The following is a 115,343-nucleotide window of genomic DNA, read 5'->3' as shown; positions in this document are numbered from 1 at the left end:
ATGTGGGCCTTGCCCGCCTTGGGCGCGCCGCTCAGCTCGTAGCCGTTGGCGGTCAGCCGCTCGGCCAGGACCGTCTCACAGACCGAGATCTCCCAGGGCTCCAGCCTGGCCTTCCACGAACCCGCCCTGGCGGTCGTGACATCGCCGTGGGTGTTGCTGTGCCAGACCTTGTGCTGCGGGATCGCCACCCTGGCGACGTGGTACGGCTCGGACATCGCCGGGTCGTAGTTCTCGCCGAGGAACTCGCAGAGCTTGCTCAGCTCGGTCTCCGGGTAGGCGGTCAGGTCCTCGTAGCGCAGCTCGTAGTAGCTGTCGGCGGGGAGCTTCTTGGCGTGGTGGCGGCCGTAGTCGATCGCCTCACTCCAGTTGACCACCGCGTGGAAGACGTCCTTGGTGTACCAGGGCATCTCCTTCAGCGACGCCACACAGTCACGGCCGTCCCTGATCAGGTGCACGAACTGGGCGTCGGGGAAGAGCCGGGTCAACAGGTCCACATGGTGGTAGTAGCTGGGCCGCTTGTCACCCCAGCGGCTCTTGCCGTACTGCTCGGCGTACGAGCGGAAGGTGATGCCCATCGCCGAGCCCAGCGTCGGCGGCCCCGCGACGATGTCGTCGATCAGCCTGTCCCCGTCGAGCTTGAGCTCCTTGAACTTGGTGTCCTTGTCGCTCACGATCCACCGGCCGACCCTGCGCCGGTTCCGTTCCTCGCGCAGGTCCCCGAAGGAGAACCTGCGGTAGTAGCCGGGCACCACGAACCGTGTCTCCGGAGGCACCGCGATACGTGGATGCGAGTGCAGCATCAGCTGCAACATGGTGGTGCCTGAACGTGGACAACCGATCACGAAGATCGGGCGGTCGGACTGCATGACAACGAACCCCCGTAAAGCTTGGTCAAACAGATACGCGCGGCACCTTCTCCACCAGCGGCGCGGCGGGCACCACCCGGGAGAAGAGCCACATTCGATAGATCAGGAAGACCTCGTTCAGCAGAAGCATCGCCCCGGAGGCGACCGCGAGGGGCACCAGGGCGACCCTCCCGACCAGCGGGGCGACCACGAACACCGCGGCGTGGAACTCGATGCCGCTGATCAGATGGCTCCGCACCCGGTGGCGGGCCAGCAGGCGGCCGAACCTGCGGGGCAGCCTCTGCCGCTTGCCGCCCCGCGGCCTCGGCCTCCGTTCCTCGAAGGGGACGATCCGCATCGGCTCGCGGGGCGTGATGGCCTCGCGGGGCATGACGACCTCGACGGGCCTGACGTGCCCGGCGGCCACCACGGCCTCCGCGGGCCTGACGTGTCCCGGGGCCACCACGGACTCGACGGCCGCCAGGCGGCCGAGCCGGTTCTCCTTGACCACCTCGCGCACGCGCTTCATCTGCGGCGCGTTCACGTAACGGAACAGGTCGAGCACCGCCACCCCCGCGCCGAGCAGGATGTAGGCGATGTCCCCCGTCACCGCGTACTGCCCGGACGCCAGCCCCGCGGCGCAGCAGACCACCCTGATCCGGTCGCCCACGTAGTCGAGCCAGAGTCCGAACGCGGTGCCCGTCCCCTTGAGCCGGGCGATCTTCCCGTCCATGCAGTCGACCATGAAGCTCAGGTAGAACAGCAGTGCCCCCGGCACCAGCCGTCCGGCCGCGAAGCAGATCGCCGAGCACATCCCGAGGATCAGGGAGAAACGAGTGAGCCCGTTGGGGGTGATGGACGTGTGGTTGGCGACGAGCAGGGTGAGCCTGCACGCCACCGGGTCAACCAGGAAAACGGTCCACCAGGAGTCTTTTCGTTTCCGGGTCGCGTGGACGTCGTCCAACGAATAGGCCCTCATGCGTCCCAGCATGGCCACGCCACGTCTCCTGTCATCTACGCTCTGTAACTACTAGAAGATCTCCATGCCACTTCTTGACCGACCCGCGCCACAGTGATCGGCTGCTTTGGAGACATGAAAGGCCGGGGAGGGGTTCCCCGGCCTTTCTCCGGGACCGTCGGTCGCCTCCGCCCCGGAACCACCGGTCGCCTCCGCCCCGGAACCACCGGTCGCCTCCGCTCCGGGCCCGCCGAGCTCGCGAGGCGGGCGCGGCTACCGGAAGATCCGGTCCACCGCCCGCGCCGACGCGCCGCCGTCCTCCAGCGGGCAGAACCTGGCGGTGAAGGCGTCGTACAGCCTCAGGTACTTGGTGCGCACCTCGTCGACGTCCCGCACGGCTTCCACGACCTCCTCGGTCGTGCGCAGCAGCGGGCCCGGGGCCTCGGCCTCGAAGTCGAAGTTGAAGCCGCGCACCTCGTCGCGGTAGCGCTCCAGGTCATAGGTGTAGAACAGCATCGGCTTGCCGGTCACCGCGAAGTCGAACATCGCCGACGAGTAGTCCGTGATCAGCATGTCCGCGACCAGGTAAAGCTCCTGGATATCCGGATATATCGAGACATCGAGGACGAAGTCCCTGCCGACCCGGGGCACCCTGTCGGTGACGCTCGGGTGCTTGCGGATCATGAGCACATGGTCGTCACCGAGTTCCTCGGACATCCGCTGCAGGTCCAGACGCAGGTCGAGCCGGTAGCGCCCCCTGCTGTAGAACTTGTCGTCGCGCCACGTCGGGGCGTACAGAATCACCTTCCTGCCCTCGGGCAGGCCGAGCCGCTCCCGGATCTCGGCGGCTCCGTCGCGGCGGAGCAGGTCGGCCCGGGGAGAGCCGATCTCCAGGATCTCCCCCTCGAACCGCAGGGCGCTGTCCAGGACCGAGGTGCACCAGGGGCTCGGCGAGATCAGGTGGCTCCACCTGGCGACGGTCCTGGCCAGCCGCTCGTGGTGGTCGGGCCTGGCGAACAGCACCTTCTCGATGTCGAAACCGACGCGCTTCAGCGGGGTGCCGCGCCAGGTCTGCAGCACCGTCTGGTCCGGTCTGCGCTCGAACCAGGAGGGCAGGTGGCTGTTGGTGACGATGTACCGGCAGCGGGCCAGCGCCTCGTAGAACTCCCGCCCGTACCGCCGGATCGGCGCCACCCCCTCGGGCAGCTCCACCTGCCCGTCCCTGACCACCCACATGAACTCCAGGTCGGCGCCCCGCCGCACCAGCTCCTCGTAGATCGCCTTCGGGCTGTCGGAGAACTGCCTGCCGGCGTAGCTGTCGAAGAGGACGGCGGGCCGCAGCGCCTCCTGGCACTTGGCCGGATAGAAGTCCTCGCGCAGCAGTCGCTGCTGCTTCGGCCTGCCCGAGGCGCGCAGGTCGTCACTCACCGTGAAGACGGCCTCGGAGGTCAGGTCGGTGTCGAAGGTGAACGTACGGGTGGCGGAGACGTGCTCCAGCGGCGCGGACAGCCGGAACTCGACCCGCATGTCGCCCGCGTCGGTACGGATCGCGAAACCGTGCGTGCCCGCCGGCAGCGGTAGCCACCCGCCGAGCGTGGCGGTCCCCTCGGGCGTCACCGTGGCGCTGCCGCCGACGATCGGGAAGAGCCGCTCGTTGAACCGGTTGCGCGAGGTGAGGACCAGCCACGCCTGGCCGTCGATGGGGCGCATCGCGGCCCCGGTCAGCGCCAGGTGCCCCCGCTCGGTCCACTCCACCCGCTCCACGTAGAACGTCGGCCGCTGCTCGCGCAGCACCAGCCCGCCCGTCCGCGACCTGTCGAGCACCACGTCCCGGCCGCGGAGCCGGTGCAGGCCGCGCTCCACGTCACGCTCGACGATCAGCGGCCGGGCGTCACCCTGCTCCGGGACGACCTCGAAGTGCCATTCGGCCCCGGGGCTGAGCGCGCTCATCTCCAGGCTCGCCGGGTCCAGGCCTGGCCAGCGCTCGGACAGCACCTCGTCGAGGTCGATCACCGCTTCGAAGGTGCCGTCCGAGACGGCCATCGGGTAGCGCCGGTCGCGGCCGCCCTGCGGCCGGGTCAGCCGCAGCACCGGTGCGGCGCCGAGGTCGTCGCCGCACCGGCCGGTGACCCGCAGCCTGCCCTCGGCCACCCGGTGACCGGTGACCCGGCCGCCGGGCCGCTCCACCCTGAGCCTGAACTCCTCGGCCGGCGTCCACTCCGTCCACGCCACGCTCCCCGAGGAGTCCTCGGTGAGCTCCAGCCGCCGCGCGGCCGGACTCGGCTGGGCCAGCCTGCCTCTCCGCAGCAGGCCCCGGGACAGTACGCACAGGTCGACATGCCAGGACGAGCCGGCGGGAAGCCCGGCCGGGTCGACGGCCAGCCGGAACCCGCACCAGTCCTTGCGCCTGCGCGGGCCCGTGTCCACCAGCGACAGGCCACGTTTGACCGTGACCGGGAGCCGGATCCTGCGCCCGGCCCCCTCGGGGACCAGCCAGGCGAAGACGTGCTGCTGGATCCGCCGGCGGGGACGCAGGTAGCGCAGCGAGACCCTGCCCTCGACGATCAGCCGGTCGTCCTTCCAGCTCAGGCTGTCCACCCGCTGCCGCAGGTCAAGCTCCTCGCGCATCCGGATGGCGGACCGCTCGACGGGTACCGGGCTGTTGAGGTGGTACCCGCGTATGCCGCCACCGCCGACCCGGACCGTCGGCTTGACCGTCCTGTCCCACTCCAGCAGCTGGACCAGGTCGTCCATCCGGCGCTGTCGTACCAGCGCCCACTTCGCCCGGCGCTGCGCGGGGATGCACGAGAGGACCTTCGGTCCCGCCTGGTCGAGGTAGGCACAGGCCAGGTCGAGGAAGCGCTGCTGGGACTCCTCGCCCGCCTGGTCGAGCACCTGCAGGAAGTTCGGCAGGTCGCTGTCGAGCACCATCCGGTCCCACGCGGGCAGGTGCTCGGCCCTGCCGGTGTCGGTCAGGAAGCGGCGCACGGAGTTGACGGCGGCGAACCGGTCCTCGATCCCCTTGACGTGTCCCCGGTTCTGGGTGATCGAGACGCTCTCCCCCTCCCGCTCCCGCCACAGGTAGACCGGGGTGGAGAGCACGTCCACCGCCCCGGCCAGGAAGTGGGCGGGCAGGGAGACCGCGATGTCCTCCCAGAGAACCCCCTCGGGAAAGTTCAGCCCGTGCTCGTCCCAGAAGGAGCGGCGCCAGAGCTTGTTCGTGACCAGCCGGTCCTTGAGCAGGATCTCGTCACGGGTCACATGGGTTCGCCGGGCGGAGTTGGCGAAGATCGTCTTGTGCATCGCCGACTGGCGCACCCCCTGCCCGCTGAAACGCAGCACGTTGCCGGTGGCGAGATCGGAACCGCTCTCCTGAAGGCTGCACGCCATCGTCTCGATCGCCGTCAGCGGGAGCATGTCGTCGCTGTCGACAAAGGCGAGGAACTCGCCGGTGGCGTGTCTTATGCCGGTGTTGCGCGCGGTGCCCAGGCCCGCGTTCTCCTGCCGGATCAGCCGGAACCGCGCGTCGCGCGCGGCGAACGCCTCGGCGATCTCCGCGCTGGAGTCGGGAGAACCGTCGTCCACCATGACGACCTCGATGTCACTCCAGGTCTGCGCGACCAACGACTCCAGACACGCCTCAAGGTACGGTTCCACGTCGTAGATGGGCACGATGATGCTCACTGGGGCCACGATCGGTCCTCCGGTAGTCGAAAGCTCACAGTCCGGTCCGTCCGCGCGAACACCGGACACGCCACGCAGGTGAAGATCCACTCATCGTGGAGGACGTCCCGGGCGCGTGGCGGGGCTCGGCGGCCGTGCGCGCGAGGTGGACGTCACGTCAGCAGCATGGCTTCGCGGCCGATGGGGCGCGCCCAAAATATGACCGCGATGGACTGAGCAGACCGAGACTTGACCATCCCTCGCACCCGGCCGGCCCCCGCCCCCGGCCCGCGGTGCGGCAACGCCTTCACCATGTCCTGGTCAAGGCTGGGAATGCACACGTCCTAGTAAGTCGTAATGACCCTTCGGTCCCCCCTGACCGTCCGACACCATCGGGTGACCGAGGCGGGCGAGATCGCAGGAAACGGCATTCGCGGGGGGAAGCGCATGGACTCAACAGTCGTCGTGGGAGCGGGGCCCGCCGGGCTCACCGCGGCCTACGAGCTGGCCCGGCGAGGACACCCGTGCGAGGTCTTCGAAGCCGACCGGGTGGTCGGCGGGATCAGCCGGACCGAGGAACGCGACGGCTGGCGCTTCGACATCGGCGGACACCGCTTCTTCACGAAGGTGTCGCGGGTGACGGACTTCTGGAACGAGATCCTCGACGAGGAGGACTTCCTGCTCCGCCCGAGGATGAGCCGCATCCACTACGGGGGCCGTTTCTACGACTACCCGCTCAGGGCCTCCAACGCCCTGCGCAATCTCGGTGTCCTCGAATCCGCACGATGTGTCGGCTCCTACGCCTGGGCCCGGATCAGGCCGCCCGCGGACCAGTCCACCTTCGAGGGCTGGGTCACGGCCAGATTCGGCAGCCGGCTCTACGGGATCTTCTTCAAGACCTACACCGAGAAGGTGTGGGGCGTTCCCGCGGAGAGCATCCAGGCCGACTGGGCCGCGCAGCGGATCAGGAACCTCTCCCTGGGCAGGGCGATCGCCCGCGCGCTGCTGCCCGGCAGGAACAGCAAGGAGGTCACCAGCCTCATCGAGGAGTTCCGCTACCCCAAGCTGGGGCCGGGCATGATGTGGGAGGCCTGCGCCGACCGGGTCCGCGAGCTGGGTTCCACGGTGCGCCTCGGCACCCGGGTCGAGCGCGTCCGCCGCCACCGGGGCCGGCTGGCCCTCACCGTCCGCACGGGCGAGGGCGAGGGCACCACCCGTGAGGTGTACTGCGACGACCTCATCTCCTCGATGCCGCTCAGCACCCTGATCCACGCGTTCGGGCTCGACGTGCCGGACATCGTCGCCGAGGCGGCCGCGGGGCTGAGGTACCGCGACTTCCTCACCGTCGCGCTGGTCGTCCCCGAGCGGTTCTCCTTCCCCGACAACTGGATCTACATCCACTCCCCCGAGGTGCGGCTCGGCCGGGTGCAGAACTACGGTTCCTGGTCGCCGTACCTGGTCCGGGCCGGACGGACCTGCCTCGGCCTGGAGTACTTCGTCAACGAGGGCGACGACCTATGGCGGATGCCCGACGACGACCTCGTCGCGTTCGGCACCCGGGAGCTGGAGCACCTGGGCCTGGTCACCCCCGGTGAGGTCCAGCAGGGCTACGTGGTGCGGATGCCGAAGGCCTACCCGGTCTACGACGCCGGCTACGTCCACAACGTGGAGGTGCTCAGGAAGTATCTCGACGTGGAGTGGCCGCGGATCCACCCGGTCGGCCGCAACGGCATGCACCGGTACAACAACCAGGACCACTCCATGCTCACCGCGATGCTGACCGTGGAGAACCTCGTCGACGGCGCCAGGCACGACGTCTGGGAGGTCAACGTCGACGCGGAGTACCACGAGGAGCGCGCGGACCACCGGACCGCGAGGGGCACCGGCCGCGACGCCCCCGTCCTCCTCGGCCCGACGGCTCCCTGACCTGACGGCCGCTCATCCACCACCCGTCACCGACGGACGCCGACAGACACCGGCGGAACACCGAAACCGGCAATCCCATGACGCCTTACCCGGCCGTTGCGGGTCAAGGCTCTCCTCCCAGCCGCCCTGGAGTTGCGCATCATGACACAGCGTTACACGGTCCCGGACGTCAGCGTGATCGTCATCACCTACAATGACGCACCCCGGTTACCCCGGGCCGTGCGCTCCGTACTCGGCCAGACGCTCAAGAACCTCGAAGTGATCGTCGTGGACGACTGCTCGGGCGACGACACCCCCGCGGTGGCCAAGGCGCTCACCGAGGAGGACGGCCGGGTCCGCTACGTGCGGCTGCCCGCCAACAGCGGCGGCTGCGGCGCCCCCCGCAACGCGGGCATGGACGCCGCCCGCGCGCCCTTCCTGATGTTCCTCGACAGTGACGACGAACTGCCCAGGCACGCCTGCAAGAGCCTGCTGCTGGAGGTGGAGGCGACCGGTGCCGACTTCGTCATGGGCACCGTGGAACGCGTCGACGAGGCGAGTGGCGCCGTCACCCTCTGGTACCCCCGGCTGTTCGCGGAGCGCCGGATCGTGGACGACATCCGCGCCGAACCCGAACTCCTCTTCAACTGCCTGGCCACCAACAAGCTGTACCGGCGGACCTTCCTGGACGGCACCGGCATCCGGTTCCACGAGGACATCCACCACGAGGACATCGTCTGGTCGACGGAGCTGTTCTGCCGCAGCAAGCTGTTCGCCGTCGTACCGTGGCCCGTCTACCGCTGGCTGCTCGCCGCCACGCCCGCGACCAGGTCGATCTCGTCGCGGCGGCACGAGCTGGAGAACGTGCGCCAGCGCGTCACGGCCGCCGTGCTGAGCGACCGCGTGCTGGCCGCCGCCCACTCCCTCGATCTCAAGGAGGACAAGGACTTCCGCTTCCTCTCCCACGACCTCCGCCTCTACCTGGGAGACCTGCCCCAGCGTGACCCGGCGTGGATCGCCGAGTTCGCCGACCTCGTCATCCCGTACGTGGACACGCTCGAACCCGCGGCGATCGAGCGGCTGAGCAGGGCCGAGCGGGTCTGCCTCCAGCTCGTCCGCGAGCGGCGCGGCGCCGAGGCGGCGCTCGCCGCCGTCGAGCTGGGGGCCAGGCACTCGGTGCCGCCCCGGGCGGTCACCACGGAAGGCGGGCGGGTGTTCTGGGGGGCGACGCTCCCGCTGAGCGAGCGGGGCAGGAGCGAGCTGGACGTCACCGAGCTGCACCTGGCGGAGCAACCGCTGGCCGGCGCGCTGCTCCGGCACGAGCTCGTCGACCTGCAGGCGTCGAGGGACGAGGTTCGGTTGCGCCTGCGGACCTATGACCCCGGCCGGGTGCTCGACGGCCGCTCGCTGACCGCCTGGCTGCACATCGGCGGCAGGAAGAAGGCGATCACCTCGATCCCCTTCGAGCCGGCCCCCGTCGTGACCGAGCCGCCCCAGGGAGCGTGGGAGCGGCGAGGGCTGGAAGGGCAGTGGGACCCGGAGGAGGCGGAGGGCACCCAGATCCCCGAGGGGACGGGCATCCTGGAGGCGACGGTGTCGATCTCCCTGCCCGAGCTGGACTGGCCGGACAACGCCGTCAGACCGCAGGCGGTCACGATCTCGCTCCACGAGGGTGAGCGCCGCAACGCCAGGCCCCTGCTGGCGTCCCCCGGCCTGTCGTTCACCTCCGTGGGCACTGTGGGCACGGGCCGCCTGGTCCTGGAGGCGTCCGCCGACATCCCGTTCCGGCTCGTGGCGCGCAGGCTCGGCCACGTGCCCGCGCGACGCCTGCCGAGCATGGCGGAGCTCTGGCAGCACCTGCTGTCCGACCTGGCCACCCCCCGCAACCTGGGTCGCTTCTACCGGCTGGTCAGCGCGACGGTGCCGGTCAACCGCCGCCTGGCGCTCTTCGAGTCCGCCGAGGGGAGCGGCTACACCGGCAACCCGCGCTACGTCTACGAGGAGCTGCAGCGGCGCGCGGGCGGCCTGCGCGCGGTCTGGTCCCACGCGGGCGCCCCCGAGCGCTTTCCCGAGGACGTCGACCTCGTCCAGCGCGACACCTTCCGCTACGCCTGGACCCTGGCGCGCGCCGGCTACTGGGTGGACAGCCACAACCTCCCCTACTGCTACCGCAAGCGCAGGGGCACCCGCTACCTGCAGACCTGGCACGGCCAGGTGTTCAAGAAGATGGGGCTGGATGAGCCCCGCCACCGGACGCAGCCCTCCCTGGCCAGGAAGTACACCGAGGCGGTGGCGCGCTGGGACATGCTGCTCACCCCGGGCCGCGACTTCCGCCGGGACTTCGCCGAGGCCAGCGGCTTCAAGGGCGAGCTGTTGCACGCCGGCTATCCGCGTACCGACGTGCTGGTGCGGCACGCCGAACCGGCGCAGCGCGAGCGGGCGCGGCGGGTCAGGGAGTTCTTCGAGATCCCGGCCGGAAAACGGGTGGTCCTCTACGCGCCCACGTACCGCGACAACGGGCGTTTCAGCGGCGAATCACTTCGGATCGACCTGCCGGCCCTCGCCGCCACGCTCCGCCCGGACTGGGTGGTCCTCGTCCGCGCCCACCCCTACGACCGCTTCACGGTGCCCGACCCGCTCGGCTGGCTGGCCCGGGACGCCTCGGCGTATCCCGAGGTCAACGACCTGATGCTGGCCTCCGACGTGCTGGTGACGGACTACTCCTCGATCATGTTCGACTATGCCTGCCTCGGCCGGCCGATCCTCTACTACGTCGACGACCACGAGCGCTACGCCTCCGCCCAGCGGGGGGTCTGCTTCGACCTGGCCGAGGTCGCCCCCGGGCCGCTGCTGCGCGACCCGGGCGAGCTGGCCGCCGCGCTGGAGGAGCTCGGTGAGATCACCGAGCGGTACGGGCGGCGCTACGCGGAGTTCCGCGCCCGCTGGTGCGGCCTCGACGACGGGCAGGCGAGCGGCAAGGTCGTGGACGCGTTCTTCCCGGAGGTCGTGCGATGAGAGCGCGAAACGTCATCTTCCTCAGCACCGACGGCGACTCGATGGGCGGGTCCCAGCGGGTCATCCACACCCTGGCCCAGGGCCTCGCCACCCGCGGGCACCGGGTGAGGTTGGTCAGCATCAACCCCTCCAGGCAGCCGCAGACCTACTTCGCCGACCCCGTCTACCGGCACGCCACGCTGTACGACACACCCGCCCCCGAGGCCGCCCCCCGCTCGCTCCCGTGGCGCAGGGCGAAGGCTCGGCGGACCCCGGAGGAGATCGCCACCGCCAGGCAGCGGCTGCTCCGGCTGACGGACCGGATCGACGGCGGCTACCTGGTCATCGCCTCGCCTTGGGCCGCCCACTGGATCGCCGACCTGCCCATGCCGCACATCGCCAAGATCGGCCAGTACCACCAGTCGTACGCCGAGGCCGTGGACTCCCCGAACCTTCGGTTGATCAAGAAGCACTACGCGCACCTCGACAAGGCGCTCTTTCTCTGCGACGACTACGCCGCGTCCTTCACCAACCACCGGCTCGCCAACTGCGGGACCATGCTGAACCCGGTCAGTGTCTTTCCCGAGCAGGCCGCCGCGCTGCGCAACCCGCGGATCGTCTCGGCGGGACGGCTGGTCAGGGTGAAGCGGATCGACCTGCTGATCGACGCCTTCGCCGCCGCGGCCCCCGCCGTCGCCGAACCGTGGGAGCTGCACATCATCGGCGACGGGCCGCTCAGGGCTGCGCTGGAGGCGCAGGCCGCCGAGACCGGCCTCGGCGGCCGGATCGTCTTCCGCGGGCAGGTCGAGAACGTCGAGGCCGAGTACCTCGACGCCTCCATCGTCACCCTGAGCAGCGACTTCGAGGGATGGGGGCTGGTCCTCGCCGAGGGCGCGGCCTGCGGGCTGCCCGCCGTGGCCTGCGACGCCTCGGCCGGGGTCAGGACCCTGGTCACAGACGGCGACAACGGCGTGCTGGCCGAACCGGGGAACGCGGGGAGCTTCGCCGCCGCCCTGGAGCGCCTCATGTCCGACGCCGAGTTGCGCCGGCGGATGGGGGCCAGGGGCAGGGAACGGATGAGGGCCTACCGGCTGCCCCGCGTCCTGGACCGCTGGGAGGCGCTGTTCGACGAGATCGACCGCTGACGCGGGCGCTCCTCGCTCATCGCCGGGGCGGCAGGGTTCGTACCTCCCGCAGCAGGAGCGGCACGAACAGGACACCGACGAAGATCGGCGCCACCATGAACCGGAAGTCCGGCGCGGTGTTGGTGAGGATCACGCCGAGCTGCTGCCCCGCGACCACGGCCGCCCCCGCGAGCGCCGCCCCACTCCCGGTCCGCCGCCACACGAGCGCGGCCGCCGCGTAGCCGAGGTAGCACCAGAAGGGCGCCCGCCAGAGCAGCCACTCAAGCTGCCTGACCGTGCTCGCGTCCAGCGCGGACAGCCCGGCGGCCCGCAGACCGGCGGAGAACGGCCGCTGCCGCATCGCCGAGGCCGCCGGGGTGCCCGCCCAGCCGTCGGGGAGCCGGGGATCGCGCAGCGAGAAGCGATAGAGCTCGCCGCCGGGCTCGCCCGAGGTCGAACCGACCTGCCAGGCGAGCGCGGCGCGGCAGACCCGGGCGCTCAGCATCACACCGGGCGCGCGGACCAGCAGCCCGCGCCAGAGTTCCAGCACGTCGGAGATCCGCTGCTCGGCCCGCGAGTGGCTGAAGGCGGGGTCGAAGAAGACCCGCGCCATGGTCTGGCAGGTCGCCCCCCGCCGCCAGGCGTGCAGCGGGGCGATCGTGGCGAGGAGTGCCCGCTGCTCGTGGTCGAAGAGCCGGGGACGCTCCTCGTACGCCACGGCGAGATCGCCGAACACCGTCTGGTAGGCGAACGAGCGAGACGGCGGCGCGATGCCCATCGCCGGGTAGCCGGCGCCCAGCAACAGCAGCGGCGCAACCACCGCCGCCGCGGCCAGCGTCGCCAGCGAGCGGCGGGCCGCGGGCAGCAGCGGGAGCAGCAGGATCGCGGCGATCAGCGCGACGAGGAAGCCGTTGTTCCTGAACAGCCCCAGCCCGGCGAGTTCGGCACCGAGGGCGGCCAGCCGCGGATCCCAGGTCCACCCGCCCCTGAGCACCCTGTTCCTGAGCGTTCCCCGTGTCCCGCTCCCGGCCGCGCGCCGTACCGCGGCGGGCCCGGTCGCGAGCCGTACGGCGGTGCCCGCGGCCAGCACCGCGCACACCGTGAACGGCACGTCCTTCCACATCGTCACCGTGAAGGCGCCGAGCGGCGGTGACAGCACCGCGCATCCCAGCGCCACGAGCAGCCCGCGCCCGCGCACGCCCAGCGACCTGAGCGCGCCCGCGAGGTGGGCCAGCGCGGTGGCCATCGCCGCCGTCTGCGCGAGGGTGACCGGGGACAGGTCGCCGGTCACCCGCAGCGAGAGGCCGAGCAGGGCGTCGTAGGCGACCGACTGGCCGGCCACCCAGGGGCCCGTCGTGACGTGCGCGACGTAGGTGACGGAGTCCGGGCTCATCAGCCCGGGGTGGAAGGCGAGCCACCAGCCGAGCAGCACGAGCTGGCCGGTCGCGTAGCAGGCGAGCGTGAACCACCGGTCGCGGGTGTCGCGAACATCGCCCCGCTCCCTCTCGGCCGAGGGCGGCCCCACCGTAGCGATCGTCATGCTCTCCCCAGCGTTTTCCGGCAGGGGGTCGTTGCCCATCATCGGGCGGCAGCGGGGCGCGCCCACGCCGCTATACACAGCCATGACCTGGGGAAACGTCAAGTTTGCGGTAGGGCGCGCACCGTGGCGCGGTCACCGGAACATATCGGCTTTCACAGGACATTGTGACGCTTCAGCCCCGGAAGCCATCAGGCGCCTCGATAGGATGCCCACTCGACCGACGTCGATTTGACCCGGAGATCCCCTCATGAAGTCTCCTGTCCGAATGTTGCTGGCCACTTCCTGTGCGCTGGCCATGATCGCCACCCCGACCACCGCATGGAGTGCGGAACAACCCAAAACAACGGCCACGTCGGCGGACAAGGCCAAGCCCGCCCCCAAGCCCGTGCCGGTGGACTGCGCGAAGGTCAAGTGCATCGCGCTGACCTTCGACGACGGCCCCGGCAAGTACGCCGACAAGCTGCTCGACACCTTCAAGAAGTACAACTCCAAGGCGACGTTCTTCCTTGAGGGTCAGTACGTGAAGTCCCGCCCCGCGTTCGCCAAGCGGATGGTCGCCGAGGGCCACGACATCGGCAACCACAGCTACAGCCACCCGCACCTGCGGGAGCTGTCCGAGGACAAGATCCGCGAGGAGCTGACCAAGACCCAGGACATCGTCAAGAAGTCCACCGGGAAGTACCCGACGACGATCCGGCCGCCCTACGGCGAGTTCGACCAGCGGGTCGCGGCGATCGCCGCCGAGATGGACATGCCGATCGTGCTGTGGAACGGCGGCTCCCGCGACTGGGCGACCAGGAACGAGAAGGCCATCTACGACGAGGTGCTCAAGAACGCCAAGCGTGACGGGGTCATCCTCATGCACGACTGGGTCGAGCAGACGGTCAAGGTGATGCCGAAGCTGCTGACCGCGCTGCAGAAGCAGGGCTACCACGTGGTGGCGGTCTCCTCGCTGCGCGGCGCCAAGGCCACGAAGGCCGGAGAGGTCTACCCCGTCGGCTCCGAGAAGGACGAGGATCTGACCTCCGAGTCGCCCACCGGCGACCCGGGCGACTTCGCGGAGTCACCCGCGGACGGCACCTGAGCCGCCTCACCCGAGGACGCCCTCTTGGCCATCTCAGCTGAGGGCGTCCTCTCGGCGATCTCGTCCGCGGATCGCCGCCGAGCCAGCCGCCTGCCCAGCCGCTGCATGGGAAGCTCCACGTAGCGGTAGGTGAGCAGGCTCAGGCCGAGCACCATCAGCACGAACGCCGCGGACAGGGAGAGCTGCACCACCGGCCCCGCGGCCCGCACGTCCCCGACAACGGCGTGTGCGATCCGCAGCAGCGGGTGATGCAGCAGGTAGACCGAGTAGCTGACCAGCCCCAGCCAGACGAGGAACCTGGGCAGCCGGCGCTCGCGCAGGGCCATCGCACCCGCGAACGACACCCCGGCCAGCGCCATGGTGACGAACCACGGCCCCGGCTGCACCCACCACCAGCCGGCCTGCTCCGACCAGACCGGGGCCAGCGCCACGAGCACCGTCGCGGCCGCCACCGGCCAGAGGGCTCCCTCCCCGTGCTCCCAGCGGCGGATCGCGGTCCCGGCGAACATCACCGCGAGAATCGCCGCCCCCAGCCACGGGACGAAACCGGAGAAGATCAGCAGCACCACGGCCATCGCGCCGAGGACATATGCGGCGATCTTCGTGAACCGCCCGCCGATCAGGCAGGCCAGGCCCGCGAAGAACAGCACGCCGGACACGTACGCGGGCCCGGAGCCCTTCAGCGGCGGCCCCGTCAACACCAGCCCCGCCACGACCGCGACCGCCCCGAAGCCGATGGCGAAGGCGCCGCTCGCGCGGTGCACCCCGCCGACGAACAGCGCGGTGACGATCAGGTAGAAGACCATCTCGTACGAGAGCGTCCACATGGTGTCGGCCAGGCCGCCCAGGTGCACCACGTCCAGCAGCATCGTGGCGTGCGCGGACACCGAGGCCAGGTCCCTGGGCACCTGCTCGCGGACGGGCATCCAGATCGCCGTGACCAGGACTCCCACCGCGACCAGCAGGTAGATCGGGTAGAGCCGGAACACCCGGCTGATCCAGAAGGCCCGCACATCACCGCGCCGCTCCAGCGAAACCGGGATGATGTACCCGCTGACCAGGAAGAACACCAGGACGCCGTACATCCCGAGGTTGAACCAGTACGGTCGCAGGGCGGGCATGAACCAGGGCAGCATGTGCTCCAGCAACACGGCGACCGCGCCGATCCCACGCAGCGCGTCGAGCCACGCCAGGCGAGGGACGGGAGTCTTGGTGGAGCCTGCGCCGATCAGAGTGGAGGAGGACACCCGCCCCAACTTACCGTTCGGCACCCCGCGAAACGCCGCCATCGGCGGCAACCGTCCTCGCCGGTCGCTACTCCCACTCGATGGTGCCCGGGGGCTTGCTGGTCACGTCCAGCACCACCCTGTTGACCTCGCGGACCTCGTTGGTGATACGGGTGGAGATGCGGGCGAGCACGTCGTAGGGGACGCGGGACCAGTCGGCGGTCATGGCGTCCTCGCTGGAGACCGGGCGCAGCACGATCGGGTGACCGTAGGTGCGGCCGTCGCCCTGGACGCCCACCGAGCGGACGTCGGCGAGCAGCACGACCGGGCACTGCCAGATCTCCCGGTCGAGACCCGCGCGGGAGAGCTCCTCGCGGGCGATGGCGTCCGCCTCGCGAAGGATCTCCAGGCGCTCGCGGCTGACCGCGCCGACGATGCGGATGCCCAGCCCCGGGCCGGGGAACGGCTGGCGCCAGACCATGGCGGCGGGCAGGCCCAGCTCCTCGCCGGCCCGGCGGACCTCGTCCTTGAACAGCGCGCGGAGCGGCTCCACCAGCGAGAATTGAAGATCGTCGGGGAGACCTCCGACGTTGTGGTGGGACTTGATGTTGGCGGTGCCGGTGCCGCCGCCCGACTCGACCACGTCGGGGTAGAGAGTGCCCTGGACAAGGAAGTCGACGGGGCCGTCGGCCATGATGGCGCGCTGCTCGTCCTCGAAGACCCGGATGAACTCACGGCCGATGATCTTGCGCTTCTCCTCGGGGTCGGTGACCCCTTCGAGCGCCTTCAGGAAGCGCTCCTGGGCGTCGGCCACCCGGAGCTTGACCCCGGTGACGGCCACGAAGTCGCGCTCGACCTGCTCGGCCTCGCCCTTGCGCAGCAGCCCGTGGTCGACGAAGACGCAGGTCAGACGGTCACCGATGGCCCGCTGAACCATGGCGGCGGCCACCGCGGAGTCGACGCCGCCGGAAAGCGCGCAGATGGCGCGGCCCTCGGGGCCGATCTGGGCGCGGATCGCCTCGACCGCGTCCTCGACGATGTTGAGCATCGTCCAGGAGGGGCGGCAGCCCGCGGCGGCCAGGAAGTGCCTCAGCACCGCCTGGCCGTGCTCGGAGTGCAGGACCTCGGGGTGGAACTGGACGCCGTACAGGCCCAGCTCGGGGTTCTCGAAGGCGGCGACGGGCGTCTCGGCGGTCGCGGCGGTGACCGTGAAGCCCTCGGGGGCGGCGGAGACGCTGTCCCCGTGGGACATCCAGACCGACTGCTTCGCGGGCAGCCCCGCGAAGAGCACGCCGTGCTCGCTCACCTCCAGGTGGGTGCCGCCGTACTCGGCGGTGCCGGTCCTGGCCACCTCCCCGCCCAGCTCCTGGGCCATGACCTGGAAGCCGTAGCAGATGCCGAAGGTCGGCACACCGGTGTCGAACAGGCCCTTGGGGGCGGCCGGGGCGCCCTCGGCGTACACCGACGAGGGTCCGCCGGACAGGATGATGGCCTTGGGCTTCTTGGCCATCATCTCCTCCACCGGCATCGTCGACGGGACGATCTCGGAGTAGACGTGGCATTCACGTACCCTTCGCGCGATCAGCTGCGCGTACTGCGCGCCGAAATCGACGACCAGGACCGTGTCGAACTCAGACACCAAGACCCCCAAAAGGAACAGAGCGGTACTGCCAGTCTATCGGCGCCCGTCAGCGCACTACTCTTGAACTCCTCCCCGGCTTGGGGGCCGGAGATTCTCCCGTCACGTCGTGGCTAAGCGGCGCGCGGGGGTTGACGCTTCGCAGACCGGGTAACCCCGAGGTCTCCACGTCCTGACACCGGCGTTCCGACGGCGTTCTTGATATTGATCGCGGCGTTGGTGTCGGCATGCCCGACCCAGCCGCACGCGGGATTGGCGCAGGCGCAACTTATCCCGTCCCGGGCCGCCGCATCACGATGGCCGCACCGGTGACAGGTCTGCGAGGTCCCCCGCGCGGGGACCCTCACCACCTGGCCGCCCCGCTCCGAAACCGCACCCGCCCGACCTTGGGGAGATTGATCGCGCCCCACCGCCGGTTGACCCGCTTGATCTGCAGATCGCGGGCCTGCGGGACGTCCACGGCCAACCGGGTCCGCAGACGGCCCTTGAACGTGGGCCGCTTGGCCGGATGGTCGGGGTTGAAGAAGTTCGCCCACGCCTGCCGATACGTCCTCAGCACCGCCTGCGCCGCCTGGGCGGGCAGTTGGCCCATCCAGTCGATCTCGCGGCGAGCTGTACGGATCGCCGCATCACAGTCCTTCAACGTCGCGAACCGGCCCTGGCGGAAGGTGAAGTACTCATGCAGCAGGTTCCACAGCGCGCGGGCGGTGTGCGCCTGAGCGTCCAGCACAGCCACCTGGACCGCACTGAGATCAAGCCGCGCCTTGTGCGCCCGGTTGCGTTTCACCAACTCCACGCCGTGATCGTATCCGTCGCTTTACGTCACCGCGGTGGAATCCGAACCCCCGAGGTACGCACCGGACGCCATGTCGTCCGCACCCTCCACACACCTAGCGGGCACTTCCGCGCGGGTCTTCACCCCCGGCGTGAACGCCGGAGCACTGGCCCACTACTCGTAGATGGGAAACGGGGGCAGCGTCCCCGCGAGCAGGGCCTCGGTCTGGTCGCGCAGGCCCGCCGCGTAGCCGGGATGGGTGAAGACCAGGAAACGCTCCTCGCGGATGGCCGACACCGCGGCGAGCGCCACCTGTTCGGGGTCGATGCCCCGTTCCACCAGGCCGTCGATGATCCCGACGGAGGCCACCTCGTCCTCGGTGGGCCCGGCGACCGCGAGATTCTCCGGCCGGACCCGTTTTGAGCGGTTGATACCGGTCCGTACCCCGCCCGGGCAGAGCGCGGTCACCCGGAGCTTGGAACCGGCCATCGCGAGGTCCTGGGCGAGGGACTGCGAGGCGGCGAACGCGGCGTACTTCGAGACCGAGTAGGCGCCGGAGAACGGCGCGGCGAACAGCCCCGAGACCGAGACGGTGTTGAGGATGTGGCCTTCGGTGTCCTGGGCGATCATGCGGGGGACGAAGGCCCGGATGCCGTGGAGCACACCCCAGAGGTTCACCCCGAGCAGCCAGGCGAAGTCCTCGGGCTCCCTGGTCCACATCTGGCCGCCCTGGAAGACCCCCGCGTTGTTGCACAGTACGTGGACCGCGCCCAGCTCGCCGAAGGTCCGGTCGGCGAGGTGCTGCACGGCCGCCGGGTCGGAGACGTCGGTGATCTCGGTGAGCACCTTGACCCCCTCCACCAGCGAGGCGGTCTCCGCGAGAGGGCCCGGGTCGATGTCGGCGAGCATGAGGGCCATCCCCTCCGCCGCCAGGCTCAGTGCGAGCGCCCGGCCGATCCCGCTGCCCGCCCCGGTGACGACCGCGATCTTGCCTGACAGTTCACGCATGGCGTTTCCTCCAGCCTGACGGTTCCCGCATCGTGTTACCACTGGACTGACGGTTCACACATCGCGCCGTCTCCGGCCGCAACATACCTAGCGGCCGGTTGGTCACAAGGCTAACGTTTAGCTCACCACCAGTCGAGGAGGCAGGCCATGACAGGTACCGGAGTCGTCGTCACCGGCGGAGCGTCAGGGATCGGGCGGGCCTGTGCGCTCGCGCTCGCCGAGGCCGGGCGCCCGGTCGCGATCTGGGATCTCGACGAGACGGGCGCCAAGGAGACCGCCTCCTTCGTCGCCATGAACGGCGCCCCGGCGATCTCCGTCACCGTCGACGTCACCGACGCCTCGTCCTTTCCCGCCGCGGTCGCCACCAGCCGCGACGCCCTGGGAGCGATCGGCGGCCTGGTGCACGCGGCCGGGATCGCGGCCCCCCTGGGTGTCGGCGAGCTGACCGAGGCGGCCTGGGACGCGGTGCTCAACGTCAACCTGCGTGCCCACGCCCTGCTGGTCCAGGCCCTGCTTCCGGACCTGCGCAAGCAGGAGGGCTCCGCGGTCGTCGGCATCTCCTCGGTCGAGGGCCTGGTCGGGCAGGCGTTCATCCCGGCCTACTGCTCTTCCAAGGCGGGCATGCTCGGCCTGACCCGCTCGATGGCCCACGAACTGGCGCCGATCCGGATCAACGCCGTCTGCCCCGGCTACATCGACACCCCCATGCTCGTCAAAGCCACCGGCGGCGACCAGAGCTTCATGGAGTCCTTCGAGCGCAAGTCCCTCTTCCACCGCCTCGGCCGCCCCGGGGAGGTCGCCGCGGCCGTACGGTTCCTGCTGAGCGACGAGGCGTCCTTCATCACCGGCACCCACCTGGTCGTCGACGGCGGCGCCACGGCCGTCGACCGCTGATCCCGCGATCGCCGGATCATACGGAGCGATGCCGTTGATCTCCGGTCAGGGCTGCTTTTCGAGCTCTGCCATTCCCTGCCGGAACCGTGCCGCAACCGCGGCCTTGGGGTAGGCGCGTTCCAGCGTGGCACCGAGGTCGTGGCTTCGAGCGACGATCGCGGCGGCGTAACGCGGCGTGGAGATCGCGGACAGGCCGTGGGCGACGGCCTGTTCCGGGTCGCCCAGCCGGGCGCAGGCGACCCCGAGGTCCAAGGCGGTGATCGCTCGCCTGGTCGGAGGCACCTGCGGGGCCCGCTCGTACACCTCCATCGCCTGCCCGGCGAAGTCACGGGCCTGCCCGTCACGACCGAGCCACAGGCTGGAGGTCGCAGCGACCGACCAGACCCGTACAGCGTCGGCGCTGAACAGCCCGGTCGCATGCGGCGCATGCCACTCGGCTTGATCGCGGAGCGCCTCCAGCGCGTCGGAGGCCGGAGCCTCGTGGCCGAGCCGGGCATGGGTCCGAGCGAGTTGCCCGGTCAGGCGCGTCTGCGCGGCACTTCCCGCCGGGGCCCGGCCCGCTCCCGACTGGGCGGCGCGGAGCGCTGCATGCGGCTGATCGTCGTACAGCCAGGTCGTCGCCTCCACATCCCACGCCCACGCCGCCGTCTCATCGTGATCGGCTTCCCCCGCGTGATGACGGGCATCGGCCGCGTACGCGAGCGCGACCCGTACGTTTCCTCGGTCATGAGCGGTCCATGCGAGGACCAACGACAGCCAGGCCGCGGCGACGTACAGCTCACGGCGCTGTCTAAGCGTCATACGCAGCTGAAGCAGTTCTGCGACGTGACGGCGGTCCCCGAGCGCGGCCTGCCACAGCTCGGCCGCACTGTATCGGGAGTAATACCGTCCATAGTCTTCGATGACCTGTTGGAGATGTTCCAGGCTGCTCGGCCCGAGATCGGTCTGTTCGCTGCGGCGGGTCAGCTCGCGGGCTTCGCTCTCGGCGTTCGTGATCAGCATGTCGGGGACGACGAGAGCCGCAGCCCCCAGACGCAGGGCGTCACGGCGGTTCGTAAGATCACCTCCCGGCGGGTGTGGCGTGTAGTCGATGCCGAATCCAAGCTGGACCGGCCCGTCGGCACTACGAGGCGCCTGGCCGAACTCGCACGCTCCATGGCTCCGGCGCATGTACGGGTGACGGTCGCCTGCTCTCCGGACTTTCTCCGGGAATCCACCTCCTTGGCTGACGTGGCTCGCCCCTCACGTATTGTGCTCGGCATCGCCTCCGGCGACGAGCACGCCGAACAGTTGCTACGCCGAGTTTGGAAGGCACAACTCGATGCCGGCGCGCTGATGGTCGTGACCGACCTGACGACCGCAGAGATGTGCAAGACCGCGGCGAACGCCTTCCTCGCTACGAAGATCTCCTTCATCAACGCCGTCGCCTCGCTGTGCGAGGCGACGGGAACCGATGTGTCCTCCCTTGCTCACACACTGGCGCTGGACCCCCGTATCGGCGACGCATACCTGAACGCCGGTATCGGCTACGGCGGCAGTTGCCTGCCCAAGGACGTACGGAGTCTCATCGCCCAAGGGCGCACGCACGGTGCCGGCGCGGATCTGGAACTGCTGGTTCAGGTCGACAGGGTCAACCAGCGCCGCCGGCTTCATACCGTGGATCTGGCCCGGCACGCCTGCGGTGGTGACCTGACCAACCGCCGCGTCGGAGTATGGGGACTGTCTTTCAAACCTGATGTCGACGACCTACGTGACTCACCCGCGCTGGCCGTGGCCCTGGCGATCCACCATGAGGGGGGCATCGTCACCGCCTACGATCCCGCCGCGATGGATTTCGCCCGGGACCTGCACCCGGAACTGCGATACGCGCTTGCCGCTGACGGGGCCGTGGAAGGTGCGGAGGTGCTGCTACACCTGACGGCCTGGCCAGAGTTCATCGAGGCCGACCCCGCCAAGCTGGTGAGGTCGGCCGCCGTTCCGATCGTCGTCGATGGCCGAGCGACCCTCGACCCTGATCTGTGGAGTGATGCCGGGTGGAGCTACCGGGCGTTGGGGCGGGGGTGAAGGGCGTGGTCGAGGAGGCCCAGGGGTGGGGAGCCGAGGTCGAGCATGGCGGTGTGGAAGCGTTTGAGGCCGAAGGTGGGGCCCCAGGCGGTTCTGGCGCGGTCGCGGAGGGCGAGGATCTCCAGCTTGCCCCAGGTGTAGCGGCCGTAGGTGGGGTCGAAGGTGGCCCGCGCCGCCTCGGAGCCGGCCGCCGGACCGGCGAGGTGGGTGTCGGCGGCGAACCGGCGGGTGCCCTCCTCGACGGTCATCGCGCCGGAGTGCACGCCGATCGCGCAGGCCAGCCGGGTCACCCTGATCAGCGCCTCCAGCCAGACGCCGATCTCGAAGCGCGGGTCCTCGGGCGCGAAACCCTCCTCGACGCAGAGTTCCTCCGCGTAGTGCGCCCAGCCCTCGGCGAAGGCCGGCGACATCAGCGTCCGCCGCACGTCGGAGCGGGCATAGCGGAGCGCCCTGCCGTGCGAGAAGTGCCCGGGGGCGACCTCGTGCACGTTGATCGCGGGCAGCGTGGTCTCGCTGAAGACCTCCAGCCACTCCTCGATGTCGCCCCGCGGCCACGAGGGGTCGGGCGGGGTGACGTGGTACCACGAGGGGCCGTCGGGCTCGCCGGGCGCCGACCAGCTCATCATGGCCATGGCCCACCGGCGTGACTCGGGCGCGATGCCGACCAGGCACTCCCCGTCGTGGTAGGGCACCAGGTCCCTCTCGCGGGTGAAGGCGATCGCGCTCTCGGTGCCGATCCTGGCCGCCTCGATCACGCCCTCCGGGCCGGGGTGCTGCTTGACGAGCTCGCGAGCCACATCCAGTGGCGGCCGATCCCCGAATCCCAGCGCCGCGCAGGACTCCGCCAGCCTGGCCATCAGCCGGTCGCGCTCGGCGTCGGCCCGCTCGGCCAGCCGTCCCAGATCGACCGGGAGGCCGTCGCCGGCGCCCATCAGCCGGGTGAGACCGTCGGCGCCGAGCGAGGCGTCCGGGTCGCCGGAGTGCGCGGCCTTCTCCACGTGCTCCACCAGCCGGGCGTGGGCCCGGAACGCCGCCTCGCGCACACTCTCCTTCGCGTCGCGGGGCACTCCGGCGGCCAGGCCGCGGACCGCCCCGAGCAGCGCGGTCGCGACGGGGGCGCTGAGCAGGTCGAGCGAGGCGACCGCGTTGTCCACCGCCTCCGGCCAGCGGGCGAGGTGAGCGTACTTCGCGGCGGTCCGCTCGGCCTCGGGGGCGTACTCGCGGTCGTAGGTGGCCAGGTCCAGGTTGCCCAGGTGCTCCATGGGGCTGCGCCGGTGCAGCTCCAGCTCGGCGAACTGCACCCGCGCGGCCTCCTCGAAGATCCGCAGGTGCGCCGCGTCGTACGGATCTTCTGGCAGCGGTCCCTGACCGAGCGCGGCCAGCCCGGCGCGCACCCCCGTCGGCGACAGGTCCTGGATCAGGCCGTCGTACTCGTGCCGCCCGGCCATTTCCCGGACACCGGAGACGTTGAGATCGCACACCGCTCGAAGGCGGCCGTCGAATTCGGTCATGGTCGCGACGCTATATCAGGACGGGTTCCAGGGCACCGGGCACGGCATCCACGCCCGGCTCGGCGCCCCTTTCCGGAACTCACCGGGAACCGGGCCGGCCACGCGCTCCGGGACTCCCCGATGACCGGCCGGGCCGTACGCTCCCGGACTCACCGGGAACCGGCGGAACCCCCCAGCTCGGCGATCCGGTCGAGCAGCGCCTCCAGCGTCTTGTCGTCCGTGGCCGGGGCCATGACGGTCACCCGCAGGTGGCGGACCCCGCCGATCTCCGCCGAGGTCAGCTGGAAGGCGCCGTCCGCCATCAGGCGCTCGCGGACGTCCACCGGGTCGGCGGTGCCGTACCTGAAGCAGACGATGTTGCTCTCCGGCTCGTACGGGCACTCGAAGCCTGGCCGCTCGCGGGCCAGTTCCCAGAAGCGGTGCGCGGTGGCGTACCGCCGCGCGACGTGCTCGCCCAGGCCGCGCTCGCCCCGCCAGGCCAGGTTGAGGAAGATCTTCAGGCCCAGCTCGGCCTTGCTGCACTCCACGGTCCTGCCGATGAGGTCGAAGCCCTGCTCCCCGTAGAACAGGTAGCTGGCCCGCTGCTGGAAGGCCGCGTCCAGGTCGCCCTCGCGCCGGGTCAGCACCGCGGCGGCCAGGCTGGAGGTGCGCAGCATCTTGTGCGCGTCCCAGATCAGCGAGTCGGCGAGTTCGATCCCGTCGAGCAGGTGGCGGTGCTCGGCGGCCAGCAGCGCCGAGGCGCCGTGGGCGCCGTCCACGTGGAACCAGACACCGGCGGCGGCGCAGAACTCGCCGATCCCGCGCAGGTCGTCGTAGAGCCCGGTCCCGGTCGCGCAGGCGTTCGCCACCAGGGCCATCGGCCGCCGCCCGGCCTCGCGTACCCGTTCCAGGGCATCCGGCAGGCGGGCGACGTCGACCCTGCCGAGCCCGTCCACGTCCAGCGGCATGACCGCGCGCTCCCCCAGCCCGAGGATCGCGGCCGCGCGGCTGAGCGAGTAGTGCGCCGCGGCCGGGGCGAGCAGGGCGAGGTCGCCGGGGACACCGTCGGTCCACGCCTCGGGGGCGACCGCCGCCCGCGCGGCCAGCAGCGCGGTGAGGTTGGCCAGCGAGCCACCGTGGGTGAGGACCCCGCCGCCCGCCTCACCGAACCCGACCTTGCCCAGCATCCAGCGCAGTACCTCGAACTCGACGGTCGCCGCCGAGGCGCCCATCTCGTAGACCGCCATCGGGTTGTTGGTCGCGCCGTGCACGAAGTCGGCGAGCGCGGCGGGGAAGTCGGGCGCGGCGATCTGGTGTCCCAGGTAGGCCGGGTGGTGCATCCGGGTGCCCTCGGCGAGGTAGCCGCGCAGGAACTCCCCGTGGCTCTCCGCGGTCATCCCGCCCTCGCGGATCCACCGGGCGAGCCCGAGCCGCTCGGCCAGCTCGCCCGGGGGCCTGCGCCGGATGACCGGCGCCGCCCCCGCCTGGCTCTCCGCCACGTAGCCGGCCAGCTCATCGACGGTCACCCCGGCCGCGCGTACGAACTCCTCGACATTCCACATCACACCGAGATATTGCTCGAATTCACCACCCCCCGCCAACCGAGCCGAACGCGCACCTCACCAGGTGCCCTCAGGTGATGTCCACGATGGGCAGGCGGAGGGCGCCGGGGGCGGTGGCGGGGACGACGGGGTTGGCGGGGGCGACGGGGGTCAGGCGGGCGTACGGGGAGCCCTGGGCGGGGCGGGGGTCGGTCTCTCCCCGGTTGGGCCAGAAGGCCATCGCGCGCTCGGCCTGGGCGGTGATGGTGAGGGAGGGGTTGACGCCGAGGTTGGCGGAGACCGCAGAGCCGTCGACGACGTGCAGGCCCGGATGGCCGTGTACGCGGTGGTAGGGGTCGATCACCCCGGTCTCCGGCCCGGCGCCGATGGCGCAGCCCCCCAGGAAGTGGGCGGTGGCCGGGATGTCGAACAGGTCGAGCCAGGTGCCACCCGGCATGCCGCCGATCTCCTTCGCCGCGTGCCGGACGAACTCGTGCCCGGCGGGCAGCCAGGTGGGGTTGGGCTCGCCGTGGCCCCGCCCTGAGCGGAGCCTGCGGCCGAAGAGCCCCCTGCGCATGGACAGGGTGATCGAGTTGTCCTTGGCCTGCATGACCAGCGCGATGATCGTGCGCTCGGACCAGCGGCGGTGGTCGAACAGCCTCGGCACCAGGTGGGGCCTGCGCAGGGCCTCGCCGAGGAACTTGAGCCAGCGCGGCGCTCCGCCGCCGTCGATGAGCAGGGTGCGGAGCAGGCCCATCGCGTTGGAACCGTCGCCGTAGCGGACCGGCTCGATGTGCGTGTGGGCGTCGGGATGGATGGAGGAGGTGATCGCCACCCCGTGGTTGAGCTTCTCCCCCTTGACCGACGGGCGCTCGAAGCCGAGCAGGGCCTCGGAGTTGGTCCTGGTGAGGGTGCCCAGCCGGTCGGAGAGCCGGGGCAGGGTCCCGGCGGCCTTGAGCCGGTGCAGCAGGCGCTGGGTGCCGTACGTCCCCGCCGCGAAGATCACGTGCTCGGCGGTGAACGCGCGGCGGCGCCAGGGCGCGCCCGTCCGGTGCGTCTCGACCCGGTAGCCGCCGCCGGCCGGGACGACCGAGGTGACCGTGGTCTCGGGCAGGACCGTGGCCCCGGCCCCCTCCGCCAGGTAGAGGTAGTTCTTGACCAGCATGTTCTTGGCCCCGTGGCGGCAGCCCGTCATGCACTCGCCGCACTCGGTGCAGCCCCTGCGGCGCGGCCCCGCGCCACCGAAGTAGGGGTCGTCCACCTCGACGCCCGGAGGGCCGAAGAAGACGCCGACCGGGGCCAGGTGGAAGGTGTCGCCCACGCCCATCCGCTCGGCGACGGTGCGCATCACCTCGTCGGCCCTGGTGACCGTCGGGTTGAGCGCCACGCCCAGCATCCGCCTGGCCTGGTCGTAGTAGGGGGCGAGCTCGGCCTTCCAGTCGGTGATGCCCGACCACTGGGCATCCTGGAAGAAGGGGTCCAGCGGCTCGTAGAGGGTGTTGGCGTAGACCAGGGAGCCCCCGCCGACCCCGGCACCCGCCAGGACCATGACGCCGGTGCCCTTCTGGCCGCGGAGCAGGTGGATGCGCTGGATGCCCTTCATGCCCAGCCCCGGCGCCCACAGGAAGTCGCGGGCCCGCCAGGAGGTCTTGGGGAGCGTGCCCTCGTCGAAGCGGCGCCCCGCCTCCAGCACCGCGACCCGGTAGCCCTTCTCGGTCAGCCGCAGCGCGGAGACACTCCCGCCGAATCCGGAGCCGATCACCAGCACGTCATGATCGAACACGACGACTCCCTCTCAGACGACGGTCTTCGATGACGACCTGCCCTGCTCCCCGTGTCTCATTTCAGGTGAAGCGCCTTCATGACCCTGAGCGCGCCCGCGAGGGTGTCGGCGTACTTCTCGTACGCCATGCCGAGGATCGGCTCGAAGCCCAGCCAGGACGCCTGGCTGGAGATGGTCTGCGCCTCGGTGTACCTCAGCAGCCCCTCGGTGCCGTGCCGGCGGCCGAGCCCCGAGGCCTTCATCCCGCCCATGGGCGCGTCGTAGGAGGCGTAGGCCGAGGCGTACCCCTCGTTGATGTTGACGGTGCCCGCCTTGATCCGGGAGGCCAGCGCGCGGCCGCGTGACAGGTCGCGGGTCCAGATGGAGGCGTTGAGCCCGTAGGAGGTGTCGTTCGCCTTCTCGACCGCCTCGTCGTCGTCGCCGAAGCGGTAGACCGCGACCACCGGGCCGAAGGTCTCGGCGCGGCAGAGCTCCATGCTCTCGTCGACGTCGGCCAGGACGGTGGGCTCGTAGAACAGCGGGCCGAGGTCGGGGCGGGCCTTCCCGCCGGCCAGCACCCTGGCGCCCTTCGCGACGGCGTCGTCCACCTGGGTGCCGACCGCCTCCAGCTGCCGCGACGAGGAGAGCGAGCCCATCTGCACGCTCCAGTCGAGTCCCGCGCCGAGCCGCATGTTCCTGACCTGCCGGACGAACTTCTCCACGAAGGCGTCGTGCACCGAGTCGTGGACGTAGAGCCGCTCGATGGACAGGCAGAGCTGCCCCGCGTTGGTGAAGCAGGCGCGCAGCGCGCCCTGGGTCGCGGTGTCGAGGTCGGCGTCGTCGAGTACCAGCATCGGGTTCTTGCCGCCGAGCTCCAGCGAGCAGCCGATCAGTCGCCTGGCGGCCTCCTCGGCGATCTTCCGGCCGGCCCGGGTGGAGCCGGTGAACGCCACGTAGTCGGCGCCGTCGATCAGCGGGTCGCTCACCTCGGCGGGTTCGCCGAGGACGACCTGCCAGATCTCGCGGGGCATGCCGAGGGAGACCAGCAGGTCGATGGTCCACAGCGTGGACAGCGCGGTCTGGGTGTCGGGCTTGTGGACCACCGCGTTCCCCGCGAGCAGCGCGGGGACGGCGTCGGTGACACCGAGCGAGAGCGGGTAGTTCCACGGTGAGATCAGGGCCACCGTTCCCCGGGGCCGGCGCGCCTCGACGGTCCTGGTGGCCACGGGCAGTATCCCGGCCCGCGATCTGGTCTCCAGCAGGCCGGGGGCCCGCCGCGCGTAGTAGAGGGAGCAGCCCGCGACGTCGAGCACCTCCTCGAAGGCGTGCCTGCGTGCCTTGCCGGTCTCCCACTGGACCACGTCGAGGATCTCCTCGCGCCGGTCGAGGATGGCGTTGTGCAGGCGGAGGAAGGGCTCGGCCCGCTCCCGCACGGACAGCGCCGCCCACGCCCGCTGCGCCTCCCGCGCCGCGGCGTACCCGGCGCGGACGTCGTCGGCTGTGGAAATGGGCAACTCGGCGAGCACATCGCCGGTGAACGGCGCCGTGATCTCCTGCGTCTTGCCGGCGGAGGTCACGTGCGATACGACACGTTCGATCATGCGGGGGTCGAGGGCCCGTGTCATTTCAGGGGGAACGGCCATGTTCGCAGGGTAATCGCGGGAGGCGGGCCGTGGCTACTCACCGGTAGCGAGGTGTTGAACCACACACACTTCCGATCCGTCGTAGTGGCATGAGGACATCGATTCGTACAGCCGGCGCGGTCACCCTCGCCGCGGCCCTGCTCGCCACGGCGTGCAGTGCTACGGAGACGAAGAGCGGTGCCGGATCCGCGGCACCGGTCACGTTGGGGAACATCAGGCTGGTCTCCTACAGCGGCTGCGACGACATGCTGGCCGGGCTGCGCGCGGCGACGGCGAAGAACGTCGGCCCGTGGGGCCTCGGCGGCCCCCCGATCATGTACGCGGAGGCGCGGTCGGACGCCTCCGCCGCCAAGGTCGGCGGCGCGGCGCCGCCCGAGCACTCCACCACGAACACGCACGAGGCCGGGGTCGACGAGCCCGACCTGGTGAAGACCGACGGCGACCGGGTGATCACCGTGAACCGCGGCGTGCTCAGGGTGGTGGACACCGCGACCAGGAAGGTCACCGGCACGCTCAAGCTGGTGGACGCCGAGCAGGCGTGGGCCCCGGCCGACCTGCTGGTCAGCGGGGACAGGGCGCTGGTGCTCTTCTCCGGCGGCGGGATCATCCCGTACGGCGCGACGGCCAAGCTCGCGCCAAGCCCGGGGCCGCGCTACGTCCTCGTCGACCTGTCCGGGGAGCCGAAGGTGATCGGCTCGCTCACCCCGGACGGCTCCCACGTGGACGCCAGGATGGTCGGCTCGACGGTGCGGATCGTGGTCCGCAGCCAGCCGCGGATCGACTTCCCCGATGCCGGGCCCGACCTGTCGGACAACGAGCGCACCCGGCGGAACACGGAGATCGTCGCCAGGGCTCCGATCGAGGCGTGGCTGCCGAAGTACGAGCTGACGTCGGCGAACGGCGTGACCTCGGACCGCACCGTCGACTGCGAGCGGGTCAGCCACCCCACGGAGTACACCGGGATGTCGATGCTGACGGTGCACTCCCTCGACCTGTCGCAGGCGCTCGCCGAGACGACCCCGATCAGCGTGGCCGCCGACGGCGACACCGTCTACGGGACGGGCTCCAGCCTGTACGTGACCAGCAACCCGCGCTGGTGGTGGCCCAGGCCGATCGAACCGGCGCTCGTCGAGGAGGCCCCGGCCGCCGCCTCGGGCCTCGACCCCGCTCCGACCCTGCTCCCGGAACCGACCCCGCCCCCCACGCCGAGTGACACCCCGCCGCCGAGTGACACCGCCTCGCCGACGCCGACGGCGACACCGGAGGAGCCTCCGGAGGAGACCGAGGTCCACCGGTTCGACATCACCGCGGCCGGAGCACCCCGCTACGTCGCCTCGGGCACGGTGCCGGGCAGGCTGCTCAACCAGTACTCCCTGTCCGAACACGAGGGGCACCTGCGGGTCGCCACCACCTCGACCGTCGGGCAGGACAGCTCCAGCGCCGTCCACGTGCTCGACTCCGGCACCCTGGCACAGACCGGCAGGGTCGGCGATCTGGGACTGGGTGAGCGGATCTACTCGGTCCGCTTCATCGGCCCCGTCGGCTACGTGGTGACGTTCAAGCAGGTGGACCCGCTCTACACGCTCGACCTGCGCGACCCGGCGGCGCCGCGGAAGACCGGCGAGTTGAAGATCACCGGCTACTCGGCCTACCTGCACCCGGCGGGTGACGGGCGGCTGATCGGCGTGGGCCAGGAGGCCAGCGAGAAGGGCCGCACGCTCGGCACCCAGGTCTCCCTGTTCGACGTCAGCGATCCGGCCGACCCGCGCCGCCTGTCGCAGATGTTCCAGAAGGACTCGGGTTCCGAGGCCGAGTGGGACCCGCACGCCTTCCTGTACTGGGCCAAGACCGGGACGGCGGTCCTCCCGCTGAACTCCTGGACGGGCACCGAGCAGACCAACGGGGTCGCCCTGGTCCTCACCATCGGTGATTCCGCCGTCACCAGGACCGGCACGGTCGTCCACCCCAAGCCCAAGCCGGTCAACGACACCCGCTTCGCCCCCTACGACCCGGGCATCCGCCGCTCGATGGTGATCGGCGACAGCCTGTGGACGGTCTCCGACCTCGGCCTCAAGGTCAGCGACCTGAAGGACCTGGCCGACCAGGCCTGGATTCCCTTCTCCTGACCTTTCGAAAGCACCCGGCCCGCGCCCCCGTCCCACTGGCGGGGGCGCGCTGAACGTCCCTATTACACCGACATGTCAGCCTTTACAAGATCTTGTCATGACACTTGGATAAGTGTTACCTCTTGCGCAACACACGTGATCCGCGTGTGGCATGGCCAACGACGGCCATCTCTCCGCAGGAGGATCGGTGTCGACCAGACCCTGGTTACGCATCACCGTCATCGCCGCCGCGACCGCGGCGCTCGCCCTTCCGCTGCCGGGAATCGCCCAGAGCGAGCCCGGCGCCCAGCCCCCCAAGGCCCACGACTTCCAGGCCGAACAGGGTGCCAAGCCCGACCTGGACAACCGGCGCGGCAGCGTCGCGCCCCCGGCCTCGCTCTCCAGATCGGCGGCGAGCACCGCGACGATCCGGTGGAACGCTCTCGGCACCCCCGCCGTCGTCACCGACTCCGCTCCCCTCGCCGAGGGCCTCGGCACCGACCCCGAACAGGCCGCGCGGGCCTATCTCAAAGCGAACGAGAACCTCTTCGGCCTCTCCGGCGAGGCGGTGGACACGCTGGAGAGGATCGCCGTCAACCCGATAGGGGACGGGTACGCCGTACTGCTCAGGCAGAGGTTCGGCGACCTGCCCGCGGGCGTGGACGGGCAGGTCGTGGTCGGCGTGAAGGACGGCAAGGTCCTGCACGTCACCTCGACGCTCTCCCGCTCCTCCGAGGCCCCTCCCGCCGCCAGGCTCACCGAGCAGCAGGCGCTGGAGATCGCGGCCAGGGACGGCGGGATCGACCTGGCCACGGCCACCGTCAAGAAGGCCACCGCCGCGGCGGTGCCCGCCCCCGACGGGACGCACAACGCGTTTCAGGTCGTCCTGATCGGCGGCGGCGAGGGTGAACCGGCCGCGTACACCACACACGTCGACGCGGTCAGCGGCGAGATCCTGACCCGCGAGAACCTGGTGGACCACCACAGCGCGCCCGACGACCCCACCTGGAAGGCGTTCCCCGCCAACCCGCCGGGCGACTACTCCTCCACCGACACCCGCAAGACCTGGTGCCCCGCCGCGGGCCCCGGCTGCGACCTGGTCGGGGCCGACCCGGCCACCGGCAAGGCCTGGGACCTGACCCACGCCACGGACACCTCGACGAACACCAGCGTCGGCAACGCCGCCAAGACCGTGGAGAACCGCGCCAGCGGCGACCCGTTCTCGGTGGGCACCCGGAGCAACGTGGCCACGCCGAACCGCCGGTACGCCTATCCATGGACCAACAGGTGGTACACCGCCAAGTGTGACCCGGCGGCGCTGGACGAGCCCGGCGAGGCCGACCTCGAAGCCGCCATGACCAACCTGCACGTCATGCACAACCGTATGCACGACTGGTCCTACCGGCTCGGGTTCACCGAGACCGCCTGGAACATGCAGAACGACAACGGCGGGCGCGGCGGTCTCGGCGGCGACCCCGAGCAGGGCAACGCGCAGGCGGGCGCCCGGGTGCTCAGCGTGCGCGACAACGCCAACCAGATCACCGGTCCCGACGGGATCGCCCCGATCACCAACATGTACCTGTGGCAGCCGATCGCGGGCTCGTTCTACTCCCCCTGCGTGGACGGCGACTACGACATGTCGGTGATCGGGCACGAGTACACCCACGCGATCTCCGGCCGTATGATCGGCGGCCCGAACGCCGGGTGGAGCGGCGCCCAGGCCGGGGCCATGAACGAGAGCACCTCCGACCTGTTCGCGATGGAGTATCTCGCCGAGTACGGCTTCCGCCCCGCGGGCGACACCCCCTCCGTCACCGGCGGCTACGTCACCGGCGACAAGAAGGCGGGCATCCGCAACTACGACATGGCCACCTCACCGCTGAACTACAGCGACATCGCCTACGACCTCGTCGGCCAGCAGGTGCACGCCGACGGCGAGATCTGGTCGGCGACCCAGTACGACGTGCGCAAGGCGTTCCTGAAGAAGTACGGCGAGGGCACCCCGGCCAAACAGAAGGCGTGCGCCGACGGCCAGACCCCGCTCGACCAGTGCCCGGGCAACCGGCGCTGGGCACAGGTCTCCTTCGACGCGCTGCTGCTGATGGCCTCCGGCGCGGTCAGCTACGTCGACCACCGCGACGCGCTGCTCGCGGCCGACGCCATCCGGTTCGGCGGCGCCAACCAGGCGATCATGTGGCGGGCGTTCGCCGAGCACGGCCTCGGCCAGGGTGCGGCGAGCACCGGGCCGAACGACCCCGATCCGACGCCGAGCTTCGTCGACCCCGCCGGGAAGAACGGGAAGCTCCAGCTCAAGCCGTTGCTTGAGGCCAAGGACGCGGCGCTCCGGCTGTACGTCGGCGACTACGAGGGCCGCGTCGTGCCGGTGGCCGACACCGACCCGGCGACCGAACTCGGCGACACCGTCGAGATGACCCCGGGGGTCTACGACTTCGTGGTCGCGGGCAACGGGTTCGGGCACACCCGGGTGAAGTTCGCGGTGCTGCCCGGCGTGAAGCTGCCGCTGCCGCTGGCGGTGCCGAAGAACGTCGCCTCGGCGGCGCTTGGCGCCACTGCGACGGGTGACGGCGTCAACCACGGCAAGTTGATCGACGAGACCGAGGCGACGAACTGGGCCTCGCTCACCGGACCGGTCAACGGCAGGTCCGTCACCGTGGACCTGGCCGGGACCGACCCGGTGAAGGTCCGCCGGGTGCAGGTCAGCGCCATGCTCCGGCCCAACGTCAACGACCCGGCCGACCCCGGCGGCCAGAACCGTTTCAGCGCCCTGCGCGCCTTCGAGGTCCTGGCCTGCAACGCCGCGAAGAAGGACTGTGCCTCACCCGCGTCCTTCTCGGTCGTCTACACCAGTCCCGCCGACGCCTTCCAGACCCGCCTGCCACGCCCCCGGGGCGCCGACCTGCTCATCAAGTCCTTCAAGATCCCGACGACCACCGCGACCCACCTGACCCTGCGGGCCGTCTCCACCCAGTGCACCGGCAACCCGCTCTACGCCGGTGAGCAGGACGCCGACCCCAACTCCGCCACCGACTGCGGCACCGCCAGCCCCGCCAGGGACCAGCTACGCGCCGCCGAGTTCCAGGCCTTCACCCGCTAAGTGATCGAGTCCAAGGGGAATCAGTGGTCGTAGGCGGTCCGTGAGCGCGGTGCGGCCTGGCCGCCGGTGTGGTCGTGCCACGAGGCGGCGGGCAGCGCGAGAAAACACCGCGGGATGCGGATGATCACTCCCTCAGGAGTACGACCACTGTGGCGTTCCAGGTCGAGTCGGCCCTTCACGGTCTGATCGGTCGACTCGACCTGACGCAACGGTGTGCACGACCGCGGCCCGCTCGCGAAGGTTCGTCCTCGCGGGCGGGCCGCGGCAGATCACCCCTCGAAGAAGCCGGAGCGCCGGCGGACAAGCCCAGCGAACCCTTGGTTCGTCTCCTGCTCACAGACCCGTGCGGGAAGGATCGGATCAGACGTGGGTGACCAGGAGGGTCACGCCGACCTCGCCGCCGCAGTCGACGAAGACGGGGCCGACACCATTGCCGATCTTGTGGGAAAGGGTCGCCTTGGCCAAGAACTTCTTCGGGTTGTCGTCGATGATACGGATGTTCTCCAGCGACGGTACGCCGCCATACGCGCCGCTGACCACGGCCTTGAGCCCCTTACCCCCGCCGCAGTGGCCGGTGATCGTCAGCTCCTCGCCTCGCTTGGCGGTGGGGTTGGGGCTGACCTGGACGACGGCCCTGGCCCCCTTCGGCGGCTTCGGCGCCGCCTCGGCTACGATCTTGCCTGTCGTGCCGACCTTGTCGCCGGCGAACGCGCTGTCGGCACCCAGTCCGAGAACCCCGACCGTCAAGCTCGCCCCGACGATCGCAGCGATCATTCCCTTGTTCATGGTGACTCCTTCGCGAAAGTCTTCCCGGCCCGTATGGCCCTGGTGATCCCTTGTCCATCCGGGATCTACTCGGTGAGTAGCCGAGGGGGCCGCCGCGGGTTCTCATCCGGCTGGACTGTGACATGGATCACGGCCGGATGTGGTCCGGCGGTGACCGCGACGGCCACGGTGAGCATCACCGGAACCGGGTCGGCCGACCGTGAAGGCCGTGCAGGCCGAGCAGGCCGAGCAGGCCGAGCAGGCCGAGCAGGCCGAGCAGGCCGAGCAGGCCGAGCAGGCCGAGCAGGCCGAGCAGGCCGAGCAGCCGCGCGGAGGTCCGCCCGCGCCCCTCTTCGTGACCGATGTCCGGAGGTGGCGGCAGAAAGGCATGGCCGCGGAGAGCGGACGAGGGGGCGCGCCCGGTTCGTGACAGCCGAGACGGACACCCGGGCAACCGCGCGCTACGTGCGCGTGAACGATCTACTGAGGGCTTCGCCCGATCCGCGCCCGTGCCGGCCCGGGACCGCCCTGGCCACGACCGGGCACGTTTGGGTGACCGCGCGGTCCGCGGGCCGGTGTCCGGCCTTGAGGCTCGCTCCGGCTTAGATCGGGTGGACCGGCTGGACGTCCGGTCCGGCCACCGGGACGATCTCCGGGGCGCCGAGGCGGATGGCGTCGGCCTCCTGGTCGGTGTCCTGCTCCTGGGAGAGGCGCTCCGACTCGACGCGCTTGGTGTAGTAGCCCACCTCACGCTTGATCTGCTCGTCGTCCCAGCCCAGCGGCCCGGCGAGCAGCTGGGCGGCCTCCTCGACCACGGCCACGCCACGGTGGAAGGTCTCGATCGAGATGTGCGTGCGCCGGGTCAGCACGTCGTTCACATGCCTGGCCCCCTCGTGGGTGGCCGCGTAGACCACCTCCGCCCGGAGGTAGTCGTCCGCTCCGGTCAGCGGTTTGGCCAGCGACGGGTCCCGCTCGATCAGCTCCAGCACCTCGTCGATCATCGAGCCGTACCGCTGGAGCAGGTGCTCGATCCTGGCCACGTGCAGCCCGGAGGAGTGGGCCAGCCGCTGCCTGGAGTTCCACAGCGCCTGGTAGCCCTCGGCCCCGGCCAGCGGGACGCGGTCGGTGCAGGAGGGCGGGACCCGCTGGTCCAGACCGTGCGCCACCGCGTCCACCGCATCCTTCGCCATAACGCGATATGTCGTGTATTTCCCTCCGGCCACCATGACCAGCCCCGGGACCGGGTGGGCCACCACATGCTCGCGGGAGAGCTTGGAGGTCTCCTCGGACTCCCCCGACAGCAGCGGGCGCAGCCCCGCGTAGACGCCCTCGACGTCCTCGTGGGTGAGCGGGACCGAGAGCACCTCGTTCACATGGTCGAGGATGTAGTCGATGTCCGACCGCGACGCCGCCGGGTGCGCCCGGTCCAGCTCCCAGGCGGTGTCGGTGGTGCCGATGATCCAGTGACGGCCCCAGGGGATGACGAACAGCACCGACTTCTCGGTGCGCAGGATGATCCCGGTGAGCGAGTGGATCCGGTCGCGCGGCACCACCAGGTGGATGCCCTTGGAGGCGCGCACGTGGATCTGCCCGCGCCCGCCGACCAGCTCCTGGATGTCGTCGGTCCACACGCCGGTGGCGTTGACCACCTGGCGGGCCCGCACGTCCAGCTCACGACCGCTCTCCAGATCGCGCACCCGGACGCCGGTGACCCGCTCCCCCTCGCGGAGGAAGCCCACCACCTGCGCCCGCGAGGCGACGTTGGCCCCGTACGTGGACGCGGTCCGCAGCATGGTCATGACGTAGCGGGCGTCGTCGACCTGGGCGTCCCAGTACTGCACCGCGCCGGAGAACGCCGACTTCCGCAGCGCGGGCGCGAGCCGCAGCGCCCTGGTACGCGACAGGTGCCGATGGCCGGGCACGCCCCGGGTGAGGCCGGCGGAGAAGCCCATCGTGTCGTACAGCACCAGGCCCGCGCCGACATAGGGCCGCTCCCAGCCCGTGTGCTTGAGCGGGAACAGGAAGGGCACCGGCCGCACCAGGTGCGGGGCGATCCGTTGCAGCAGCAGGGCCCGCTCCTGGAGCGCCTCCCTGACCAGCTCGAAGTTGAGCTGTTCCAGGTAACGCAAACCCCCGTGGATCAGCTTGGACGATCTGGACGAGGTGCCCGAGGCGAAGTCGCGCGCCTCCAGCAGCCCGACCGACAACCCCCGGGTCGCCGCGTCCAGCGCGACCCCCGCTCCGACGACTCCGCCCCCGATCACCACCACGTCGAGTTCCTCGGCGCTCAGCTGCGCCAGTGCGGCGGACCGCTCGGCAGGACCGAGCCGTGCGGTGCCCATTCGCGCCGTCATCCTGCAACCCCCTGGGGTGCGACTTGTCGCCTTACGCGATGTATCTACCCATCTACCCTAGGCACCATTACTGGCCGGTAGGAAGCAGCGGGCGATATTCGGACCACATCCCCGTGAACAGCGGGAAACCGGGTGCCGAAGACCGATCCTGGCGGGATGCGAGACCGGGTGAACCCCGGGACCTGGTCGGCGCTACACACCTGTCGTGGATGGGGGAACCGGAGGAATGACACCGCGCTGGTTCGGCGTCGCAGGTCGGCGTGGCCGTGCGCGGGACGACGACACACGCGTACTGGCCAGGGTCGCCGACGGCGACGCGAGCGCGCTGACCGAGCTGTACGGGCGATATGCCGGACCGCTGTTCGCCTTCCTCTACCGGCTGGCCGGAGACCGGGGCACGGCCGAGGAGATCCTCCAGGACACGCTGCTGGCCGTGTGGCGCTCGGCGGGCACCTACCAGAGCCGCTCCAGCGTCAGCACCTGGCTGTTCGGGGTGGCGCGCAGGCAGGCGCACAACCGGCTGCGCGGCGTCCCGCCTCCCCTCGCGGCCGAACCGCCCGACGGCGTCGACCCCCTACCCGGCCCCGAGGAGTTGGCCGTGGGCGACGATCGGGTGCGGGCGGTGCTGGCCCGGCTGCCGCTGGCCCAACGCGAGGTGGTAGTACTCGCCTTCCTCGACGACCTGAGCCACCGGGAGATCGCCGAAGTGCTGGAAATCCCGGTCGGCACGGTGAAAAGCCGCCTGCACCACGCCCGAGCGACCCTGAGGGAGTACGTCGATGAACGAACGGCCTGAGCCGCCGGGAACCCATGATCGGCGTGAGATGTCGGAAACCTACGACCGGCATGAGTCATCGAGAACCGGCGACCGGCATGAAACGTACGAATGGCCCGAGCTCTCGGGAATCCGGAACGGCATTCCGCCGCCGCCCGGCCCCGAGGTCGTGCGCGCCGCCCTGATGAGGGCCGCTCTCGACGGCTTGGAGGCCCCGGCCGCACCGGAACCGTCAGGGGTGTCACGGGCGTCACAGCCATCGCGGAGGACCTCGTCACCACACGTGGAAGCGGCCGTACGGGGGCTGCACAGGGCGTGGGCCCTGCTGGCGATGGAGGCCCGGCTGCTGAATCCGGCGATCTGGCTGGCCTCCACACTGATCATGGGGTTCAGCATGATCTTCATCCTGGCCGAGAGCACTGGAACTGGAAATCGCGCGGAGTTCACACTCGCCCTCGCCGCCCCGCTGATCGCCATGGCCGGTGTCGCCGGATCGTGCGGCCCCGCGCATGATGACGCCTTCGAACTGGTCGCCGTCACGCCGACGTCACCGCGCGTCATCATGCTGGCCCGGGTGACGCTGGTGTTCGGCTACGACCTGCTCCTGGCGCTGCTCGCCTCGGCGGTGCTGGCACCGCTGGACGCCGCCCCCGCCGGACTGGCGTCACTGATCATGGCGTGGCTGGGGCCCATGGCTGCGCTCGCGGGGCTCAGCCTGCTGTTGTCGGTGTGCTGGAACCCCGGCGGCGCAATGGGGGTCGGGCTGTCGGTGTGGGCCCTCTACGCGCTGACCGCCACCGACGTGCCCGTCCCGGACGGCCTGCGACACCTCTGGACGACCAGCCCTGCCACGATCGCCCTCGCCATCGCCCTGACACTCGCCGCCATGATCGCCGCGGGCACGGGTGAACCTATCCGGCGCGCCCGCGCAACTCACCGGTCTTGACTTCCTCCCCACGGCTGAAGCCGGGGGATTCCAACCCTCACAGGTCGAGTTTCCTGCTTCACTGCCAGTCGCCCGCCAGGAGGATTCCCCTTTGAGGTCTTACACCGGCTCCACAGGCGTTTTTCCTCTCCGCCGGCCCGGCGGCGAGGGTGGTGCAGGTCATGCGTGCGGCGGCTTGGTTATCGCCACCGTTCGAACATGTTAACCCACGCGGCGCCGTGCCGCGTTTCCTTCCCACGCCTAAAAGCGGGGGTCTCCACGCTGAAAGGACTTAGATGAGATCACTCGACCTCTGGTCGCACGAGATAAAAAGGGCCGGTCCCGCGGCCCTGCTGGCCCCGCCGGTCCTCGTCCTGCTCATCGTGCTTCTCGTCGCCTTCGGCGCGCGGCTCGGCTCCCGGGAGGAGAACACGGCGCTGTTCCTGATGACGATCCTGGAAACGGGGGTCCCGCTGCTGACCGGCATCACCGCCACCTCGCTGATCGGCCGGGACCGCGCGGTGGAACTGCAGCTCACCCTGCCCAGGGGATACCGCCCGACCCTGCTGCGCCGCCTGGCCGTGATGGTCGGGTGGACGGCCCTCTGCGCCCTGGCCGCCTCGGCGCTGCTGATCGTCACCGGCTGGTGGGACCTGCTGCCCGCCGCGTCCCACGGCCTGGCCGGGCAACTCGCCTGGCTGTCCCCCATGCTCTGGCTGACGGCCCTGGGCCTGCTCGCCGCGGCCACGCTCCGCAGCGCCGCTGCCGCCGCCGCCCTCATCTCGTTCGTCTGGCTGTTCGAACAGATGCTCGCATACCTCTTCCAGGAGAACCAGATGCTCCGGCTGCTCCACCTGTTCGCCACCACGCACGGGACGGTGCCCGGCGACTGGCTGCCCAACCGGCTGACCCTGCTGTCGATCGCCGTGCTGCTCGCCGCCGCGGCCTGGCCGCTGCTCGGCAACGCCGAGCGGATCCTCGGAGGTGAGGTCGAGTGATCGCGGCCTTCCGCTACGAGTTCCGCATGCAGATCCGCCGGCCCGTCCTGTGGATCGTCTACGGGCTGACCTTCGCGGTGACCGTTGTCACCCTCTACCCGGCGTATGTGGATCTGCAGCGGGGCAGTGACAGGGGCGACCCGACGACGGCCATGATCGTGTCGGCCGACCTGCTCATGACCCTGCTGCCCATCGTCTACGGATGCCTGCTCGCCGACCGGCTCGTCCGTGACCGGCGGCTCGGCGTCGTCGGGGTCCTGGACTCGACCCCGACCGGTCACACCATCCGGTTGATCGGCAAATACCTCGGCGCCTGCGCGGCCACCGCCGTGCCACTCGCGCTCGCCTACTTCGGCCGGGCCGTGGTCTACGCGATCGTCGAGGGCGAGCCCTCCGCGCCGGGCTGGGCGACGGCGGTCTTCGTGACGACCATCGTCCCGGCGCTGCTCTTCGTCGGAGCGCTCGCCCTGGCCGGTCCGCTGTTGATGCCGCCGATGCTGTTCCAGGTGCTGTTCGTCGTCTACTGGTTCTGGGGAAACCTCATCCCTCCCAGGATGATGCCCACCCTGGCCGACACCGTCCTCTCGCCCAACAGCCAGTACGTGGCCTATGGCCTTCTCGGCTACCGGCCGGCACAGCAACCACCGGACGTCCTCCTGGAACCCGGCTACTACACCTACGGCGGCCCCACGTTTGGAGGTGCCGCGCTGGACTTCCTGCGGCCCATGGCCAGCGTGCCCGTCGCCCTCCTGTGGATCGGCGTGATGCTGGTGCTCGCGGTCTTCGTCCTCTCCCTCGCCCGTCTCCACGCCATCCGGACGGAGTCCTGACATGCGCATCGAGATCTCCCGCCTGACCAAGACCTACCGGGGCGGCGTGCACGCCCTCGACGGGCTCGACCTCGACGTGCCGACCGGCATGTACGGGCTGCTCGGCTCCAACGGGGCGGGCAAGACCACGCTCATGCGCATCCTGGCCGGGCTGCTCAAGCCCACCTCGGGGACGGCCCGCATCGGCGGGCACGACATCGCCACCGCCGACGGGCGCCTCGCCGTACAGCGGAACCTCGGCTATCTCCCTCAGGACCTCGGCGTCTACCCCGACCTGACCGCGCGGCAGTTCCTGGACTACATCGCCCTGCTCAAGGGGATCGACTCCCGCTCCACCCGGCGACGCCGGATCGGCGAACTGCTGGAGGTGGTCTCCCTCACCCAGGACGCCGACCGCAGGCTCAAGGGCTTCTCCGGCGGCATGCTGCGCCGGGTCGGCATCGCCCAGGCACTGCTCGCCGATCCCCGCCTGCTCATCGTGGACGAGCCGACCACCGGCCTGGACCCCGAGGAGCGGATCCGGTTCCGCACCCTGCTCTCCCAGCTCGCCGGCGACCGCACGGTCCTGCTCAGCACGCACATCGTCGAGGACGTGGCCCAGACCTGCCGGTACCTCGCGGTGCTCACCAAGGGGCACTTGGCGTTCCGTGGAAACGTCGAAGAGCTGGTCTCCCAGGCCGACCACCGGGTGTGGACCCTGACCACCCCCGGCCCCGCCCCCTCGCACGGCAGGATCGTGGCCGCCGTCCCCGAGGGCACCGGAATGCGCTACCGGCTCATCGCCGCCACCGCCCCCGACCCCTATGCCCGCCCGGCCGAACCGACCCTGGAGGACGGCTACCTGGCCCTGATGGAAACCGGCCGCTGACGCCCTGTTCCTCCGAGTAGGTGAACAAGCGCGACCGGACCGCGGTCAGCGGAGCCGGTCGCGCAGGCGCGCGCACTCGCGGGCGAAGCGGCTGCCGCGGCCGCTCGCCGCGTGGGCCGACACGATCGGGATCTCACCGCGAGCGCCCGTCCAGGCGGCCACGTCGGCGGCGAGCGCCACCGCCTCGGAGTGGACGACGGTCGGGCGCTCACCCTCGCCGGGCAGCAGGCCCGGCAGCATGCTCACCAGGATCCTCCAGACCTGCTCGTGTCCTCCCCGGTGGGCGGCCTCGGTGAGAGAGGCCAGCACCGGACGAGTCTCGGCCCCGGTACGGCGGATCAGGAGCGCGAGCTGGCGGCCGACCGCCTCGGCGGGCAGATCTCCGCCGGCCGCCATCCGCAACAGCGTCGGTACCGCCTCCGTGTCCCGCCCGGTCAGGAAGTAAGCCAGGATGAGCGCCGTCGCGTCCCCCAGCGGGCCGCCTGCCTCGGCCAGGTCCGCCAGATGCGACGGCCAGACTCCCGGCCTGCTCCACCGGTGGAGCAGATGGGGCAGATAGTTGACGGAGACGACCTCACGGTGCGACGGCAGGACCGCCGGCCACCAGTCCATGAGGTAACCGTGATCCGTCCCGCACCACTTCGGCGGCTCGCGCAGCAGTTCGTCGATGAGGTCGTGCCCGGTCGGCTCCGCCCGCAGCACCGGCACCAACCGGACCTCACCGGCGTGCCACGGCTCACGCTCCTCGACATGGCCCCACTTCAGACCCGTCTCCGGGTCGGGCAGACCGCCTTCGGCCAGCCATGCGGTGAGCGCCGCCGCGGCCCGTGAGCCCACTCGCGCGGCGCGCTCGGTGGCGCCGGGATGGCTCCCCCTCGGCAGTCGCAGCAGCGCCTGCCGCAGGTCGGCGGCCAGCGGTTCGACACCCGCGGCCGCGCACGTCTCCAGCCGGTCCACCAGCGTGTCCGGGTCGAGATGCCCGGTCATCACCGTGGGCGTCGCCAGCAGGACGGGAGGCAGCATCCCCTCCCTCAGCGCCGCGTAGAGCTCGCTGAACCGATGCAGCAGGAACAGATGCGGCGGGGACACCCGGTGGGGTTCCGGCAACCGCCGGGACTCCAGCACGGAATCGGCTCCAGGATTGATCACCGCCTTGGCAAGGGCGGCGAGCCAGCAAGCGGGGTCGAGCCAGTGCTCCGTCGTGTACAGGTGGTGAGATGCCTCGCGGAAGACCGGTGCCATCTCCGCACGCAGGGCCGCGCGGTCGCTCCCCGCCTGCGCGACGAAGCCGGCGAGCCACCGCTCGCCCGCCACCCAGTCGTGCAGCTCCCAGCCTCGCAGGTTCAGCGTGGGGGCGGGAAACCGGCCGGGTTCCGCGAGGACGGGCAGCACCCCGGGGGTGAACGGCTCCGGCGTCTCCTCCGGCGCGGTGTCGCCGCCGAACCGCGCGACCACCCGCGCGCCGAGCGCCGCGGGCAGCAGGGGGACGGCCTCGGCGATCAGCGCCGAACCCGTGTCGAAGGCGGCGGCGTGCTTGAGGACGAGCTGGGCCGCACGTCCCTGGACCTCGTAGGAGGTGTGCGCGAACGCGGTGACAAGCGCGGGCGCCAACTCGTCGGCGCGCGCGGGCGCCCGCCGCACCTCCTCGTTCAACCAGCTCAGACCCGCACGGGCCAGCTTGACCTCGGCCCTGAAGGTCAGCGCGCCGATCGCCTCGGCGACGTCGGCACCGTCGTGCGGACCGGTACGGCGCACCTGGGCGAGCGCCAGTTCGGCGACCGTGCCGGGGGCGGCGGGGAGCAGCCGCAGGTAGTCACGCACCCGCGCGGCCGACTCCTGCGGCGTCGGGTCGATCATGTCGTGCAGCCGTACGAAGAAGCGCAGGTCGATGGCGTCACCTCCGCGCAGGAAGCGGCTCACGCAGCCGTCGAGGAGCTCCGCGCGCGACACCCGTCCGGTTGTGAGGAGCCGCCGGAGCAGGGAAAGCCACCGGGTGGGCGCGGGCGTCAGCCGCTCCTCCCGCAGGGCGCGGCCCGCTCCCTCCGCCTCGAAGATCCTCGGCAGCAACGTGCCGACCAGCGGGTCGTCGTCCACCATCGTGGCGGAGAGCCAGGCGACCACGAGCGGGTCGTGCTTGGGCGGCTCACAGCCGGAGGCCCGCAGCAGCGGCAGTGCCAGCGGGACGATGCGATCACCCGCCGTACGGATCTTCCTGGAGAACCGGCCCGCCACATCGGCCTGCCAGTCGGCAGGCCGGGTGGCCAGCACCCGGACCACATCGGCCAGATCCGGCTGCGGCGCCCACCGGGTGGTGAGCTCGCGGCGGGTCAGCCAGGCGACCACGGCGGCGGGACCCGAGATCGTGCCCGCGCCCGCGATCCGCAGCGGCGTCCCGAACCCGGCGAGCGCGTCGCCCGTCATCTCGCGCAGGATCGCCTGACTCTCCTCCTGCTCCCAGGCGGTCAGATCGCCCTCTTCGCTGACGTCGTAGTCGGCCGGCAGGCTCTCACGGGTCATCCGCGCGGCGGTGTCGCGCAGTTCCCCGAGGAGCTCCGGCAGCCGACCCGCCACCTCGGCGCGCTCGGCCTCGGTCAGCGCGATCACGCGGTCGGCCAGCGCACTGGTCTGGCGCTCGGTGACGAGGTCACGCACCTCCTGCCAGGCGGTCACGGGGCCACCTCAACGGCGGTACGGGCGACGATCCTGGCGGCCAGCACGTGTTTGCACGGCCCGCGCGAGCCGCGATGGTCCCACCACCACGGGCAGGTGCACGACCCCTCGGCCAGACCGACCTCGCGCACTCCGCCCTCGGTCCGCACCCGCGCCGAGTCACCGGCGATCCGTACGGCACCGGCCTCGACCAGCGCCCTCGCGGCGGTCAGCCGGGGGTTGAGGTTCCGCACGTGTTCCCTGTCATAGGGCAGTTCGCGGTGGAAGTGCGCGGCCTCGGCCAGGTCGTAGCCGACCCGGCCGGCCGTACCGAGTTGGGTGAGGGCGGCGCGGACCCGCGTGCTGGACAGACCGGCACGGTCGGCCAGCAGGCCGATCTCCACCTCGGGCTCGAAGTTGAGCAGCATGCCCACCAGATCGGCGTCGGCCTCGGCCTCGTCGGTCGCGAGATCGGCCAGCACCGCGCCCTCTCCGGAGAAGCCGCGCCAGCGCTGCGGCGACAGCACGAGCGTGTAGCGCATCCCCGGCAGTTCGAGCTCCCATCCGCTCGACGCCGCGGCGCCGGTCTCGGCCGGGCCGTACACCTTGAGGCTCTTGGCGAAGCGGAGCAGGGGCAGCAGCGTCGCCAGGCGTCCCACGCCGGACAGGCACACCGCTCCCGCACCGGGCCGGTCACCGACCCGCAGGTCACGGCCCGCGGGAGCGACCCAGAGGTCGGCCGTCGCCCGCTTGGGCAGGGAGCGCAGGAACCGCACCGCGCTCATACCTGTCGGCTCGGCCCTCAGGTCCATGCCCGCCGCGATCACCTGAACCTCGGCGAAGCCCCGCAGCCACCGCTCGGGCAGCGGTACCTTCTTCTCCACCACCGCGCCGTCGAGCGTCGTCACCGTCAACTCGTCGGCGCCGACGCCGAGGTGGAGCGGGTCACGCGGGCCCACCCTGGCCAGCGCCTCGCGGAGCGGCCCGTTGACGTCGACGTTGGTCGTCCCCCGGTCGAACACCTCGCCGTCCAGGGCGCCGTCGAGCACGTCGAGCCGGGCGTAGACCCCGCCGCAGGCGGAGAACGACTCGAACCGCAGCCGGTCACCGCCGCACGTCACGACCGGGTCGCGGGTCCACCCCGGACGCGGCTGGTGGTAGCGGGTGAGGGCCACGTCGGCTATGCCCAGCAGAGCCGCGGCCGCGGGCGCCGCCTGCGTCACCACCCCGCTGAAGAACCTGGGCGCGAGAGCGGGGCCGCTGAGGGCTCTGCCACCGGACGTCGACAACCCCAGACGCCCGTCTACCAAACTGGAAGGCGCGGCGTAACTGTACGCCTGCGTCGTACTTGTCATGGGCCGGACACTAGACATCGTCTCCGACAAAAGCGCTGTGGTGACGGATCAACCGAACAGCCGGACATCCCTGCTCACCGAGAGCAGCAGGACCTGCCCCTTGAGCGAGCCCGCAGAGGATGGCTTTCCATCGAACTCCCAGCGGATTCGCAGGTCAACCTGACAACTGCGCCAGCTCGGACTCCCGCATTCGCTGGCGCAGTTCGTCGACGTTGGCGGCCTCCACCCTGATGGCATGAGGGGCGTTCCACTCCGCCATCGCGATGAATCGGCGGCTGCCCACCCCGTACATGACGGTCCAGGCGGGTTCCAGCCGGTCGAGCTGAGCGGCTGCCGCCCGCTGCGCGTCGTCCCACCGGCCGGAACGCACCCTGACGATGGGCGCGCCGGCCCTGTGCCGTCCTGAAGTCGCCCTCATGTCGCGCCCCCTCGTCGTCCGCGTGGAGCGGTGAGATCGGGCGAGCGCCCCCGACCTGGGGCTGCGGCCGTTGTCGGTCGCGCGTGCCGTCCGAGTCTGGCCTGCGGAGCAGCGGGCGGGGAGACCTTCAACGGTCGCGTCGACACCGCGGCCGGCAACGAACCGCACAGGCCAAGACGCCGCCGCGCGGTCATCCGGGCGTGAACCTGCGCGGGTGTGGGCTGCTCCCACAGGTGGTCACGGCGGTGCGGCAGGCTGCGCGCCTCGTGAGCCGTAGGGGGCGTGACCGCACCACCGGCAGCCGAGCGGCAACGGTGGGCGATCCTTGCTCCAACGCATCCGGATCACCCGGGGAGCTCTACTCTCTGTCATGGGTCAGGGTCTCTTCCTGATCAAGGGTCCGTCTGTACGTCTCCAGCGCCGGGCGAACCCGCTTCATTGGACCGATCGTCAGCCATTTTCAGGTCGGCTCGAATTTCGACCGCCGACCGAACAGGGCCGATGCTTCCGCCGTGTCGGCGAACACCCTTCTCCCTTCATCGTGGAGATGGGATGCATTCCGGGTGGTTCAAGAAATATGTGATCGGAATCGCATAAACCGTTATCGCGTTCAAACAGCAGCCGGTCGGCCCCCGGCAGGACTCTCGTCGGGGAGTGAGAGCGGCGGAACACGCCGATAGGGGGAAGGTCGCATTCAGCTTTCCTGCCGGGGGCGGCTCTATGTGGTTAACCAGTGGTTTTCGATTAACCGATGGTCGTGACCGGTGCGGCGGAGCCGGAGGAAAACTGATCGGCGGTGCCGGGATGCTCGGCGAGGGGGTCGGCGGGCAACTCACACCAGACGGTTCGCCCTCGGCCCCGGCCGTGGTCGCAGCTCCCCCAATTGCCCTGCGACAGCTCGTCGACGATCATCAGGCCGCGCCCGAACTCGACCCTGGCGTTCTGGATCGCCGTACGGGGAGCCTCACGGCGTGGCGCGTCGAACACGGCCCCCTGGTCGGTGACCTCTATCCGGATGATCGAGCCACACCGGAACAGGGCGAGCCGGATCGACTCATCGACCTGACCCCGATCGGCGTGCTTGAAGGCGTTGGTGGTCAGCTCGGAGACGACCAGTCGCACGGATTCATAAGCGTGATGGTCGACACCGAGCAGTTCACCCACCACGCTCCGGGCGCGGGAAACCGATTCGGCCGTACGCGGCAGGAAAACTTCTCCGAGTTTCTTTGACTCCGATTGCATGATTGTGGCCTTTCGCCCCGGTGTCCGCACCGGCGTGGCGGCTCCCACTGAATATGTTGACCGGAAATCCGCCACCTGTTGACTTGTCCATCGACCATCCCAAACAATGACTACCGCCGGTAGTCGATTCACCACACAATCAACACACGAACACCGCACGGCGCTGCACGCTCGCTGTGCATTCCCTGTGCGATGACGGGAGGAGCATGACCGAGAGAACCGCGGACCAAGAGCCTTTGATTGCACCTAGCCTGCAATTCGGGGCACTACTTCGTGAATACCGCACAGCCGCTGGAATGCGACAAAAAGACCTGGCCGCCATCCTGGGATGGTCGGTTTCCCAGATCAGCATGATCGAACGGGGCGAACGTGCCGCCAAGGAGGAGTTCGCCAGCAAGGTCGACGAGGTTCTCAACGCGGGCGGCGCGTTGCTGTCGGCCTGGCGGAAGGCGAACGAGCAGGCCACCCGCCTGCCGACCTGGTTCCGGCGCTGGGTGGAGATCGAGCAGAGCGCCGACTCCCTGCGAACCTGGCAACCACTGATCGTCCCCGGCCTGCTCCAGACAGCGGACTACGCGCGGGCGCTTCTCAGCGGCAAGCCGGGGGTCACCAACGATCGGGTGGAAACAAGCCTGGCCGCACGGATAGACAGGCAACACATCCTCGACCGGGAAGACCCGCCCATGCTATGGGTAGTTCTGGACGAAGGCGTCCTCACCCGCCCGGTCGGCAACAAGGCGGTGATGGCCGGACAGATGGATCATCTTCTCGCGATGGCGGCACGCCCGCGCGTCACCGTTCAGGTGCTCCCCCGCGACTCATGGAGCACCACGGGGCTCATGGGAGCGTTCGCGATCGCGCGCGGCCGGAACATGCCCGAGATGGCCTACGCCGAGTCCTCCGTGTACGCCCAGGTGACCGGTGATCCCGACGAGGTGGCGGAGATCACCGCAAGATACGAGACGATCCACGGTGAGGCCCAGACGCAGCGAGCCTCATCCGACCTGATCAGGGAGACGAGAAAGCAATGGACGACGTAACCAGGGAACTCGGCACGGCCGCGTGGCGCAAGTCCTCGCTGTCCGGCGACAACGGCGGCGACTGCGTGGAGATCGCGAAACTGTCCGGCGGCCACCGAGGCATCCGCGACAGCAAGAACCCCGCCGGCCCGGCCCTGACCCTCACCCCGACCCAGTGGACCACCTTCCTGCGCAGCGTGCGGAGCGGCGAGTTCGACTGACCCCCGTTTTTCGGAAGCCTCTGGAACCGACATCCAGGAGATTGAGCGGGCCGACCTGGAGAGGCATCGGCTGAAGATGACTGGCCGGTCCCGAGAACGGTCCGGGACCGGCCAGAACCTTGAAGATCAGCTCTCCGGCGCACAGCTTGGTGATCCTGCGGAGAGGCAGGGCTCGCTGGACCCGAATCAGATCGGCCCAAGAGGGCCGGAGCATGCGGCGACGCGGCCGAGATGGCAGCATGGGACGTGGGAGGTGTCATGAGCGTTGACTTCACGGCCGTTTATACGCATTTGGTCAGACTGTGCGAGAAATACGGTATTGCCGAGTTGGCTGTTTTCGGATCGGTTGCTCGTGGCGAGGATCACGAGGGAAGCGACGTCGACCTCCTCTACGTCCTGAGGCCGGACAGTGACATCGGGATCGAGTTCTTCGGTTTCCAGGAGGAGCTGGAAGATCTGCTCGGCCGCAAGGTCGACGTGGTCTCCAAGGAAGGCCTCCACTGGGTCATCCGGGACCAGGTCCTCGATGACGCCCAGGTGCTGTATGCAGCGTGAGGGCCTTTACCTGGTGGACATCGTGGAAGCCGCCAGGAAGATCGCCTCCTACCTCGAAGGTGTCTCACCCGAGGTGTGGGCCACTGACTCGATGCGCCGCGATGCGGTCATCTGGCAGCTCTCCATCATCGGTGAGGCCGTCGGAGGAATCTCGGACGAGACCCGAGCCTCCACCCCTGAGATCCCATGGAAGCTGATCAGAGGGCTGCGTAACAACGTGGTCCACCGATACTTCAGCGTCGACTGGAAGATCGTGCACAGCGCTGCCACGGTGAATGTTCCCGAACTGGAGCGGCAGGTACGAGATCTACTTCAGCGTGCCTACCCAGACCTCTTCAAGCGCCTGCAGCAAGAAGAGGCGCGCTGAGCCCTCAACTGATTGAGATCTTTAGCCGGATTGCGGATCAAGGCCATGATGAGAGCCGGGCGGAACGCCTTGTGCTGGGGCGCCGATCGTGCCGCGCGACGCCGCAGCACCGAGGCAGAGCATCGCTGGTCGCCGCGGGTGACACCGGGACCGCAGAGATCACTGCCGCTCCCCACCCCGGCGCCGAGGAGCATTTCGCGTCGGCTTGGCCAGAAACGAGGACCGGCCGAGGATGACGATGCCGGTCACCAACGCGATCAAGCCGGCCACCACCGCCGCGAGCGCCTCCGGAGTGACCCTCAGGCGCTCGGAGAAGATCGCCACGCCCAGCACGATCCCGGTGATCGGCTCGGCGGCCGTGGTGGCCGGCAGCGAGATCCGGAGCGGGGCGGCGTCAAACGCGCTCTGGTTGAGCAGCAGCCCCACCACCGCGACGCAGGGCAGAAGGTACAGCTGCCAGGTACCGGCCAGGTTCAGCCCGTTGTTCAGCGTGAGCAGGGAGCTGCGCGTCAGCACGTCCTGCAGCCCGTACAGCACCCCAGCGGCTGCCGCCAGCAACATCGCCTTGACATGCAGGGAACGCCGCAGACCGAACAGGACCAGCCCACCCGCCACCACGATCACCGAAAGCACCGCCAGCCACCGCATGGAACCCGGTCCAGGCAGAGTCCCGCCATGGGGCCGGCCGCCGTACAGGAACAGCGCCACTCCCCCGCCCACCAGCACCGCGCCCAGCTGTAGCATGCGTCCGAACGGCTCCTGGTAGATGACATGGGCCGCGGTCAGCGCGAACAGCAGGTTCATCGCCAACAGCGGCACCACCTTCGCCACGTCCGCCTCCCGCAGCGCGAGAGCGCCGAGGATCTGGCCGCAGAGCATCAGCCCGACCCCGGCCAGCCACAACGGCGTGCGGATGAGGTCCAGCAGCAGGCGCAGGTGCAGCATGTCCTCCAAGGGACGGCGGTACGCCGCATGCTGCTGTGCGACGAAGCCGAGGCCGAGAAGGCACGCCGCACCCAGTGAGATCGCGATGACCACAAGCGGTGACCTGTTTCGATGTCCGGTCCGACAGAAGGGGCACCAAGCGGTGAAGGCGTTCCCCGCACCCTGACCACCCGTGCCCACTACGTGAGTGCTCCGGCCCGGCAGGCTGGTGCCGAGTGGGCCCCCGAACAAGCCTTTCCCCGAACTCCGGCACCGTATCCGACCTGCCGGACTTTCACCTGAATTACAGCGGGGAGGCCCCCTCGGCCCACGCGAAGGAATGTGCGGACGCTCTCCGCCAGAAGATCAGGTGCGGTGCAGGACCACGTAGCCTTCGCGTTCGTAGACGACCCGGTAGCCCTGGCTTCTCAGTTCGTCGATGTGCTGGCGTTGGCGGTCGAGCGAGATCCAGGGGTAGGCGGCGCGGGCGGCGTCGGCGACGATCCAGGGGGCAGTGGGGGGTCTGTCCTCCCACAGCAGGACGGTGGTGCGGGCGGACAGGCGGGGGCCCACGTGGTTGGCGGCCGCGACGACCACGCCGGAGGGTACGGCCGCGACCGCCTGCTCGGCCGCGACCACATCGGGCTGTTTCTCGTAGAAGGAGGGCCTGATGAGCTGGTCGAAGGGGAATCGCGGGACGAGGGTGAGCGCGACCGCGCAGACGGCTGCCGCCCAGAGCAGCGACGCGCCGCGCTCGCTCAGGCCGGGTTCGCGAGCACGGGCCCAGCGGATCACCCGGGCGGCTCCGTCGACTCCCGCGCAGAACAGGACGGCCACCGTGATGGCGCTGTGGTGGAAGTCGGTCACCCACCACTGCGCGCGGTCGGAGAGCATGCGCTCCAGCAACTGGGGGAGTGCGAACAGCGTCAGCGGGGAGAACAGGCAGGCCAGCAGGGTCGGCCACAGCAGGAAGGCCAGCGTGTCGAGCTTGACCTGCGGGCTGAAGACGCTGCCGAGGACACCCAGCGGGTCACTGAGGACGCGCAGGACCACCGCGGACATGTCGCCACCGAGGTGGCCGTACGCCCAGTACATGGTGGAGTCGCCGCCCACGAACGGGATGAGGACGGCGAGGACGAGACCGGTGTACAGCAGACCGACCCCCATGTACATGACCCCGTACACGACCCCGTGCAAGGTCCCGTGCCGGCGTCGCACCTGGAGCAGGACATACCCGCCGAACCCGACGAGCATCAGCCCCATGTCCTCCTTGACCAGCAGCAGTGCCGCCGCCGCCAGCGCGGTGTGGCCGTGTCTGCCGGCGCTGAAGCGTTCGATCATGAGGGCGGTGAGCAGCGGGGCGAACGCGGCCTCGTGGAAGTCGAAGTTCACCGCCCTCGCGATCGGCCAAGACAGCGCGTAGGCGACGGCGACCAGGTAGGCGGGGCCGGTGCCGAGCGTCCGCCGGGTGAACAGCCACAGCGGCGGTATGGCCAGCGCGAACAGCGCCGCCTGGGCCACGATCAGCGTCTCGGGGCCGTCATACAGCCAGTACAGCGGGGCCAGCACCGCCAGGATCGGCGAGAAGTGCTCGCCCAGCTGCACGAAGTCCATGCCCAGGCCGAGGTTGACGCCGCGTACCGGGCTGGTCGGGGCGCCGAAGGCGGCGAAACCCCGCACCGCCTGGTCGAACAGCGTCAGGTCCATGCTGGTCGCCCGGAACAGGTCGTACCTGACCAGCCCCAGCAGGCAGTAGACCCCGGTGGCCGAGAGGACCATGGCGGCCAGGGCGATCACGTGCCGCCTCCGTGCCGCCAGCCGGAGTGCCGCGGGGATCGCCATGGGAATCGCCGACCGAAGGCTCGCCCGCTCGGCCGTGTCTGGCTGCAAGCCCACCTGTCTCGTCTCCAGCGCGCCGAGTACCAAAGTGATCAAAAGCTAGCATCCCGGACATTTGTGAGTGGCGCCAAACCCTCCAACCATGACCGGCCCCGAATGCTCGTACGCCGCATCCGCGAACGTGACCTGACCTGCCCCGAAGGGTCACGCGTCAGGAGCGCTCGTTTCGAGCAGGCGGCCCTCGGAGAGGCGTAGCCGGCGGTTCACGCCGATCTCGGCGAGGAACCGCTCGTCGTGGCTGACCACCACGAAGGCGCCCTCGTACGAGCGCAGGGCGCCTTCCAGCTGGGCGACGCTGACCAGGTCGAGGTTGTTGGTCGGCTCGTCCAGCAGCAGCAGCCGGGGCGCCGGTTCGGTGTACAGGACACAGGCCAGGGTGGCGCGCAGCCGCTCGCCCCCGGAGAGCACCCCGACCGGGAGGTGAACGCGGGAGCCCCGGAACAGGAAGCGGGCGAGCAGATTCATCCGCTCCGCCTCCGGCAGCCCGGGGGCGAACGCGGCCAGGTTCTCCGCCACGGTGCGGTCCAGATCCAGCAGGTCCAGCCGCTGGGACAGGTAGGCGACCCGGCCGTCGGCCCGCCTGACCCCGCCGCCCTCCGACTCCAGCTCGCCGTTGATCACGCGCAGCAGGGTGGACTTGCCGGCGCCGTTGGGACCGGTCAGCGCGATCCGCTCGGGTCCCCGGATCGTCAGGTCGGCCCCCTGCCCGGCGAAGAGGGCCCGCTCACCGTGACGAACCTGCATCCGCTCGCCGAGGAAGACCGTACGGCCGGCCGGGACGTTGGTCCCGGGCAGCTCCAGCGAGATCCGCTGCTCGTCGCGCAGGGCGCGGCCCGCCTCGTCGAGCCTGGCCCTGGCTCCGCTGACCCGCGCGGCGTGCCTCTCGTCCGCCTTCCCCGCCGACTCCTGGGCGTTCCGCTTCATCGTCCCGGCGAAGATCTTCGGCAGACCGGCGTCCTTGAGGGTGCGGGCGGCGTTGCCCGCCCGGCGCGCGGCCCGCTCCCGGGCCTGCTGCATCTCCCGCTTCTCCCGTTTGACCTCCTGCTCGGCATTGCGGACGTTCTTCTCGGCGACCTCCCGTGCGGCGCGCACGGCCTCCTCGTAGAAGGTGAAGTTCCCGCCGTAGGAGCGGATCTCACCCCGGTCGAGCTCGGCGATGCGGTCCATCCGGTCGAGCAGTGCCCGGTCGTGGCTGACCAGCAGCAGGCAGCCCTTCCAGTCGGTGAGCACGTCGTAGAGTCGGTGGCGCGCGTCAAGGTCGAGGTTGTTGGTCGGCTCGTCGAGCAGCAGGACGTCGGGCCGCTTCAGCAGCTGTGCCGCCAGGCCGAGGGAGACGACCTGGCCACCGCTGAGGGTGTGCAGGCGCCGGGTGAGGGAGACGTCCCCGAGGCCGAGCCGGTCCAGCTGGGCGCGGGTGCGCTCCTCGATGTCCCAGTCGTCGCCGACGGTGGTGAAGTGCTCCTCGCTCGCGTCCCCGGACTCGATGGCGTCCAGCGCGCTGATCACCGGGGCGATCCCCAGGACCTCGGCCACGGTCAGGTCGCCGACCAGGGGAAGCGTCTGGGGCAGGTAGCCCGGCACCCCCCGTACCGTGACCGAGCCCGCGGTCGGGCGAAGTTCACCGGCGATCAGCCTGAGCAGCGTGCTCTTGCCGGCGCCGTTGGGCGCCACCAGGCCGGTGTGTCCGGCGGGGACGGTGAACGAGAGGTCCTCGAACACCGGGGTGTCGTCGGGCCAGGAAAAGGACAGGTTGGAAACCACGATCAGGGCGTCGGACATCGAATCGCTTCCGCGTTCGGCCGGCACGGTGAGACCCGCCCGGCGAAATGGTCAGGACACGAAGACATCACCGATCGGTGGCCCCGCGATGGGCGCGTCACCGACGGCGATGTGATCCGGTATCACCCGGAGACGTCTTCTTCGCCTGCCATGTCATGTTCCGTTCCGTCGTTACTGGCCGACTACCTTATCAGCAGAGAGCCTTTCTCTCATCGTCAATAAATCAGGGGCCCGGCGAACCGACGACACCCCACGGTCGCGTCGGGAGCGGCTTCTTCCGGGAACCCGAGAGGATGGGGACCATGAGCATCACACTCGCTGACGCACGCATCGTGACCCCCGAAGGTGTCCACGGGGGCTGGCTCACCATCGAAGACGGCCGCATCACGCATGTGGGCCAGGGCTCCGCGCCGGGGCCAGGACTCGGGCTGGGCGGACGGTATGTCGTGCCGGGTTTCGTGGACATCCACAACCACGGCGGGGCGGGCGGTTCCTTTCCCACCGGCGACCCGGAGCAGGCGAGCCGGGCCATCGAGTTGCACGCCCGGCACGGCACCACCACGCTGATGGCCAGCCTGGTCACCGCCTCCCTTGACGACCTGGCCGGAGCCGCCGCCGCCCTCGCCGACCTGTGCGAGGACGGCCTGCTGGCCGGGATCCATCTTGAGGGCCCCTACATCTCCACGGCCCGGTGCGGCGCGCACAACCCGGCGCTGCTCCGCGACCCCTCGCCCCAGGAACTCGCCGGACTGATCAAGGCCGGGCGCGGCCACGTGCGGATGGTCACCATCGCCGCCGAACTGCCCGGCGCGCTGGACACCGTACGGGAGGCGACGGCGAGCGGCGTGATCGCCGCCCTCGGCCACAGCGACGCCACCTACGCCCAGACGATCGCCGGGATAGCGGCGGGCGGCAGTGTCGCGACCCATCTCTACAACGCGATGCCACCGCTGCACCACCGTGATCCGGGGCCGATCGCCGCGCTGCTCCAGGACGAGCGAGTCACGGTCGAGCTGATCAACGACGGCGTGCACCTGCACCCGGCCATGACACGCCTGGCCTTCGAGGTCGCCGGCCCCGGCAGGACCGCGCTGATCACCGACGCGATGGCGGCGGCCGGGATGGGCGACGGCGTCTACGGGCTCGGCCCGATGAAGGTGGACGTCGTGGACGGGGTGGCCCGGCTGGCCGAGGGCGGCACCATCGCCGGCAGCACCCTGACCATGGACGTCGCGTTCCGGCGGGCCGTGCGCGAGGTGGGCCTGTCGCTGGCCGAGGCGTCCGAGATCTCCTCCCTGACCCCCGCCAGGGTGCTCGGCCTCGCCGACCGCCTGGGGTCCGTCTCGGTCGGCAAGCAGGCCGACCTGGTGGTGCTCACCGAGGAGCTGGAGGTCTCCGGCGTGATGCGCAGGGGCACCTGGATCACCGAACCCCGCTGAATCCCCCACCCCCGGGTCCATGCGGCCGGAGGGCCGGACCCGGGGGTGTGCCGGATCCGCCCGGCAGGCCGGGTGCGGTCCGCGGGGAGGAGATCATCTCGGCGACCGGTGACACCTGAGAAACGGCGAACGCCCGGCCACCGGGCCGGGCGTTCGCGCGAGATCTCAGCCGGCCTGCGGGGCGACGACCACCTCGACCCGCTGGAACTCCTTGAGGTCGGAGTATCCGGCGGTGGCCATCGTGCGCCTGAGCGCGCCCATCAGGTTCATCGAACCGTCTGCCACCGAGGAGGGGCCGTGCAGGATCTGCTCCAGCGTGCCGATCGTGCCGAACTCGACCCGCTTGCCCCTGGGCAGCTCGGGGTGCTGCGCCTCCGACCCCCAGTGGAAGCCCTGGCCGGGGGCCTCGACGGCCCTCGCCAGCGGCGAGCCGACCATGACCGCGTCCGCGCCCACGGCGATCGCCTTGGCGATGTCGCCGGAGGTGCCCATGCCGCCGTCGGCGATGACGTGGACGTAACGGCCGCCGGACTCGTCCATGTAGTCGCGGCGGGCGGCGGCCACGTCGGAGATCGCGGTGGCCATCGGCACCGCCACGCCCAGCACCGTGCGGGTGGTGTGCGAGGCGCCGCCGCCGAAGCCGACGAGCACCCCGGCCGCGCCGGTCCGCATCAGGTGGAGCGCCGCGGTGTAGGTGGCGCACCCCCCGACGACCACGGGGACGTCGAGCTCGTAGATGAACTGCTTGAGGTTGAGCGGCTCGGCCCTGCCGGAGACGTGCTCGGCGGAGACCGTGGTGCCGCGGATCACGAAGATGTCCACGCCCGCGTCGATGACCGCCTTGTGGTACTGGACCGTGCGCTGCGGGGAGAGCCGGACCGCCGTGGCCACCCCGGCCGCGCGAATCTCCTCGATGCGGCGGCCGATCAGCTCTTCCTTGATCGGCGCGTTGTAGATCTCCTGCAGCCGCCTGGTGGCGGGCTCTCCCTTGAGCTCGGCCACCTCCTGCAGCAGCGGCATCGGGTCCTCGTACCGGGTCCACAGCCCTTCGAGGTCGAGCACGGCGAGACCGCCGAGCCTGCCGACCTCGATGGCGGTCTTCGGCGAGACCACGCTGTCCATCGGGCTCACCACGACGGGCAGCTCGAAGCGGTAGGCGTCGATCTGCCAGGCGATCGAGACCTCCTCCGGATCGCGGGTACGACGGGACGGAACGATGCCGATATCGTCGAGCGCGTAGGCACGACGGCCGTTCTTGCCGCGGCCGATCTCCACCTGAGTCATATGTCTGTCTTTTCCGTTCCGTGGCGTGCATGGCGCACGCCACGTTTTCACGCGTGCGCGGTACGCGCCGCTCTAGCGACCGTGGTAGTTGGGGGCCTCGACCGTCATCTGGATGTCGTGCGGGTGGCTCTCCTTGAGGCCCGCCGACGTGATCGGCATCAGCTCGCACCGTACGTGCATCTCGGGGACCGTGCGGCATCCGGAGTACCACATGCCCTGGCGCAGGCCGCCGACGAGCTGGTGGGCCACCGCGGCGACCGGGCCACGGTAGGGGACCTGCCCCTCGATGCCCTCGGGGATGAACTTGTCCTCGGTGCCGACATCGGCCTGGGCGTAGCGGTCCTTGCTGAACGAGGCGCCGCCGCGCTCACGGTTGCGGACCGCGCCAAGCGAGCCCATCCCCCGGTACGACTTGAACTGCTTGCCGTTGATGAAGATCAATTCGCCCGGGGACTCCTCACAGCCCGCCAGGAGCGATCCGAGCATGACCGAGTCGGCCCCGGCCGCGATGGCCTTGACGATGTCGCCCGAATACTGCAGGCCACCGTCGCCGATCACCGGAACCCCGGCCGGGCCCGCGGCGAGGGACGCCTCGTGGATGGCCGTCACCTGCGGGGCACCGACGCCGGCGACCACCCGGGTGGTGCAGATGGAGCCGGGTCCGACACCGACCTTGACCGCGTCGACCCCCGCGTCGACCAGCATCTGGGCGCCCGCACGGGTGGCGATGTTGCCGCCGATCACGTCGACCTTGCTGTTGGCCTTGATCTTGGCGATCATGTCGGCGAGGCCCTTGGAGTGGCCGTGCGCGACGTCCACCACGATCACGTCGACCCCGGCCTCGATCAGCGCGCTCGCCCGCTTCTCCGCGTCACCGCCGACGCCGACGGCCGCCCCCACGACGAGCCGGCCGTTGGCGTCCTTGGTCGAGAGCGGGTACTTCTCGCTCTTGGTGAAGTCCTTGACGGTGATGAGCCCGCGCAGCCGCCCCCCGGCGTCGACCAGCGGAAGCTTCTCGATCTTGTTCTTCCTGAGCAGGTCGAACGCGTCGTCGGTGGAGACCCCGACCGGCGCGGTGACCAGCGGCATCGGGGTCATGACCTCGCGCACCGGACGGCTGTGGTCGCTCTCGAAGCGCATGTCGCGGTTGGTGACGATGCCGACGAGCACGCCGCTCGCGTCGGTCACCGGCACGCCGGAGATCCGGTAGGTGGCGCAGAGGCGCTCGACGTCGGCGAGCGTCTCGTCGGGAGAGCAGGTGACCGGGTTGGTGACCATCCCGGCCTCGGAGCGCTTGACGAGGTCGGCCTGCTGGGCCTGATCCTCGATCGACAGGTTGCGGTGCAGGACGCCGATGCCGCCCTGGCGCGCCATCGCCACCGCCATGCGGGCCTCGGTCACCGTGTCCATCGCCGCGGAGATCAGCGGGATCCGCAGGGTGATGCCCCGCGACAGCCGCGTGACGGTCTCGGCCTCCCCGGGTTGCAGGTCCGAATACGCGGGCACCAGCAACACGTCGTCGAACGTGAGCCCCCGATCGGTGAATTTGGCCATCTGCAACCCTCCTGCCGCGGCGCTCTCATGAAGGGGAAAGGCGCCGACCCCCGGGTCACAGTTTAGAGTCTGACGCCAAACCTGGTGGACCCGGGGGAAAAGCCGGAGGCCCGAATCTCCCACCGGAGTCGCATACTGGTGAACAGCCGGGTTTCCGGTGCGGGCTGGAGATCTTCACGTTCCCGCTTCCAGGACCTCCCGGCCACCGCGGTCGCCTGCCCGTACCGCCCCGGACCGTCATACTCGTGCCGGTTCGGGGCCTGTCTATCACATCCAGGCCATAAGGTGGGATCGTGCTCGACGATGTCCCTCGCGACCCGTTCGCGGATGACCCCGACGACCCGGCGGCGGCGCTGGGCGATCCCGACGATCCCGAGCCGCTGACCACGGACGAGCGCGACGAGGCCATGACCGACCTCGCCGACGTGGAGGTTTTCCGCTCACTGCTGGAGCCCCAGGGCGTGCTCGGCCTGGTGCTCGACTGCCCCGAATGCGGGGAGCAGCACTACTTCGACTGGGAGTTGCTGCGCGGCAACCTGCGCCAGATGATCGAAAACGGCCAGCCCCAGGTGCACGAGCCCGCCTACCAGCCCAACCCCACCGACTATGTGAGCTGGGAGTACGCCCGAGGCTACGTGGACGGTGTGATCGACACCGAGGAACACCGCTGATCCACGTCGTCGGTTACCCCGGTCCGCCCGCCGTGCGCCGTGCACACGCCCGGGATCAGCCGGACTGCGTGATCGACGCCGAGGAACACCGCTGATCCACGTCGTCGATCAAGGCGGCCAGCAGGGCGACCGCGGCGTCCGGCGTGGAGACGGGCGCCCTGCGCGAGAGCGCCTCCACGAGGGCGTCGGTCTCGGTCACGGCCGGATCCTCGTCCGGCCCGTATCTTCGAGCCGGACGTCGCGGGTGAACCGTTGTCATGATCGTTCTCGCTCCGGGTCGTCGCGAGCCCCGTCCCGCGGTTCGGGCTTTCGCTCGCGGTCCCTGTTCGACAGCTCGGCGGTCAAGCTATCGACTCCAGCTCCGCCATCGCTCGTAGCCGGGCCAGCGCCCTGTGCTGGGCGACCCGGACCGCACCTGGTGACATGCCGAGTACATTACCGGTCTCCTCGGCGGAAAGGCCCGACACCACTCGGAGCATGAGAAGCTCGCGCTGGTTGTCCGGCAGCCTCGACAGCAGCCGGCGCGCGTGTTCGGCCTCGATGTAGCGCACCACGGTCTCCTCTGGCCCCGGTCCCTCGTCGGGCCCGTCAGGAAGGTCCTGGGTGGGCACGGCGGACCGTACGGAGCTGCGCAGCGCGTCGGCCACCTTGTGCGACGCGATGCCGAAGACGAAGGACGCGAACGGGCGCCCCATGTCACGGTAACGGGGCAGCGCGGACAGCACCGCGATACATACTTCCTGGGCCACGTCGTCCGCGATGTGATACTGACCGGAAACCCGGCCCAGACGACCACGGCAATAACGGACGACCATCGGCCGCAGTTGCGCGATCAGAGATTCGATCGCGGTGCGATCCCCCTGAACGGCGAGGCTCGTCAGATCCTTGAGATCGTCCCTATGGACGCCCCCTTCGGACCTCGTCGCAAGCCTCACCCCATTTTTGGCGTCGGCGACGCATCCCTCGGTCACGTTAGGCATGATGCCCGCCCTGATAGTGCCTGTCGTCATGGCAAACGGCTACGGATTGGTCACATTGAGGCGGAGATAACGATGCGTAATCACACGGCGACCACGACGACTACGCTATGTACAAATATTTCATTCGATTGCCAAATACGTCGACTATTCGGAGGAACCGCGTTTGCCCTTACGAGTGACGCGCCATGACGCGGCGCGGGCACATTTGGTTTACCGCAAAACGCGAACGGCTCGCGCCTCCGGGGAGACGCGAGCCGTTCGGAACCGGTGAGGTCAGTGACCGTGGCCGTGGCCGTGGCCCTGACCGGCGGCGGCCGGAGCCTCCTCCTCGGGCTTGTCCACCACGAGCGCCTCGGTCGTCAGCAGCATGCCGGCGATGGAGGCCGCGTTCTGGACGGCCGAGCGGGTGACCTTGACCGGGTCGATGACACCCTGGGCGATCAGGTCGCCGTACTCGCCGGTGGCGGCGTTGAGGCCGTGGCCGGCGGGCAGGTCGGAGACCTTGAAGGTCACCACGTAGCCTTCGAGGCCGGCGTTCTCCGCGATCCAGCGGGCCGGCTCGACGAGCGCCTTGCGGACGATGGCGACACCGGTCGCCTCGTCGCCGGTCAGGCCCAGGTCGTCGAGGACCTTGGAGACGTGCACGAGCGCGGAGCCACCGCCGGAGACGATGCCCTCCTCGATCGCCGCGCGGGTCGCCGAGATGGCGTCCTCCAGGCGGTGCTTCTTCTCCTTCAGCTCCACCTCGGTGGCCGCGCCGACCTTCAGCACGCAGACGCCGCCGGAGAGCTTGGCGAGACGCTCCTGGAGCTTCTCACGGTCCCAGTCGGAGTCGGACTGCTCGATGGCGAGCTTGATCTCCTTGACCCGGTCGGCGATCGCCGAGGCCTCGCCGGCACCGTCGACGACGGTGGTGGAGTCCTTGGTGATGACGACGCGCCGGGCGGTGCCCAGCACCTCCAGGCCGACGTGCTCCAGCTTGAGGCCGATCTCCTCGCTGACCACCTGGCCACCGGTGAGGATGGCGATGTCCTGCAGCATGGCCTTGCGGCGGTCACCGAAGCCCGGCGCCTTGACGGCGACGGAGGTGAAGGTGCCACGGATCTTGTTCGTGACGAGAACCGCGAGGGCCTCGCCCTCGACGTCCTCGGCGATGACCAGCAGGGCCTTCTTCGTCTGCGCGATCTTCTCAAGCAGCGGCAGGAAGTCGGCGACAGAGGAGATCTTGTTCTGGGTGATCAGGATGTAGGGGTCCTCCAGGACCGCCTCCATGCGCTCCTGGTCGGTCACCATGTAGGGCGACAGGTAGCCCTTGTCGAACTGGAGACCCTCGGTGAACTCGAGCTCCAGGCCCATGCTGTTGGACTCTTCGACGGTGATGACACCGTCCTTGCCCACCTTGTCGAACGCCTCGGCGATCAGCTCGCCGATCTTGGCGTCCTGCGCGGAGATCGTCGCCACATTCGCGATCTCCTTCTTGTCCTCGACCGGGCGTGCCGACTCGATCAGCCTGTCGCTGACGGTCTTGGCCGCGATGTCGATGCCGCGCTTGAGGGAGAGCGGCTGGGCTCCGGCGGCCACGTTGCGCAGGCCCTCGCGGACCATGGCCTGGGCCAGGACGGTCGCGGTGGTGGTGCCGTCACCGGCGACGTCGTTGGTCTTGGTCGCCACCTCCTTGGCCAGCTGCGCGCCAAGGTTCTCGTACGGCGCCTCCAGCTCGACCTCGCGGGCGATGGTGACACCGTCGTTGGTGATGGTCGGCGCACCGAACTTCTTGTCGATGACGACATTGCGACCACGCGGGCCCAGCGTCACCTTGACCGCGTCCGCGAGAGCGTTCACGCCGCGCTCGAGAGCTCGGCGTGCGTCCTCCTCGAACGACAGGATCTTCGGCATGACAGTCCTCTCTGTAAGTACGTCGGCGCATCAAAGCCCCGGGCGCTCTCGCGACCCGGGGCTCGATACGTCATCTTTGTGAAGCGAGAACTACTTCTCGATGATGGCGAGCACGTCACGGGCGGAGAGCACGAGGTACTCCTCGCCGTTGTACTTCACCTCGGTGCCGCCGTACTTGCTGTAGAGGACCACGTCGCCCTCCTTGACGTCGAGCGGAATCCGCTTCTCACCCTCGTCGTCCCAGTTGCCCGGACCCACCGCGAGGACCTTGCCCTCCTGCGGCTTCTCCTTGGCGGTGTCCGGGATGACCAGACCGGAAGCGGTGGTCTGCTCGGCCTCAAGCGGCTGGACCACAATGCGGTCGCCAAGCGGCTTAACGGGAACCTTGGTGGCGGTCGTCACGTCGGACCTCCCCTTCAGATTTGAATGATCTAGAAGAGGCGACCAGCGGTCTGCCGTCGCGGGTGTCAGACCTGCCTCGTCGCATGTATTTGGCACTCTCACCGGGAGAGTGCCAATACGGAACAGTATGCAAGGAGGGCTTGACAGTCAACACGGAGCGCCCGTCTGCGCTTCGGGCGAACGTCAAACCAGGTGGAAGCCCCTCGCGAAGCCCCACGATGAAGGCGGTAGCGTCGGGTGGTGTGAATCTCGACGCATTCCGCGAACTCCTGACCCCGCGCGGCCAGGAGGCGCTGGGCGCGGCGGCCGAGGCCATCGGCGACGACCCGGTGGCGGCGGTGACAAGGTTAAGAAAGATCTACGACGCGGACCTGACCTCGGCGGCGCTCACCCAGGCCGAACTCAGGCTGCGCGCGAGGGAGAAGTTCGGCGCCGACGCCGATCTCATGTACTTCACCCGGCCCGGTCTGGAGCAGGCCACCCGCCGCGAGGTGGCCGACCATCGGGCGCGGCGCGTCCCTGCGGGTTCCCGGGTCGCCGACGTCTGCTGCGGTATCGGCGGAGACCTCCTCGCCCTGGCCAGGGCCGGATGCGTCGTCGAGGCGGTCGACGCCGATCCGCTCACCGCCGCGATCGCGGCCGCCAACGCCGCCGCCCTGGGCTTCGGCGACCGGGTCTCGGTCCGCGCCGCCGACGCCTCCACCCTGGACCCGGCCGCCTTCGACGTCCTGTTCGCCGACCCCGCGCGCCGTACGGCGCGGGGCAGGACCTTCGACCCGATGGCCTACTCGCCCGCCTGGCCCGCCGTACTGGAGATGGTGGCCAGGGCCGGGGCCGCCTGCCTGAAGGTCGCCCCCGGGATCCCGTACGAGTTCGTCCCCGCCGGGGCGGAGGCCGAATGGGTCTCCTACCGGGGCGACGTCAAGGAGGCCGTGATCTGGTGCGGCACGCTGGCGGGCGAGACGGCGCGCAGGGCCACGATCCTGCCGTCGGGCGTCACGATGACGCCCGACCCCACCCTCGGCGATCCCGGCACCGGCCCGGCGGGCCGCTACATCTACGAGCCTGACGGCGCGGCGATCCGCGCCCATCTGGTCGCCGAGATCGCCGCGTCGGTCGGCGGGCGCCTGCTCGACCCGCAGATCGCCTACATCACCGGCGACGTCGCGGCGCCGACGCCGTGGGCGTCGCGGTACGAGGTCCACGAGACGCTGCCGTTCTCGCTCAAGCGGCTGCGGGCGGCGCTCCGCGAGCGCGGGGCCGGCAATGTGACGATCAAGAAACGTGGCTCCGCGGTGGATGTCGACCGTCTCAGGAAAGATCTCCGGCTGCCCGGAGGTGAATCCGCGACGGTCATTCTCACCCGAATAGGTGACAGGCCATTTGCTTTCATATGCAGCCCCAGCTGACCAGCCAAAATGGTTGATTATTCCGGCAAGCCGACAATTCCTGTCTTTTAACCTCGCCCCTGGAAAACCTTGATCCAGAGGCTAAGGTTTCCGGGCGGGAGTTCTCTCTCGCCTCCGATTTCATCCCATTCATCGGCAGAACCGACCCAATCCAACCGCGCGGCTGAGCGTCGGCGAGCGAAGGAGCTCTCGGTGGATCACGCTGACCACACCCTGCTCCAGGCGGGCAGCCAGACCGCCATCTCCGACCGGATGCGTGAGCTCCTCGCTCGGGCGGCCCAGGACCACGTCTACGAGCAGCGGACCCAGGGCGCCGTGCTCGACGAGATCCGGCAGCGCCTGGAGGGCATGGAGTGGCTGCTGCGCGAGGTCAGGGAGCGCGAGATCGGCGGGCTGAACGGCACGCTGGAGTCCGTCAACGGGCGCCTGGACGACATCGCCGCCCGCCCGCCCTCCTGGGCCGAGGGCCTGGCCCAGCACGTCGAGGCGGTCCGCGACCACGTCGACGCCGTCGGCGAGCGGGTCGAGTCCTTCGGCAGGCGGGTCGACGCCGTCCGCGACCGGGTCACCCCCCTCGGCGAGCTGCCGAGCCTGTGGACCGATCTCGGCACCGTGGGCGAGAGCGTGGACGAGGCGCTCACCCGCCTCCGGGCGATCTCCGACGGCACCCAGGGCATCGACGAGCAGGTGCGGCAGCTGGCCGAGCACCTCGGCCGGCTCCAGGCCGACATGGGCATCGCGGCGCACCGGTTCGGCCGTCTGGACAGGGCGCTGGCCGACCTCTCCCAGCGTGCCGGGCGCATCGAGGCAGGGATACTCGGCCTGTCCGCGAGCGTCCAGCAGGTGGTCGGCACGGCCGCCGACCGAGTGCTCGCCGCCGTCGAGCAGGTCAACGGCAGGGTCGAGCGGGTGGGGGCCGGGGTCGATCTGGTGGTGCCCAGGATCGACGAGCGCGCCGCCGCCGTGGAGAGCCGCGTCGACCGGCTGAACGGCCATCGCATGGCGGCGGGTGGCCGTTTCGACACCCTCGACGAGCGCCTCGACGACATCGAGGGCCGCCTCACCGGCCGGATGGACGTCATCGACTCCCGCCTGTCCACCCTGGACGGCCGCGCGGAGAAGTCCGGGGAGCGCCTGGAGAGCCTGGACGAGCGCCTTGAGGCGCTGCCCTCCGTCCTCGGCGTCGGTATCGGCGTCAGCGCGCTCATCGGCGCCCAGACCGACGAGCAGCGCGAGCGCTTCGACTCCCTGGACGAGCGCGTCATCCGAGCCGAGGCCGCGCTGACACCGCTGGCCGAGATGCTCCGCGCCCAGCCCGACCGCGACCAGCTCTCCGACGCCCTGAACGAGACCGTGGAGCCCGCGCACGCGGACCTCACCCGCCGGCTGGGCGCCCTGGAGGAGACCATGCTGGCCCTGGCCGAGGCACTGCTCCGCCCCACCAGGGACTGACCGGAGCCCTCCTGCCCAGGTAGGGGCCCGTGCGCGGGACTCCCCCCGCCCTGGCCGGTCCGGGTCCGCTCCTTGCCGATCCCGTACGGGTGCCGTCAGCCGGTCCGAGCGGCGTCAAGGGCCTGGTCCCCGGCCGGGCCTCGCGCACCCGCCTCGCGGCACAGGTTGCCCCTGACCACGCCGAGCAGGGACGTCAACTCCTCCGTCTGCTCCTCCGTCAGCCCCTGGGTCATCCGGCGGTGCATCTCGGTGAGGACCCGGTCCACCTCGGGGCGGAGCGCGTGCCCCCTGGGCGTGATCTCGACGATGCTGATCCGCCGATTGGCCAGGTCGGGCCTGCGGCTGACGAAGCCGCTGCGCTCCAGGCGCTGCAGGGTCTTGGTCATGGTGGACACGTCGATGCCGACGATCTTCGCCAGCGCGTTCTGCGACTGGGGACCGTTGTCCCACAGGGCGCCCAGCACTCGCTCCTGGCCCGGATAGAGGTCGATCTCCCCGAGGAGGCTGGCGAGCAGGACGCGGTGGCCTCGGGCGGCGTAGGCCATCAGGCAGTTGAGGTCGGCGTCGTACTCACCGCACCCCTCGTCGAACAGCGGCTCCGCCATGTTCAGGTCCTTCCGTCCCCTCCGAGACTACCGCTTGCATGTTGGCCGACCAAGTTGTAGAACTGCTTATTGGCCAGCCAAGTTGGCCAGCCAAGAAGGGAATCGTCATGCCGTTCTCACCGTTCACGCTGGCCGGCCTCCAGCTGCCCAACCGCCTGGTCATGGCACCCATGACCCGCTCGCGGTCCTACCTCGACGGGATCCCCTCGTCGCTGACCGCCCTCTACTACGCCCAGCGAGCCTCCGCGGGCCTGATCATCACCGAGGGAGTGCAACCCAGCCAGGCCGGAAAGGGTTACCTGAACACCCCGGGCCTGCACACCGACGAGCAGGTGGCGGGATGGCGGGAGGTCACCGACGCCGTCCACGCGGCGGGCGGCAGGATCTTCGCCCAGATCATGCACTCCGGCCGGATCGGCCACCCCGACAACACCGGCGCGCTGCCCACCGGGCCGTCCGTGGTACGACCGGCGGGTCAGATCTTCACGCCCAGCGGCCTGCAGGACTACCCCGCACCCCGGGAACTGACCACCGCCGAGGCGGAGACCACCATCCAGGACTTCGCGGACGCCGCCGCCCGCGCCGTGGACGCGGGCTTCGACGGGGTCGAGCTGCACGGCGCCAACGGCTATCTCATCCACCAGTTCCTGTCACAGAACGCCAACCTGCGCGAGGACCGCTTCGGCGGCTCGGTGGACAACAGGATCCGCTTCGGCGTGGAGACCGCGCGGGCGGTCGCCGGCCGGATCGGCTCGTCCCGGGTCGGTATCCGGCTCTCCCCGGGCAACGGGGCGGGTGACCTGGTCGAGAAAGACATGCACGAGGTCTACCCGGCATTGGTGTCCGAGCTCGCCGGGCTCGACCTGGCCTACCTGCACCTGGTGGCGAGCGGTTCGGACGACCTCAACGGAGAGATCCGCAAATCCTGGCCGAACACCCTCATCGTCAACGACCCGTCGATCGGCGACCCGGCCGCCAGGATCTCGCACTCGCTGGAGCGCGGCGCCGACCTGGTCTCGCTGGGCGCGTCGTTCCTGGCCAATCCCGACCTGCCGGTCCGCCTCCGCCTCGGCGCCGAGCTCAACCAGGCCGACTTCGGCTCGGCCTTCGGCGGCGACCACCGCGGCTACACCGACTACCCGGTGCTGGCCCTGCACTCCGCGTAGGAGCGGCACGACAGCGCCTCGAAGAGCCTGTGGAGCCGCCGCCCACGGGGGCGCGGCGGCCCCCGCGACGGCCGTGAGCCCGCTACACGTGGACCGTGGTGATGGGCAACGAGGAGTCGGCGGGGATGTCCAGCGACGACGGCTCGACACCTGCCGCCACCAGATCGGAGCCCAGCGCCGCCACCATGGCACCGTTGTCCGTGCACAGCCCGGGACTGGGCACCCGGAGCCGGACCCCGGCCGCCTCGCAGCGCTCCTGCGCCATCGCCCTCAGCCGGGAGTTGGCCGCCACCCCGCCGCCGATCAGCAGGTCACCGACACCGTACTTGGCACACGCACGCAGGGCCTTGCGGGTCAGCACGTCGACGACGGCCTCCTGGAAGGACGCCGCCACGTCGGGCACGTGGATCGACCCGCCCTCCTTCTCCCTGGCCTCCACCCACCGGGCCACGGCGGTCTTCAGGCCGGAGAAGGAGAAGTCGAGCGTCCCGTCGTCGTACTTGCCGCGCGGGAACGCGATGGCCGCACCGGAGCCGTCGCGGGCCACCCTGTCGATGTGCGGCCCGCCGGGGAAGGGCAGGCCGAGCACCCTGGCCACCTTGTCGAACGCCTCGCCCGCGGCGTCGTCCACGGTGGACCCCAGCGAGATGACGTCCCTCGCGACATCGGGCACCAGCAGCAGGGACGAGTGCCCGCCGGAGACCAGCATGGCGATACACGGCTTGGGCAGGGCTCCGTGCTCCAGCTGGTCCACCGCGACGTGGGCCGCCAGGTGGTTGACGCCGTACAGCGGCACGCCTAGACCCAGCGAGTACGCCTTGGCGGCGGCGACGCCGACGAGCAGCGCGCCGGACAGACCCGGCCCGGCGGTGACCGCGATCGCGTCGATGTCCGCGAGGCGCAGGCCCGCCCGTTCCAGTGCCCGCTCGACGGTCGGAGTCATCGCCTCCAGGTGCGCCCTGGAGGCGACCTCGGGCACCACCCCGCCGAAACGGGCGTGCTGCTCGACGCTGGAGGCGATGGCGTTGGCCAGCATGGTGTGCCCCCGGACGATTCCCACCCCCGTCTCGTCACAGGAGGTCTCGATGCCCAGGACCACCGGTTCGTCACGCATGGAGATCCTTTCTCATCATGATCGCGTCGGTGCCGTCCTCGTAGTAGCGGAGGCGCATGCCGATCCGCTCGAACCCGAACCTGTCGTAGACCGCCTGCGCGCCCGGGTTGTCGGCGCGCACCTCCAGGAAGACCGAGACCGCGCCCCGGCGCTCGGCCTCGGTCAGCAGCTCGGTCAGCAGGGCGCCGCCGATGCCGTTCCGGCGCCACTCGGCCAGCACCGCGATGGTCTGCACGTCGGCCTGGTCCCCCGCCGCGGCGAGGCCCGCGTAGCCGACGACCGCGTCCTCGGCCAGGGCCACCACGTAGTGCCTGGTCCTCGGCTGGTCGTCGAGTTCACCGCGGAGCATGCCCTCGCTCCAGGCGTCGGCGGGAAAGGTCCTGCGCTCGATCTCCATGACCGCGGGCAGGTCGTCGAAGGTCATCTGACGGAGCACCGTCGTCATGCGGAGACCTTCTTGGGCGCCGAGGGCACCCGGGCGTCAGGGCGGCGCAGATAGATCGGGTGGGGCAGGCCGAGCACAGGGTGGGTGCCGCTCTCGACGACCGCGTGGACGCCCGGCTCGCCGAGCTGCTCGGCGGCCAGCGCCGCCAGCGCGCCCGCGTGGGGATACTCCGGCGCGTCCAGCAGCCGGGAGGCCCCGACGACCTCGGCGTACATCCGCGCGCCCGCGCCGACCAGTGGGAGCTCCCCCGGCAGGTCCTGGGGCCGGTCCACCGCGGGGCCGGACAGCCGGGTGCGCATCTCCTGGTAGTGCCCCCAGAACACCTCCTTGCGCCGGGCGTCGGTGGCCACCAGGAACGGCTCGGTCAGCCCGCTGCCGTAGGCGAGCGCGTCGAGCGTGCACACGCCGTACGCCGGGACGCCCAGTGACGTCGCGAGGGCCTGGGCGGTCACCAGGCCGACCCGGAGCCCGGTGTAGGGGCCGGGGCCGGAGCCCGCGACGACCGCGGTGACGTCGCGGAGCGAGGCTCCGGCCTCACTCAGGACCGTCTCGATCGTGGGTACGAGCAGCTCACCGTGGCGGCGCGCGTCGACCGTCGTCGACTCGGCGAGGACCCTCGCACCGTCGTGCAGCGCTGCTGTGACGGCGGGGGTTGCGGTGTCAAAGGCCAGGACCAGCACGAACAGTTAGCCTAGTCCTTCCTGGGAGGGCTCAGGAGCGCCGCCCTGCCGGGGCGGGGGAACGCGGGCGGGAGCCCGCTCGGCGTACGCCCACCGCGCCCCCATCCGAGCCTGGTACGGGGCCCGCGCGAGCCCCGGGCAGCTGGGCTCAGGTCTTGACCAGGGTGGCGTAGACGATGAGGTTGTCGCGATATTCGCGGTTGTCCCAGTCGAAGGTCCCGCCGCAGGTGATGAGCCGCAGGCCGTCCTCAAGGTAGACCTTGTCGGCGGGGAACCGGCTCTTGCTGATCTGCTCGATCGTGTCCACCCGGTACTGGGCGACCTTGCCGTCGCTGCGCACCACCTTGATGACCTGTCCCTCCCGCATCTCCTTGAGCTTGTAGAAGACGGCGGGCGCGGTCTTGGTGTCCACGTGCCCGAGGATCACCGCGGAGCCCTCGTCCCCGGGGACCGCGCTGTCCTTGACCCAGCCCGCGGTGTTCGGTTTCTCGTACGGCGGCAGTTCGATCCGGCCGTCCTGCACGCCGAGCTTCATCAGGGGCGCCTTGATACCCAGGGACGGGATGTCGATGCGGCTGGGCACGACCGAGGCCCGGACCGGCGGCTTCTCCTCACCGCCGTCCCTGCTGTTGAGCGCGACCATGACGGCACCGGTGACGACTCCGGCCAGGACGATCCTGGACCAGCGGGTGGAATCGGCCATCGGGGACTACGAACGGCGGCGACGCACGACCGCGATGCCGATGCCGCCGGCCAGGGCGAGAGCGAGCAGGACGCCCGTGGTGCCGATCGGCCCGCCCGAGTCGGCGGGGCCTCCCGCCGCGGTGCCGCCGCCGCCCGTGCCCGGCGCCTCGGTGCTGATGATCGTTCTGGTCGGCTTGGACGTGGGCTTGGACGTCGGGCTGGAGTTCGGCTCGGTGTCGGCCACGATCCTGAGGTTGGTCTTGCCCGTGTCGTTGGTCCCCTCGCACCTGGCGTTGACCTCGTAGACACCGGCGGCCACGCCGTCGGCGACGGTGGCCTGACCGCGGACCCACGGGCGCGGCGTCGGGCTGGCGGTGTTCGCGGGGGCCGGCGTGGGCGTCGCGAGGATCGGGTCGAGGGTCACCGGGGTGCGGAAGATCCGGGATGACGCGGTGCCGCGGTGCTCGGGCCCCCCCTGCGGGATCGGGCAGTTCGCCAGGACCCACACCTTCTGCCCGGCCTTGGCGCGGGCCGGTTGGAGCTGGACCTCGATGTCCTGCCGGCTGATGCCGGAATCAGGCGGGGTGGAGATGGGGGTGGCCGTCGGGCTGCCCGAGTTGGCCTCCGCCGAACACCCGACCAGCCCGGCCATCCCGAAAAGAACGATGGCTCCCGCAACCGCGACACGCTTGACGCTTGGCACCGTCGAACTCCACTTCGCCCTCCGGCCGACGACCCTCGCCCGGCACGATGTCCCACCTGTTCCCCATTAAACATGGGCAAACCCGCCAGAGTCGATCAACGCGCCCGACGATCTAGACCAATGGGGCGGGGTACCAGCCTGTCAGGATTTCCCGGCCCCCGTGGGCATATCAGATGACACCTTCCCAGCGCGGTCCGACCCCGCGGAGGGTCACGGTCCGTTCCTCACCCGGCTCGCCGGACGCGCCCCTGCCGATGAGGATCTCCAGCCGGTCGTCGGCGAGCCCCTCCACCAGGCCCTCGCCCCACTCCACGACGGTCACCGACTCCTCCAGCGAGGCGTCCAGGTCCAGGTCGTCGACCTCCAGGTCCCCGCCGAGGCGGTAGGCGTCGACGTGGACCAGCGCCGGACCGCCGGAGAGCGAGGGGTGCACCCGGGCGATGACGAAGGTCGGCGAGGTGATCGGTCCGCGTACCTTGAGCCCTTCGGCGATGCCCTGCACCAGGGTCGTCTTGCCCGCGCCGAGCGGGCCCGACAACACGGCCAGGTCTCCCGGCCGCAACAGCTCGGCCAGCCTCTGACCCAGCTCCCGCATCTCCTCGGCGGTCGCCACGACTCTCACCGGTGCGTCACTCCTGTCAGTGTCCTCGCCGCCCTCGCCCATCTTCTGACCTCCCGAATCCCCGCGGGTCGCACCCGCTCACCGGTCCGCGTCGTCGGTGTCGGCGATCGCCCGCTTGAGCAGGTCGTGCAGCGCGTTGTTGACGAGCGCCGGCCGCTCCAACTGGACCAGGTGCGAGCTCTCCGGGATCTCGGTGAACCGGGCGCTCGGCAGCGCCGCCGCCATCGCCTTGCTGTGTTCGACCGGGGTGAGCCAGTCCTTGTCGCCGACCATGATGGAGGTGGGCACCTCGTCCAGCACACCCAGCGCGCTCAGCTTGTCGTGCGACATCAGCGCCGGGTAGAACTCGGCGATCACCTCGAAAGGGGTGGAACGGATCATCGACTCGACGAAGTCGACGACCGTGGGACTGACGTTCTTGGAATCGCCGAACCCCAGGTGGCGCAGGGCCAGGAAGGCCACGTCATTGCCGACCTGGCGGCTCTTGTCGACCAGCGCGCCACCGCGCCTCAGGATCGACACCGTGCCCGGTGTGGCCTTGTGCACCGCCTTCGACAGCAGCGCGGGCAGGCCGAGGGAGATCTCGCCGAGCTTGCCGGGGGAGGTGGAGATCAGCGCGACGCCCTTGATCTTGTCGCCGAACAGCTCGGGGTGCCGGTCGGCGAGCGCCATGATCGTCATACCGCCCATGGAGTGGCCGACGAGCACGCACGGGCCCGGCACCAGCGCCTCGACGATCTCGGCCAGGTCGTCGCCGAGCCGGTCGATCGAGCAGTCCTCCGTCGGGATGCGCGGCGATCGTCCGTGGGAGCGCTGGTCCCACAGGACCAGACGGTAGGCGTCGCCCAGATCGCGCCGCTGGTAGTGCCAGGAGTCGAGGTTGAGCGTGTAGCCGTGGCAGAACACCACGGTCAGCGGAGCGTCTTCCCGGCCGTCCACCTCGGCGTACAGCGGAACGCCGTCGGAGGTGGTGACCGTGGTGGGACGGCCCCGAAGCTCTCCGAGCGGCTCGCTCGCCTCCAGGTCGGGGCGGAGTCTGATGCGGCCTACGGCGTACCGCTTGGCGAGGGCCCCGGCGGCCACTCCCGCGGACGCGACACCGACGATCGCGCTCGCGATACCGACCTTGCGCCGTGTGGTAGTACTCATGCGACCCCCTGAGCTCCCTTTCACCGGTAAACGCGCGGGACCCGCGAACCGATCCCGGTCACGATCTCATGCGTGATCGTGCCGAGGGAATCCGCCCATTCCTGGGCGGTCGGCTCGCCCCGCGATCCGTCACCGAACAGGATCACCTCGTCGCCCTCCGCCAGCGGGTCGTCCGCTACGTCGATCATGAACTGGTCCATGCAGACCCGGCCGGCGATCCGCCTCCTGTGGCCACCCGCCAGCACCTCCGCCAGGTTGGTGGCGCGCCGTGAGATCCCGTCCGCGTACCCGAGCGGGACGAGACCAAGCGTGGTCTCCCGATCCGTGACATACAGGTGGCCGTACGACACCCCCGATCCGGCGGACACCCGCTTGACCAGTGCGACCCGCGCCACGAGCGTCATCACGGGGCGCAGCCCGAAGTCGCCGAGCTCGGGCACGGGGCTCAGCCCGAAGGTCGCGATCCCGGGACGGACCATGTCGTAGCGCGCCTGCGGCAGCGTCAGGGTGGCCGCCGAGTTGGCGATGTGCCTGATGACGTGGGAGCCTCCGGCACCCGCCTTCTCCGCGACGGCCAGCGCCTCGTCGAACGCCATCAGCTGGGCCACGATGGATGGATCTCCCGGAATGTCCGCGCAGGCGAAGTGGGACCAGAGCCCGGCGATCTCGACGGTCCCCTCGGCCTGCCGCCACAGCGCCCGGTCGAGCAGGTCGGGCCACTCACGCGGCGTCGCACCGCCACGTGACATGCCGGTGTCGGCCTTCAGATGCACCCTGGCCGTCCGGCCGGTCAGGGCCGCGGCGTCGGCGATCGCGTCGACCAGCGCGACCGAGCCCGCCGACAGCTCGATGTCGTGCTCGACCGCCTGCGCCAGGGGCTCGCCCGGCGGGAGGATCCACGACAGGATCGGCGCGGTGATCCCGGCGGCCCGCAGTTGGAGGGCCTCGCGGACGTAGGCGGTGCCCAGCCGGCCGGCCCCGCCCTCCAGGCAACCTCGCGCGGCGGGGACCAGCCCGTGCCCGTAGGCGTCGGCCTTGACCACCGCCATTATCTCGGCGCCGGGGGCATGGCTCCCGAGCAGCGCCAGATTCTCGCGGATCGCCGAGAGGTCCACCCGTGCCTCGGCGGGAGTCATCGGGAAGCTCATCGCTCCAGTTTGGCAGGTGAGCGGCTCTGCCTGAGCCCGTTGACCAACGACCGCACCGTCTCCGGCAGGGCCTCGGCGACGTCGGAGGCGGCGAGAGGGCCGTGCCGACCGGCGATTCCGTGCAGGTAGGCGGCGCAGGAGGCCGCGTCATAACCGCTCAGTCCCGCGGCCAGCAGCGCGCCCGCCAGGCCGGCCAGCACGTCGCCGGTGCCGCCGGTCGCGAGCCAGGGACTTCCGGTGGGGTTGATCCTGACCGGCCGCCCTTCCTGCGCGACCAGCGTGGTCGAGCCCTTGAGCAGTACGGTCACCTCCAGCTCGGCCGCCGCCCGCCGTACGTTCTCCAGGCTCCGTGCCTCGATCAGCTCCCTCGGCACCCCCGTCAGGCGGGACAGCTCGCCGGCGTGCGGGGTGATCAGGACGGGCGCGTCGCGGCGGAGCAGTGACCGCTCCCGGGCCACCAGGGTCAGCGCGTCGGCGTCGACGAGCACGGGAACGTCGTCGGCCAGCACCGAGCGGGCGATGGCGCGCGCCTCGTCGCCGGTGCCGAGCCCGGGACCGAGCACCCACGCCTGCACCCGGCCCACCTCCTCGACGCCCTCGCCGGGGGCGAGCGTGGTGATCACCGCCTCGGGCCAGTGGGCCCGCACCTGGGCCACCGGCTCGGCGCCCCCCGCGTAGCGGACCATGCCCACCCCGGCCCGCAGGGCCCCGCCCACCGCCAGCACCGCCGCGCCGGTGTAGCACTCGCTGCCCGCCGCGATCCCGACGACGCCCCGGCGGTACTTGTCGGAGGAGGCGCCGGGCCTGGGCAGCAGGGCGGCCACGTCGGCGTCCGTCAGCGCGACCGCGTCGGGTTCCGGCAGATGGGGGCCGAGACCGATGTCGACGAGTTCCGTCCGGCCCGCGTGCCCGGCGCCGGGATCCACCAGCAGCCCGGTCTTCCACGCTCCGAACGTGACCGTGGCGTCCGCGCGGACCGCCGCGCCCTCCACCTGGCCGTTGCTCGCGTCCACCCCGCTCGGCAGATCCACCGCGACGACCTCGCCGGGCGCGTCACTCGCGAGCCGGGCCAGGGTCGCGTACGGCCCCCTGAGCGCCCCGGTCCCGCCGATCCCGAGCATCCCGTCCACGATCAGATCCGCCGCGCCGATCAGGTCGCGGACCGCCTCGCCCACCACCGCGTCACCACCCGTCACACCGTCCCCGGGCGCTCCCGCGAGGTTTCCCGCCGCCGGGCCGTCCGGGGTGGTCGCGGAGGTACGGGCGGAGCCGCCGGGCAGATCGGTCACCCGGCCGCCCACGCGGCGCAGGGCCTCCAGTCCCGCCTCGTGGACGCGCTTCCCGGCGACGATCGCGTCAACCCCGGCCCCCCTGGCCGCCAGGCGTGCCCCGGCGTAGAGGGTGTCGCCGCCGTTGTCACCGCCGCCGACGAGCAGCACGACGCGGGAGCCGTACACGCCGCCGAGCATCCTGGCGCAGACCACCGCGAGCCCGGTGGCCGCCCTCTCCATCAGGGTGCCCTCGGGCAGGGTCGCCATCAGCGTCGCCTCGGCCGCCCTGATCTGGTCGGATGTGTACGCGGTCCGCATTCCACCGAATTTATCCCTCGGCGATCACATAGGCGATGGCGACACCCCCGTCGTGCGTCAGGGAGACGTGCCATCTGACCACGCCCAGGGCCAGGGCGACGTCCGCCACCTTGCCGGTCACCCGCAGCTCGGGCCGTCCGTGCTCGCCGGTGAGCACCTCGGCGTCCAGGTGCCGCAGCCCGGGGGGCGCGCCCAGCGCCTTGGCGACGGCCTCCTTGGCCGCGAACCTGGCGGCCAGCGACTCCGTCGCCAGCGCGCTCTCGGCGGCGGTGAACAGGCGCCCCCGCAGCGCGGGCGTCCGCACCAGGGTCGCCTCGAACCTGGCCACGTCCACGACGTCGACGCCGATCCCAACGATCATTTCCCCAGGTTACCGATGATCTTCACCGGCCGCCCGTTCCGGCCGCCCGCCCCGGACGTCGGCCGCCCCGGACGCCGGCCGGCACAGACGTCGGCCGGCACAGACGTCGTACGACCGGCCCCGGAGCGGGTCGCGGGGGTCGGCGGGGAGGTCAGAAGCCGCCGCGCTGCCAGGGCCCCCAGATGGCGAAGCTCATCCCCGCCGACGACTGGACGTTGACGTAGAGGGTGTGCCCGCCGGGACCGAAGGTCGAGCCGGCGAACTCGGCGCCCGAGTCCCCGGAGACGGGGGCCAGCCGGGAGAAGTCGAAGATCTCGCCACGGCTGGTGAGGCCGCGCAGGTAGTTGTCGCCCGGGCCGTCCTCGCACAGGACCAGTGTGCCCCGGGGGCTGGCGGTGACGTTGTCCGGCAGGTCGAGGGTGACCGATCCCGGCGACTCGTAGACGAGCCTGAGCCTCCCGCTCCACGTCTCGTACGCCCACACCTGGCCGCGCCCCTTGCCGAAGCCGCTGGGCGGGGTGTCGCCGGACGCGGTCGCGCCGCCCTGCGTGGAGACGAAGTAGATCGTGCCGTGATGGTTGATCGCCCCCTCCAGCCGGGAGAAGAGTGCCGCCCCCTTGGCCCTGCCCTGGTTACCGACCGCCTGGATCGCGAGATCGTTGGCGGGGGTGCCGATGAAGGTGGGGTCGGGGTCGTCGATGTCCACCCAGGTGGTCTGGTAGGCGGCTCCCTTGGCCTGGCCGAGCGAGAGGTCCTTGCCCGGCGCGCCCCGCACGGCCAGCATCTGCAGCCTGCCGCCGTCGAGGATGCGACCGGCCCGGAGCGGGTTCTTCGGCGGCAGGTAGCGGTAGAACCCGGAGGCGAACGCGAAGTTGTCCTCGGTGAGGTAGACGGCGCCGGTGAACGAGTCGAACGCGGCCGACTCGTGGGCGAACCGCCCGGCGCTCCTGATCGGTCCCGAGGCCCTGCCGTCGATCGGGACCTCGAAGATGTAGCCGTGCTTCTGGGTGAGCCTGCTGTTGTCCTGGCCGGTGAAGTCGTTGCCCACGTCCGGCCCGTTGACTGTCTCCTCGCAGGTCACCCAGGCACCCCAGGGCATCGGGCCGCCCGAGCAGTTCATCTGGGTGCCGGTCAGGCTGGGGGCTGCGGAGATCACCTTGCCGTAGCGGGTGACCCTGAGCGTGGAGGTGCCACCGCCCGCCGCCGGGTCGTAGGCCTTGGCCGGGTCGCCGAACGCGCCGACCGGGCCGTTGACCTCGTGGTTGCGGACGAGGATCGCGGTGTTCGCGGGCCCGCGGAACGCGGCCATGCCGTCGTGCCTGGAGGGGACGGCGGACCCGTCGCCGAACCTGTCCCCGGCGACGCTGAAGGAGGCGTAGCGGAAGCCGTCTGGCAGATGAAGCCGGACCGCGCCGTCCCGCTCGTCGGCGACCGGCTTCAACGGCCCGTACCCGCCTCCGGGGCGGGTCTCCCCGTTCAGCCCCGCCTGCGCGACACCGGCGAACGGCCCGGCCACCCCTACCGCGGCCAGCGCACCACTACCGGCAAGGAAACGACGACGATCCATCTTGCGACTCCCTGAGGTCCGGTGGATTCACGTCACGTTAATCCGCCGCCAGTAGTCCGCTATATGGCATATATCGACAATTAACCATGCAAGAAAGCGGGCAGCTCCTGTTCCCACTTCTACCCCTCGGTAATCCATAGGGGTTGTCCACAGGCTGTGGACAACCCCGTCCGAGGCTCACTCCACCGTGACCGACTTGGCGAGGTTGCGGGGCTGGTCGACGTCGTGCCCCTTGGCGGTGGCCAGCTCGCAGGCGAAGACCTGGAGCGGCACCGTGGCGACCAGCGGCTGGAGCAGGGTCGGCACGGCCGGGATGCGGATCAGCGTGTCGGCGTACCGCTCGACCACGTCGTCGCCCTCCTCGGCGATGACGAGGGTCCTGGCGCCCCTGGCCCTGATCTCCTGGATGTTGGACACGATCTTGTCGTGGATCACCCGCTGGCCGGACAACGAGGGGACGACGACCACGACCGGGAGCCCCGTGTCGATCAGCGCGATCGGGCCGTGCTTGAGCTCCCCCGCGGCGAAGCCCTCGGCGTGCATGTACGCCAGTTCCTTGAGCTTCAGCGCTCCCTCCAGCGCGACGGGGAAGCCCACGTGCCGCCCGAGGAAGAGCACGCACCGCTCGGCGGCCAGCGATCTGGCCAGCGCGCGGACCGGTTCGACCGTCGAGAGGACCTCGCTCACCCTCGACGGCATCTCCGTCAGCCGGTCGACGATCTGGGTGATCTCGTCGCCGAACTTCGTGCCCCGAACCTGCGCGAGGTAGAGCGCCACCAGGTAGCAGGCCACCAACTGGGTGAGGAAGGCCTTGGTGGAGGCCACCGCGACCTCCGGGCCCGCGTGCGTGTAGAGGACGGCGTCGGACTCGCGGGAGATCGTGGAGCCGTTCACGTTGCACACCGCCAGCACCCGGGAGCGCTGCCCTCGCGCGTGCCGTACCGCCATGAGCGTGTCCATCGTCTCGCCCGACTGGCTGATCACGACGACCAACGTGTCCCGGGTGAGGATCGGGTCGCGGTAGCGGAACTCGCTGGCCACCTCGACCTCGCAGGGCAGCTGAGCCCAGTGCTCGATGGCGTACTTCGCGATGAGCCCGGCGTGGTAGGAGGTCCCGCAGGCCACCAGGATGATCTTGTTGATGTCGCGTAGCTCCTGGTCGGACAGGCGCATCTCGTCCAGCACCAGCAGGCCGTCCTGGCCGACCCTGCCGAGCAGCGTGTCGGCGACGGCCCTGGGCTGCTCGGCGATCTCCTTGAGCATGAAGTGGTCGTAGCCGTCCTTCTCGGCGGCCGAGGCGTCCCAGCCGATGTGATAGTCACGCGTCCCGGCCGGAGCCCCCTGGAAGTCGAAGACCGTGATCTTCGAGGGACGCAGCTCGACCACCTGGTCCTGCCCCAGTTCCACCGCCTCGCGGGTGTAGGCGATGAAGGCCGCCACGTCCGAACCGAGGAAGTTCTCCCCGTCCCCTCTGCCGACCACCAGCGGCGAGTTACGCCGCGCCCCCACCACCACCTCGGGCTCGTCCACCGAGACCGCGAGCAGCGTGAACGCCCCCTCCAGCCTCAGGCAGACCCGGCGCATCGCCTCCGCCAGGCCGCCGGCGGCGAACTCCTCCAGCAGGTGCGCCACCACCTCCGTGTCGGTCTCGGAGACGATCCGGTGGCCCTTGTCCTCCAGCTCACTCCTGAGCACGGCGAAGTTCTCGATGATCCCGTTGTGGATGACCGCGATCCGCCCGTGACAGTCGGTGTGCGGGTGGGCGTTGCGGTCGGTGGGCGCCCCGTGGGTGGCCCATCTGGTGTGCCCGATCCCGACCGTCGACGGCGGCGCGGGCCGCGAGACCAGTGCCGAGCGCAGGTTGGCCAGTTTCCCCGCCCGTTTCTCCACGACCAGGCCGCCGGATCCGACCAGTGCGATTCCCGCCGAGTCGTACCCCCGGTACTCCAGCCGGCCCAGTCCCTCGACGGCGACCTCGATCGCCTGCCGCTGTCCCGTATATCCCACTATGCCGCACATGACCTACCCCCTTCCCTGAGAGATCGGCCACCTTGTCTATGGAGAACCCCCCAGACAGCCCAAGAATCCTGCCCGGCACCCGGCAGGATCGTACGCAGAGGCGATCAGTAGGCTTGCTGAACATGGCCAACGGTTTGGACACCGCGACACCGTACGTGCAGCTGAGCCGGGCTCAGTGGAGCGACCTGCGGAAGAACACCCCCCTGACGCTCACCGAGAGCGAACTGGAGGAGCTGCGCGGCGTCGACGACCCGATCGACCTGACCGAGGTCACCGACATCTACCTGCCGCTCACCCGGCTGCTCAACCTGCACTTCACCGGAGTCAGGCAGCGCAGCGCGGCGCTCAACACCTTCCTCGGCGGCGAGCGGCGGACGGCCCCGTACGTGCTGGGCATCGCCGGCAGCGTCGCGGTCGGCAAGTCGACCACCGCCAGGCTGCTGCACACCCTGCTGGCCCGCTGGCCGGAGCACCCCCGGGTGGACCTGATCACCACGGACAGCTTCCTGTTCCCGAACGAGGTCCTCACCGCCAGGAACATCATGCACCGGAAGGGCTTCCCGGAGAGCTACGACCGGCGGGCCCTGGTCAGGTTCGTCGCCGACGTCAAGGCGGGCCTGCCCGAGGTGACCGCCCCGATCTACAGCCACCTGGAGTACGACATCGTGCCCGGTGCGACCCAGACCATCCGCCGGCCCGACATCCTCATCGTCGAGGGCCTCAACGTGCTGCAGCCCGCCCCACCCACCGCGCTCGCGATCAACGACTACTTCGACTTCTCCATCTACGTGGACGCCAAGGTCGAGCACATCCGCGACTGGTACGTGGACCGCTTCCACAAGCTGCGGCAGACCGCCTTCGAGGACCCGAAGTCCTACTTCAGGCACCTCGCCGAACTGTCCGAGGAGCAGGCGACCGAGTTCGCCAAGGACATCTGGCGCGACATCAACGAGCGCAACCTCCTGGAGAACATCGCCCCCACCAGGGGCCGCGCCGACCTGGTCCTGCACAAGAGCGCCGACCACTCGGTCAGCCGCGTCCGCCTCCGCCGCATCTGACCTTCCGCCCCTTTCCCCCGTTTCGCTCCTAGGATCGGCGGATGCCTGAGCCTTCGTCGAAAGCGCGCCGGACGCTGCGCCGGGCGCGTCGGCTGGTCACCGTCGTGGTCGGCCTCTGCGCCCTGGCGGGGGTGGTGCGGCTGGTCGCGCCCGCCACCGCGGGGACGACCGGCGAGCCGGCCGGGGTCCGGCGGCAGCTGACGTTCCTGCGCGCCGCCCTGGACGGCGGAGCCGGTGACGAGGCACAACGGCTGTTCCCTGAGGGGTACTTCTTCCTGCACGCGCTGTACGGCCTGAGCTGGGCCGAGATCGGGATAAGAGAACCGGCGGGCGAGCGGGCGACGGCGCTGCGGGAGGCCCGGTGGGCGCTGGAGCGGCTGGACTCGCCGTCCGGCCGCGAACCGTTCAGCCCGGACCTCACCCCGCCGTACGGCGTCTTCTATCTCGGCTGGAGCAACTGGCTGCGCGGTCAGGTGCTGAGCCTGCAACCGGCCGGGCGGCGCGATCCCGGCGAGCTACGCCGGTTCGCCGGCGACTCCGCCGCGCTCGGCGCGGCGTTCGACGCCTCGGCGTCGCCGTACCTGACGGCCTACCCGGGTCAGGCGTGGCCGGTCGACTCGACGGTGGCGATGGCGTCGCTGCGGCTGCACGACACGCTGCTGCCGGCCCGGTTCGCCGGGACCGCCGAGCGATGGCTGCGGGAGGTACGCCGACGGCTCGATCCGCGCACCGGACTGCTCCCGCACCGGGCCGACCCCGACACCGGCGAGGTGGCCGAGGTGGCCAGGGGCACCTCGCAGAGCGTCATCCACCGTTTCCTCGTCGACATCGACCCGGCCTTCGCCGCCGAGCAGTACCTGCGCTTCCGCGACGCCTACGTCGTCTCGCCGCTCGGCCTCGGACCCGCCGTACGGGAGTACCCCGACGGCCTGGACGGTCCGGCCGACGTCGACTCGGGACCGCTCCCCCTCGGGGTGAGCCTGTCGGCGACCGCGGTCACCCTCGGCGCCGCCCAGGTCCACGGCGACGCGCCGCTCGCCGAGGCGCTGGCCGGCTACGGCGAGTTGGCCGGCCTGCCGCTCGACACCCCCTGGACCAAGCGGTACGCCTTCGGCCTGCTCCCGATCGGCGACGCCTTCCTGGCCTGGTCGAAGACCGCACGACCATGGGTGACGCCCACCCCGCCCCCGCCACCGGCGAGCATCTCATGGTGGTGGCGGATACCACTGCTCTCGCTCCTGGTCCTGATCGGCACCGCCCCCTGGCTGCCCGCCCTGGTACGGCGCCACCGACACCGCCGTACTCCGGCGTGATGTGGCCCCGGCGGCACCCGCAACCCGCTCATACGCGGCTACCAGGTCATCAGCGGCGGGTGGTCCGGGCCGATAAAAACGACTTTCGGGGTGGGCGGATGTTGTGACAGGGTCGGCCGGTGCCTGTTTCCCGTGCCGAACTGCTCCGCTGGCAGTTCGATCTGACCTGGTCGCTGTTCGAACTCCATCTGGAGCAACTGCGGCCGGAGGACTTCCTCTGGGAGCCCGCACCCCACTACTGGACGGTGCGTCCGGGCGCCGACGGGATGTGGGTGCCGGACTGGGACGATGCCGAACCCGATCCCATTCCGGTCCCCACGCTCGGGTGGGTCACCTGGCACATCGGCTGGTGGTGGACGGTGACCATCGACCACGCGCGGGGGCGGACACCACGTGACCGGGAGGAGATCGGGTGGCCGGGCGACGGGCAGGCCACCGTCGACTGGCTACGCGGCCTTCGGGTGGAGTGGCTGGCGGTGCTGGACCGGCTCACCGACGCCGACCTGGACGCCGTCGCCCCTTTCCCCTGGCCGGACAGCCCCGAGCTGACCGTCGCCCACATGATCGCCTGGGTCAACTCCGAACTGATGAAGAACATCACCGAGATCGGCCAGCTCCGCCTGCTCCGCGCCGCGTCCGCCGGGTCGTGACCGCGATCTCGCCCGTGCCGAGTGACGTGGCAGCACGGGTCCCTCCAGATCCCGCACCGCCACGCCGTACTACCGGGCTCTTCCGGACAGCAAGGCCGCCCAGATCGCCCGAGTCTCAGCGATCGACCAGCGGAGGCTCTCGTCCACCCGGTGGCCGGTGTCGAGTTGGGTGATGCGCCGATTGACATCCTCCCCCTCGTAAACGAGGGGGATTCCCACGGTCGCCCGTGAGGGTTCCTGCTTCACCGCCAGTCGCCCGCCAGGAGAAATCCCCCTTTGAGGTCTTACACCGGCTCCACAGGCGTTTTACCTCTCCGCCAGCCCGGCGGCGAGGATGTTCTTCGCGGCGTTGACGTCCCGGTCATGGGCGGCGCCGCAGGCACACACCCAGTCCCGGACGCCCAACGGCATGGACCGCTGGATCGCCCCGCACGCCGAGCACAGCCTGGAGGAGGGGAACCAGCGGTCCACGACGAGGAGTTCCCGCCCGTACCAGGCGGCCTTGTACTCCAGCATGGACCGCATCCGACGCCAGCTCGCATCCGAGATCGCGCGGGCCAGGCTGTGGTTCCTCACCATGTTGCGCACGGTGAGGTCCTCGATCACGACCGTTTGGTTCTCACGGACGAGACGAGTGGTGACCTTGTGCAGGTGATCACGGCGCCGATCACCGATCCGGGCATGGACACGGGCGACCTTGAGTTTCGCCTTCCGCCGGTTGTTCGACCCCTTCTCCGTGCGGGCGAGGCTGCGCTGAGCCTTGGCCAGGCGCTTGCGGTCGGCCCGCTCGTGCCCGGGGTTGACGATCTTCTCCCCGGTGGAGAGGGTGACCAGGGCGGTGAGGCCCGCGTCCACCCCAACCGTACTCGCGGCCGGGGGGAGCGGGGTGATGCGCTCCTCGACCAGCAGGGACACGAACCAGCGCCCGGCCGCGTCCCTCGACACGGTCACCGTGGACGGCTCGGCCCCCTCGGGCAGCGGACGCGACCACACGATGTCCAGTGGCCCGTTCATCTTCGCGAGGGTGATCCGGCCGTCCTTCCATCGGAAGGCGCTACGGGTGTACTCGGCGCTCGCCCGGGACTTCTTACGGGACTTGAACGTGGGGTACTTCGCGCGTTTGGCGAAGAAGTTGGAGAACGCGGCCTGCAGGTGGCGAAGCGCCTGCTGGAGCGGGACCGAGGACACCTCGGACAGGAACGCGAGGTCCTCGGTCTTCTTCCACGCGGTGAGCGCGGCCGAGGACTCCACGTAGGAGACGCGGCGGCCTTCCTGGGTGTAGGCGCGGGTGCGGTGTTCGAGGGCTTTGTTGTAGACGAGGCGGGCGCAGCCGAACGTGCGAGACAGCTCCGCTGCCTGCTCGTCCGTCGGGTAGAAGCGGAACTTGAATGCCCGCTTCACGATCTGCGCCATGTTTCACACCCTACTGCAAGATCAGTTAAGTGTTGGGTGGGGTGGGTCGTGCGGGTCCAGGCACGCTCAGGCGCTAGAGCGCCTTCCCGCTCCCGTTTCCTCCCCGGCCTGAAGGCCGGGGTATCCACGGGAGTTATTAGATGAAGCCCTGCCCACCGCCCTGGCACAGCTCGTACACCGTGGCCCGGCACGCGCATGTCCACGCCAGCGGCCGCACCCGCTCCGGCGTCCGGTACGGCCCGCGCCAGTCGAGCCGGACATGATCGCGCTGGGCCATTCCCAGGTGCGGACTCACGCACGCCTCGTCCAGCCCGATCACGGCGGCTGCACCCGCTCCGCGATCAATTCGGGCAGGGGGTACGTCTGCCGGAGTTCTTCGCGCCGACGCGCGACGCAACGCGCCGCCACAGTCGGGTCATCCGGGTCACCGACCGTATAGAGCCGCTGCCCCGTCTTCCACGACAGCTGGCCGGTCCACCACCGGTAGACCGTGCCGTCCGTCCAGACGAGAAGCTCACGCCAGACCGACACCAGGGCCATGCCGTACCCGTGGTGGACGTCGGCATGGACACCGAGAGCCGCAAGCTCGACCCGCAATCTCTCCGCAGCGACGTAGGCGGCGCTGGGAGCATCGAAGCGGGGGCTCATACCATCTGCTCCTGCTCGGGGAAAAGCTCCACGAGACGTTCGGGAGTGTCCGCGTTCAGGGTGCGGGACACCGCCATCTCGACCTCGGCCTCGGTGAGGTCGAGATGGCGGGTGGCCCACCAGCGCCCGGTGTCGCTGGTCCATATGGTCCAGCCACTGAATCGGTCAGCGATCAACACCCGGACGGCGTCAATCCATGCGGCACGGGCCTCTGCCTCGTCGATGAACCAGCGGGCGCCCGCTGCCTGGCCGTCACGGCAGGCAAGGTGGAACAGACCGGTTCCGTGGTCGACCAGCACGGCCGCCTCAGCGCCGATCTTGGACCACGCGACGGAGACGAGGCGTTCCTCGTGGGCCAGGATGCCGCCGGTGACCGCACGCCAGAACGCGGCCTCGGCCAGCTCGACAGTGGGGTAAGGCTCTCCCCGAGAAACGCTGTCGTTCACGAATACGACGGCGGGTTCCGGCGTGTCGAACAGGTGGTGGCGCTCGTCGAGCCACCTTTAGGACAGGCGGGCATGATGCGCTGGATCGTGAGGAACCACCATCATCCTCCCATGAAGAGTACGACAATCTATTGTCGTATACGACAATGACCAGCATGTATGGTTCCTGCCAAGCCGTATGGGATATCCACACGAGGAGGACGGCACGTGGCTGGCCATGCCTACGAGCACGTCACCGCTGAACTGCGGGACGCGATCCTGCGTGGCGACTACCCGCCCGGCTCCAAACTCCCTCGGCATGCCGACCTCGCCGCCCATTACGGCGTCTCCGACATCGTGATCAGGCAGGCGATCGACAGTCTCAAGACCTCTGGCCTGGTCGACACCAGGGGCCGGGGCGGGACCTGGGTCCGCGAGAAGCCGGTCACCAGACGCCTTTCCATGGATCGCTATCGGGCCGACGCCGGTCCACAGGAGATACCGCAGACGTCGTTCACCGCGGACGCCGGGATCACCTGGGCGGAGTACCGGCTGGACAAGGCATTCCGTTGGATCGAGGCGGATGAGCGCCTGGCCGGTCTGTTCGGCGTCGAGCCCGGCGTCCGCGTGCTGGAGCGCCGGTTCGTCTTCTATGCCAAGGGCGTCCCCTCACAGATGTCCCGGCCATGCCTGCTGGCCTCCGACGTCGAGGGCACACCGGTCGCCGACCCGAGGAACGAGCCATGGCCCGGCGGCACCATCGGCCAGTTGCGCACGCTCGGCATCGAGGTCGACAAGATCACCGAGGAGACCTCGGTCCGCATGCCGACCCCGGACGAGTCCGAACGCCTCGGGATCGGCTCCGGGGTACCCGTTTTCTCGATCACTCGGCTGATGTACTCCCGAGACCGCGTGGTCGAGGTCGCGGATCCGATCGTTATTCCGGGCGACCGTGCGATCCGGGTCGACCACATTGACCTGTAAGAAGTTGGAGATCCCCCAACGACCATGAAGACCGGGGACAACCAGCCAAGAAGGCCGCGAGGTCACGTGTAGCGAGCACGCCGAGCTGCCTCGTCTTCATGCGGGCGGGGCCGCGCCTCTGCGCGGACCGTGCTGTGCTCCTTACCGGCCACCGGGCTCTCTCTGTGGCGCAGGCCGGAGATTCTCCGGGCTTCAGTGAGCCGCCCGCAGGTTCTAAGGTTGGCCCGTGTTGCATCTGCGCGTGATCAGTCCGCCGGAATTGTCGGACGGGGTGCTGGAGGTGCTCGAAACCTGCGTCGGCGTGGTCAACATCGTCGTGCTTCCCGGTGCCGCGCGCTCCCCCGCCGGGGACCTCGTCCAGTTCGACGTCGCCCGCGAGGCCGCCAACGAGGTGATCGAGTACCTGCAGCGGCTCGGCCTGCACACCGAGGGGTCGATCGCGGCCGAGGAGGTCGACCTGTCGCTCTCGGAGGTGTCCGAGCGCGCCCAGGAGGAGGCGCCCGGCGACGGGGACGACGCGGTGGTCTGGGCGGAGTTCGCCCAGCGGGTCGGCGACGACTCCCGGCTCACCTGGGCCTTCCTCGCGTTCCTGATGATCGCCACGCAGATCGCGGCGATCGGCGTGATCGTCAACTCGCCGATCCTCATCGTCGGCGCGATGGTGCTGGGGCCGGAGTTCGGTGCGATCGCGGCCATCTGCTTCGGCCTGATCCGTACCGACCGGCAGCTGATCGGCCGCGCGCTCCGTACCCTGGCCGTGGGCTTCGCCGTCGCCCTCGCGATCACCTTCGTCTGCGCGCTGGCCTGGCGGTGGCTGGGCTGGATCGACAGCGGCTCGCTGCGGACCGGGCACGAGGAGATCGAGTTCATCGTCAAGCCCGACAGGTGGTCGTTCATCGTGGCGCTGCTCGCCGGGGCCGCCGGGGTGCTCTCGGTGACCGCCGGCAAGTCCTCGGCGCTGGTCGGCGTCTTCATCTCGGTCACCACGGTCCCGGCCGCGGGCTATTTCGCGGTCGCCGCCGCGCTGTCGCGCTGGGGCGACATGGGCGCGTCGGCCGTCCAGCTCGGGGTGAACATCGCAGGAATGATCATCTCCGGGGTGCTGACGCTCCTCGTGCAGCGGGCCTACTGGTCCCGGTTCGGCATGCGACTTCCGGTATCTCCCGGCAGGCGGTGAACCGCCCTTTTGGACGAGGGGGATTCCTTCGTACGGCTGAGGTGTCCGTCCGCGACGGCGGATACTGTCCCAGTATGACTATCCTCGCCACCGAGGGACTGACCAGACGTTTCCCCCGGGTGACGGCGCTCGACCAGCTCACCGTCACCGTCGGCCCCGGCGTGACCGGTCTGGTCGGCGCCAACGGCGCGGGCAAGTCCACGCTGATCAAGATCCTGCTCGGCCTGCTCGAACCCAGCGCCGGCCGCGCCCAGGTGCTGGGCATGGACGCCGTGACCAGGGGCGCGGAGATCCGCCGGATCGTGGGCTACATGCCCGAGCACGACTGCCTGCCGCCCGATCTGTCCGCCACCGAGTTCACCGTGCACATGGCCCAGATGTCCGGCCTGCCGCGCACCGCGGCCCGCGAACGCGCCGCCGACGTGCTGCGCCACGTCGGGCTGTACGAGGAGCGCTACCGCGCGATGGGCGGCTACTCCACCGGCATGAAGCAGCGGGTCAAGCTGGCCCAGGCCCTGGTGCACGACCCGCGCCTGGTCCTGCTGGACGAGCCCACCAACGGCCTCGACCCGCAGGGCCGTGACGAGATGCTCGCGCTGATCCGCAGGATCGGCTCGGAGTTCGGCATCAGCGTGCTGGTCACCTCCCACCTGCTGGGCGAGCTTGAGCGGGTCTGCGACCACGTCATCGTGATCGACGGCGGCAAGCTGCTGCGCTCCTCGGCCATCGGGGAGTTCACCCAGCAGACCCAGACCGTGACCGTCGAGGTGGAGGAGGGCCAGGACGCGCTCGTGGCCCGGCTGACCGAGCTGGGCGAGACCGTCACCCCGCACGGCAGGATGCTGCTCGTCCACGTCCGCGCGCCGGAGACCTTCGATGTCCTCCGCGACGCCGTCTGCGAGCTCGACCTCTGCCTCGTCCGCCTGGAACAGGGGCGCCAGCGCATCGAGGACGTCTTCAGGGAGCCGGCCAATGTCTGAACCCACGGGTGTCATCCACGACATCGGATACCGCCACTACGACGGGGTGCGGCTCGGCCGGGGCCACGCCACCGCCGCGCTGACCGTGCACAGCCTGCGCGGGATCTTCGGGCTCGGCCGCACCGCCCGCTCCAAGATCATTCCTTTCATGCTGGTGGGCATCATGTTCCTGCCCGCCGTCGTCTCCATCGCGGCAATGGCGCTGATCAAGCAGGAGGGCCTGCGCTACACCGATTACGCGGTCTTCATGCAGGTCGTGCTCGCGATCTTCCTGGCCTCCCAGTCGCCGTACGCCGTCGCCCCCGACCTGCGCTTCCGGGTGCTGCCGCTCTACCTGTCGCGCCCGGTGACGCTCTGGGACTACGTCGGGGCGAAGCTGGCGGCGATGACCGCGGCGATGTTCCTGCTGCTGGCGGTTCCGCTCACCGTGCTGTTCATCGGTGAGGTGGTCATCGACCTGCCCGGCGACACGCACACCGTCGAATATCTCACCAGCATGGCCGGCGCGGCCGGCTACGCGCTGCTGCTGGCCTGTCTCGGCATCGCCATCGCCTCGTTCACCCCCAGACGCGGTCTGGGCGTGGCCTCGGTCATCGCCCTCTACCTGCTCGCCTCCGCCGTCTCCACGGTGCTGTACGGGGTGCTGGAGTCGATGGGCGACGACGCCGGCGCCGCGTGGGCCTGGCTGATCAACCCGTTCTTCCTGGTGGACGCCGCCGTGCACGTCGGAATCTTCGGGGCGACCCCCGCCTCGAACGTCATCTACCCCTCGGGCGCGGGCAGCCTGGTCGCCGGAGTGATCATGATCGCGCTGATCGGCCTGTCCGTGACGGCCCTGATCGCGCGCTACCGGAAGGCGGCCTCCCGATGAGGATCGAACTGGCCCAGGTCTCCCGCTGGTACGGCAACGTGGTCGCCGTCAACGACATCACCATGACCGTCGGCCCCGGCGTCACCGGGCTGCTCGGCCCGAACGGCGCGGGCAAGTCCACGCTGCTGCACATGATGGCCGGGTTCCTGGCCCCCTCGGGCGGCACCGTCACCCTGGACGGCGACCGGATCTGGCGCAACCACCAGATCTACCGCTCCATCGGCCTGGTCCCCGAGCGCGAGGCCGCCTACGGCTTCCTCACCGGCTGGCAGTTCGTGCTGTCCAGCGCGAAGCTGCACCGCCTGCCCGACCCCGAGGACGCCGCCCGCAAGGCGCTCGCCCTGGTGGAGATGGAGAGCGCCAAGGACCGCAGGATCGAGACGTACTCCAAGGGCATGCGCCAGCGCGTCAAGGTGGCCGCCGCCCTGGTGCACGACCCCCAGGTCCTGCTGCTCGACGAGCCGTTCAACGGCATGGACCCCCGCCAGCGCCTGCACCTGATGGACCTGGTCAGCGCCATGGGCGCGGCGGGCAAGACCATCCTGTTCAGCTCGCACATCCTGGAGGAGGTGGAACGCGTCGCCCAGCACATCGAGGTACTGGTCGCGGGCCGGCACGCCGCCTCCGGGGACTTCCGTGAGATCCGCCGCCGGATGACCGACCGCCCGCACCTGTTCCGGGTCCGCTCCAGCGACGACCGCCGCCTGGCGTCCGCGCTGATCGCCGACGCCTCCTCGGGCGCGGTCTCGCTGACCGAGGCGGGCCTGGAGGTGCAGGCGCTCGACTTCCGGCGCTTCACCCGCCTGCTGCCCAGGGTCGCCAGGGACGCGGACGTACGCGTCTGGCAGGTCTCCCCCGCCGACGAGGACCTGGAGAGCGTCTTCTCCTACCTGATCAACAGGAGCAGCTGATCATGAACGGTGTCATCGCCGGAATCTCCTACCGGGCCCTCCTCGGCCGCCGCCGGATCTGGCTGCTGATCATGCTGCCCCTGGTGCTGGTCGCCATGGCGGCCCTGCTGAACCTCATCGGCGCCGCCGACGAGCGGACCGCGGTCACGCTCATGCGGACCTTCGCCATCGGCACCATGCTGCCGCTGCTCGGCCTGATCGCCGGGACCGGGGTGATCGCCCCCGAGATCGACGACGGCACGATCATCCACCTGCTGGCCAAGCCGATCTCCCGCCCGGTGATCGCGCAGACCAAGTTCGTGGTCGCCGCCTCGATGCTCGCGTTGTTCGCCACCGTACCGACCTTCGTCGCGGCCTACCTGCTGGTCAACCTCGAATCCGGGATCGCCTACGGCTTCGCCCTCGGTGCCCTGGTCGGCGGGATCGCGTACGCGGCGGTGTTCATGCTGCTGGGTGTGCTGACCCGGCACGCGGTCACCATCGGCATCGTCTACGCGCTCGTCTGGGAGGGCGTGGTGGGCAACTTCGTCCCCGGTGCCCGGAGGTTCTCCATCCAGCAGTGGGCCCAGTCGGTCGCCGACCAGGTGTCCTCCTCACCGTTCTTCTCCACCGAGATCACCCTCGGCTTCGCCGTACCGGCCCTGCTGATCATCACCGTCGGCGCGGTGGTCTGGTCGGGCCAGCGCCTCCGCGGCTTCTCCCTCACCGGCGACGAGTAGTCCGTGTGCACCCCCACGACCAGGGGGTGCACATACGGGTCCATGAGGCTGGGCGCGGATCGTTACGAGGGCGACCGCCCCAGGTGACGGCGGAGCCTGGTTCGGCGGAAGGCCAGGAGCACGGTCAGGGCCAGGGCCAGCAGACCGGCGCCCGCACCCGCGTACCACAGGCGACTGGTCACGGGGTTGGCCGCCTCGTGGGCGGCCGCCTCGGCGGCCGCGCCGGCCGGCAGCCGGTCGGAGTGGGTGGCGCAGACCAGGGGCTTGTCGTCCGTCTTGACGCTCGCGCAGGCGACGGTGGCCAGGCGGAGCAGGTCCTCCGGGGTGTCTCGCACCTCGGCGGTGGTGTGGAAGACGGCCTTCTTGCCCGCCGGCACATCGGCGGTCCAGCGGACCTGGCCCTCCTCCGCCCTGCCCTGGCCGTCTGCCGAGACGAAGTGCAGGCCGGTCGGCAGGCTCTGGGTGATCCTGAGCTCACGCGCCCTGTCCGTGCCGACGTTGTTGACGGTGACGGTGTAGGTGAACCGGTCCCCCGCCTCGGCGGTGGTCTGGCCGTTGTCGATGCTGATGCTCAGCCTGGGGGCGGCCACGACGGCCGCCTTCACCTCCTTGTCGTCGGGGTGCGGTTTGAGCGCGAACGCCGCCGAGGGCGCGGCAAGGGCGACGACCAGGACCGCGCCGAGTCCGCAGAGAGCGGTGGCACGCCGCGTGATCACTGCCATGGCTTGCTCCTTCACGTTGTTCGGGTTCGAGTGAGAGGTGCTTGGTAGACCCCACCGAGTTCCCGGCGGGGGCGTCTGCGCGTCAACTGGCCGTCGCGACGTAGGTGAGCGTCGCCGAATAGCGGCCGACCGGGACAAAGGGGATGTAACCCTCGAAGTCATTGCCGATGGCGTCCCCGCCGGGAGCGGACGGGCCGTCCTGCTGGTGGACGAGTACCGGGGTGCCGGCCGAGACGGCATGGAAGGCCGACGTGCCGCTCTCGCGCACGCGCAGGTTCCCGATCGGGATGGTGACGTCGTTGCCGGGCTGGTCCGAGGTGAGCTCGGCCGAATCCGCCTGCACGGTGACGCTGTAGCCGTCGACGCTGTTCGTGATGACGGTCATGGTCACGGCTCCGTTGCTCCTGGCCGTCGAATCCGGAGTGCCGGCCAGGACGAAGCTGTCGGTCAGGTCGGTGAGGGTGATACTGGTCGGGGTCAAGGTGATCACGACCGAGCACCGTGGGTCGGTGCCCCCGACCGGACAGTTGCTCCCCGTCGTCGCCGAGGTGACCCGATTGTCGAGAGTTCCGTCACCCGTGACCTCCTCACCCGTGACCTCCTCATCGGTGACGACGGTGAAGGTGATGACCGCGCTCGCCTCCATCGGCAGCGTTCCGGTCCAGCCGAGGACCCCGTCGGCGTAGGTGACGGTGCCGGTGGAGGCGCTCGCGTCGTTGTTGTAGACGGCGTCGTCGAGCACCCCGGCCAGCGTGTCGGTGACCGCGACAGCGGCGTAGTCGGTCTCGCCGGTGTTCGTGACCGTGATCGTGTACTGGACGGTGGCCTCCGCCACCACGACACCGCTGTTGTTCGCGGTCTTGGTGATGGTGAGACCGGGAGTCAGGACGGTGACGGTCGTGGTGCAGCCCGGATCGTCTCCCCCTGCTGGGCAGGTCGATCCGGCGGTGGCGGAGACGACGGTAGTGGTCATGGTCCTGTCGCCCTGAGGAGGATAGACGCCGGTGATCGAGTAGGTGACCGTGGCGGTGGCGCCGATGGCGAGATCGCCACTCCAGCCGAGGGTGCCGTCGGCATAGGTGACGGTGCCGGTGGAGGCGCTCGCGTCGTTGCCGTAGGTGGCGTCGTCGAGCACCCCGGCCAGCGACTCGGTGAACGCGGCACCGGCGTAGCCGGTCTCACCGGTGTTGACCAGGGTCACCGTGTAGTGGACGGTGCCCCCGGCGACGACGGTGCCGGTGTCGGCGGTCTGCGTGATCGTGAGCCGCGGCACCAGGACGCGCACGAGTGTCGCGCACGCCGTGGCGGTACTGCCCGCCGGGCAGGTGCTGCCCGGCGTGGTGGAGCTCACGCCGCTGGTCAGGGCCTTGTCCCCGGGGTCGGGATCCTGCACCGTGATGGAGTAGGTGATCGCGGTGCTCGCGCCCATCGCGAGGGCGCCGGTCCAGGTCAGTCTCGGCGCCGTGTAGTCGAAGACGCCGGTGGAGGCGCTCGCGTCCCCGTTGTAGACCGCGTCGGGGAACACCCCGTCAAGCTCGGCGACCACGGAGGCCGCGGCGTAGTCCGTCTGCCCGGTGTTGGTGACCGTGATCGTGTAGCCGACCGTGCTCCCGGGGGTCGTGGTCGCCGTGTCGGCGCTCATGGCGATGCTCAGTGCCGGGATCAAGATGGTGACCGTGGCACTGCAGGCCGGGGCGGTGCCTCCCACCGGGCAGGTACTGCCCGGTGCGGACGAGGAGACGACGCTGTTCATGACCGTGTCTCCGCTGTTGGGGTCGTCGGCCTTCACCGTGTACGTGACGGTCACGGTCGCCCCGACCGCCATATCACCGGTCCAGGTCAGGGTCTGCCCGGCAACGGCGACCGTGCCGGCCGTGGCGATCGCGTCATTGTCGTAGACGGCCTCGTCCAGCACGCCGGCGAGGGCGTTCGCGACGCTCACGCCTTCGTACCGGGTCTGGCCGGTGTTGGCGATCGTGATCGTGAAACGGGTGACGCCGCCGGGGGTCGTGGTCGGCCGGCCGGCGGCGATGGAGATGGCCAGTCCGGGAACGAGGACGGCCACCGACGAGGTGCAGGCCGCCGTGCTGCCGCCCACCGGGCAGGTGCTGCCCGGCGCGCTGGAGGCGACAGTGTCGGTGAGCAGCAGGTTTCCGGTGTCCGGATTGTTGACGGTGACCGAGTAACCGATGATCACCGTCGCTCCGATCGCGAGGTCACCGGTCCAGGTCAGGCTCTGGCCGGCGAACCCGATCGTGCCCGTCTCGGCGGTCGCGTCGCCGTTGTAGGCGGCGTCGTCCAGCACCGCCGTCAGCGGGTCGGTGACGGTCACGCCGGTGTAGTCCGTCTGCCCGGTGTTGGTGACCGTGATCGTGTAGCCGACGGTGCCACCGGGGGTCGTGGTCACCGCGTCGGCCGTCTTGACGATGGTCAGCTCCGGGACGAGCACGGTGACGAGTGCCGTGCACGCCGGGACGGAGCCGGTGGACGGGCAGGTGCTGCCCAGCGTGTCGGAGGAGACCTCGTTGTCGATCAGCTTGTCACCCAGGTCGGGGTTGTTCACGGTGACCGAGTAGGTGATCGTCGTGCTCGCGCCGATCGCGAGATCACCGATCCAGGTCAGGGCGGAGCCGGTCAGGGTGACGGTGCCGCTCGTGGCGCTCGCGTCGCCGTTGTAGACGGCGTCCGTGAGCACCGCCGTGAGGTCGTCGGCCGCCGTCGCCCCGGTGTACGGGGTCTGGCCGGTGTTGGCGACCGTGATCGTGTAGGTGATGGTGCCGCCGGGGGTGACCGTCGTCCGGTCCGCGCTCTTGGAGAGGGTCAGGGCCGGAGTCAGCACGGTGACCGTCGAGGTGCAGAGCGGGTCGCTGCTCCCGACGGGGCAGTTGTTGCCCGGGGCGTTGGAGGTCGCGACGACTTTCAGCACCTTGTCGCCCGGATCGGGGTTCTGCACCCTCAGCGAGAAGGTGATGGTGACGGTGACGGTCGCGCCGACCGCGAGGGGACCGGTCCACACCAGTTCGTCGTTCGCCGGGGTGAAGACGAGGTTGCCCGCCGAGGCCGTCGCGTCACCGTTGTAGACCGCGTCGTCGAGAACACCGGCGAGCAGGCTGTTCACGACGGCGTCGCCGTACGGCGTCTGCCCGGTGTTGGCGATCGTGACCGTGTAGTTGACGGCCTCTGTCGGCACTGCGGTGACGACGTCCGCCGCCATAGTGATCTTGATTCTGGAGATCAGGACCTCGTCGAGGCAGCGGGCGTCCGTGCTTCCGGCCGGGCAGGTACTGCCCGCGGTGGCCGAGCTGACCGTGCTGGTCAGCTTCTGGTCGCCAGTGCCAGGGGTGTTCACCGTGACGCTGTAGGTGAGGGTGACCCCCTGGCCGGAGTTGAGAGCGCCGGTCCAGGTCAGGTTGGGGCTGGTGTAGGTGACGGTGCCGCGCGTGGCGCTCGCGTCGCCGTTGTAGACCGCGTCGTCCAGCACCCCGGCCAGCGCGTCGGTGAACGTCGCCGCGGCGAAGGGCACCTGTCCGCTGTTGGTCGCGGTGACCGTGTAGGTGACCGTCCCTCCGGGGGTGGTCGACGCGGTGCCGGATGTCTTCACGATCGTCAGGATCGGGGTGAGCAGGACAACCCCCGCGTTGCAGGCCGAACTCCCGCTGCCGGGTGGGCAGGTGCTGCCCATCTCGGTGGAGGCGACGCCGTTGCTCATGAGCTTGTCACCGCTGGGAGGACTGTTCGCGGTGAGGGAGTAGGTGACGGTCGCGGTCGCGCCGACCGCCAGGTCACCGGTCCAGGTCAGGGTGGGGTCGGCGAAGGAGACGCTGCCGGTCGTCGCCGTCGCGTCGCCGTTGTAGACCACGTCGTCCAGCACCCCGGTCAGCGTGTCGGTGACCACGGCGCCGGTGTAGGCACTGTTCCCACTGTTGGCGATCGTGAGCGTGTAGGCCACCGGGGCGCCGGGGACCACCGCGCTCCGGTCCGCGACCTTGGTGATCGTCAGACCGGGGGTCAGCACGGTGACCGAGGTGGTGCAGCCGGGAGCGGTCGCCACGGGACAGCCGCTGCCCTGCGCCGCGGAGACCGAGGTGAGGGTGATCAGCTTGTCGCCGGTGTCGGGGTTGTTCACCGTGATGCTGCCGGTCAGCGTGACGCTGCCGCCCACCGGAATGCTGCCGGTCCAGGTCAGCCCGTCGAGCCCCAGCGACAGCGATCCGGAGGTGGCCTGCTGGTCCCCGTTGGACACGCCGTCGTCGACACCCTCGATCCCGTTGAACAGCACGCTGATCCCGTGGTACGGCGTCTGTCCGGCGTTGGTCATCACCGACGTGTAGTGCACCACCTCGCCCGGCAGATAGGTCGCCGCGTTGGAGGTGGTCACGATGGTCAGCCTGGCCACGGTCACCGTGACCGAGCAGCGCGGGTCGGTGCTCGCCGCGGCACAGTTGCCGTCTGGCGAGGTCGAGACCAGGGTGTTGACGAGGTTCCCGTCGGACGAGGTGTTCACCGTCACCGAGTAGACGACCGTGGTCGATCCGCCGGCCGGGACGGTTCCGGTCCAGGTCAGATTGGGTGCGGTGTAGCCGACGGTGCCCGTGCCCGCCACGGCGTCGTTGTTGTAGGTGCCGTCGTCCAGGACATCGGTCAGATCGTCGGTGAACGTCGCGCCGACGTAGGGTGTCAGCCCGCTGTTGCTGATCGTGACGGTGTAGGTGACCGTCTCACCCTGCCCTGCCGAAGGGGTGCTCGCGGCCTTGTCGAAGGTCAGCGAGGTGATCTCGGTGACCCGAACGCTGGTACCGCAGCGGGGATCGGTCCCGCCGGGCGGGCAGTTGTTGCCGGAAGTGGTGGAGGTGATCGTGTTCACCAGGTTCGCGTCACCGGTCACCGGGTTGTCGACGGTGACCGTGTAGGTGATCGTCGCGCTCGCCCCGGGAGCGAGGTTTCCGGTCCAGATCAGGTTGGGGCCGGTGTACGACACGCTGCCGCCGGAGGCGGTCGCGTCCGCGTTGTAGACGGCGTCGTCCAGCACGCCCGCCAGCGCCTCGGTGAACGTCGCCCCCGTGTAGGGGAGCTGCCCGGTGTTGGTGACGGTGGTCGTGTAGGTGATCGTGATCCCCGGCACCGCCGTGGTGGGAGCGTCGGTCTGGGTGATGGTCAGCGCGGGGATGAGCACGATCACGCTACTGGTGCACTGCGCGTTGCCACTCGCCGGAGCGCAGTTGCCGCCGACGGTGGGCGAGGAGATCGTGCTGGTCAGGTTCCTGTCTCCGGGGTCGGGGTTTCGCACGGTGACCGAGTAGGTGATCGTCGCGCTCGCCCCGACCGCCAGATCGCCGGTCCAGGTCAGGGTGGGATCGGCGAAGGAGACGCTGCCGGTCGTCGCCGTCGCGTCGCCGTTGTAGACCGCGTCGTCAAGGACACCCGTCAGCGCCTCGGTGAACGTCGCACCGATGTACGGGGTCTGCCCGGAGTTGGTGACGGTGACCGTGTAGTTGACGGTGCCCCCCTGGACCGTGACGGGAGCGTCGGCGATGTTGGTGATCGTCAGGCCGGGGACGACGACGTTGAGCAGGGCCGTGCAGCGGGGGTCGGAGCCACCGGCCGGGCAGTTGTTACCGGGAGCGGCCGAGACCAGGGTGCCAGTGACGATCTTGTCCCCGGTGGGGGGATTCTTCACGGTCAGGGTGCCGGTGACCGTGACGGTGCCCCCGACGGGGATGTTGCCGGTCCAGGTGATGGCCGTGGCGCTGAGGACCAGCGTCCCCGAACTCGCGGCCTGGTCACCGTTGGGGACGGCGTCGTCGACGGTGCCGGCGGTCGGGCTGGAGATGCTGATCCCCGTGTAGGGGACCTGCCCGGTGTTGGTGAACGTGGCGTTGAGCCGGATCGTCGAGCCCGGGGTGGCACTGCTCCCGACGAAACTCTGGGAGATGACCAGCCGCGCCACCGCCACCGCGGCGGTGCACCGTGAGTCGGTGCTCCCGGTCGGGCAGTTGCTCCCCGTGGTGGGCGAGACGGCGGTGCTGGAGAGCAGGGCGTCTCCGGTGTCGGGGTTGTCGACGGTGACCGAGTAGGTGATCGTGGCGCTCGCGCCGACCGCCAGGTTGCCGGTCCAGCCCAGGTTGGACCCGGTGAGGGCGACCGTACCCGTCGTGGCGGTGGCGTCCGCGTTGTAGGTCGCGTCGTCGAGCACCCCGGCCAGCAGGTCGGTGACGGCGGCCCCGGTGTACGGGGTCTGCCCGGAGTTGGTGACGGTGACCGTGTAGGTGACGGTGGCCCCTGGCTTCGTCGTGCTGGTGTTCGCGCTCGCCGCGATGGTCAGCCCCGGCACCAGGATCGTCACCGTCGAGACGCACCCGGTGTCGGTGCTCCCCGCCGGGCAGGTGCTGCCCGGCGCGGACGACACCGCGACGTTGCGCATCCGCCTGTCGCCGAGGTCGGGATTGTTCACGGTCACCGAGTAGGTGACCGTCGCGCTCGCCCCGACCGCCAGATCACCGGTCCAGGTCAGGTTGGACCCGGCGTAGGCGACCGTGCCGCTCGTCGCGGTCGCGTCACCGTTGTAGACGGCGTCATTGAGCACCTGGGCCAGCTGATTGGTGACCTGGGCGCCGCTGTAGGGGGTCTGCCCGGTGTTGGCGACCGTCGTCGTGTAGGTGACCGTGCCACCGGGTGCGGCCGTCTGGGTGTCGGCGACATTTGTGATCGTCAGTGCCGGGACCAGGACGGTGACCGTGGAGAAGCAGCCTGGCGCCGTCGCGCCGATGACCGGGCAGGTACTGCCGGGCGCGGCGGAGGTGACGGCGCTTCTCAGGACCTTGTCCCCGGTGTCGGGGTTGTTCACGGTGACCGAGCCCGTGATGGTGACCGTCGCACCGACCGCGATGTCCCCGGTCCAGATGATCAAGCCGTCCGGGGCCAGGTTGATGCTGCCGGCGCTGGATGTGAAGTCACCGTTGTAGGTCACGTCGTCGGGCATGGTCGAGGTGTCGATCATGGCGCTGATGCCCGTGTACGGGGTCTGCCCGGTATTGGCCAGCGTGGTGGTGTAACTGACGATGCTCCCCGGAGTCGTGGTGGCACCGCCCGCCACGGCATTGATCGTCAACTGCGGGACGAGGACCGTCACACTGCTGGCGCACCGGACATCACCGCTGCCCGTGGGGCAGTTGCTGCCGACGGTGGACGAGGTGAGGGTGCTGGTCAGCGTCTTGTTCCCGTTGTCGGGATTGTTGACGGTGACCGAGTAGGTGATCGTCGCGCTCGCCCCGACCGCCAGGTTGCCGGTCCAGGTCAGTGTGGAGCCGGCGAAGCCGACCGAGCCGCTGGTCGCGACGGCGTCCGCGTTGTAGGTCGCGTCGTCGAGCACCCCGCCCAGCGCGTCGGCGAACGCCGCACCGGTGTAGGCGGTCTGCCCCGAGTTGGTGACCACGACCGTGTAGTTCACGACCGATCCGGGGGTCGTGGTCGCCGTGCCGGCCGTCTTGGCGATCGTCAGGCCGGGAATCAGGACCGTGACGGTGCTGAAGCACCCGGGGGCCCGGTTGCCCACCGGGCAGTTGTTACCCGGCGCGGCCGAGGTGACGGTGGTCCGGAGGACCCTGTCTCCGGTGTCGGGACTGTTCACGGTGACCGAGCCGGTGATGGTGACGCTCGCGCCGATGGCCAGGTCACCCGTCCAGGTGAAGGTGCCGTTCAGGTTGTTGACGACGGTGCCCGACGTCGCGGAGAGGCTGCCGTTGACCGTCGCGTCGTCCAGCACGCCCGCCAGCGAGGCGGTGAAACTCGTCCCGGCGTACGGGGTCTGCCCGGTGTTGGCGGCCGTCAACGTGTAGTTCACGACCGAACCCGGCGTGGTGGTGGCCACGTCCGCGCTGCTGCTGATCGTGAGACCCGGAATGAGGACCGTGACGGTGGCGGTGCACGACGCGGCGCGGTTGCCGGCCGGGCAGGTGCTGCCGGGGGTGCCGGAGGTGATCGTGTTGGATACGGTCCGATCCCCGCCATCGGGGTTCTGCACCGTGGCCGAGTAGGTGATGTTCGCGCTCGCGCCGGGAGCGAGGTTTCCGGTCCAGGTCAGGTTGGGGCCGGTGTACGACACGCTGCCGCTGGAGGCGGTCGCGTCCGCGTTGTAGACGGCGTCGTCGAGCAGGCCGGCCATCGAGTCGACGAACGTCGCGCCGGTGTACGGGGTCTGGCCGGTGTTCGTCACCGTGACGGTGTAGCCGATCGTCCCGCCGGGAGTCGTCGTCGCGACGCTGGCGACCTTGGCGATGGACAGACCGGACACGGTGACGGTGGCGGAGCATCGGGAGTCGCTGCCGCCGGCCGGGCAGGTGCTGCCGACGGTCGACGAGGTCAGCGCGTTGGCCAGCACCTTGTTACCGGTGCCGGGGTTGCTCACCGTGACCGAGTAGGTGATGGTCACCGTCGCCCCGGCCGCCACGTTGCCGGTCCAGGTCAGGGTCTGGCCGGCCAGGGAGACCGAGCCGCTGCTCGCGGTCGCGTCACCGTTGTAGGTCGCGTCGTCGAGGACATCCGCCAGCGGGTCGCTCAACGTCACCCCGGTGAAGGCACTCGACCCGGTGTTGTTCACGGTGATCGTGTAGTTGAGCGTGGCACCAGGCACCACCGAGGCGGCGCCGGCCGTCTTGACCATGACCAGAGGACCGGCCACCATGACCAGGGTCGCGGACTGGGTGGCGGCCAGGCCGGCGGCGTCGACCACCTGGAAGGTGACGGGGTAGCTGCCCGTCGTGGTCGGAGTGCCCGACAGCAGGCCGGTGGAGGTGTTCAGGGTGAGCCCCGGCGGCAGACTCCCCGCACTGACCGACCACACATACGGCGCCGTGCCCCCACTCACCGTCAGCGGGACACTGTAGGAGACGCCGACCTGCCCGGCCGGCGGCGTGGTGAAGGTGAACGTCGGCAGCGCGGCGATCGTCAGGCTGACCGTCCTGGTGCTGCTCTGGTTCATGGCGTCGAGCACCTTGACGGAGAAGGAGTAGGCGCCGCCCGCCGTCGGGGTGCCCGACAGCAGGCCGGTGGAGGTGTTCAGGGTGAGCCCCGGCGGCAGACTCCCCGCACTGACCGACCAGACGTACGGCGCCGTGCCCCCGGTGACGGTCAGCGGGACGCTGTAGGGGATGCTCACCTCGCCGTTGGGCGGTGCCGCGAACGTCAGGACGGGCGCCGCCGCGACGACCAGGGTGACCGCCCTGGTGGCGCTCACGTTGCTGGCGTCCGTCACCTGCGCGGTGAAGGAGTAGCTGCCGCCCGATGTGGGGGTGCCCGACAGCAGGCCGGTGGAGGTGTTCAGGGTGAGCCCCGGCGGCAGACTCCCCGCACTGACCGACCACGCATACGGCGCGGTACCGCCACTCATGGTCAGCGGGACACTGTAGGCGGCTCCCACCTCGCCGGCCGGTGGCGCGGCGAAGGTGAACGCGGGGGCCGCGTTGGGGACGACCGCTGTCGACGAGGTGGACGGCAGGCCGGAGCCCGCCGCGTTCACGGCGGTGACGGTGAAGGTGTAGGAGGCCCCCGGCGTCAGACCGGTGACGACCTGGCTGGTCGCATTGCTGTTGAACGTCTGGGGCGACTGCGCGACGCCACCGATGTAGGGCGTGACGATGTAGCCGGTGATGTCGCTGCCGTTGGTCGCCGGTGCCGTCCAGCTGAGGTTCGCCGAGGAGGTTCCGGCGGTGACCGAGGTGATGACCGGCTTGCCGGGAACGGCGTACGGGGTGACCGCGTTGGACGCCGGACTGGCCGACCCGGTGCCGAAGGTGTTCGTGGCGGTCACCGTGAAGGTGTACGGCACACCGGTGGTCAGCCCGCTCAGCGTCCTGGTGGTGGTTGAGGCGTCATAGGCCACCGGGGTCTGGGCCACCCCGTTTTTGTACGGGGTCACCAGGTAACCGGTGATGGCGCTGCCGTTGTTGTTCGGCGCGGTCCAGGTCACCGTGGCGCTGCTCACCCCCGCCGTGGCGACGGGGGCGGCGGGCGCGGCCGGGGAGGCGGCGTAGACGTAGGCGGCGGACGCGGCGAGTCCCAGGGTGACCACGGTGACCGACACCGCCGCGCTGGCGGCTCGGGCCGGCATGGCGGGAATGGTCAACGTGCCGTTGGCATTGGCGGTGAAGCACCCGCTGGTGGCTCCGGAGGCGCAGGGCAGCAGCACGACGGCGGTGCCGGCCGCCTGCTCGGTGGCGGTGCCGATCTCGATGGCCGTCGCGTTGGAGATGTTCGTCCCGCTCACGATGTTCGAGGAGCCACCGGAGATCGAGCCCGTCGTCGAACTCAGGGTGACGCCGCTGGGCGCCGACGGCAGCGTTCCCGCGGTCGTCGTCGTCGAGTAGGCGGGGCTGGCGTCGATCGACGAGGAGGTGACCACCGTCGCGGTCTGGATCAGGGACGGCGTGACTCCGACCCCGGTGACGACGCCCACCACGGTGATCGGCGGTAACGTCGCCCCGGCCGCGAACGGGGTGTTGCTGTTGGTGCACGTGACGGACTGCCCGACCGGCGCCGCACAGACCCATCCCGTTCCATAGGCGCCCGCGGGCACCACCCCGGCCGGCATGGTCTGGGTCACCGAGATCGGAGCGGACTCCGCGATGCTGTCCGTGCCGACGCCGGCGACGACGCTGTAGGTCACGGGCGCGCCCGGCACCAGGGTCGAGGCGCTGTAGCCGGTCTGTGCGACGGTCAGCTGGGGAACCGAGCTGGTCGTGGTCACCGTGGCCGCGTCGACCTCGTGGAAGTCGGTCACGCTTCCGGTGGAGGCCACCCAGCCGAAGGCCAGTTGCCGGGGAGTCCCGTTGGCGTTCAGCCAGCTCGCCGGGTACAGACCGGTGGGAACCGTCGGAAGGCTACCGGTGAGAGTCCTGGCCGTACCACCCACCAGGGTGACCACCACCACGTAGCTGCCGGGCGGTACCACCAGTCCGGCGGCGGTGGTCAGCGACACCGCGGTGGGGTTGATACCGATCTGAACAGGAACGGCGGTACGGCTGGTCGCCCGCAGCGCCAGCGGGGTGGCGCTCGTCGAGGCGGCCGTGGTGTTGAGCGCGCAGTATCCGACGGTGCCGTTGCCCGGTCCGCGGATGACGACCTGGCCGGGCACCCGGACACCCGTGCCCGACAGGTTCGTGCAGCCGGTCCCCTGGTAGGTGCTGCTGCTGAAGTTTCCGTACACGTCGAGGCCGATACCGAGATACCCGTACGCCATGCCGACCACGGAGCTGGTCCCGGAGTAACCGAGGGCGCCGCCCGACTGGCCGATGTTGGCCGGAGACTTGGGGTTCGCCGGATCGACCGCCGCCAGCACGAAGGCGATGCCGTCGGCCCCGGTTCCGCCGTACTGGTAGGTGTTGAACGTCACGTCGAGCCCCTGCGAGGCGGGCACGCTGACCGCGCCGAAGAGGCCGCCCTCCCTGCTCGTCGTCGCGTTCGTCAGGCGCAGCTTGCCCGAACCCTGACTGTCCGTGTTCCCGCTGCAGCTCTGCACGACGCCGGTGTTGCTGTTGCCGGAGGCGGTCAGGCAGGCGTAGTTCGACCCGCTCGACCCGCTCGGCAGCGAGGGCAGCACCACGGCACCGGTGCCGTTGGCCGTGTTGTTGTGGAAGGGCTGGTTGAACACGACGGTGCCGGTCACCGACGCGGCCGTGGGGGACGGGACGCTCAGCGCACCGGCGGCCATGCTCAGCACGAGAAGTTTGGCGAGGGTCCGCCCGCCTCGCGGCAGCGCGTCTCCCGCCATGACCGTGGATCGGCCTGAGCCCCCCGCCGGGCGCGGGATGCCGTTCATCATGACCACCGGAGGTCCGCGGAACCGGTCGCGGGGACAGCGCCAAGGGCAACGAGGAACAAAGGCACGGCACGGCACCCCTTCGGTCGATCATGATGTCGGCGGCTTTCCGCCGTACGGGCATCGTGACGATCGAGGCACCCAGAAGGCCGTCGGGCTCGGAGCCATCCGACACGATGAACGGTGCGGGGAAGGGAAATCCCTTCGCAACCACTGAAAGTGTCTGATCAACGACTCAGAGTGTCAATCAATGCGAAGTGTGGCGTGGCGCCGGACAGAAGGGGTGTAAAGCAACAGTAACCACAAGGCACCCCAAGAGGGGCGGGAGACGTCGTGTGCGCGATCGCTCATCGTCACGGCGGTGAGGGCTGGGAAAACGACAGAGCACGGTCCGCACTGCGAGTGCGGGCCGTGCTCTGGTGATTCAGGTGATTCAGACGCAGGCCGTACGGACGACCTCGGCCAGCCGGCCTGCCAGTTGCTCGGCCTGCTCCGCCGACGCGGCCTCGACCATGACCCGGATCATCGGCTCGGTGCCGCTCGGCCGGATCAGCACCCGGCCGGTCTCCCCCAGCTCCGACTCGGCGGCGGCGACCGCCGTGGCCAGTTCGGGAGCCGAGGCCTTGGCCCGGTCGACGTCCTTGACGTTGACCAGGACCTGCGGCAGGCGGGTCATCACCGAGGCCAGCTCCGCCAGCGACTTCTTCGCCCGCGCCACGACCGCCAGCAGGTGCAGCGAGGTCAGCAGGCCGTCCCCGGTGGTGGCGTGGTCGAGCATGAGGACGTGGCCGGACTGCTCGCCGCCCAGGTTGTAACCGCCCGCCCGCATGGCCTCCAGGACGTAGCGGTCGCCCACGGCGGTCTCCACCACGTCGATCCCCGCGCTCTTGAGCGCGAGCTTGAAACCCAGGTTGGACATGACCGTGGCCACCACGGTGTCGCCGACCAGCGACCCCTCGGTGTGCATGGCCATGGCCAGCACCGCCATGATCTGGTCACCGTCGACGACCTCGCCGGTGTGCGAGACGGCCAGGCAGCGGTCCGCGTCTCCGTCGTAGGCGATGCCCACATCCGCGTTGCGGGAGACGACGATCTGCTGGAGCTTGTCCAGGTGGGTGGAGCCGACCCCGGCGTTGATGTTGAGGCCGTCGGGGCGGGCCCCGATCGTCTCCACCGTGGCCCCGGCCCGCAGCAGCGCCTCGGGAGCCACCATGTGGGCGGCGCCGTGAGCGCAGTCGAGGACCACGTTGAGGCCGTCGAGACGGCAGTCCACCGTGGACAGCACATGGGACACGTAACGGTCGGCCTCGCCGTACGCCTCGCGCACACGGCCGACCGAGGCACCGACAGGGCGCTCCCACTTCTCGCCGAGCCGCTGCTCGATCTCGTTCTCCACCGCGTCCGGCAGCTTGTAGCCGCCGCGGGCGAGGAACTTGATCCCGTTGTCCGGGGCGGGATTGTGGGAGGCGGAGATCATCACGCCCATGTCGGCTCTGAGAGCCGTGGTCAGGTAAGCGACCGCCGGGGTGGGCAGCACGCCGAGCCGGAGAACGTCCACGCCAGACGACGCAAGGCCGGCGACCACCGCGGCCTCCAGGAATTCTCCTGAAGCCCGGGGGTCCCGGCCCACGACGGCGACGGGGCGGCCTCGCCGCCCGACGCTGGCGCTGAACGCCCCGGCATCGCCGAGGACATGAGCCGCGGCCACGGACAGGTCCATGGCGAGCTCGGCCGTGAGGTCGCGTCCCGCGACCCCACGTACCCCGTCGGTGCCGAAAAGGCGCCCCAACTTAACGCTTGCTGTACTGCGGAGCCTTACGGGCCTTCTTCAGACCGTACTTCTTGCGCTCGGTGGCGCGGGCGTCACGGGTCAGGAAGCCTGCCTTCTTCAGCGGCGGGCGGTTGACCTCGACGTCCAGGACGGTCAGCGCGCGGGAGAGGCCCATGCGCAGGGCACCGGCCTGGCCGGTGACGCCGCCACCGCTGATGCGGGCGATGACGTCGAACTGGTCCTCGGCGCCAAGAACCACGAAGGGCTCGTTGACGATCTGCTGGTGGACCTTGTTCGGGAAATAGTTCTCAAGCGTACGACCGTTGATCGTCCACTTGCCGGTGCCCGGCACGATGCGCACGCGGGCGACGGACTCCTTGCGGCGCCCAGTGCCGTACGAGTTGCCGGTGGTGATGGGCTTGCGGACGGCGACGTCGCCGCTGACAGTGGACTCGGAGGTGTACTCGGAGGGGAACTCCTCCGCGGAGTACGCTTCCTGATCGCCCTCGATGGGCGTCTCGACACCGGTGGGCTCAGCCACGGTTCTCCTCTAACTTTCCTACTCGGCGTCGGCCATCGGCCAACGCTGCTGGCGACAAGCAGCTAGCGACTACTGGGCGATCTGGGTGAGCTCGAAGGGCACCGGCTGCTGCGCCTGGTGCGGGTGCTCGGAACCGGAGTAGACCTTGAGCTTCTTGATCATCTTCCGGCCGAGAGCGTTCTTGGGCAGCATGCCCTTCACGGCCTTCTCGACGGCACGGTCAGGACGCTTGTCCATGAGCTCGCCGTAGGCCATGGAACGCAGACCGCCCGGGTAGCCCGAGTGGCGGTAAGCCTTCTTCTGCTCAAGCTTGTTGCCGGTCAGCGCGATCTTGTCGGCATTGATGACGATGACGAAGTCACCGGTGTCGACATGGTTGGCGAAGATCGGCTTGTGCTTACCGCGAAGCAGGATCGCGACGTGGCTGGCCAGCCGGCCAAGCACGATGTCGGTGGCGTCGATGATGTGCCACTGACGCTCGACTTCGGCAGGCTTGGGTGTGTACGTGCGCACGGTCGTATGCCTTCTTTGGTCGCGTCTTCGGCGCTGTCAGAGCTGACAGCAACATGGGTCGGTAGGTGCGGGCACACGACAGCCCGGACCTTCCGTCTCCAGAACAGAGGAGATGACGCCGGACGCGCCGCGTATCGGTCTGCAGAGGAGACCAATTCGCACACAACGAACTAGCAGAGTACCGGCGCGGATGAGCACGAGTCAAAAAGACATGACTCCCCGGCGGCGCCCCTGGCATTCTACCCGGGACCCGGCAGTGCCTGGGAACCGCCACACACGGGCGGGCGATCAGCCGTGAGACGCGGTTCCCGGGAAGCCTGCCGCCGGAGCCCGGCGGGGAACGTGGATCCGTGACGGTTCCAACACGTTCTCATCATTCTCTTTTTCCTCACCGCAAACATCCCTATCTTTGATAGCGGTATGTGGCAGCTTCCTCACCCCGGGCATACCCAGCGAGCGCGCCTGCGTCGCATGGGGGTGTTCGTGTGCCTGATGACGGTTCTGCTGGTCGGCTTCATCATCGGCCGGGGCAGCCGCGACGAGCAGGCCGCCGACCAGATCTACCTGAACAACCCCGAGTCGACCAGACCCACGCCCAGCAACGGCGCCCTGGCCGGGCAGGTGGAGCGGGCTCCGCTCACCCGGGTCGCCCGCCCCTCCGCCCTCCCGACCGTCCCGGCGGACCGGCGCCCGCGCCCCACCCACGACGCCGACACGAAGCTCGGCGGATCCGGCGACGACGGCCCCTCTCGCTACCTGCTCAACGGCAACGGTGACGACGACGCCACCACCACCCCCGCCCTCGGCGCGATGGAGCGCGAGGTCGTCAGGCTCGTCAACATCGAGCGCAGGCGGGCCGGGTGCGGGCCGCTCCGTATCGACCGGAGGCTGATCCTGTCCGCCAGGAGGCACTCGGCCGGGATGGCGTCCGCCGGCAGCCTCTCCCACACCTCTCCCGACGGCACGTCGCCCTGGGAGCGGATGGACGCCACCGGCTACCGTGACGGCGGCGCGGAGAACATCGGGCGCGGCTACACCTCCCCCGACGAGGCGGTGCGGAGCTGGATGGAGACCAGCGGCCACCGGCGCAACATCCTCAACTGCGAGCTCACCGCCACCGGCGTCGGAGCCGTCCAGGGGCCCGACGGGCCGTGGTGGACCCAGGACTTCGGATACTCCTGAGTCAACCGGCCCTGATACCGGGCTACGCTCGGCGCATGGGTTTTCCCGTGGAGCCGCCGCGCCGCCAGCCTTACAACCGGCCTGACGCGTCGCCGCCCGCACAGGGCCAGCACTGGTTCGACGCCTCGCCGCACAACCGTGCCCCCGAGCCCCCGCGGGCACCGCAGTCGCCGCAGGCGCCGCCCGTCCAGCCTCCCCCGCCGCAGGAGCGACCACGGCAGGAGATGTGGAGCCCGTACGACGAGGGCCCCCGCTCGCGCCGCCCGATCTTCATCGCGCTCGGAGCGCTCGCCGCGCTGATCGCCGGGGGCGTCGGCCTGGCCATGCTGGCCAACTCCGATCCCGCCCCGGCGCCCGGGGCGGCGACCCCCTCGGCCCAGGCCCCCCTCGTGCCGCCCGCCAACATCGCGAACGGCAAGTTCGGCCTCGCCTCCTCCCGCGCCACCGACCCGTACGCCCTCACCCTGAATGAGGTGTTCAAACACAGGAAGGTACGGATCGGCAGGCAGAACTACCTGATGACCACGCGCAGGACGGACAGGAAGTGCGGCGAGGCCGTGGTGGGGGACAAGCTGAAGAAGGCCCTCACCGCCGCCAAGTGCACCCAGCTCCTGCGCGCCAGCTTCCGCGACGCCTCGGGGAAGATCATCGGAACCGTGGGAGTCGCCAACCTCAAGACGTCCGCGGGGGCGGCCAAGGTCGTCTCGGCCAGTTCGGGCAAGGAGCGGGAAGAGTACATCAAACCTCTTCCCGGTAAGGACAAGGTCACCAAACTTCTCGGAACGGGCGAGGCTTTCGTCGGTGAGTGGCGCCATGGGCACTACGTGGTAATGGTCTGGTTCCAGTACAAAGACGGGCACCTCCCGAAGAAGAACGAGGTCAAGCAACTGAACCAGGCGGCCTTCGGAGCGGCGGACGCGACCGTCACCCCCGCACTGGAATCGCGTTCGTTGACCGGCAAGCGCCCCTGAGCACAGGGCCATACTGTCGCTTTCAGGCATGAATCCGGCAGACGATACAGCCATACCCGCATGACGATCTTCAGCTGTCGCTAGGCTGCCGCGTATGCGTGGCCAGGAATCCGGGTCCGAGCACCGACATGAAGCCGAGGGTTCGGCGACACCGGCGACGCCGCCGCCGAGTTTCGGCCAGCCCTCGCCCCACGTGCCGCGGACCGATCTCGCAGGTGATGAGCAGCCAGGCGGTCCTTCCGCATGGCCGGAGACGGATCCGGGTGCGGCCCAGCCGTGGACGGTCCCCGGCGACGACGGGGCTCCCTATGACTGGTACGCCCAGCCGGAGGACGGCCCGCCGCTGTCCACCGCGCCCATCGTGCCGGGAGCACCGCCCTGGCAGCCGCCTCCGGCCTTCACCGCCGCCGCCGCGGGCATGCAGGTCTGGCCCTCGTCCGGACAGCAGCCTCCCTGGCCCGCCGCGACCGGCGAGCCGGTGTGGACAGACCAGGAGGAGACCACCGCCCGCCCGGGAGAACCCGGCGACGTCGCCGTCTGGCCGCCGGACGCGGTCTTCCAGGAGGAGCGTGGCGGGGGCGAGAAGACCGTCGGCGTCCGCGCCGCCTCACCCCGGCAGGTCCCCCCCACCCACCAGGACCCGCCACCCCAGGCCCCCGCCCCCTCCCACACCGGTCCCCAGGACGACCGCCAGGACAGCGACCGATCCGTGCCGGCGGCTCGGCCCCCCGTGTCCGCACCCGTCGCGCAACCCGTGGCGACCGAGCCGGAGCCGATCTCGCAGACGCCCCTGCCGGCCGCCGAACAGACCGCTCCCGCCCGGACACCTCAGGCCGCCTCCGGCCCGACCGCACCGCTCTTCACTCCCGCGGAGCAGGTGACCCCGCCCAGCGGCGTCCCGGTGGTCGCCCCGCCGTTCCCGCTGCCCGCCTTCCCTCCCCCGCCGGTGACGTCCTCATCCGCGAGCGAGCCGCCGGCCCCCCCGGGCAATCCGGGCAATCCGGGCAATCCGGCGGCGACGCGCGGGGCGTTCACCCCGCTCTCCGCGTTCACCCCCGAGCCGCCACCCGCTCCCTCGCCGCCTACTCGCGGCAAGGCCGGCACGACGCTGCTCGCGGCCGTGGTCGCGGTCGTGGTGGTCGGCATCGGCGTCGGGGCCTTCTTCGCCTACCAGTCGTTCAACGCCAAGCAGTCGGCGAACGCGGCGGATCCGATCCTCGCGCCGGGAAAGATCGACCCCACCGACAAACTGGACATCACCGGTGAGCCCGAGCCGATCAACACCACGATGCTCAACTCCGAGAGGACCGATCCGGGCAAGATGACCGTGGCCGACGCCTTCGTCAAGAAGGTGTCCGTGGCGGGGACGACGTTCACCCGGGTCAAGACCAACCTCACCGAGCAGTGCCAGAAGGCCGCGACCGGCAGGTTCGCCGGCACCCTGCGCAGCCAGGAATGCCGCCGGGTGCTGCGGGCCACGTACGTGGACAGCAAGCGCAGGTACGCCGTGACCACCGGGGTCGCCGTGCTTCCCACCCGCGAGTCCGCGGTCGCCGCCGACCGGGCCAAGGACCTGGAGCGCAACCTCTGGTTCCGCGGCCTGCCCTCGGCCGCCGGCACGGGAGGTGAGCGGGTGCACATCGCGGGCGGCTACGCGGCCGGGATGGTGTGGGGCCGCTACATCGTGTTCAGCTACGCCACCTACAGTGACGGCCACACACCGACGGCCAAGGAGAAGGCCCTGGGCAAGATCAGCGGTGCCTTCCGCGACCAGACCGCGAAGGTCGTGGAACGCCGCGTCACGAACTGAGCGTCCGCACCCGGCGGGTCTCCGCGGCCCGCCTGGCGAGTTCCTCGGCGCCGGGGTAGCGCACCTCCTCAAGACAGAGCCCGTGCGCGGGCGCGACGTGCACCCCCGAATCCCGTACGGCCCGCGACAGCACCCCCTGCGGCCACTCGACCGCGAGCCTGCCCTCACCGACGGGCAGCAGCGACCCGACGAGCGCCCGGACCATGGAGTGGCAGAACGCGTCGGCCACGACCGTCGCCACGATGAGCCCGTCCTCGCGGACCCAGTCGAGCCGCTGCAACTCGCGGATCGTGGTCGCGCCCTCACGCCTCTTGCAGAACGCGGCGAAGTCGTGCTCACCGAGGAGACCGGCGGCGGCCGCGTTGAGCCTGTCCACGTCCAGGGGCCGGTTGTACCAGACGATCTCGCGGCGGCGGAGCGGGTCGACCCCGCCGGGGGCGTCGGAGATCCGGTAGGCGTACCGCCTTGACAGCGCCGAGAACCTCGCGTCAAAGCCTTCAGGAGCCACCGTGACGCGATGCACACGTACATCTGGGGGGAGGACTCCGGCGAGCCTCCTGCGCGTGGCAGAAAGCCTCTCGTCGAGTTCCTCCACCGATCCGGGCACCCCGCGGCGGTTGCGGCCGTCCAGCGCGCCGAGCGCGCCGGCGTCCAGGTCGACATGGGCCACCTGACCGCGGGCGTGCACGCCCGCATCGGTCCGCCCCGCCACGGTCAGCGCCGGAGGCTCGGGAAGCCGGAGGATCCTGCCGAACGCCTCCTCGATCTCCCCCTGGACCGTACGCCGTCCCGGCTGCTTGGCCCAGCCGGAGAAATCGGTCCCGTCATAGGCGAGATCCAGCCTCAGCCGCACCACGATGTTCCTCTCGAAAGACTCTCGGAGAACGGAAAGGGCCCGGCATCCCGGTGGAGGGAGTGCCGGGCCCGTTCACTGGGCCTGAAAGATCAGGCGTTGTCCTTCTTGGCCTCGGTCTCCTCGGCGGGAGCCTCGGTCGCCTCAGCGGTCTCCTCGGCGCTCTCGGCCTTGGCCTCCTCGACCTTGGCCTCCTCCGCCTTGGTCTCCTCGGCCTTGGCGGCCGGGGCGGCCTTGGCGGCCTGGGTCTGGCCGACGCGGACCGTGTTCAGCGGCTCGGACACCAGCTCGATCACGGCCATGGGGGCGGCGTCACCCTTACGGAGGCCGACCTTGGTGATCCGGGTGTAGCCACCGGGACGCTCGGCGAAGGTCGAGGCGATCTCGGTGAAGAGGTGGTGGACGACACCCTTGTCCCTGACGACCGTCAGCACCTGGCGACGGTTGTGCATGTCGCCCTTCTTCGCCTTGGTGATCAGCTTCTCCGCCAGCGGGCGCAGACGCTTCGCCTTGGCCTCGGTGGTCTTGATCCGGCCGTGCTGGAACAGCTGGGTGGCGAGGTTCGCCAGGATCAGCCGCTCGTGGGCCGGGCTGCCGCCGAGACGGGCACCCTTGGTGGGCCTAGGCATAACGTTCTCCTTGGGAGTAAACCCGCCCCGGCCGTACGAGGTACCGGGGTCGGGCCGGGGAGTCGCTCACGACCCCCGTTACAGAAAAATCAGTACTGCTCGGTCTCGACGTAGGCGCTGTCGTCGTCGTCGTAGCCGCCACCGGCCACCGCGCTCGGGTCGAACCCGGGCGGGGAGTCCTTGAGCGCGAGCGTCATCTCGTGCAGCTTCTGCTTGACCTCTTCTATGGACTTCGCGCCGAAGTTCCTTATGTCGAGGAGGTCCTGCTCGCTGCGCGCCACGAGCTCACCCACGGTGTGGATGCCCTCGCGCTTGAGGCAGTTGTAGGAGCGGACCGTGAGGTTCAGCTCCTCGATCGGCAGCGCCAGGTCGGCGGCCAGGGCCGCGTCCGTCGGCGACGGGCCGATGTCGATGCCCTCGGCCTCGACGTTCAGCTCGCGGGCGAGGCCGAACAGCTCGACGAGGGTCTTGCCCGCGGAGGCCACCGCGTCGCGGGGCTTCATGCACGGCTTGGTCTCGACGTCCAGGATCAGACGGTCGAAGTCGGTGCGCTGCTCGACACGGGTCGCCTCGACCTTGTAGGTGACCTTGAGCACCGGGGAGTAGATGGAGTCGATCGGGATGCGACCGATCTCCTGGCCCGGCTGCTTGTTCTGCGCGGCGGAGACGTAACCGCGACCGCGCTCGACGGTCAGCTCCATCTCCAGCTTCGCCTTGCCGTTCAGGGTGGCGATGCGCAGCTCGGGGTTGTGCACCTCGACACCGGCCGGGGGCGCGATGTCGGCGGCGGTGACGTCGCCGGGGCCCTGCTTGCGCAGGTACATCACCACCGGCTCGTCGTGCTCGGAGGAGACGACCAGGTCCTTGAGGTTCAGGATGATGTCGGTGACATCCTCCTTGACGCCCGGCACGGTGGTGAACTCGTGCAGCACGCCCTCGATGCGGATGCTGGTCACCGCCGCGCCCGGGATGGACGACAGCAGCGTGCGCCGCAGCGAGTTGCCGATGGTGTAGCCGAAGCCCGGCTCCAGCGGCTCGATGATGAACTTGGACCGGGTCTCCTCGATTGACTCCTCGAGGAGGGAGGGACGCTGAGCGATCAGCATGTGAAATCTCCCTTGCATGACGGCGCCCGCTATTTGACGCCGCTCGAACAACAGCATAGGTGCCGTGCGGCGAATCGCCGCACGGCACCTGAGGAGCCGCTACTTGGAGTAGAGCTCGACGATCAACTGCTCCTGGACCTGGGTGTCGATCTGCTGACGGACCGGGAGCTGGTGGACCAGGACGCGCAGCGCGTCCGGGACGACGCCGAGCCACGCCGGGTACGTCTTGTCACCGGCGGTGGCGCGGGCCACCTCGTAGGGCAGGAGGTTGCGCGACTTCTCGCGAACCTCGACGATGTCGTGCTCGCGCACCCGGTACGACGGGATGTCGACCTTCTTGCCGTTCACCAGGATGTGGCCGTGACGGACCTGCTGGCGGGCGGCGTCGCGCGACTCGGCGAAACCGGCGCGGTAGACCACGTTGTCGAGACGGCTCTCCAGGATCTGGAGGAGGTTCTCGCCGGTCTTGCCGGTCTTGCGGTTGGCTTCCTCGTAGTAGTTGTGGAACTGCTTCTCGAGGACGCCGTAGATGCGGCGGGTCTTCTGCTTCTCACGAAGCTGGAGCTGGTACTCAGACTCCTTGGGACGGCCGCGGCCGTGCTCACCCGGCGGGTAAGGACGGATCTCGATGGGGCACTTCGCGGACTCGCACTTCTTGCCCTTGAGGAAGAGCTTGGTCTTCTCCCTGCGGCAGAGCTTGCAGTCCGCACCCGTGTAACGAGCCATTTTCTATCTTCTCCTGGGCTCAGACGCGACGGCGCTTGGGCGGGCGGCAGCCGTTGTGCGGCACGGGGGTGACGTCCTGGATGGACCCGACCTCAAGACCCGTCGCCTGCAGCGAGCGGATCGCGGTCTCACGGCCGGAGCCGGGGCCCTTGACGAAGACGTCGACCTTGCGCATGCCGTGCTCCATGGCGCGGCGGGCGGCGTTCTCCGCGGCCATCTGCGCGGCGAACGGGGTGGACTTGCGAGAGCCCTTGAACCCGACGTGGCCGGCGCTGGCCCAGGAGATCACGTTCCCACTCGGGTCGGTGATCGAAACGATCGTGTTGTTGAACGTGCTCTTGATGTGGGCGTGCCCGTGAGCGACGTTCTTCTTTTCCTTGCGGCGCACCTTCTTCGGTGCACCCTGGCGGCTCTTAGGAGGCATTCTTTGCCTTCACTCCTGAGGTCTTCGGTCCTGCGGCTACGCGGACTACTTCTTACCGGGCTTCTTCTTACCGGCCACGGTCTTCTTCTTGCCCTTACGGGTGCGTGCGTTGGTCTGCGTGCGCTGACCGTGCACGGGAAGGCCACGGCGGTGCCGGATGCCCTGGTAGCACTGAATCTCGATCTTGCGACGGATGTCGGCCTGAACTTCGCGACGGAGGTCACCCTCGATCTTGTAGTTCGCCTCGATGTAGTCGCGCAGCGGGACGAGTTCCTCGTCCGTGAGCTGGTGAACGCGGAGGTCGCCGTTCACACCGGTGGCCTTGAGGGTTTCGAGCGCGCGCGTGCGGCCGATCCCGAAAATGTAGGTGAGAGCGATCTCCAGCCGCTTGTCGCGGGGGAGGTCGACGCCAACCAGGCGAGCCATGGTCGGGCATTCTCCTTCGTTGTGGCGGAGGTCCTACGCCTCACTTCCCCTCCCCATGCCCGGGGTGAGGGCCCCGGCCTCCGACCGGGGGTCGCCTGCGGGGTACGGCGCGAGCCGCCTGCGCAGGTGTGAAACGCGATTACCTTGGAAGCCCCACATGGGTCGAGCCCGCCTCTTGGAAACGGACTCTCGTGGGACCTGTTGGAACGACTAGCCCTGGCGCTGCTTGTGGCGCAGGTTGTCGCAGATCACCATGACGCGACCGTGCCGGCGAATCACCTTGCACTTGTCACAGATCTTCTTGACGCTCGGCTTGACCTTCATAGTCCTATTCGTCCCTCAGACGCTTACTTGTATCGGTAGACGATCCGCCCACGACTGAGGTCGTAGGGGCTCAGTTCGACGACAACCCTGTCGTCAGGAAGGATCCGGATGTAGTGCATCCGCATCCGCCCGCTGATGTGGGCCAGGACCTTATGGCCGTTATCGAGTTGCACCCTGAACATCGCGTTCGGGAGCGACTCAACCACAGTGCCCTCGATCTCGATGGCGCCGTCTTTCTTGGCCATGTCCCTCGCGTTTCACTGATCGGTCGTCTGAGGCTTCGGAACACTAAGCAGCCGCGACCCAGCGCTTCGATGAGAGCGGCGGTTGCGACACCGCCGACGCGCAATGGTCATAGTGAACCGAAGAAGGAGTGTACGGCACCGGGCGAGGAAATGCGAAACACACGGCCGGCACCTTGACACAACCGCTACACAGGATACCGCAGATCCCTTCAGGGATGGACGGCACGGTTCGACGCGCGAATGCTCGTGGCCTCATTGTGGCATGTCCAGCCTGGTCAGGCCAGCATTCCTACGGCCCGGTCAGACCGGATCCCTCGGATGACCGCCCCTATCGAGGCCGTCCGAGGGGATCCGCCCGGCGTCCCGCGGCGGCTCGCGCCATGGGCAGGCCCCGATGACCCGGCACTGGAATCCACGCCCTCCCCACCGCTCAGGTGGACTTCCTGTCCCCGCCCAGCCCGGCAAGGACGGTCGTCACCAGCAACACCACACCCCACGGGCCCATGACCCAGAGCGGCCACGGGTAGGGGAAGTCGAAGCCCTCGGTCACTCCGATGATGAGCCAGATCATCCAGTTGACACCGCTGGCCGTCGCCCAGGCGGCCCAGGCTGCCGCCAGACCCTTGTTCTGCGCCTTGCCCTGCTTGCCCCCCTTGGCCCGCTCAGGGGCGCGGGAGGGGGTCTCTGGAAGCCGGCGCAGGTCGACCTCGGGGAGGTCGGAGGTGAGGACGGCGAGCTCGCCGTACGTCTTGCTGCTGTAGAGCTGTTCGAGGCGCTCGTCGAACTCCTCGGTGGTCAGGCGGCCCTGCGCGTAGTGCTCCCGTAGGACCGAGGCGACCTTGTCGCGGTCCCCATCGGAAGCTCGCATACCTGGACCAGACGCCATATCAACCACATCCGCTCACCGGCGAGCCTGATCTAGCCCGCGTCTCCCAACAAGTCGGCAAGCCGCTCTTTACCCCCGTCAAGGGCGGTCAGTACCCAAGGTCCATTATGTGTCACGGCAACGCTGTGTTCGAAGTGTGCCGAGGCCTTACCGTCGATCGTGACCACGGTCCAGTCGTCGGCCAGCACCTTGGTCCGGTCCGTCCCCAGGTTGACCATGGGCTCGACGGCGAAGCACATACCCGGTTCGAAACGCGGGCCACGACCCGGTTTGCCGTGGTTGGCCACCCACGGATCCATGTGCATCTCGGTGCCGATGCCGTGCCCGCCGTACTCCTGCGGGATGCCGTAGCGCCCCTGGGAGCGGACGTACTTCTCCACCTCGTGACCGATATCGGACAGGTGGCGACCCACGGTGAGCGCGGCGATGCCCCGCCACATGGCCTCCTCGGTGACCCGCATCAGCTCGGTCAGCTTGGGGTCCACCTCACCGATGCCGACCGTGATGGCCGAGTCCCCGTGCCAGCCGTCCAGGATGGCACCGCAGTCGATCGAAATGACGTCGCCCTCCCGCAGCGCCCTGCGATCGCTCGGGATGCCGTGGACCACCTCGTGGTTGACCGACGCGCAGATGGTCGCAGGGAAGCCCTGGTACCCCTTGAAGGAGGGGATCGCCCCCTCGCCTCTGATGGCCTTCTCCGCGATCGCGTCAAGGTCCAGGGGCGTCATGCCCGGCTGGACGCTCTCCCGCAGCAACTGCAGGGTACGACCGACCACCAGGCCCGCCGCCCGCATCTTCTCCAGTTGTTCGGGCGTCTTCAGCTGAATTCCGTGCTTGTTCTTCTTGAACACGTGCGCACCCCCTGGGGTGGTTCAACGGGCGGTCCGGGAGCCCAATTCCCCAGATTCTGCCCTAAATGACAGCACGCCACCCATGAGAAGCCATGGGTGGCGTGCAAGGTGAATATCGCTTCACTAGCCGACGAAGGGGCTCAGG

General features: G+C 70.0%; 97 protein-coding genes and 1 pseudogene (2 of these 98 only partly in view). 35 read left to right on the top strand and 63 right to left on the bottom strand.

The features are described 5' to 3' along the window. The 3 genes from ACQP0P_RS07715 to ACQP0P_RS07705 all read right to left on the bottom strand — a co-directional run. Positions 1-812: the 5' portion of a sulfotransferase family protein gene (locus tag ACQP0P_RS07715; protein WP_433372812.1), read on the bottom strand. Its footprint begins 145 nt before the window's first position; 812 of the gene's 957 nt are visible here — the first part of the coding sequence; it begins with the start codon at positions 810-812; its stop codon lies off the left edge, out of view. Between the two features lie 79 nt (positions 813-891). Continuing rightward, positions 892-1,824, bottom strand: coding sequence for a CDP-alcohol phosphatidyltransferase family protein (locus ACQP0P_RS07710; RefSeq protein WP_433372809.1), 933 nt, complete (start codon positions 1,822-1,824; stop codon positions 892-894). 252 nt (positions 1,825-2,076) lie between these two features. Beyond that, positions 2,077-5,487, bottom strand: a complete 3,411-nt coding sequence (locus ACQP0P_RS07705; protein ID WP_433372806.1) for a bifunctional glycosyltransferase/CDP-glycerol:glycerophosphate glycerophosphotransferase — start codon at positions 5,485-5,487, stop codon at positions 2,077-2,079. A gap of 426 nt (positions 5,488-5,913) precedes the next feature. Between ACQP0P_RS07705 and ACQP0P_RS07700 the strand changes: the two genes are divergently transcribed. The 3 genes from ACQP0P_RS07700 (at position 5,914) to ACQP0P_RS07690 (ending at position 11,510) form a co-directional block, all read left to right on the top strand. Next, positions 5,914-7,392, top strand: a complete 1,479-nt coding sequence (locus ACQP0P_RS07700; RefSeq protein WP_433372803.1) for an NAD(P)/FAD-dependent oxidoreductase — start codon at positions 5,914-5,916, stop codon at positions 7,390-7,392. 141 nt (positions 7,393-7,533) lie between these two features. Next, entirely contained in the window at positions 7,534-10,386 is a 2,853-nt protein-coding gene (locus ACQP0P_RS07695) for a bifunctional glycosyltransferase/CDP-glycerol:glycerophosphate glycerophosphotransferase (RefSeq protein ID WP_433372800.1), read from the top strand. After that, positions 10,383-11,510, top strand: a complete 1,128-nt coding sequence (locus tag ACQP0P_RS07690) for a glycosyltransferase (RefSeq protein ID WP_433372797.1) — start codon at positions 10,383-10,385, stop codon at positions 11,508-11,510. Before ACQP0P_RS07695 ends, ACQP0P_RS07690 begins: the two co-directional genes overlap by 4 nt. Before the next feature lie 16 nt (positions 11,511-11,526). Here the strand turns inward: ACQP0P_RS07690 and ACQP0P_RS07685 are convergent, their stop codons facing one another. After that, positions 11,527-13,113 carry a hypothetical protein gene (locus tag ACQP0P_RS07685; RefSeq protein WP_433372794.1) on the bottom strand — a complete coding sequence of 529 codons (1,587 nt, stop codon included), beginning with the start codon at positions 13,111-13,113 and terminating at the stop codon, positions 11,527-11,529. Positions 13,114-13,294: 181 nt separating this feature from the next. On the opposite strand from ACQP0P_RS07685, the gene ACQP0P_RS07680 reads away from it, so the two are divergent. Continuing rightward, complete coding sequence (locus ACQP0P_RS07680) at positions 13,295-14,113, top strand: polysaccharide deacetylase family protein (protein ID WP_433372791.1); 819 nt, start codon at positions 13,295-13,297, stop codon at positions 14,111-14,113. On the opposite strand, the gene ACQP0P_RS07675 is transcribed toward ACQP0P_RS07680, so the two are convergent. The 5 genes from ACQP0P_RS07675 to ACQP0P_RS07655 form a co-directional block, all read right to left on the bottom strand. Continuing rightward, positions 14,017-15,360 carry an acyltransferase family protein gene (locus ACQP0P_RS07675; protein ID WP_433372788.1) on the bottom strand — a complete coding sequence of 448 codons (1,344 nt, stop codon included), beginning with the start codon at positions 15,358-15,360 and terminating at the stop codon, positions 14,017-14,019. The genes ACQP0P_RS07680 and ACQP0P_RS07675 overlap by 97 nt on opposite strands. 67 nt (positions 15,361-15,427) lie before the next feature. Continuing rightward, positions 15,428-16,999 carry a glutamine-hydrolyzing GMP synthase gene (gene guaA / locus ACQP0P_RS07670; protein ID WP_433381734.1) on the bottom strand — a complete coding sequence of 524 codons (1,572 nt, stop codon included), beginning with the start codon at positions 16,997-16,999 and terminating at the stop codon, positions 15,428-15,430. 92 nt (positions 17,000-17,091) lie between these two features. After that, positions 17,092-17,325: a zinc ribbon domain-containing protein gene (locus ACQP0P_RS07665; RefSeq protein ID WP_433372785.1), complete on the bottom strand. Its 234-nt coding sequence runs from the start codon at positions 17,323-17,325 to the stop codon at positions 17,092-17,094. Next, complete coding sequence (locus ACQP0P_RS07660) at positions 17,322-17,774, bottom strand: hypothetical protein (protein WP_433372782.1); 453 nt, start codon at positions 17,772-17,774, stop codon at positions 17,322-17,324. The genes ACQP0P_RS07665 and ACQP0P_RS07660 overlap by 4 nt, the downstream gene beginning before the upstream one ends. Before the next feature lie 153 nt (positions 17,775-17,927). Continuing rightward, positions 17,928-18,761, bottom strand: a complete 834-nt coding sequence (locus ACQP0P_RS07655; protein WP_433372779.1) for an SDR family NAD(P)-dependent oxidoreductase — start codon at positions 18,759-18,761, stop codon at positions 17,928-17,930. Positions 18,762-18,908: 147 nt separating this feature from the next. Here ACQP0P_RS07655 and ACQP0P_RS07650 point away from each other — a divergent pair, with 147 nt between their 5' ends. Continuing rightward, positions 18,909-19,655 (top strand): SDR family NAD(P)-dependent oxidoreductase, encoded by a 747-nt coding sequence (locus ACQP0P_RS07650; RefSeq protein ID WP_433372776.1) that lies wholly within the window; start codon positions 18,909-18,911, stop codon positions 19,653-19,655. 45 nt (positions 19,656-19,700) lie between these two features. Here ACQP0P_RS07650 and ACQP0P_RS07645 read toward each other — a convergent pair whose 3' ends face one another. Next, positions 19,701-20,456: a hypothetical protein gene (locus tag ACQP0P_RS07645; protein WP_433372773.1), complete on the bottom strand. Its 756-nt coding sequence runs from the start codon at positions 20,454-20,456 to the stop codon at positions 19,701-19,703. Positions 20,457-20,480: 24 nt separating this feature from the next. On the opposite strand from ACQP0P_RS07645, the gene ACQP0P_RS07640 reads away from it, so the two are divergent. Then, positions 20,481-21,719, top strand: coding sequence for a UDP-glucose dehydrogenase family protein (locus ACQP0P_RS07640; protein ID WP_433372770.1), 1,239 nt, complete (start codon positions 20,481-20,483; stop codon positions 21,717-21,719). Here ACQP0P_RS07640 and ACQP0P_RS07635 read toward each other — a convergent pair. From ACQP0P_RS07635 to ACQP0P_RS07620, 4 genes are all read right to left on the bottom strand, one after another. After that, positions 21,695-23,230 (bottom strand): DUF885 family protein, encoded by a 1,536-nt coding sequence (locus tag ACQP0P_RS07635; RefSeq protein ID WP_433372767.1) that lies wholly within the window; start codon positions 23,228-23,230, stop codon positions 21,695-21,697. The genes ACQP0P_RS07640 and ACQP0P_RS07635 overlap by 25 nt on opposite strands. Before the next feature lie 149 nt (positions 23,231-23,379). Then, complete coding sequence (locus tag ACQP0P_RS07630) at positions 23,380-24,771, bottom strand: pyridoxal phosphate-dependent decarboxylase family protein (protein WP_433381731.1); 1,392 nt, start codon at positions 24,769-24,771, stop codon at positions 23,380-23,382. A 70-nt stretch (positions 24,772-24,841) separates the two neighbouring features. Beyond that, positions 24,842-26,533, bottom strand: coding sequence for a GMC oxidoreductase (locus ACQP0P_RS07625; protein ID WP_433372764.1), 1,692 nt, complete (start codon positions 26,531-26,533; stop codon positions 24,842-24,844). A gap of 56 nt (positions 26,534-26,589) precedes the next feature. After that, positions 26,590-28,155 carry a succinic semialdehyde dehydrogenase gene (locus tag ACQP0P_RS07620; RefSeq protein WP_433372762.1) on the bottom strand — a complete coding sequence of 522 codons (1,566 nt, stop codon included), beginning with the start codon at positions 28,153-28,155 and terminating at the stop codon, positions 26,590-26,592. A gap of 89 nt (positions 28,156-28,244) precedes the next feature. On the opposite strand from ACQP0P_RS07620, the gene ACQP0P_RS07615 reads away from it, so the two are divergent. Then, the gene (locus ACQP0P_RS07615; protein ID WP_433372759.1) at positions 28,245-30,281 is read left to right on the top strand and encodes a beta-propeller domain-containing protein; all 2,037 of its coding nucleotides are present in this window, start codon (positions 28,245-28,247) and stop codon (positions 30,279-30,281) included. Between the two features lie 187 nt (positions 30,282-30,468). Further along, the gene (locus tag ACQP0P_RS07610; RefSeq protein ID WP_433372756.1) at positions 30,469-33,375 is read left to right on the top strand and encodes a M36 family metallopeptidase; all 2,907 of its coding nucleotides are present in this window, start codon (positions 30,469-30,471) and stop codon (positions 33,373-33,375) included. A 20-nt stretch (positions 33,376-33,395) separates the two neighbouring features. Here ACQP0P_RS07610 and ACQP0P_RS07605 read toward each other — a convergent pair whose 3' ends face one another. After that, complete coding sequence (locus ACQP0P_RS07605; protein WP_433372753.1) at positions 33,396-33,554, bottom strand: hypothetical protein; 159 nt, start codon at positions 33,552-33,554, stop codon at positions 33,396-33,398. 181 nt (positions 33,555-33,735) lie between these two features. Next, positions 33,736-34,161: a hypothetical protein gene (locus ACQP0P_RS07600; RefSeq protein WP_433372750.1), complete on the bottom strand. Its 426-nt coding sequence runs from the start codon at positions 34,159-34,161 to the stop codon at positions 33,736-33,738. Between the two features lie 199 nt (positions 34,162-34,360). On the opposite strand from ACQP0P_RS07600, the gene ACQP0P_RS07595 reads away from it, so the two are divergent. Next, the gene (locus ACQP0P_RS07595; protein ID WP_433372747.1) at positions 34,361-34,570 is read left to right on the top strand and encodes a hypothetical protein; all 210 of its coding nucleotides are present in this window, start codon (positions 34,361-34,363) and stop codon (positions 34,568-34,570) included. Between the two features lie 172 nt (positions 34,571-34,742). Here ACQP0P_RS07595 and ACQP0P_RS07590 read toward each other — a convergent pair whose 3' ends face one another. After that, the gene (locus tag ACQP0P_RS07590) at positions 34,743-36,494 is read right to left on the bottom strand and encodes a glycerol-3-phosphate dehydrogenase/oxidase (RefSeq protein WP_355566525.1); all 1,752 of its coding nucleotides are present in this window, start codon (positions 36,492-36,494) and stop codon (positions 34,743-34,745) included. Positions 36,495-36,720: 226 nt separating this feature from the next. On the opposite strand from ACQP0P_RS07590, the gene ACQP0P_RS07585 reads away from it, so the two are divergent. The 5 genes from ACQP0P_RS07585 (at position 36,721) to ACQP0P_RS07565 (ending at position 40,890) form a co-directional block, all read left to right on the top strand. Then, positions 36,721-37,290 (top strand): RNA polymerase sigma factor, encoded by a 570-nt coding sequence (locus ACQP0P_RS07585; protein ID WP_433372744.1) that lies wholly within the window; start codon positions 36,721-36,723, stop codon positions 37,288-37,290. A gap of 262 nt (positions 37,291-37,552) precedes the next feature. Then, entirely contained in the window at positions 37,553-38,215 is a 663-nt protein-coding gene (locus ACQP0P_RS07580; RefSeq protein WP_433372741.1) for a hypothetical protein, read from the top strand. Positions 38,216-38,490: 275 nt separating this feature from the next. Continuing rightward, complete coding sequence (locus ACQP0P_RS07575) at positions 38,491-39,192, top strand: hypothetical protein (protein WP_433372738.1); 702 nt, start codon at positions 38,491-38,493, stop codon at positions 39,190-39,192. Then, complete coding sequence (locus tag ACQP0P_RS07570; RefSeq protein ID WP_433372735.1) at positions 39,189-40,022, top strand: ABC transporter permease; 834 nt, start codon at positions 39,189-39,191, stop codon at positions 40,020-40,022. Before ACQP0P_RS07575 ends, ACQP0P_RS07570 begins: the two co-directional genes overlap by 4 nt. 1 nt (position 40,023) lies before the next feature. Continuing rightward, complete coding sequence (locus tag ACQP0P_RS07565) at positions 40,024-40,890, top strand: ABC transporter ATP-binding protein (RefSeq protein WP_433372732.1); 867 nt, start codon at positions 40,024-40,026, stop codon at positions 40,888-40,890. A 45-nt stretch (positions 40,891-40,935) separates the two neighbouring features. Here ACQP0P_RS07565 and ACQP0P_RS07560 read toward each other — a convergent pair whose 3' ends face one another. From ACQP0P_RS07560 to ACQP0P_RS07545, 4 genes are all read right to left on the bottom strand, one after another. Then, on the bottom strand, positions 40,936-43,560 hold the full coding sequence (locus ACQP0P_RS07560; protein ID WP_433372729.1) for a DUF6493 family protein: 2,625 nt from the start codon (positions 43,558-43,560) through the stop codon (positions 40,936-40,938). Beyond that, a complete protein-coding gene (locus ACQP0P_RS07555; protein WP_433372725.1) occupies positions 43,557-44,894 on the bottom strand; it encodes an SWIM zinc finger family protein in 1,338 nt (445 codons plus the stop codon). The genes ACQP0P_RS07560 and ACQP0P_RS07555 overlap by 4 nt, the downstream gene beginning before the upstream one ends. Before the next feature lie 154 nt (positions 44,895-45,048). Then, positions 45,049-45,312 (bottom strand): hypothetical protein, encoded by a 264-nt coding sequence (locus ACQP0P_RS07550; protein WP_433372722.1) that lies wholly within the window; start codon positions 45,310-45,312, stop codon positions 45,049-45,051. Positions 45,313-46,056: 744 nt separating this feature from the next. Further along, entirely contained in the window at positions 46,057-46,476 is a 420-nt protein-coding gene (locus tag ACQP0P_RS07545; RefSeq protein WP_433372719.1) for an ATP-binding protein, read from the bottom strand. Positions 46,477-46,850: 374 nt separating this feature from the next. On the opposite strand from ACQP0P_RS07545, the gene ACQP0P_RS07540 reads away from it, so the two are divergent. The 4 genes from ACQP0P_RS07540 (at position 46,851) to ACQP0P_RS07525 (ending at position 48,716) form a co-directional block, all read left to right on the top strand. Further along, positions 46,851-47,594, top strand: coding sequence for a helix-turn-helix domain-containing protein (locus ACQP0P_RS07540; protein ID WP_433372716.1), 744 nt, complete (start codon positions 46,851-46,853; stop codon positions 47,592-47,594). Then, on the top strand, positions 47,582-47,794 hold the full coding sequence (locus ACQP0P_RS07535; RefSeq protein ID WP_433372713.1) for a DUF397 domain-containing protein: 213 nt from the start codon (positions 47,582-47,584) through the stop codon (positions 47,792-47,794). The genes ACQP0P_RS07540 and ACQP0P_RS07535 overlap by 13 nt, the downstream gene beginning before the upstream one ends. 258 nt (positions 47,795-48,052) lie before the next feature. Further along, positions 48,053-48,349 (top strand): nucleotidyltransferase family protein, encoded by a 297-nt coding sequence (locus tag ACQP0P_RS07530; protein ID WP_350953807.1) that lies wholly within the window; start codon positions 48,053-48,055, stop codon positions 48,347-48,349. Continuing rightward, the gene (locus ACQP0P_RS07525) at positions 48,339-48,716 is read left to right on the top strand and encodes a HepT-like ribonuclease domain-containing protein (RefSeq protein ID WP_350953809.1); all 378 of its coding nucleotides are present in this window, start codon (positions 48,339-48,341) and stop codon (positions 48,714-48,716) included. The genes ACQP0P_RS07530 and ACQP0P_RS07525 overlap by 11 nt, the downstream gene beginning before the upstream one ends. Before the next feature lie 159 nt (positions 48,717-48,875). On the opposite strand, the gene ACQP0P_RS07520 is transcribed toward ACQP0P_RS07525, so the two are convergent. The 3 genes from ACQP0P_RS07520 to abc-f form a co-directional block, all read right to left on the bottom strand. Beyond that, the gene (locus ACQP0P_RS07520; protein ID WP_433372709.1) at positions 48,876-49,754 is read right to left on the bottom strand and encodes a DMT family transporter; all 879 of its coding nucleotides are present in this window, start codon (positions 49,752-49,754) and stop codon (positions 48,876-48,878) included. 252 nt (positions 49,755-50,006) lie between these two features. After that, positions 50,007-51,536, bottom strand: coding sequence for a DUF2079 domain-containing protein (locus tag ACQP0P_RS07515; protein WP_433372706.1), 1,530 nt, complete (start codon positions 51,534-51,536; stop codon positions 50,007-50,009). 147 nt (positions 51,537-51,683) lie between these two features. Next, entirely contained in the window at positions 51,684-53,318 is a 1,635-nt protein-coding gene (abc-f, locus tag ACQP0P_RS07510) for a ribosomal protection-like ABC-F family protein (protein ID WP_433372703.1), read from the bottom strand. A 302-nt stretch (positions 53,319-53,620) separates the two neighbouring features. Here abc-f and nagA point away from each other — a divergent pair, with 302 nt between their 5' ends. Beyond that, the gene (gene nagA, locus ACQP0P_RS07505; protein ID WP_433372700.1) at positions 53,621-54,757 is read left to right on the top strand and encodes an N-acetylglucosamine-6-phosphate deacetylase; all 1,137 of its coding nucleotides are present in this window, start codon (positions 53,621-53,623) and stop codon (positions 54,755-54,757) included. A 165-nt stretch (positions 54,758-54,922) separates the two neighbouring features. On the opposite strand, the gene ACQP0P_RS07500 is transcribed toward nagA, so the two are convergent. Continuing rightward, a complete protein-coding gene (locus tag ACQP0P_RS07500; RefSeq protein WP_355551611.1) occupies positions 54,923-56,041 on the bottom strand; it encodes a GuaB3 family IMP dehydrogenase-related protein in 1,119 nt (372 codons plus the stop codon). 72 nt (positions 56,042-56,113) lie between these two features. Then, positions 56,114-57,595: an IMP dehydrogenase gene (gene guaB / locus ACQP0P_RS07495; protein ID WP_433372697.1), complete on the bottom strand. Its 1,482-nt coding sequence runs from the start codon at positions 57,593-57,595 to the stop codon at positions 56,114-56,116. A 293-nt stretch (positions 57,596-57,888) separates the two neighbouring features. Here guaB and ACQP0P_RS07490 point away from each other — a divergent pair, with 293 nt between their 5' ends. Continuing rightward, positions 57,889-58,266 carry a DUF5319 family protein gene (locus ACQP0P_RS07490; RefSeq protein ID WP_326635634.1) on the top strand — a complete coding sequence of 126 codons (378 nt, stop codon included), beginning with the start codon at positions 57,889-57,891 and terminating at the stop codon, positions 58,264-58,266. Positions 58,267-58,321: 55 nt separating this feature from the next. On the opposite strand, the gene ACQP0P_RS07485 is transcribed toward ACQP0P_RS07490, so the two are convergent. The 4 genes from ACQP0P_RS07485 to groES all read right to left on the bottom strand — a co-directional run bounded on the left by ACQP0P_RS07485 (position 58,322) and on the right by groES (position 61,544). After that, positions 58,322-58,465, bottom strand: coding sequence for a hypothetical protein (locus tag ACQP0P_RS07485; protein WP_433372694.1), 144 nt, complete (start codon positions 58,463-58,465; stop codon positions 58,322-58,324). 142 nt (positions 58,466-58,607) lie between these two features. Further along, complete coding sequence (locus tag ACQP0P_RS07480; protein ID WP_030912801.1) at positions 58,608-59,246, bottom strand: sigma-70 family RNA polymerase sigma factor; 639 nt, start codon at positions 59,244-59,246, stop codon at positions 58,608-58,610. Positions 59,247-59,519: 273 nt separating this feature from the next. Beyond that, the gene (groL, locus tag ACQP0P_RS07475; protein ID WP_433372691.1) at positions 59,520-61,142 is read right to left on the bottom strand and encodes a chaperonin GroEL; all 1,623 of its coding nucleotides are present in this window, start codon (positions 61,140-61,142) and stop codon (positions 59,520-59,522) included. A 90-nt stretch (positions 61,143-61,232) separates the two neighbouring features. Beyond that, entirely contained in the window at positions 61,233-61,544 is a 312-nt protein-coding gene (groES, locus tag ACQP0P_RS07470; protein WP_030912806.1) for a co-chaperone GroES, read from the bottom strand. 242 nt (positions 61,545-61,786) lie between these two features. Here groES and ACQP0P_RS07465 point away from each other — a divergent pair, with 242 nt between their 5' ends. Beyond that, on the top strand, positions 61,787-62,953 hold the full coding sequence (locus tag ACQP0P_RS07465; protein WP_350911443.1) for a class I SAM-dependent methyltransferase: 1,167 nt from the start codon (positions 61,787-61,789) through the stop codon (positions 62,951-62,953). Positions 62,954-63,145: 192 nt separating this feature from the next. Beyond that, complete coding sequence (locus ACQP0P_RS07460; RefSeq protein WP_433372687.1) at positions 63,146-64,405, top strand: hypothetical protein; 1,260 nt, start codon at positions 63,146-63,148, stop codon at positions 64,403-64,405. Positions 64,406-64,500: 95 nt separating this feature from the next. Here ACQP0P_RS07460 and ACQP0P_RS07455 read toward each other — a convergent pair whose 3' ends face one another. Continuing rightward, positions 64,501-65,010, bottom strand: a complete 510-nt coding sequence (locus ACQP0P_RS07455; RefSeq protein WP_433372684.1) for a MarR family winged helix-turn-helix transcriptional regulator — start codon at positions 65,008-65,010, stop codon at positions 64,501-64,503. A gap of 107 nt (positions 65,011-65,117) precedes the next feature. Here ACQP0P_RS07455 and ACQP0P_RS07450 point away from each other — a divergent pair, with 107 nt between their 5' ends. Then, entirely contained in the window at positions 65,118-66,176 is a 1,059-nt protein-coding gene (locus ACQP0P_RS07450) for an alkene reductase (RefSeq protein WP_433372681.1), read from the top strand. Between the two features lie 82 nt (positions 66,177-66,258). On the opposite strand, the gene tsaD is transcribed toward ACQP0P_RS07450, so the two are convergent. From tsaD to glmS, 12 genes are all read right to left on the bottom strand, one after another. Continuing rightward, on the bottom strand, positions 66,259-67,290 hold the full coding sequence (gene tsaD, locus ACQP0P_RS07445; protein ID WP_433372678.1) for a tRNA (adenosine(37)-N6)-threonylcarbamoyltransferase complex transferase subunit TsaD: 1,032 nt from the start codon (positions 67,288-67,290) through the stop codon (positions 66,259-66,261). After that, entirely contained in the window at positions 67,283-67,735 is a 453-nt protein-coding gene (gene rimI, locus ACQP0P_RS07440) for a ribosomal protein S18-alanine N-acetyltransferase (RefSeq protein WP_433372675.1), read from the bottom strand. The genes tsaD and rimI overlap by 8 nt, the downstream gene beginning before the upstream one ends. Beyond that, positions 67,732-68,415: a tRNA (adenosine(37)-N6)-threonylcarbamoyltransferase complex dimerization subunit type 1 TsaB gene (tsaB, locus tag ACQP0P_RS07435; protein ID WP_355551578.1), complete on the bottom strand. Its 684-nt coding sequence runs from the start codon at positions 68,413-68,415 to the stop codon at positions 67,732-67,734. Before tsaB ends, rimI begins: the two co-directional genes overlap by 4 nt. Before the next feature lie 148 nt (positions 68,416-68,563). After that, on the bottom strand, positions 68,564-69,118 hold the full coding sequence (locus ACQP0P_RS07430; protein WP_433372671.1) for a class F sortase: 555 nt from the start codon (positions 69,116-69,118) through the stop codon (positions 68,564-68,566). Between the two features lie 6 nt (positions 69,119-69,124). Continuing rightward, positions 69,125-69,802 (bottom strand): hypothetical protein, encoded by a 678-nt coding sequence (locus ACQP0P_RS07425; RefSeq protein WP_433372668.1) that lies wholly within the window; start codon positions 69,800-69,802, stop codon positions 69,125-69,127. A 169-nt stretch (positions 69,803-69,971) separates the two neighbouring features. Beyond that, positions 69,972-70,466: a tRNA (adenosine(37)-N6)-threonylcarbamoyltransferase complex ATPase subunit type 1 TsaE gene (gene tsaE / locus ACQP0P_RS07420; protein ID WP_433372665.1), complete on the bottom strand. Its 495-nt coding sequence runs from the start codon at positions 70,464-70,466 to the stop codon at positions 69,972-69,974. Between the two features lie 36 nt (positions 70,467-70,502). Next, the gene (locus ACQP0P_RS07415) at positions 70,503-71,573 is read right to left on the bottom strand and encodes an alpha/beta fold hydrolase (protein WP_433372662.1); all 1,071 of its coding nucleotides are present in this window, start codon (positions 71,571-71,573) and stop codon (positions 70,503-70,505) included. A gap of 20 nt (positions 71,574-71,593) precedes the next feature. Beyond that, on the bottom strand, positions 71,594-72,721 hold the full coding sequence (gene alr, locus ACQP0P_RS07410) for an alanine racemase (RefSeq protein ID WP_433372659.1): 1,128 nt from the start codon (positions 72,719-72,721) through the stop codon (positions 71,594-71,596). Continuing rightward, a complete protein-coding gene (locus ACQP0P_RS07405; RefSeq protein ID WP_433372656.1) occupies positions 72,718-74,310 on the bottom strand; it encodes an NAD(P)H-hydrate dehydratase in 1,593 nt (530 codons plus the stop codon). The genes alr and ACQP0P_RS07405 overlap by 4 nt, the downstream gene beginning before the upstream one ends. Positions 74,311-74,320: 10 nt before the next feature. Beyond that, entirely contained in the window at positions 74,321-74,671 is a 351-nt protein-coding gene (locus tag ACQP0P_RS07400; RefSeq protein ID WP_030912838.1) for a holo-ACP synthase, read from the bottom strand. Between the two features lie 151 nt (positions 74,672-74,822). Next, positions 74,823-76,238 carry a PhoX family protein gene (locus tag ACQP0P_RS07395; RefSeq protein WP_433372653.1) on the bottom strand — a complete coding sequence of 472 codons (1,416 nt, stop codon included), beginning with the start codon at positions 76,236-76,238 and terminating at the stop codon, positions 74,823-74,825. A gap of 177 nt (positions 76,239-76,415) precedes the next feature. Then, positions 76,416-78,257 (bottom strand): glutamine--fructose-6-phosphate transaminase (isomerizing), encoded by a 1,842-nt coding sequence (glmS, locus tag ACQP0P_RS07390; protein WP_433372650.1) that lies wholly within the window; start codon positions 78,255-78,257, stop codon positions 76,416-76,418. A 122-nt stretch (positions 78,258-78,379) separates the two neighbouring features. Between glmS and coaA the strand changes: the two genes are divergently transcribed. The 3 genes from coaA to ACQP0P_RS07375 all read left to right on the top strand — a co-directional run bounded on the left by coaA (position 78,380) and on the right by ACQP0P_RS07375 (position 81,278). After that, positions 78,380-79,315 carry a type I pantothenate kinase gene (coaA, locus tag ACQP0P_RS07385; protein ID WP_433372647.1) on the top strand — a complete coding sequence of 312 codons (936 nt, stop codon included), beginning with the start codon at positions 78,380-78,382 and terminating at the stop codon, positions 79,313-79,315. 41 nt (positions 79,316-79,356) lie between these two features. Next, the gene (locus ACQP0P_RS07380) at positions 79,357-80,628 is read left to right on the top strand and encodes a hypothetical protein (protein ID WP_433372644.1); all 1,272 of its coding nucleotides are present in this window, start codon (positions 79,357-79,359) and stop codon (positions 80,626-80,628) included. A 119-nt stretch (positions 80,629-80,747) separates the two neighbouring features. Next, positions 80,748-81,278 (top strand): DinB family protein, encoded by a 531-nt coding sequence (locus ACQP0P_RS07375; RefSeq protein WP_433372641.1) that lies wholly within the window; start codon positions 80,748-80,750, stop codon positions 81,276-81,278. 219 nt (positions 81,279-81,497) lie between these two features. Here the strand turns inward: ACQP0P_RS07375 and ACQP0P_RS07370 are convergent. From ACQP0P_RS07370 to ACQP0P_RS07355, 4 genes and pseudogenes are all read right to left on the bottom strand, one after another. Then, a pseudogene (locus ACQP0P_RS07370) lies at positions 81,498-82,691 on the bottom strand (RNA-guided endonuclease InsQ/TnpB family protein); the annotation flags it as partial. A 136-nt stretch (positions 82,692-82,827) separates the two neighbouring features. Beyond that, positions 82,828-83,010, bottom strand: a complete 183-nt coding sequence (locus ACQP0P_RS07365) for a hypothetical protein (protein WP_433372638.1) — start codon at positions 83,008-83,010, stop codon at positions 82,828-82,830. After that, positions 83,007-83,339, bottom strand: a complete 333-nt coding sequence (locus ACQP0P_RS07360) for a hypothetical protein (RefSeq protein WP_433372635.1) — start codon at positions 83,337-83,339, stop codon at positions 83,007-83,009. Before ACQP0P_RS07360 ends, ACQP0P_RS07365 begins: the two co-directional genes overlap by 4 nt. Beyond that, on the bottom strand, positions 83,336-83,785 hold the full coding sequence (locus ACQP0P_RS07355; RefSeq protein ID WP_433372632.1) for a hypothetical protein: 450 nt from the start codon (positions 83,783-83,785) through the stop codon (positions 83,336-83,338). Before ACQP0P_RS07355 ends, ACQP0P_RS07360 begins: the two co-directional genes overlap by 4 nt. 207 nt (positions 83,786-83,992) lie before the next feature. Here ACQP0P_RS07355 and ACQP0P_RS07350 point away from each other — a divergent pair, with 207 nt between their 5' ends. From ACQP0P_RS07350 to ACQP0P_RS07325, 6 genes are all read left to right on the top strand, one after another. Beyond that, positions 83,993-84,748, top strand: a complete 756-nt coding sequence (locus ACQP0P_RS07350) for a GntR family transcriptional regulator (RefSeq protein WP_433372629.1) — start codon at positions 83,993-83,995, stop codon at positions 84,746-84,748. Positions 84,749-84,974: 226 nt separating this feature from the next. Next, the gene (locus ACQP0P_RS07345) at positions 84,975-85,925 is read left to right on the top strand and encodes a DUF389 domain-containing protein (protein ID WP_433372626.1); all 951 of its coding nucleotides are present in this window, start codon (positions 84,975-84,977) and stop codon (positions 85,923-85,925) included. Between the two features lie 74 nt (positions 85,926-85,999). After that, positions 86,000-86,905, top strand: a complete 906-nt coding sequence (locus ACQP0P_RS07340; RefSeq protein WP_433372623.1) for an ABC transporter ATP-binding protein — start codon at positions 86,000-86,002, stop codon at positions 86,903-86,905. Further along, the gene (locus ACQP0P_RS07335; RefSeq protein WP_433372620.1) at positions 86,898-87,776 is read left to right on the top strand and encodes an ABC transporter permease; all 879 of its coding nucleotides are present in this window, start codon (positions 86,898-86,900) and stop codon (positions 87,774-87,776) included. The genes ACQP0P_RS07340 and ACQP0P_RS07335 overlap by 8 nt, the downstream gene beginning before the upstream one ends. Beyond that, positions 87,773-88,687, top strand: coding sequence for an ABC transporter ATP-binding protein (locus ACQP0P_RS07330; RefSeq protein WP_433372617.1), 915 nt, complete (start codon positions 87,773-87,775; stop codon positions 88,685-88,687). The genes ACQP0P_RS07335 and ACQP0P_RS07330 overlap by 4 nt, the downstream gene beginning before the upstream one ends. A gap of 2 nt (positions 88,688-88,689) precedes the next feature. Continuing rightward, the gene (locus tag ACQP0P_RS07325) at positions 88,690-89,406 is read left to right on the top strand and encodes an ABC transporter permease (RefSeq protein WP_433372614.1); all 717 of its coding nucleotides are present in this window, start codon (positions 88,690-88,692) and stop codon (positions 89,404-89,406) included. A gap of 62 nt (positions 89,407-89,468) precedes the next feature. Here ACQP0P_RS07325 and ACQP0P_RS07320 read toward each other — a convergent pair whose 3' ends face one another. The 5 genes from ACQP0P_RS07320 to rplM form a co-directional block, all read right to left on the bottom strand. Continuing rightward, positions 89,469-90,128, bottom strand: coding sequence for a hypothetical protein (locus ACQP0P_RS07320; protein WP_433372611.1), 660 nt, complete (start codon positions 90,126-90,128; stop codon positions 89,469-89,471). Between the two features lie 82 nt (positions 90,129-90,210). Then, entirely contained in the window at positions 90,211-101,892 is an 11,682-nt protein-coding gene (locus tag ACQP0P_RS07315; protein WP_433372608.1) for a putative Ig domain-containing protein, read from the bottom strand. 481 nt (positions 101,893-102,373) lie between these two features. Continuing rightward, entirely contained in the window at positions 102,374-103,729 is a 1,356-nt protein-coding gene (gene glmM / locus ACQP0P_RS07310) for a phosphoglucosamine mutase (protein ID WP_433372605.1), read from the bottom strand. Position 103,730: 1 nt separating this feature from the next. After that, positions 103,731-104,252, bottom strand: coding sequence for a 30S ribosomal protein S9 (rpsI, locus tag ACQP0P_RS07305; RefSeq protein WP_433372602.1), 522 nt, complete (start codon positions 104,250-104,252; stop codon positions 103,731-103,733). A gap of 69 nt (positions 104,253-104,321) precedes the next feature. Beyond that, positions 104,322-104,765: a 50S ribosomal protein L13 gene (rplM, locus tag ACQP0P_RS07300; RefSeq protein WP_433372599.1), complete on the bottom strand. Its 444-nt coding sequence runs from the start codon at positions 104,763-104,765 to the stop codon at positions 104,322-104,324. 420 nt (positions 104,766-105,185) lie between these two features. Here rplM and ACQP0P_RS07295 point away from each other — a divergent pair, with 420 nt between their 5' ends. The 3 genes from ACQP0P_RS07295 (at position 105,186) to ACQP0P_RS07285 (ending at position 108,728) form a co-directional block, all read left to right on the top strand. Then, positions 105,186-105,947 carry a CAP domain-containing protein gene (locus ACQP0P_RS07295; RefSeq protein WP_433372596.1) on the top strand — a complete coding sequence of 254 codons (762 nt, stop codon included), beginning with the start codon at positions 105,186-105,188 and terminating at the stop codon, positions 105,945-105,947. Positions 105,948-105,982: 35 nt separating this feature from the next. Continuing rightward, positions 105,983-106,918 (top strand): hypothetical protein, encoded by a 936-nt coding sequence (locus ACQP0P_RS07290; protein ID WP_433372593.1) that lies wholly within the window; start codon positions 105,983-105,985, stop codon positions 106,916-106,918. Between the two features lie 94 nt (positions 106,919-107,012). Further along, positions 107,013-108,728, top strand: coding sequence for a hypothetical protein (locus tag ACQP0P_RS07285; RefSeq protein ID WP_433372590.1), 1,716 nt, complete (start codon positions 107,013-107,015; stop codon positions 108,726-108,728). Here the strand turns inward: ACQP0P_RS07285 and truA are convergent. The 11 genes from truA to ACQP0P_RS07230 all read right to left on the bottom strand — a co-directional run. After that, a complete protein-coding gene (truA, locus tag ACQP0P_RS07280) occupies positions 108,718-109,584 on the bottom strand; it encodes a tRNA pseudouridine(38-40) synthase TruA (RefSeq protein WP_433372587.1) in 867 nt (288 codons plus the stop codon). The genes ACQP0P_RS07285 and truA overlap by 11 nt on opposite strands. Positions 109,585-109,673: 89 nt before the next feature. Then, positions 109,674-110,210 carry a 50S ribosomal protein L17 gene (gene rplQ, locus ACQP0P_RS07275; protein WP_350911386.1) on the bottom strand — a complete coding sequence of 179 codons (537 nt, stop codon included), beginning with the start codon at positions 110,208-110,210 and terminating at the stop codon, positions 109,674-109,676. An 89-nt stretch (positions 110,211-110,299) separates the two neighbouring features. Beyond that, positions 110,300-111,316 carry a DNA-directed RNA polymerase subunit alpha gene (locus tag ACQP0P_RS07270; protein ID WP_030912872.1) on the bottom strand — a complete coding sequence of 339 codons (1,017 nt, stop codon included), beginning with the start codon at positions 111,314-111,316 and terminating at the stop codon, positions 110,300-110,302. A gap of 99 nt (positions 111,317-111,415) precedes the next feature. Continuing rightward, the gene (gene rpsD / locus ACQP0P_RS07265) at positions 111,416-112,042 is read right to left on the bottom strand and encodes a 30S ribosomal protein S4 (protein ID WP_030912875.1); all 627 of its coding nucleotides are present in this window, start codon (positions 112,040-112,042) and stop codon (positions 111,416-111,418) included. 19 nt (positions 112,043-112,061) lie between these two features. Continuing rightward, a complete protein-coding gene (gene rpsK / locus ACQP0P_RS07260; protein WP_012887860.1) occupies positions 112,062-112,466 on the bottom strand; it encodes a 30S ribosomal protein S11 in 405 nt (134 codons plus the stop codon). Between the two features lie 45 nt (positions 112,467-112,511). Beyond that, the gene (gene rpsM, locus ACQP0P_RS07255; RefSeq protein ID WP_012887859.1) at positions 112,512-112,892 is read right to left on the bottom strand and encodes a 30S ribosomal protein S13; all 381 of its coding nucleotides are present in this window, start codon (positions 112,890-112,892) and stop codon (positions 112,512-112,514) included. Between the two features lie 210 nt (positions 112,893-113,102). Beyond that, on the bottom strand, positions 113,103-113,216 hold the full coding sequence (gene rpmJ / locus ACQP0P_RS07250; protein ID WP_003956441.1) for a 50S ribosomal protein L36: 114 nt from the start codon (positions 113,214-113,216) through the stop codon (positions 113,103-113,105). Positions 113,217-113,239: 23 nt separating this feature from the next. Next, positions 113,240-113,461 (bottom strand): translation initiation factor IF-1, encoded by a 222-nt coding sequence (gene infA / locus ACQP0P_RS07245; protein ID WP_012887858.1) that lies wholly within the window; start codon positions 113,459-113,461, stop codon positions 113,240-113,242. Between the two features lie 430 nt (positions 113,462-113,891). After that, positions 113,892-114,329, bottom strand: a complete 438-nt coding sequence (locus ACQP0P_RS07240) for a DUF1707 SHOCT-like domain-containing protein (RefSeq protein WP_433372581.1) — start codon at positions 114,327-114,329, stop codon at positions 113,892-113,894. Between the two features lie 50 nt (positions 114,330-114,379). Beyond that, positions 114,380-115,198 (bottom strand): type I methionyl aminopeptidase, encoded by an 819-nt coding sequence (gene map / locus ACQP0P_RS07235; RefSeq protein WP_433372578.1) that lies wholly within the window; start codon positions 115,196-115,198, stop codon positions 114,380-114,382. 123 nt (positions 115,199-115,321) lie between these two features. Next, positions 115,322-115,343 carry the 3' portion of an adenylate kinase gene (locus tag ACQP0P_RS07230; protein ID WP_030912884.1) on the bottom strand. The gene runs 629 nt beyond the window's last position, so 22 of the gene's 651 nt are visible here — the last part of the coding sequence; its start codon lies beyond the right edge, outside the window; the stop codon is at positions 115,322-115,324.

It is taken from the genome of Streptosporangium sp. CA-115845, assembly GCF_050943795.1.
GTDB lineage: Bacteria > Actinomycetota > Actinomycetes > Streptosporangiales > Streptosporangiaceae > Streptosporangium.
This window is presented reverse-complemented; position numbering and strand designations above follow the sequence as displayed.

What these genes read in the sequence shown, in the direction of transcription:
- ACQP0P_RS07685 (WP_433372794.1), bottom strand. Translation starts at nt 13,113, where the DNA reads ATGGCTGTGTATAGCGGCGTGGGCGCGCCCCGCTGCCGCCCGATGATG.
- ACQP0P_RS07710 (WP_433372809.1), bottom strand. Translation starts at nt 1,824, where the DNA reads ATGAGGGCCTATTCGTTGGACGACGTCCACGCGACCCGGAAACGAAAA.
- ACQP0P_RS07380 (WP_433372644.1), top strand. Translation starts at nt 79,357, where the DNA reads ATGCCTGAGCCTTCGTCGAAAGCGCGCCGGACGCTGCGCCGGGCGCGT.
- ACQP0P_RS07455 (WP_433372684.1), bottom strand. Translation starts at nt 65,010, where the DNA reads ATGGCGGAGCCGCTGTTCGACGAGGGGTGCGGTGAGTACGACGCCGAC.
- ACQP0P_RS07405 (WP_433372656.1), bottom strand. Translation starts at nt 74,310, where the DNA reads ATGCGGACCGCGTACACATCCGACCAGATCAGGGCGGCCGAGGCGACG.
- ACQP0P_RS07360 (WP_433372635.1), bottom strand. Translation starts at nt 83,339, where the DNA reads ATGAGCCCCCGCTTCGATGCTCCCAGCGCCGCCTACGTCGCTGCGGAG.
- ACQP0P_RS07695 (WP_433372800.1), top strand. Translation starts at nt 7,534, where the DNA reads ATGACACAGCGTTACACGGTCCCGGACGTCAGCGTGATCGTCATCACC.
- ACQP0P_RS07680 (WP_433372791.1), top strand. Translation starts at nt 13,295, where the DNA reads ATGTTGCTGGCCACTTCCTGTGCGCTGGCCATGATCGCCACCCCGACC.
- ACQP0P_RS07565 (WP_433372732.1), top strand. Translation starts at nt 40,024, where the DNA reads ATGCGCATCGAGATCTCCCGCCTGACCAAGACCTACCGGGGCGGCGTG.
- ACQP0P_RS07315 (WP_433372608.1), bottom strand. Translation starts at nt 101,892, where the DNA reads ATGGCGGGAGACGCGCTGCCGCGAGGCGGGCGGACCCTCGCCAAACTT.
- ACQP0P_RS07525 (WP_350953809.1), top strand. Translation starts at nt 48,339, where the DNA reads ATGCAGCGTGAGGGCCTTTACCTGGTGGACATCGTGGAAGCCGCCAGG.
- guaB (WP_433372697.1), bottom strand. Translation starts at nt 57,595, where the DNA reads ATGGCCAAATTCACCGATCGGGGGCTCACGTTCGACGACGTGTTGCTG.
- ACQP0P_RS07480 (WP_030912801.1), bottom strand. Translation starts at nt 59,246, where the DNA reads ATGCCTAACGTGACCGAGGGATGCGTCGCCGACGCCAAAAATGGGGTG.
- ACQP0P_RS07500 (WP_355551611.1), bottom strand. Translation starts at nt 56,041, where the DNA reads ATGACTCAGGTGGAGATCGGCCGCGGCAAGAACGGCCGTCGTGCCTAC.
- infA (WP_012887858.1), bottom strand. Translation starts at nt 113,461, where the DNA reads ATGGCCAAGAAAGACGGCGCCATCGAGATCGAGGGCACTGTGGTTGAG.
- ACQP0P_RS07700 (WP_433372803.1), top strand. Translation starts at nt 5,914, where the DNA reads ATGGACTCAACAGTCGTCGTGGGAGCGGGGCCCGCCGGGCTCACCGCG.
- ACQP0P_RS07590 (WP_355566525.1), bottom strand. Translation starts at nt 36,494, where the DNA reads ATGACGGCGCGAATGGGCACCGCACGGCTCGGTCCTGCCGAGCGGTCC.
- ACQP0P_RS07335 (WP_433372620.1), top strand. Translation starts at nt 86,898, where the DNA reads ATGTCTGAACCCACGGGTGTCATCCACGACATCGGATACCGCCACTAC.
- glmS (WP_433372650.1), bottom strand. Translation starts at nt 78,257, where the DNA reads ATGTGCGGCATAGTGGGATATACGGGACAGCGGCAGGCGATCGAGGTC.
- ACQP0P_RS07575 (WP_433372738.1), top strand. Translation starts at nt 38,491, where the DNA reads ATGAGATCACTCGACCTCTGGTCGCACGAGATAAAAAGGGCCGGTCCC.
- abc-f (WP_433372703.1), bottom strand. Translation starts at nt 53,318, where the DNA reads ATGTCCGACGCCCTGATCGTGGTTTCCAACCTGTCCTTTTCCTGGCCC.
- ACQP0P_RS07645 (WP_433372773.1), bottom strand. Translation starts at nt 20,456, where the DNA reads ATGACGCTTAGACAGCGCCGTGAGCTGTACGTCGCCGCGGCCTGGCTG.
- ACQP0P_RS07585 (WP_433372744.1), top strand. Translation starts at nt 36,721, where the DNA reads ATGACACCGCGCTGGTTCGGCGTCGCAGGTCGGCGTGGCCGTGCGCGG.
- ACQP0P_RS07395 (WP_433372653.1), bottom strand. Translation starts at nt 76,238, where the DNA reads ATGGATCGTCGTCGTTTCCTTGCCGGTAGTGGTGCGCTGGCCGCGGTA.
- ACQP0P_RS07330 (WP_433372617.1), top strand. Translation starts at nt 87,773, where the DNA reads ATGAGGATCGAACTGGCCCAGGTCTCCCGCTGGTACGGCAACGTGGTC.
- rpmJ (WP_003956441.1), bottom strand. Translation starts at nt 113,216, where the DNA reads ATGAAGGTCAAGCCGAGCGTCAAGAAGATCTGTGACAAGTGCAAGGTG.
- ACQP0P_RS07320 (WP_433372611.1), bottom strand. Translation starts at nt 90,128, where the DNA reads ATGGCAGTGATCACGCGGCGTGCCACCGCTCTCTGCGGACTCGGCGCG.
- ACQP0P_RS07400 (WP_030912838.1), bottom strand. Translation starts at nt 74,671, where the DNA reads ATGATCGTTGGGATCGGCGTCGACGTCGTGGACGTGGCCAGGTTCGAG.
- ACQP0P_RS07630 (WP_433381731.1), bottom strand. Translation starts at nt 24,771, where the DNA reads ATGTGGAATGTCGAGGAGTTCGTACGCGCGGCCGGGGTGACCGTCGAT.
- ACQP0P_RS07690 (WP_433372797.1), top strand. Translation starts at nt 10,383, where the DNA reads ATGAGAGCGCGAAACGTCATCTTCCTCAGCACCGACGGCGACTCGATG.
- alr (WP_433372659.1), bottom strand. Translation starts at nt 72,721, where the DNA reads ATGAGCTTCCCGATGACTCCCGCCGAGGCACGGGTGGACCTCTCGGCG.
- rimI (WP_433372675.1), bottom strand. Translation starts at nt 67,735, where the DNA reads ATGACGACGGTGCTCCGTCAGATGACCTTCGACGACCTGCCCGCGGTC.
- nagA (WP_433372700.1), top strand. Translation starts at nt 53,621, where the DNA reads ATGAGCATCACACTCGCTGACGCACGCATCGTGACCCCCGAAGGTGTC.
- ACQP0P_RS07650 (WP_433372776.1), top strand. Translation starts at nt 18,909, where the DNA reads ATGACAGGTACCGGAGTCGTCGTCACCGGCGGAGCGTCAGGGATCGGG.
- ACQP0P_RS07325 (WP_433372614.1), top strand. Translation starts at nt 88,690, where the DNA reads ATGAACGGTGTCATCGCCGGAATCTCCTACCGGGCCCTCCTCGGCCGC.
- ACQP0P_RS07295 (WP_433372596.1), top strand. Translation starts at nt 105,186, where the DNA reads ATGTGGCAGCTTCCTCACCCCGGGCATACCCAGCGAGCGCGCCTGCGT.
- coaA (WP_433372647.1), top strand. Translation starts at nt 78,380, where the DNA reads ATGGCCAACGGTTTGGACACCGCGACACCGTACGTGCAGCTGAGCCGG.
- ACQP0P_RS07535 (WP_433372713.1), top strand. Translation starts at nt 47,582, where the DNA reads ATGGACGACGTAACCAGGGAACTCGGCACGGCCGCGTGGCGCAAGTCC.
- tsaE (WP_433372665.1), bottom strand. Translation starts at nt 70,466, where the DNA reads ATGGGCGAGGGCGGCGAGGACACTGACAGGAGTGACGCACCGGTGAGA.
- ACQP0P_RS07540 (WP_433372716.1), top strand. Translation starts at nt 46,851, where the DNA reads ATGCGACAAAAAGACCTGGCCGCCATCCTGGGATGGTCGGTTTCCCAG.
- ACQP0P_RS07285 (WP_433372590.1), top strand. Translation starts at nt 107,013, where the DNA reads ATGCGTGGCCAGGAATCCGGGTCCGAGCACCGACATGAAGCCGAGGGT.
- ACQP0P_RS07615 (WP_433372759.1), top strand. Translation starts at nt 28,245, where the DNA reads ATGAGGACATCGATTCGTACAGCCGGCGCGGTCACCCTCGCCGCGGCC.
- ACQP0P_RS07415 (WP_433372662.1), bottom strand. Translation starts at nt 71,573, where the DNA reads ATGAGTACTACCACACGGCGCAAGGTCGGTATCGCGAGCGCGATCGTC.
- rpsK (WP_012887860.1), bottom strand. Translation starts at nt 112,466, where the DNA reads ATGCCTCCTAAGAGCCGCCAGGGTGCACCGAAGAAGGTGCGCCGCAAG.
- ACQP0P_RS07430 (WP_433372671.1), bottom strand. Translation starts at nt 69,118, where the DNA reads ATGGCCGATTCCACCCGCTGGTCCAGGATCGTCCTGGCCGGAGTCGTC.
- ACQP0P_RS07240 (WP_433372581.1), bottom strand. Translation starts at nt 114,329, where the DNA reads ATGCGAGCTTCCGATGGGGACCGCGACAAGGTCGCCTCGGTCCTACGG.
- groL (WP_433372691.1), bottom strand. Translation starts at nt 61,142, where the DNA reads ATGCCGAAGATCCTGTCGTTCGAGGAGGACGCACGCCGAGCTCTCGAG.
- ACQP0P_RS07530 (WP_350953807.1), top strand. Translation starts at nt 48,053, where the DNA reads ATGAGCGTTGACTTCACGGCCGTTTATACGCATTTGGTCAGACTGTGC.
- ACQP0P_RS07290 (WP_433372593.1), top strand. Translation starts at nt 105,983, where the DNA reads ATGGGTTTTCCCGTGGAGCCGCCGCGCCGCCAGCCTTACAACCGGCCT.
- ACQP0P_RS07270 (WP_030912872.1), bottom strand. Translation starts at nt 111,316, where the DNA reads ATGCTGATCGCTCAGCGTCCCTCCCTCCTCGAGGAGTCAATCGAGGAG.
- rplQ (WP_350911386.1), bottom strand. Translation starts at nt 110,210, where the DNA reads ATGCCTAGGCCCACCAAGGGTGCCCGTCTCGGCGGCAGCCCGGCCCAC.
- ACQP0P_RS07340 (WP_433372623.1), top strand. Translation starts at nt 86,000, where the DNA reads ATGACTATCCTCGCCACCGAGGGACTGACCAGACGTTTCCCCCGGGTG.
- ACQP0P_RS07655 (WP_433372779.1), bottom strand. Translation starts at nt 18,761, where the DNA reads ATGCGTGAACTGTCAGGCAAGATCGCGGTCGTCACCGGGGCGGGCAGC.
- ACQP0P_RS07600 (WP_433372750.1), bottom strand. Translation starts at nt 34,161, where the DNA reads ATGAACAAGGGAATGATCGCTGCGATCGTCGGGGCGAGCTTGACGGTC.
- tsaD (WP_433372678.1), bottom strand. Translation starts at nt 67,290, where the DNA reads ATGCGTGACGAACCGGTGGTCCTGGGCATCGAGACCTCCTGTGACGAG.
- ACQP0P_RS07550 (WP_433372722.1), bottom strand. Translation starts at nt 45,312, where the DNA reads ATGAGGGCGACTTCAGGACGGCACAGGGCCGGCGCGCCCATCGTCAGG.
- rpsM (WP_012887859.1), bottom strand. Translation starts at nt 112,892, where the DNA reads ATGGCTCGCCTGGTTGGCGTCGACCTCCCCCGCGACAAGCGGCTGGAG.
- ACQP0P_RS07635 (WP_433372767.1), bottom strand. Translation starts at nt 23,230, where the DNA reads ATGACCGAATTCGACGGCCGCCTTCGAGCGGTGTGCGATCTCAACGTC.
- ACQP0P_RS07450 (WP_433372681.1), top strand. Translation starts at nt 65,118, where the DNA reads ATGCCGTTCTCACCGTTCACGCTGGCCGGCCTCCAGCTGCCCAACCGC.
- ACQP0P_RS07555 (WP_433372725.1), bottom strand. Translation starts at nt 44,894, where the DNA reads ATGACAAGTACGACGCAGGCGTACAGTTACGCCGCGCCTTCCAGTTTG.
- rpsD (WP_030912875.1), bottom strand. Translation starts at nt 112,042, where the DNA reads ATGGCTCGTTACACGGGTGCGGACTGCAAGCTCTGCCGCAGGGAGAAG.
- ACQP0P_RS07620 (WP_433372762.1), bottom strand. Translation starts at nt 28,155, where the DNA reads ATGGCCGTTCCCCCTGAAATGACACGGGCCCTCGACCCCCGCATGATC.